This is a genomic window from Streptococcus infantis (assembly GCF_047464215.1).
Lineage (GTDB): Bacteria > Bacillota > Bacilli > Lactobacillales > Streptococcaceae > Streptococcus > Streptococcus infantis_P.
In genome coordinates this window covers 57,672-153,174 of record NZ_JASHCG010000004.1, presented here as the reverse complement: position 1 = coordinate 153,174, position 95,503 = coordinate 57,672, and the positions used below count along the sequence as shown (strand labels likewise).

The following is a 95,503-nucleotide window of genomic DNA, read 5'->3' as shown; positions in this document are numbered from 1 at the left end:
GGTTTTAGGAACTTTGACAACTTTAAGAAACGAATTTTCATCGCTCTGAATATAAAAATGGAGAGGACAACGATTGTCCTCTCCAGATGTTAGCTTTTATTCAACCCACTACAGTTGACAAAGAGCCAAAAAATCTTTGCCACAAAAACTGTGACAAAGATTATTTAGTTATCAGTGTTATGTTCGTCCGCATGAGTTTGCGTAGACGAAGATGGAGTAGATGAACTTTGAGATGGCACCGTATTATCTGCCCTGTTAGAGTTACGCTGGCTCGAAGATGGAACAGAAGAAGATGATGGTGGAGTTTTTGGTTTATAAATAGAGATCTTTATACGTGTCGTACTTAGATCAACTTTCGCACCTAGTTTTGGACTTTGATCGACAACAGTTCCTTCAGCAGTGCCCTCAGGTGCTGTCGAAACCTCTACTACTTCGATATTAGCTTCCTTGACACCAACAATCTGAATTAAGTTATTCTTTGTAAATTCAAGACTTGAGCCAATATAACTTGGCATGGTCACGGTTGTCACCTTTTTAGCAACAGTCAAAACGATAGAAGTTGCCTTGGTAAGATCATAAGTCGTACCTTCTGCTAAGCTCTGTTTTAAAACCACACCTGGTTCTGATTCACTGGACTCTTCTTCTTCAATCTTAATCAGATTTTCAGGAACTTTTTTCCCTTTCAATTCTGCAATAACATCAGTAGATTTGCGTCCAATATAGTTTCCAATCTTAAATGATTGTTTACCTGAAGATATGATTAGATTAACTTTAGACCCTTCTTTGCGAGCTGAGCCAGCATCTGGATCTGTTCGGATAACCCGACCTTCCTCTACGGTATCACTAGCTTCCGTTTTTTCCTCACCAATTTCAAAATTCGCTTTTTTCAGATTTTCTTTTGCTTCAGCGACAGTTTGACCTGCAACTTTTGGAATCTCAACAGTAGCTGGTGTTCTGGATAAAATCCACACCAAAGAAGCGACAACCAGTACGAAACTTGCTAGTAGAACCAGATAACGTGCTTTAAAATGACGTTTTTTCACTGGTTTTTCCACAGATTTTTTAGCACTTGCTTCTGGGCTATCTTTAGTTGCCTGATGGCTATCTGTCTGTGGTTGCACCTTAGGAATGGAGGTCAAGGTTGTTTGAGGAACCTTTGGCAATGTCTTTGTGTCCGCCTTAGTAGCATCATCAAAAACAAGTTTTGGTTCATTTCTGCGGTTATAAGATAGACTGCTAGACAAATCAACATACATCTCTGAAACCGACTGGTATCGATCCGTAAGCTTTTTAGCAGTTGCTTTGATGACCACATTCTCCAAAGCTTGGGGAACAGATGGATTTTCAGCTATAACCGAAGGGAGAGGTTTTTGGAAATGCTGGAGGGCTATAGTTACTGCACTATCGCCATCATAAGGGATATGCCCTGTCAGCATCTCATAGAAAATAATCCCCATGGCATAGATGTCACTCTGGACAGTTGCCTTAGAGCCACGAGCCTGCTCAGGTGACAAGTAGTGGACAGAACCCAACATAGAGTTGGTCTGAGTCAGACTTGTCTCTGCAAAGGCTACAGCAATCCCAAAGTCCGTCACCTTAGCCGTTCCATCAGGAGTTAAAAGAATATTTTGAGGCTTTAAGTCACGATGGACAATACCTTTAGTGTGCGCCAAGCGCATCGCTAAGAGAATCTGACCCATGATACGGACAGCTTCTTCATTTGAGAGGGGATAGTGTTCTTTGATATAGCGCTTGAGATCAAGACCAGCTACATATTCCATAGCTAGGTACTGTTGACCGTCCTCTTCGCCGATATCCGTTATCCGAACGATATGGGGATGATCTAAGTCAGCCATTGCACGCGCTTCACGCTGAAAACGCGCAACAGCAATCGGGTCAGTCTGGTAGTTAGTCCTCAAGACCTTTACAGCTACCTCTTCCCCGTCTAAAATCAAATCCTTGGCTAGGTAGACATCTGCCATACCTCCACGGCCAATTTGTTTGATAATCCGATACCGCCCGGCAAAAATCTTGCCGATTTGGATCATTCTGCCGCCTCCTCCTTAATCGAAACAAGGGCAACTGTAATATTATCAAGCCCTCCGGCATTGTTGGCAAAGCGTACCAAAGTGGCTGCCTTATCATCAAGCGAAATATCGCTTGTCACAATATCATAGATCTCACTGCCTGAAATCATATTGGTTAGACCGTCGCTATTCATGACCAGATAGTCTCCTGCTTCCAAGCTGACAATTCCAAAATCAGGTTGAATTTCGTCTTTTTGTCCGATAGATTGGGTGATGATATTCTTTTGTGGATGTGCTTCAGCTTCTTCAGGTGTCAATTGACCCGCCTTAAGCAATTCATTGACCAAAGAATGATCACTTGTCAGTTGACGGTACTCTTCCCCTCGAATGAGACCGATTCTAGAATCTCCGATATGGGCATAAATTGCCTGATTTCCGATAACTGCAAGAGCTTCGAGGGTTGTCCCCATTCCCTTGTAGGCTTCATCTCGTCCTAGTTGATAAATCTTTTGATTTTCAACTTCTAGATGGTGGGCAAACCATTCGCGAACTTCATTAACGGTGTCGATCTGCGTATCAACCCAGGCAACACCTAGGTCCGTAACTGCCATCTCACTGGCAATATTTCCTGCGCGATGACCTCCCATTCCATCAGCCAAGATGATCATCGTGCGACCAGCACGATTGACAAAAAGATTGACATAGTCTTGATTATTTGTACGCTTCTGACCCACATCTGTTAATAATGAAATCTCCATTGTGTCAGTTCCTTCCTAATTGGATATCTTACGAAATTGGCTGATGAAGAATCCATCACTTCCGTATAATTCTGGAGTAATAAGGATACAGCCATCTTTTAGAATATCCTTGCATTCGTGATCTAGTTTAACCTGCTCAAACTCGGGATGACTTTCTAAAAATGCTTGAACCACTTGAAAGTTCTCTTCCGAGACAATAGTGCAGGTACTATAGGTTATTATACCACCTTTTCGTAGTGTTTGACAAACACTACCTAATATTTCCAACTGAATTTCCTGTAATGACGCGAAATCTGCTGTCTCTTTATTATATTTGATATCTGGTTTTCGACGCAATAGACCAATCCCTGAACAAGGAGCATCAACCAAAATTTTGTCAAATTGATCCTTGCCAAAAAACTCATGCACTTTTCGTGCATCCAGTTTTTGCGTTTGAACACGATCTGCTACACCTAAACGCTGAGCATTTTCTTGAATCAAAGTGAGTTTATGATCGTAGAGATCCAGTGCCGTCACCTGTCCCGTAGTTAGATAAGACGCCATATGAGCAGTCTTACCACCAGGGGCCGCACAAGCATCTAAAACCTGCTCATCTCCTTGTAGCTCTAGTGTCGGTGCAACCAACTGACTAGACTCATCCTGGATAGTAATAGCCCCTTCAGCAAACAAAGCGTGACCAGCAAAATGCCCCTGCTCCTTGACCAGACCAGCAGGAGATAAAAGAGAATCACTTGCACCAAGCAGAGCTTTAATCTGCTCTTTTCGACTCAAATCTGTCACACGGATACTGGCTTTATTCCGTTGCAAAAGACCCTCAAAAATCGCTTGCGCTCTCTCTTCACCATACTCTTCCTTGAGCTTCGAAATCAACCAAACTGGTAAAGAGTAGGCAATGGAATCACGCTTATTTTTACGCTTGATAGAGGCAATATCTGGCAAACCCTCACGCAAAATACGACGAAGAACAGCATTGACCAGTTTTTCACTGCCCTTCTTACGAAGTTTTGCAATTTCTACCGCTTCATTGACCACTGCATGGTCAGGAAGCTTATCCAAGTATTGGAGTTGGTAGGTGCTCATGAGAAGTAAAACATAGAGCCAACTGTCCAGCTTGTCTCTATCCTCAATAAAATGAGACAAATACCATTCTAAAGTTAGTTTACGAGCTACGGTTCCATAAACAAGTTCTGTCACTAAGCCCTTGTCTGCTGCTGACAGTTGACTTCCCTTGAGGTGTTTATTTAAGGCAATATTGGAATATGCTTGATTGACAAAGACATCTTCTAGCACCTCTAGGGCTAAACTTCTAGCCGTTTCAACTTTAATCACCAAATCGTTCTCCTACTGCCAAAGTTCGTCCCACACCGTTGAGGAAGGAAGCAATATCCATCTTAGGTTTCCCTGCTGGTTGAACCTGTTTGAGAGATAGAGCACCCTCTGCTGTTGCGACAATCAATTCTTTCTTACCGATGGAGAGTATCTCCCCCGGATTCCCCTGACCTTCTACTGGCAGAGCTTCATAGATTTTGAAGCGTTCTCCCTTGAGGAAGGTATGAGCAACTGGCCATGGATTCATCCCACGGATTTGGTTGAAAAGTTGACGGTTGGTCTTGTTCCAATCCAGTTTTTCCTCCTCAGGTTTGATATTTGGTGAGAAAGTTACTTGACTTGGGTCTTGTGGTTCTGGTTGAATCTCGCCAGCAATGTATGCAGGCAACGTATCCAAAAGCAGATCACGACCAACAATTGCCAATTTTTCAAACAAGGTTCCAACATTGTCCTCATCTGTGATAGGGATGCTGCGACGGGAAATCATATCTCCTGCATCCATTTCCTTGACCATTTCCATAATGGTCACACCAGCTTCCTCATCCCCTTGAATCAAGGCATAATGGATAGGAGCACCACCACGGTGTTTAGGAAGGAGGGAAGCATGAACGTTGACCGCAAAATTCATGCTATCAAGGAGTTTACTTGGGAGAAATTGTCCAAAAGCTGCAGTCACAATTCCATCAGCACCCAAGTTCATGATAGCTTCCATTTCTGGACTACCCGATAATTTTTCTGGTTGGTAGATAGGAAGCCCTGCTTCTTTAGCTGCTTGTTTTACTGGGGTTTCTTGTATGACTTTTTTACGCCCAACTGCGCGATCTGGTTGTGTTACAACAGCTACAATCTCGTAGCGATCGTCTGACAAAAGTCCCTTCAAAACGGTTGCTGAAAAATCGGGAGTCCCCATAAAGATTAGTTTTGTCATATCTTCTCCTTCTTATAAAAATTGTTGCGGTTCGTGGTCAATACTGAGACGAAGGTCGCTATTTTCCCGTTCTTGTGTCAAGGCCAAGACCTGGTTAAGGGTTGGACCAAGCTCATCTTCTAAACGGTATTTAATCAAAATTTGATAATGATAGAGGTTATGAGTACGAGCGATAGGTTTTGGCGTTGGACCTAGAATTACACTAGCATCCGATAAACCTGACCGCAAAATACCCATTACTTGATAAGCACGTCTAAGAACCTCTTCTTCTTTCTTATGAGACAAGGTAATTCCAATTGTGAAATAATAAGGTGGATAACCTAGCTGACGTCTAATGGCCATTTCATAGGTGTAAAATCCTTCATAATCCTGGTCCTTGGCAAAGCGAATGGCATAATGCTGAGGATTATAGGACTGGATCAATACCTGCCCAGCTTTTTCAGCTCTTCCTGCTCGTCCTGCCACCTGGGTCAAGAGTTGGAAAGTTCTCTCAGAAGAACGGAAATCAGGCAGGTTCAAGGCTGTGTCCGCATTGAGAACACCAACCAAGGTCACATTTGGAAAATCCAAGCCCTTGGCAATCATCTGGGTTCCCAACAGGATATCCGCTTCACCCTTGCCAAACTGCTCAAGAAGTGCTTGGTGACTACCTTTTTTGCGAGTTGTATCCACATCCATGCGCAGAATACGTGCCTCTGGAAAGAGTTCAGCTAGCTCATCGTAGGCCTTCTGAGTTCCTGTTCCATAGTAACGAATACTGCGACTCTGACAGTTTGGACAGACATGAGGAATTTCCTTAGAAAATCCACAATAATGACAATTCATAGTCTTAGTATCCATATGCAGCGTCAAGGAAATATCGCAGTTGGGACAGGTATCAACAGTCCCACATTCTCGGCACATGACAAAGCTAGAATAACCACGACGATTGAGCATGAGAACAACCTGCTCTTTTTTATCCAGTCGATCTTGAATGGCCTCAATCAGTGGTGGTGTAAAGTTTGACGTTTCATTTTGCCCAATATAATCACGGAAGTCAATCAGTTGAACTTCAGGAATACTTGCTAAAGGATTGGCACGTTGTGTCAGGCGCAGATGTTGATAAACGCCTTTGCCAGCACGCGCACGACTCTCTAAACTCGGCGTTGCAGAACCAAGGACTAGGGCAGCTTGATTGTACTGGGCACGTAAAAGAGCCACATCCCTAGCATGATAACGCGGATTGCTATCTTGCTTGTAGCTGGCCTCATGCTCTTCATCGATAATGATAACACCTAGATTTTTTAAAGGTGCAAAAATAGCCGAGCGAGCCCCAACAACTACCTGAGCATCTCCACGCTCCACCTTGCGCCATTCATCATACTTTTCACCATTGGACAAACCCGAATGGAGAATGGCTACTTGTTCACCAAAACGAGCAATAAATCGCTCGGTTATTTGAGGTGTCAGAGAGATTTCCGGAACTAGAACAATCGCTGTTTTTCCCATATCCAGGGCACCTTGGATAATCTGCAGGTAAACCTCGGTTTTACCACTTCCTGTTATTCCTTGAAGCATAAAGGGAGGATGTTTCTTCCCAATCGCTCCAACAACTGCCTCACAGGCTACTTTTTGCTCTTGATTTAACTCTAAGGCTTGATTCGACTCGATTCCTTCAAAGTAAGCAGCTGAGCGTTGAACTTCCTTTTGAAGAATCGTCAAAGCACCCTGTTCCACAAAGAAATTGACTTGGTCCCGTGAGTAATTTTCTAATAAGGCTGACAAAGGGGAGCTTTCAGGATGTGCTAATAAATAATCTCGCAGTTCCAATTTCTTCTTGGCACGGTTTGAGATTTCTAGCTTTTCTAATTTGTCAAGATTCACTTGAATCCAAGACTGTGTTTTGACCTTCTTCTGGTCTATAGCCTGATACTCTAACTTCAAAAGTCCTTTGCGAGTCAATCGCATCATCTCAGCCTGCTTTTCCAGGTCAAGAGATGAAAATGCTAGAGACTCCTGCGAACCAAACAAACGGTCTCTATCTTTCTGACTCAAGCCTTCCAGAGGATAGAGGATCTTATCATAGCTAGAGTTCAAAAATCCAGGGAGCATAGCTTTTAGAATGGAAATTTTGTATGAGAAGACTGATTTACGTAGTTCCTCAGCTAGCCAGAGTTGTTCCTCTGTTAAAACAGGAGAAAAGTCCAGCACCTCGGCAATTTCTTTTAAGTCCTCGACTGCCACATCTGCATCAGATTGAGGCTCCAACCCAAGAACAATTCCCTGAATCAAGCGATTGGCCTTCCCAAAAGGTACATGAACTCGCATGCCAACTTCCAGCATCTCTTCAAATTCCTCTGGAATCTTGTAGCTATAGGGCTGGTCTGTCTGCATCAAGGGAACATCCACAATGATTTTTGCAATAGCAATAGCCATATCCTCACCTCCTTCTCTTCTTAAATCCTTTTAATTGATTGAGTATTCTTGCAATAGAAAAAATAAGATTGAGTCCCCCCAACCTTAAATTTTTTCACCTTCTTCTTTTTCTTTCGCGATTTGCTCTTTAATTTTCTTTTCTTCTTCTTCTTTCAATCGTCTTTCTTCTTCGATACGACGACGAACAGCTTCGCGTTTTCCTTCTGGATCTGGGTGGATAGTTACATTCCCTGATTCAATTTCTTCTAAGGCACGAAGAGTAGATTTCTCAGATTTAAATTCTTGAGTAGCAGGTGCTCCTGCTTCTAATTCGTGAGCACGCTTTGCTTCCAAGATGACAAGTGAATATTTTGATGGTACCTTATCAAGCAAGGTATCAATAGAGGGTTTAAGCATCATTTGTTTGTACCTGTTTTCTAAATTTTATCGAATAGTCGGAGACTTTGGTAGCATATCCTGATAATGACCAATCACGCGGTCTACACGGAAATGTTCTGCTTCAATCACACGTTTGACACGTTCTGCGGCAAGAGGAACATGGTCATTTACAATAGCGTAGTCATACTCACGCATCAAAGCAATTTCTTCCTTGGCTTTTTCGATACGCTGAGCAATCACTTCTGCGCTATCTGTACCTCGGCCTACGAGACGGTCTTGCAATTCTTCCAAATCTGGTGGTGTCAAAAAGATAAAGACAGCATCTGGAACTTTTTTCTTAACCTGAAGAGCTCCCTGCACTTCAATTTCAAGAAAGACATCGATTCCCTTATCAAGTGTTTCATTAACATAAGTCAGAGGAGTTCCATAGTAGTTACCCACATACTCTGCATACTCTAACATCTGCCCTTGACGGATCAATTCTTCAAATTCCTCCCTTGTACGGAAGAAATAATCAACACCATCTACTTCACCTGGACGTTGTGCCCGTGTCGTCATAGATACAGAATATTGAAATTGATTTTCAGAACTCTCAAAAATTTCTCGTCTAACCGTTCCTTTCCCAACTCCTGAAGGACCTGAAAAAACGATTAGTAAGCCTCGGTCTGCCATTATGTCTCCTTTGGATAGTTTGTGAAATGACTTGAAAATTTCTGTAAGATTATATATCTAAAGCCATTTCTGCTCGCTACAATCTTTCTATCTAGTGTAACAAAAAAGCAGTAATTTTTCAACTGCTCTTTCTTATTTATTTTGCATAATCAACTGCACGAAGTTCACGAATCACGGTTACCTTGATATTTCCTGGGTAATCGAGATTGTTTTCGATTTTCTCACGAACTTTATGAGCCAAGATTGTGACCTTGTCATCTTTGATTTGACCTGGATTTACCATAATGCGGATTTCACGACCTGCTTGAAGGGCAAAGCTATTTTGAACACCTTCAAAGCTATTCGCAATTTCCTCTAAATCATGGAGACGTTTAATGTAGCTTTCGAGTGACTCACTACGAGCTCCTGGACGGGCTGCGCTTAAGGCATCCGCTGCAGCAACGATAACTGCGATCACACTTTCAGGTTCTACATCTCCGTGGTGACTTGCAATGGTGTTGATTACAACTGGATGCTCTTTGTACTTGCGAGCTAACTCGGTACCAATCTCAACGTGGCTACCTTCTACTTCACGGTCAATGGCTTTACCAATATCGTGAAGGAATCCCGCACGACGAGCAAGGGTAGCATTTTCACCAAGTTCGCTGGCCATAATACCAGCCAACTTAGCAACTTCAATCGAATGACGCAAGACATTTTGTCCGTATGAAGTACGGAACTGCAAGCGACCCATGATCTTCATCAAGTCAGGGTGAAGGTTCGGTGCACCAATTTCATAGGCTGCTACCTCACCATATTCACGAATCTTGTTATCAATCTCTTGACGATTTTTCTCAACCAACTCTTCGATACGAGCTGGGTGGATACGTCCATCCTTAAGCAAGGTTTCCATCGTCATACGGGCAATCTCGCGACGGATAGGATCAAAACCTGACAAGGTTACCACTTCTGGAGTGTCGTCAATGATAACATCAACCCCTGTCAAACTTTCAAAGGTACGAATATTACGCCCTTCACGACCAATGATACGACCTTTCATGGTATCATCAGGCAGATGAACTGTAGAGTTGGTAGACTCAGCTACATACTCACCAGCAATTCTCTGCATGGCTTGAGACAAGATATCCTTAGCCAATTTGTCTGAACGTTCCTTAACTTCTTGCTCAGCCTCACGAATGCGACTAGCAATTTCCTTAGTCAAGTTTTCCTCTGTCTGGGCCAAGATAATGTCTTTTGCTTCCGACTGAGTCAGAGTTCCAATACGCTCTAGTTCAGCTTGCTTTTGTTTCTCAATTTCTTCTAGTTGCTCTTCACGTACATCAAGGTTTTTTGCTCTATCAGAAATACTTTGTTCTTTTTGTTCAAGTGTTTTTTCTTTGTTCGTCAAATTGTCATCTTTACGATCAAGACTGCTAGCACGTTCGGTCAAACGACTTTCGATTTGCTTGAGTTCTTGACGTTCTGATTTAAATTCAGCGTCCACTTCTTCACGGTATTTTCTGGCTTCTTCTTTGGCCTCCAATAGTGCTTCTTTTTTAAGAGACTTGCTTTCGCTCTTAGCTTCATTGAGTAATAAATCCGCTTCGCGCTCAGCTTGTCCTCGTAAATTAGTTGCTTCTTGTTCAGCATTTAAAAGCATCAGCTCTGCAGCCTCTTGTGATGATTTCATCTTGACTGAGATGCTGACATATCCAATGACTAAACCAATGATGACGGCAAAAACAACGATAACAATCGCCATAATTTCCATGTTTTTACCTCAATTTATTTGTTTATCCGAATGATATGCATTCTTATACATTCTACCATAAAAAATTATTTTTAACAAACCTTAATTTGAAGTTGTTTTGGTCATTTCAAGGTTAAAAATCCTTATTTTCCCTAATAAAATAGGCTATTCTCCCTAAGTAAATTTTTAAAGATTTTTTTAGAAAAAAATAAGTTAAAAAGCCTACCTTTCAGTAGACTTAATAATGATCTTTAAAGGATAAGAAAGCGACGCTATCTGCATCCATCATGTAAATCAAGCAATTTTCTGCTTCAATACGACGTGACCAAGCTCCTTGGTAATCATACTTGAGCGGTTCTGGTTTACCAATTCCTGTAAAAGGGTCGCGTTGAATATCCTTGATTAGTTTATTGATTCTTTTCAATGTTTTCTTATCTTGGTTTTGCCAGTAGCAATAATCCGCCCAGGCATCTTCTGTAAACTTGAGTAGCATCCATCACTCCTCTATCACATGCACCTGAGTATGTCCTGCACGAACTTGGGACATTCCTCGCAAGACCTTGTCAGAAAGCTCCTTATTCTGAGCAATTCTCAAGGTTTCTTGAATACTATCCCACTCACTCTTTGAAAGAACTACAATGTCTTCATCAGGATTTTTATTAACTACTGTCAAAGGCTCAAACTCATCGTTTACCTTCTTCATATAGTCCTTTAAATGATTTCGGAATGTTGAGTAAAGAACTGCTTCCATAACCATACCTCGTTTTACCTCTATTCCATTATTATACACGAAAAGAAAAAATTGTCAGGAACTTGTACAAGATTTTTTCCTTTCTTTCTATTTATTCGAAAAAAACAAAAAAGCCTACCTCAAAGTAGACTCAGTTTGATTCGATTTTAATTGGCACTCGACCAAAATTCTGCTCTAAGAGATTGGGATTTCCTAGTTGGTAGACTTGATCTGCCTTTTGAGTCATAGCATCCCAGGGTTCTTTACCGATGCGACTAACTAGCTGGACTTGGTCTTTCAGAGATTTGAGATGTTGTCTGCCTTTTTCTGTAAAGCCAAAGACATGTATGCCTTCTGGTAAGTCGCTTTCTCTAGCCTGGACCAAGATATAGGTCAAAAGTCGTCGTACACGAGCCTTGGTGTATCGTTTGGTGGCAACTGCCTCTACCAACTCTTCCACAGACTGAGCTATCTTTATAGCATCCTTGATGCGCACCGCCATTTCTTGATTGACCTGATAAATGTTAGTTAGGTCAGGATTTGACAAAATTTGATAGCAGAGCAAGGGAAAATAGTTATCCCAGCTCACCTTACCAGCATTTTTAAAGATTTCAACCGAAGGCATAAAACGTTCTAAGAAATTTTGATCATTTTGATGTTGACGAAGAGCTGTCGCTGAGGCAAAGTCCACATCCTTGTCCACAGAATGATAACCTGCTCCCTGACGTTGAATTGGATGAAGTTTGATGTTGCGCCCCGCGACTGCCTTGGCATAGGCGAGAGCAAGAACATGATTGGGCGTATCACCAGAAAAATCAAGACCTGCAAACTCCTTCCACATAGCTTGGTTTTTCTGGGGATAAGAAAGAGAATCAGGTAAGTTTTCCATGAAAAGTTCCATCTCTTGACCACGTTCTGAGTATAGGGCAGTAATTTTCTGATAATCCAGAACTTCCTCTGTCCCAAAGGCTAAGGTATCAATTCCCAAACGAGCCAAGATAGCCACTGCACCTTGGCCGAAAAAATCCGCCGCTTGGACACTGACTAAAAAGGGCAATTCCACGACCAAATCCGCGCCATGTTCCAGCGCCATCTGCGCCCGTGTCCACTTATCCACGATAGCAGGCTCTCCACGCTGCATGAAATTCCCAGACATGGCAACGATTTTCAGTCCCTCTGCCTGTTCCAGCAGGTATTTATGTCCATTATGAAAGGGATTGAACTCCGCGATAATACCTGTAATGGTCATGGTAATCTCCTACTTCTGTGCGACGAAAAACCAACGGGTACTGGTTTCTGTTGGCTCCTTGTCTTCAAAGTCCGCAAAGAGTTTAAAGGATTTAAAGCCAGCCTGCTCCAGCAAAATATCATAGGTCAAGACCTCATAAGTACGCTCTTCATGGACTTCATCATGACGACTAAAGGAACCGTCTGTCTCCTTGACAAAGAAGGTCAGTTCATGCACGATAGAATGTGGTGCTGCATCCTCATAGGTATCCCAAAGCATGGCAAAATCTTCCGCATTTTCATGATAAGAATAACCTGGAAAGACCTCATCAGTCTGGTAGGTCGAATGCACATCAAAGATAAAGACACCATCTTCATTGAGGGCATTATAGACTTCTTTAAAGACATCCCCTACTTCCACTTCATCATGCATATAGCAGATAGAATCGGAATAGCAGGTCACAAAGTCGTATTTACCTGCCTTGGACAAATCCAGCATATTACCTTCAATGAAATCAATCTTTTGCTTGGCTGAAGCCGCTCTCTTTTCGGCAATCTTCAACATATCCGCACTCAAATCAAGTCCAGTCACATCAAAACCAGCTTGCGAAAAGCGAACGGACTGGATCCCTGTCCCACAAGCCAATTCCAAAAGCTTCTTTCTGTCCTTGGTTTTAGACAAATGGCGTAGCGAAAAGTCCGTCCATTTGTCATATAAACTATCATCCATGACCGCATCATAGACCGCCGCAAAAGTTTCATAAGTTGCCATAATCATGATACCAAGAGCGTCCATGGCAAACACCACTCGCCCTTTACCTTTCAATCAATTTTTCTAAAATAAGCAAATAAAACCCAGTTGACTGCAACTGAGTTCAATTGTAACGCTATAGTCTTTTCGTTTGCTTTTAGTACTAGGAAACGAATTGCAGGCATAACTAGAGTTTGCTCAATCAGTCTGGGAGACTGATTGAGGTTATAAATCAGACAAGCTTAGCTTGTTTCTCGTTTCGAGTTAACGCCGTAATAAAAGATAAAGGAAAAGACTATAGAGTTTCTGATAAATCTACAGAATTAGCCTCATGCCATAGCTTTTCGAGGTTATAGTGGGCACGCATTTCTTCTGAGAAGATATGCACAACGACACTGCCGAGGTCTAGCAAGACCCAGCCTCCAGCTGCATCACCTTCGACATGGCTGCCTTTAAAGCCTGCTTCAGCAACTTTTTCACGGATATTGTCAGCGATAGCATCCAACTGACGGCTATTCATTGAGCTAGTGATAACAAAGTAGTCTGTCACGCTGGTCAAATCTTGTACGTCAAGTGCGAGGATATCCTCCGCGCGTTTCTCATCAGCCGCTTTCACGACTAGTTCTAGTAATTCTTTTTCTTTCATTTAATCCTCTTTCTAGAAAATATGTTTGTAATCTAGGACATCTGCAAAGCGCCCCTCCCAAATGCCCTCATAAAATTCATTTATCGTTTCTGCTGGAATGTCATCGCCATCAAACGTTGTGCAAGTTCCTTCTGGAATAATAAGCTGATAGCCATATTCAAAGGCAACCTTGACAGAGGTATCCACACAATATTCTGTCTGCATACCACATAAAACTAATTTTTCAATCCCCTGTTTATCCAAGTATTCTTTTAAACCAGTTTCTTTGAAAATACTGTTATACTTCTTCTGAAAGACCTTTTCATTAGGTTTTCGACTTAAAAGCTCAGATAACTGCCAATCTTCTGATGTTTGAGCTTCAGAGTTCTCAATATGTTGAACATAAATAATTTCGATATTCTTGCTTCTAGCCTGGTTTTGTAAATAAGAAATTTTTTCCAATAGACTTTTTGTCTGAAACCCAGTTTCCACTAAAATATTCTGAACATCAATGATTATAAAAGCCGTCTTCATTTAGTCCTCTTTCAAATAGTGCACATAGGCGTTATAGGTTCCAAGGGTTTGGGGATAGATGGGGAATCCCTGGTGAGCCAAATGCTCCACTGTGTGAGCTGTCTCGTAGGCCACCGCCTTATTAAGTGACAAACTTGCAATCTCACGCGCCACATCCACTCCTGGAAAGGTACGATTGTGCTCGATGTAGTCTGCGACGTAGATGACCTTATCTAGGTCCGTCATCTGGTCAGCCCCAACTGTATGGATTTCAATGGCTCGCAGGATTTCTGAATCATGCAAATCCAAATCTTCCTGAATCTTGTAGATGCCAACCATGCCATGCCAGACATTATTGCCCCAGTTTTTGAGGTCAGGGTCTAGCTGATAACGATCAATCAAATCCAGAAATTCCTGATCTGACAGCTTTTTAGCATAGTCATGAAGAAGGCCTGCTAGACCTGCTTTCTCAACATCGACTCCAAAGCGCTGAGCCAGTTCTATGGCTGCACGCTCCACACCCAAGCAATGGGTTAAGCGTTTTTCAGGTAGAAGCTCTGCCATTTTTTCCAACAAAGCCTCACGGGAGCAGTTGATATAGTCTTGATAGGCCATCAGTAGAGCCCCTCCTTCTCGATGTAGTCTAGCACAGGCTGAGGTAGGAGAAAGTTGGGTTTCCGACCTTGAGCAAGGAAGTCACGCACCATGCTGGATGAGATATCCATGAGAGGCACATCCACCCAGATAACTGGATAGGAAGTTCCTGCCTTGTATCGTGGTCGCTGAACTCCTACAAACTGAACGAGGTCGACCAGTTCATCAATTCTATACCAATTGGGTAAATAGTCTACCATGTCAGCACCGATGATAAAGTAATAATCTGTATCTGGATTCTTCTCTGTCAGAATCTTCATGGTGTCGTAGGTGTAAGAAATACCCTTACGTTCTAGCTCAATAGTCTCAATAGCTAGACCCTCGATTCCATCAATCGCCAATTCTAACATCTTGAGGCGATGGTGTTCAGGAATGGTTTCCTTTTTGTCTACGTGAGGTGGCTGGTATTCAGGCATGAGTAAAACTTGATCCAATCCCAACTGTTGACGAACTTGATCTGCAACAATCAGATGAGCATTATGAACGGGATTAAAATTTCCACCCAAAATACCGACTTGTTTGCGTTTTTTATCCTTGATTTCTGGCTCTAACTCCACTTTTGTAAAGGGAGTTAATAATTCAATTGCCATAGGTTAATCTCCTTTACTCTTCTGTAAAAACAGCTTTTGGGAGTATCGTTCTTAGCTTTCTTTAACTTTTTTAGAAATCTTGCGATTTTCTTTCTTGCTGGATTGTTTATACAAAATCAAGATGCGTCCGATTTTTTGGACTGTATCCACACCGATTTCTTCTTCCAAGATTTCAGCAACTTCGTGGATATTCTCATCTGTGTTTTGCAAGAGAGTAACCTTGATCAATTCACGCGCGTCAAGTGCTTGGCGAACGCTGGTTTTGATTTGGTCGTTGAGACCATTTTTCCCGATTTGGATGATGGGTTTGAGGGTGTGTGCCTGGCTGTTGAGGAAGGCACGTTGTTTCGATGTTAATGACATATTCTTTCTTCCTTTTTTGATAGTTATTTTAGGTGGTGGGGGACGGTCGGAACTAATTTTTCAATGATTTCATCTTTGAAAAATGGATTTCCTGACCTCACAATTGAGCCTAGGTCTCAATTGTGCCCCTTGCTAATCTCAAGATTGGCAAGACACCACGGCAATAACTATCTTTTTATGAGCTCACTTTGTTCGCTCGGTGATTTTATTTTAAATAATTGCTTTTCGTGTGACGACGGCGACGCCTTCTGGGGCCCAGACGGCGACTTTTGCGATGCCTGCTACGCGGATCCAGCCTAGGCCTGAGATGACTAGGTCTGTCTTATCCTTGATGGTAAATACATGTTGGACTAGTTTTGGAAAATCTTCTTTTTCCTTGCTATTTGGTGGTGTAAGAAGGGTTCCCAGGTGCTTGTCGTAGAAAGCACTAGCCCCTTCAAGCTTGGTACGATGAAGTTTGAGTTCATTGTCAAAGAAGGCTGTAAATCCTTGCTTTTCTCCTGCAATGAAATCAAAGCGTCCCAAGCCACCTAAAAATAGGGTTTGCTCTGGATTGAGCTGGTAGGTTTTAGGTTTGATTTCCTTTTTAGGGCTGACATACTTGAGATTTTTAGCCGTCAAGTAGTGAGCCATCTGGTGACGGTGGATAATTCCTGGTGTATCGTAGATATAAGAACCATCATCGAGTGGAATTTCAATCTTATCCAAGGTTGTTCCTGGGAAGCGTGAAGTTGTGATGACGTTCTGGTCACCCGTGATTTCCTGGATAATGGCGTTGATGAGGGTTGATTTACCAACATTGGTCACGCCGACAACATAGACGTCACGTCCCTTACGATAGTGCTCAATCTTGTCAATCACTTCTCTAATGGCATGCTTGTTTTGGGCTGAAGTCAAGACGACATCAACAGGACGCAAGCCTTCCTCGTGAGCACGCTCCATCAGCCACTGGCTAATCTTACCTGGTTTCACTGACTTAGGTAGGATATCTTTTTTGTTTCCAACCAAGAGCACATCATTTCCCGACACAAAGCGTGGCAAACCTGGGATAACAGAGCCATTGAAGTCAAAAATATCAATGACATTGACCACCAAGGCATCACTGTCTCCTACCTCGTGCAAGAGTTTGAGGAAATCATCATCCGTTAACTGAACATCTGTGATTTCATTATAATGACGAAGACGGAAACAACGCTGGCAATAAACTTCTCCAGTTTCCAAACCTTTTTCGAGTGCCGACTGGGGGGTGAAACCAAGCCCAGTCTTATCTGTAGTCTGAATAGTTGCTCCACAACCAATACAGAGAATTTCTTCCATAGTTAGATTCCTTTTTTATAAGTAATAGGGCCGTACTTTTCAGCGATTTTTCTCATCATACGACGCTCACGAGCTCGGTTAATCTGAGTCTTAATAGAGTCGTGTTGAACTAATGGTTTAACCAAAATCGAGCGAATACCTGCTCGATGGGCTGCTCGAATATCCGTCATTAGCTGGTCGCCAACCATGACCACTTGGTCTTTTTCATAGTGGAAATGTTTCATGGCACGGTTAATTCCTAGAGTAAAGGGCTTCAGTGCCCAGTAAACATAGTCAATATTAAATTTTTCAACTGCTCGTTTGACACGTTTGGGAGTATTGTTAGATACCACAATGATCCGTATGCCAGCATCACGCAGATCATGCAACCATTGCTTCATCTCTACTGTTCCATCTGGATTATTCCAAGCAATCAGGGTATTGTCCAAATCCACCAAAACAGCTTTGATCCCTTGGTTTTTCAGGCTTTGGACTGTCAAATCATAAACTGCTTCCACAGCAAAATCTGGCATGTAATTTTCAATCGCCATTCTGTCTCCTTCTCTTTTATTTTCTAGTAATTTTCTTCAGCCATTGAGATAAGGCTGCCCATAAAATCAAACTTGCTATTAAGATATAAATCCAAGCATTGGGCTCTTCTGTAAATGGCAGAGGGACATTCATTCCGAAAAATCCTGTAATGACTGCAAGAATGGCTAGCAAAACTGAGATAATGGTCAAGGTTGTCAAACTATCATTCAGGTTATTGTTTAGGATGTTGTTGTAAGAAGCGGAGAGTTGTTGCAAGACTTGAGAAATCAAATCTGTCATGGACACCAACTGATGAGCTTCAATCATAGCATCATCAAACTGCTCTCTTTCCACTTCGTTAAAGTTCCGATAAAGCGCGTGTCCTTGGATATGTTCCAAGAGGAGTCGATTTTGTTTTGCCGCTGCTGTCAAGTAAACCATACCTGTCTCCAAGTCAGAGAGGGCGAAGAGATTTTTCTTTGTTGTAGTTTGACGTAGCAAGGCACTAATTTCGTCCTTACTTTTATCCATCTCTTCAATGACAGGATAATAAGCGTTACTGATAATCTCTAAACCAGCAAAGAGAAACTTGTAAATAGAAAGCGACTCATGGCTATCCAGATAAGCTAACATCTGATCAATGACATAAGCATTCTTATGGTTGCTGATGGTAATCATTCGTTTGTTTTCAACGATAAAGGTCATGGGAATCGCTTCATAGTAATCCTTGTCCTTTTCTAAATCCAGAACATTGTAGATAAAGGTCACAGTCCCATTCTCACGGTTGTAATCCATATGGGCACGTTCATTTTTATCCAGCGCATATTCGATGGTTTCCTTATCTAATCCGTAGATTTCAGATAAATCTTCAAGATTTTTAATTTTTTCTACATCTAGGTTGATCCAAACACAACCATTTCCTAATTGCTCATCTAAAAACATCGTTTCTCCCTTACCAAACTCATTCTATTGTACCATAAAAGAGGTAAAATTTCAGTTCTCTTCTTTCCTTGAAAAATTGCTAACCACAGTAATATTGCGGTTAGGAACAAAGTGAAGGGCTTGGTCATCACTTCTCAGTTGAGTCGTTCGAATTCCGACACTAACTACTTTTCCCGATACAGTAATAGGCCCATTGGTCAAAATAACTTCATCCCCTACATCCAACTGACGTTCAAAGAGAATAAAGAAGCCGTTGATGACGTCTGATAGAAAGCCTTGTGCTCCCATACCGATAGCTACCCCAGCAATCCCTGCACCTGCAAGCAAACTAGAGACAGGTAAACCTAGAATGGATAAAATACAGTAAATCAAAAAGAAATAAAGCGTGTAGTTGAAAATATTTTCAAGCAAACGAGAAATGGTCTTTTGTCTACCTGCATCTCGATTTGAAAATTTAAGTGATGGTTTGACAATCTTTCGTACAGCAACATGGAGGAACTTTTTAGCTAAATAAAAGACAAGAATGAGAAGCAAAAGAGAAATCACCTTAGTCAAGAGATTCTCTAAAACAGTTGTTAGATCTAATTTATCCAGATAACGTTGAAAAAATTCTTGCATATAAAACTCCTTTTCTATCCATTATACCATAAATCCTCCCCAGCCATCCTTTTCATAAATATTCATTTATTCTAATAAAATCTATGAGACACTTGCTTTTCAAGTATATTTATACTATAATCATAAACAATACACAAAAAGGAGACATTTATGAAAAGAATTATTCGTGCTTGGAACAAAACAAATCTGATCAAACGGATCGGAATCGGAATGACCTTGGGAGCAATTCTAGGTCTACTCGTTCCTAATCTAACTGGCATCGGTTTATTGGGAGATTTATTTGTAGGAGGACTAAAGGCCATCGCCCCTATCCTGGTTTTTGCTTTAGTCGCTAACGCCCTTTCCCAACACCAGAAAGGTCAAGATAGCAATATGAAAAAAGTCATTTTCCTCTATTTGCTGGGGACTTTTGCTGCGGCTCTTGTAGCAGTTTTGGCTAGTTTTCTCTTCCCTGTTCAGATGGTCTTGAGTAGCGCTAGCACAGAAGTTACTCCTCCAGACGGTATCGGACAAGTGCTAAGCAATCTTCTGCTAAAAATAGTAGATAATCCTGTCAACGCCATCATCGAAGCTAACTATATCGGAATTTTATCTTGGGCTATCGTCTTTGGAGTTGCCATGCGTGAAGCTAGTAAAAATAGCAAGGAGCTACTCAAAACAATGGCCAGTGTGACTTCAAAAATCGTCGAATGGATCATTAATCTGGCGCCCTTTGGTATCCTGGGCTTGGTCTTCAAAACCATCTCTGACCAAGGTATCGCTAGTCTAGCAAACTACGGGATCCTACTCGGACTTTTGATTGCTACTATGGTTTTCGTTGCCCTAGTGATCAATCCTCTGATTGCTTTTCTATTTATCAAGAAAAATCCTTATCCACTTGTTTGGAAATGTTTGCGTATCAGCGGAGTCACAGCCTTTTTCACCCGAAGCTCAGCTGCAAATATCCCTGTTAATATGAAACTCTGTGAGGATCTAGGTCTTAATCCAGATACCTATTCTGTTTCTATCCCACTTGGATCAACTATCAATATGGCTGGAGCTGCTGTTACCATCAACATCTTAACCCTAGCTGCTGTCAATACCCTTGGAATCTCAGTTGATTTTGCAACAGCCTTTGTACTCAGTATCGTTGCAGCCATCTCTGCCTGCGGTGCTTCAGGAATCGCCGGAGGTTCACTCCTACTTATCCCGGTTGCTTGCAGTCTCTTTGGAATTACCAATGATATCGCTATGCAGGTTGTGGGTGTCGGATTTGTCATCGGTGTTATCCAAGACTCTTGCGAAACAGCCCTCAACTCCTCAACAGATGTCCTCTTTACAGCAGTAGCTGAATTTTCCTCTGCTCGCAATAAATAATCAAGGCAAGCCTATTTAGGGCTTGTTTTGTCTGGTTTCTATCATTCATTTTAGGAAATGTCTCATGTCTATCACCCAACGTACTTTTAAACTTGTTCTGGCAACCTGTTTAGCCTGTGTTCTAGCCTACTTTCTGGATTTATCTTCAGCAGTGTCCGCTGGTATCATAGCCCTATTGAGCTTATCGGATACCCGTAGAAGCACCATTAAGCTGGCTCGCAATCGTTTATTCTCTACCCTTCTTGCTCTTTTCATTGGTGTCCTTTCCTTTCACCTGACTGGCTACCATATTTGGAGTTTCGGTCTCTATTTGGCCCTCTATGTTCCCCTTGCCTATAAATTCGGCTGGGAAATTGGCATTACCCCGAGTAGTGTCCTGGTCAGTCATCTCTTAGTTCAAGAGTCTACCTCACCAGATCTGCTAGTGAACGAGCTTCTCCTATTTCTTATTGGTACGGGATTTGCCTTGACTGTCAATCTCTATATGCCTTCTCGACAAGAAGAAATCCATCTCTATCATCTCAAGGTAGAAGAAAAACTCAAACACATTTTACAACGTTTTGAATATTATCTTGGAAAGGGCGATGGCCGCAACCGTGCTCAACTCGTTGAGGAACTGGATCAGCTTCTTGAAGAAGCTCTCAAACTGGTCTATCTTGATCACTCTGACCATCTCTTTCATCAGACCGACTATCATATCCACTATTTCGAAATGAGACAGAGACAGAGTCGCATTCTTCGCAATATGGCCCAGCAAATCAACACCTGTAATCTAGCAGCAAGCGAAAGCCTAATCCTTGCCCAGCTATTTGCTAAAATTGCGGATCAACTCAGTCAGACCAATCCTGCCAACGATCTATTAAATGATATTGAAAGCTATCTGCAGGTATTTCGCAATCGTAGCCTCCCTAAAACAAGGGAAGAATTTGAAACACGCGCAACATTACTTCAACTCCTGCGCGAATTGGAAAACTTTATCCAACTGAAAGTTGACTTCTATCAACGCTATTCTGAAGAAAAAAGCAATCTATCATCATAAACAAAACACCTTTTGAACTGCGAAAACTTGCAATTCAAAAGGTGTTTTTCTGTCTCGAACCTAGCTAACTAGTTAATCATTTTTACAGAATATCAAAATTGGCATGAACTCTTATGAAACTTTTAAATGATTGACTTATCTTGCTCTTAAGAAGTATAGATGGAATTTCTAAACTCATTTGATTCCTTGAGATATGCCTTGTATATAGCCTTTTTCAACTTCTGAACAGGAGTTTCAATGAAACGGTATTGTTTTTGGCTGATATTTCCTGCTTTGATCTGAGCAAGTTCTTCTTTTACCGCTTCTTCCATCAATTGCTTCATTCTTTCAGGACTGGCAATCACTTCTTGCTTACCTTTATAGTCAATGGTAATCGATTTCAACTTACTGATATTTGCAATCCTTTCATCCATTTGTTCCTTCTTGAATTGAGCATAGGTTTTACCAACTAAGATCTTTTCAAAGATGTACTGGTCTGACAAGGGACGATTCTCTTTTTCAGCATCTTGCTTGTACTGATTAGAGACATAAGGAACGAAACCTTCGTAGTAACCAAGACCTGCCATGAGTTCAAAGGCTTGTTTTCTAAAGCTGATATCGCCACTCATCCCCTTGTCATTTTCGTTGACACCATAAATCGTATCAAACATATCAACGGTATAATAGCCATTGGCATCTACTTTACCTGTAGCCGTGAACCCCTTGATAATATAGCGATTTACTACGATGTGATTATCAATCAAACTATGAACATCGCCTAGCATGCTAGCATCTGCCTCTGTCAAGGCCTTGATTTCCTCACTCTGGTGAGTTGGTTTGACAGATGGATTTGGATAAGAAACAGGAGTTCTTGAACCACTTGTCGCACTCGGCAAGAGTTGCTTAAAGTAGACTGCCTTATCCGCTGCTGACAATCCTCGACTTGCCTCAGCTTCTAGATAATCCAAAGTATAGAGAACATCGAAACTACCGTGCATATATTCTTTCAAATCTGTAGCTGATTTAAAGCGTTCCGGTGTTTTGTTGTAAAAACTTTCTTTGTCACTCTCATCATAAACAAAGTTCAAGTTAAAGTAACTATCTGTTTCAGGAGTGTAGGAGTTTTCAAAGATTCCACGTGCATAGAATTCTGCTCCTGTACCATCTCGTCGACCATAATTGTTAAAGAGAACTGTACGATCCAACAAGTGAGTCATTTCATGAGAATAGGTTGCTGACCCTCGATCGTCCAAAACTCTATCAATAAAGTAGCGAACACCAACCCCATTAGCCTCAGCACCTACTGATTGAGACGGAGAATACATGCCTAGCGGAGACATGAAGTCCTTGACTCCCTTATCCGCCTCTGAACCAAACTCCTTAGACCAGGTTTCCTTGATGCCTGCATTTTGCTTGCTAGTATACTTTTTCATAGTATCCACAATCAAACGGTTGGTTACTAGTTTTGATTGATTGTCTTTTTTAGTGATTCTATAAAGCGTATCAACATAAGCAGCCTGACGCTCAGCTGTCAGTTCAACCAAAGCCTTCACTTTTTCCAATTCAGCCTTATATTGGGTAGGATTGCTCTGAGCCAGTGAGCTATCCATATAAGTTCCGATATTACCGTAAGAAACGGTTGCCATATTTGTAATAGCATAAATACTTGGTTCCTTGATATTCACTAGGCCTAGAAGGGTTGCCATGTTATATTGTTTGCGATTATCAATCTGTTGAGGTTCTGCTCCATACTTGGCAGGATCAGAGGTTAATTTCGTGTAGAGACTTACATTTTCGTCTGTTTTTTCTTTAGATTGCTTCTCGACAACGATAGCTTTTGTAGCATCCTTCAACCAAGTATCGCCATCCATACTTGTAAAGGTAGTTCGGTTATAGTCAAGAAAGTCTAATAGAGTTGACTTGTCGGTTACCTTTCCAAAGTATTTTTCAAATGTTCGTGGACTATTGACCATCTTCATCTCATCATAGCTCATTGAACCCAGAGATGTTAGCCACTCTAGTGATGTCACCTTCTTGCCAAAGGAGCTTGGATTGTAGGCAAGAATATCACGGATGTTGGTCTTGCCAAAGTCAATATTATAAAAACGATTGATATAGGTTAAACCTAAGAGAATTTTTTCCTTATTAGCTTCTAAATCTGCCTGAACCTTAGCTCTGCTTTCCGCTGTGTTTCCAAGCACACTCAAGCTATGGGCTACAACTTTTTTAAGGTCTGTATCTAGGGTCTTTTTCGTTTCTTCAAGCGCGTCTTTAATAGATAATCTCTCTAGATATTCTTTACGAAGGACTTCTCTAACCTCATCATCTGTAATAGTAGGATTTGTCTTTTTGAGTTCAATCTTCTTACTAATCACATCTCGACCCAGAATATTTGGTCTGAGAGCATTTGTCACGTAAGGATTGGAAAGCAAATCTACAGCCTTCATTCCTTGGCTAGCAGGTCGTACATCGATAGCATTTTCTAACTCCGTATTCACTGGAAGAAGATGAGGTTTGTTTTCTTTGGTTCCCACCAAGATGACCTTTGGCTTCATTGCTTTTGTCACAGTACTTGTTTCCGTGTGTGATAGCATTTCACCTGTTTGCGAATTTACTTCATAAACTCTGGTAGTGGTGGACTCACCAGGATCGCCCTGGCTTTCTACTTTTTCAAGATCCTTATCAAGTGTTGGATCCTGACGGCGTTCCTCCTTGATTGGAATTGGTGTCACGATGGTTTGGACATTTCCGACTTTCATAACTTTATCAATCGGAACTGTTACTTCTTTTTGGTGATCTCTTTCTGTAACCTGACCTGTCTGAGTATCTACTTGGTAGGTGGTAGTCGTTTTTTCGCTTCCTTCCTTACCTGAAATAGCAACTTTTTCTGTTTGATAAGGAAGTGTCGGATCCGCTTCATATATCGTTTTATTAGCGATAACCTTCGTTTCCACACTTGGTTTGGTCCCAACTAGAACAACCTCATCTACCTTTTCCACCAGAGTTTTTGATGTACTAGCCTCTGTAATCTGACCACTGGTTTGATCTCTTGTATATCGTGTAGTGGTTTCTACTTTTCCATTGACCCCATGAATTTTCGTTTTTCTAGAACCGATCTCTTGGCTATCATCTGCTTGATAGATTGTTTTATATGGGATTGTTTGGGTATCAATCTTAGGTTCTGGAACTGGCGCCGACTCTACCTTAGTACCTACTGCTATAATTTCGGAAATTGAATCCACAGTTACAGTGTTGGATTTGACTTGGCGGACTTCTTTGCCATCCACAGTCGTCACTTCCGTTAAGATCGTGCGCTCACCTGCGACGCCTGATCGGATAAGGCGGGTTTGCCCCTTGAGTAAGTCTGGATCGTCTTGATGAATAGTATCATAAGCAACGGCTTCTGTCGTTACTTCAAGCTCTGGTTTCACCTCGACCAAGCTTGGTGTACCTTCGCTTGGAATTGAAGTGGATTCTACCTTAGTGCCTACTGCTATGATTTCTGAAACTGGCTCCAAGGTTACAGTATTGGATTTGACTTGGCGGTCTTCCTTACCATCCACAGTCGTGACTTCCGTTAAAATAGTGCGCTCACCTGCAACACCTGCTTGAATGACACGTGTTTGACCCTTAATCAAGTCCGGATCGTCCTGATGAATAGTATCATAAGCAACGGCTTCTGTCGTAACTTCAAGCTCTGGCTTCACCTCGACCAAGCTTGGTGTACCTTCACTTGGAGTTGAAGTGGATTCTACCTTAGTGCCTACTGCTATGATTTCTGAAATTGGTTCCACAGTTACAGTGTTGGATTTGACTTGGCGGTCTTCCTTGCCATCTACAGTTGTCACCTCTGTTAAGATAGTGCGCTCACCTGCAACACCTGCTCGGATAAGGCGAGTTTGACCCTTAAGTAGGTCTGGATCGTCCTGATAAACAGTATCATAGGCAACGACTTCTGTCGTAACCTCAAGTTCTGGCTTCACCTCGACCAAGCTTGGAGTGCCTTCACTTGGAGTTGAGGTGGATTCTACCTTAGTGCCTACTGCGATAATTTCTGAAACTGGCTCCAAAGTTACAGTGTTGGATTTGACTTGGCGGTCTTCCTTACCATCTACAGTCGTGACTTCCGTTAAAATAGTACGCTCGCCTACAACCCCTGCTCTGATGACACGAGTTTGACCCTTAAGCAAGTCTGGATTTTCCTGATGAATTGTGTCATAGGCAACGGCTTCTGTCGTGACCTCTAGCTCTGGTTTCACCTCGACCAAGCTTGGTGCTCCCTCACTTGGGATTGAGGTGGATTCTATCTTAGTGCCTACTGCGATGATTTCGGTAACTGGTTCTAAGGTTACAGTGTTGGATTTGACTTGGCGGACTTCCTTGCCATCTACAGTCGTCACTTCCGTTAAAATAGTGCGCTCTCCTGCTACTCCTGCTTGAATGACACGGGTTTGACCCTTGAGCAAGTCCGGATCGTCCTGATGAATAGTATCATAGGCAACGGCTTCTGTCGTGACCTCTAGCTCTGGTTTCACCTCGACCAAACTTGGTGCTCCCTCACTTGGGATTGAGGTGGATTCTACCTTAGTGCCTACTGCGATGATTTCGGTAACTGGCGCCAAGGTTACAGTGTTGGATTTGACTTGGCGGTCTTCCTTGCCATCTACAGTCGTGACTGCCGTTAAGATAGTACGCTCGCCTGCTACTCCCACTCTGATGACACGAGTTTGACCCTTAAGTAAGTCTGGATCGTCCTGATGAAGAGTGTCATAAGCAACGGCTTCTGTCGTTACTTCAAGCTCTGGTTTTAGCTCGACCAAGCTTGGAGAACCTTCACTTGGAATTGAGGTGGATTCTACCTTAGTGCCTACTGCTATGATTTCGGTAACTGGCGCCACAGTTACAGTATTGGATTTGATTTGGCGGACCTCCTTGCCATCTACAGTCGTGACTGCCGTTAAGATCGTGCGCTCACCTGCTACACCTGCTCTGATGACACGAGTTTGGCCCTTAAGTAAGTCTGGATCGTCCTGATAAACAGTATCATAGGCAACGACTTCTGTCGTAATCTCAAGTTCTGGCTTCACCTCGACCAAGCTTGGAGTTCCTTCACTTGGAATTGAGGTGGAGTCTACCTTAGTGCCTACTGCTATGATTTCGGTAACTGGTTCTTGGGTAATACTATTAGATTTGACTTGGCGGTCTTCCTTGCCATCTACGGTCGTAACTTCCGTTAAAATAGTACGCTCACCTGCAACGCCTGCTTGAACAACACGAGTTTGACCCTTAAGCAAGTCTGGATCGTCCTGATGAAGAGTGTCATAGGCAACGGTTTCTGTCGTCACCTCTAACTCTGGCTTAACCTCGACCAAGCTTGAAGTACCTTCACTTGGGATTGAGGTGGAGTCTACCTTAGTACCTACTGCGATAATTTCGGAAACGGGCGCGGTCGTCACTTCATTAGAAACCTGCTTGCGATTATCCTTGCCATCTACAGTCGTCACTTCCGTTAAGATCGTGCGCTCACCTGCGACGCCTGCTCGAACAACACGAGTTTGACCCTTAAGTAAGTCTGGATCGTCCTGATGAAGAGTGTCATAAGCAAGAGCCTCTGTTGTAACCTCAAGTTCTGGCTTCATCTCTACCAAGCTTGAAGTACCTTCACTTGGGATTGAGGTGGAGTCTACCTTAGTGCCTACTGCGATTATTTCGGAAACGGGCGCGGTCGTAACTTCATTAGAGATCTGCTTGCGATTTTCCTTGCCATCTACGATCGTCACCTCGGTTAAAATAGTACGCTCGCCGGCTACTCCTACTCTGATGACACGAGTTTGACCCTTAAGTAAGTCTGGATCTTCCTGATGAAGAGTATCATAAGCAACGGATTCAGTCATCACTTCAAGTTCTGGTTTCACCTCGACCAAGCTTGGAGTACCTTCACTTGGAATAGAGGTGGAGTCTACCCTAGTGCCTACTGCGATGATTTCTGATACAGGGGAGGTGGTGACTTCATTGGAAACTACTTTACGAGTTCCCTTACCATCAACCTTGGTGACCTCGGTTAAGATAGTGCGTTCGCCTGTTACGCCTGATTGGATAATACGAGTTTGGCCCTTAAGCAAGTTTGGATCTTCCTGATGAAGAGTGTCATAAGCAACGGATTCTCTCGTAACCTCTAGTTCTGGTTTCACCTCAACCAAGCTTGGTGCACCTTCACTTGGGATTGAGGTAGATTCTACCCTAGTGCCTACTGCGATAATTTCGGAAACGGGCGCGGTCGTAACTTCATTAGAGATCTGCTTGCGATTTTCCTTGCCACCTACGATCGTCACCTCGGTTAAAATAGTACGCTCGCCGGCTACTCCTACTCTGATGACACGAGTTTGACCCTTAAGTAAGTCTGGATCTTCCTGATGAAGAGTATCATAAGCAACGGATTCAGTCATCACTTCAAGTTCTGGTTTCACCTCGACCAAGCTTGGAGTACCTTCACTTGGAATAGAGGTGGAGTTTACCTTAGTGCCTACTGCGATGATTTCAGAAACTGGTTCTAAGGTTACAGTGTTGGATTTGACTTGGCGGTCTTCCTTTCCATCTACAGTCGTCACTTCCGTTAAGATCGTGCGCTCACCGGCTACGCCTGCTCGAACAACACGAGTTTGACCCTTAAGTAAGTCTGGATCTTCCTGATGAAGAGTGTCATAGGCAACGGATTCTGTCATCACCTCTAACTCTGGCTTGACCTCGACCAAACTTGAAGTACCTTCACTTGGAGTTGAAGTGGATTCTACCCTAGTGCCTACTGCGATAATTTCGGAAATTGGCTCCAAGGTTACAGTATTGGATTTGACTTGGCGGTCTTCCTTGCCATCTACAGTCGTCACTTCCGTTAAAATAGTACGCTCACCGGCTACGCCTGCTCGAACAACACAAGTTTGACCCTTAAGCAAGTCTGGAGCATCCTGATGAATAGTATCATAGGCAACGGATTCTGTCATCACCTCTAACTCTGGCTTGACCTCGACCAAACTTGAAGTACCTTCACTTGGAGTTGAAGTGGATTCTACCTTAGTGCCTACTGCGATAATTTCGGAAATTGGCTCCACAGTCAAAGTATTGGATTTGACTTGGCGGACCTCCTTGCTATCTACAGTCGTCACTTCCTTTAAAATAGTGCGCTCACCTGCAACACCTGCTTGGATAATACGAGTTTGGCCCTTAAGTAAGTCTGGGTCTTCCTTTTGAATAGTCTCATAAGGAACTGGCTCTCTTGTTACTTCCAATTCTGGTTTTTCTTCAACAAGACTTGGTGCACCTTCACTTGGAATTGAGGTAGTTTCTGCCTTATCTCTTTGTGGAGAATGAGGTTTTGTATCTTCAGTCTTAGAAACTTCCTCATTTTCTCTTACAAAGTAATAACCTGTAAATTCATAACCCTCAATCCTTTCTGGACTAGGCAAAAATTCTCCTGCAACTGTTTTGATGAGAGCTGGACGAAGCTCTACTAAATTCTCCAAGGCAGAAACCGATAGAGCAGTCCCACCTACAGCCAAAACCGTCACTAGAAAGAGAGAGGCTCCCTTTCTCTTTTTAATGAGAGTGAGTGAAACCAGCAAAATTCCTGTACCTAGCAAAGGCAGAATGGCATTTGAAAACAAGCCAGTATCAGGTAACTTCGCAGTAGATTTACGGTAGACGAAGTAATAATCCTTACCTTCCTCCACTTTGATAGCATTTTCTTCAAACCAACGCAGTTCAGCCCCCAAAGATTCAGGCAAGTCTTTATCTTCTACATAGTGTGACACTAGCTGAGGAATCCTTTCCTCTGCAAGCACAGTATTTCCACTTGTGCTTACAAAAAATAAACTCGTTCCTAATAAGACGGAACAAGTTCCTACTGCATACTTTCTCAAAGAAAAGCGTTGTTTTTCTTTAACATGATGTTGTTTCATGACAAACTCCAATTTCGTATCTATTCCTTCTCACAGTATATCAAAAATAGTAAACACCTACAAAAGATTTGAATAATAAAATTCCTATATCTAACTTCTTTATCCAATTTTAAAGAAATCCATCCTTATCCTTTGCAAAGATTCGAAGTTCGAGCTTAATTTCTTCAATGTTCTTCCAATATCCTGCCACTGAAGGGAAAGATAACACTGATACAAGTCGATTAACTTTTCAAAAATCCTAAGAAAATTAAATATGATTTCTTTGTTACAGAGTAAAAAAACCACAAGTAAAATCAGTTTTTCTGACTTCACTTGTGGTATGTTTAATAAATATCTTTACTGAATTCTAGTAGAACTCCACAGCCGTTTTCCTATCTCTTTTTCACCGACATTAAAGATATATCTCGCAAACTAAAATACGTAAGGACCAGCATGGCTACTGTAATAAAGAATTCTGTTGGTAGCTGAAAGATTTGCAGGATGGACAACATGAGCAAAATCACGAGGGAAACGAGACCAAAAACAAGAATTACAATATTAACCGTTCCCTTGATACTTTGAGGTGTCGCAAATATATAGAGTAAGAGTAATAAAATCCCTATGATTAAATAGACCATTTTCTGCTCTTTCTAGCTCTTATTCAGCTGATTTTTTCTTTTTGTTTGCTTTCTCACGCTCTGCCTTGTTAAGGATTTGTTTACGCAAACGAATAGATTCAGGTGTTACTTCCATGTATTCATCATCATTCAAGAACTCAAGTGATTCTTCAAGAGTCAAGATACGAGGAGTCTTGATAACCGCTGTTTGGTCCTTAGTTGCTGAACGAACGTTGGTCATTTGTTTCGCTTTCGTAATATTAACAGTCAAGTCATTTTCACGAGAGTTTTCACCGATGATCATTCCTTCGTAAACCTCAGTACCTGGGTTAACAAAGATTGTTCCACGTTCTTCGATAGACATGATAGAGTATGTTGTTGCCTTACCTGTATCAATAGAAACAAGGGCACCACGGTGACGTCCACCGATTTCACCTGGAATCAATGGCAAGTATTGGTCGAAGGTATGGTTCATGATACCGTAACCACGAGTCATTGACAAGAACTCGGTTGAGTATCCAATCAAACCACGGGCTGGAACAAGGAAAACCAAACGAGTTTGACCATTACCAGTTGAAATCATATCCAACATTTCACCTTTACGTTCAGAAAGACTTTGGATAACAGATCCTTGGTATTCTTCTGGTGTGTCGATTTGAACACGTTCAAATGGCTCACATTTAACACCATCAATTTCTTTTACGATAACTTCTGGACGAGATACTTGAAGCTCATAACCCTCACGACGCATTGTTTCGATAAGGATTGACAAGTGCAATTCCCCACGTCCTGATACAGTCCATTTATCTGGTGAATCAGTTGGGTCAACACGAAGGGAAACGTCTGTTTGCAATTCTGCTTGAAGGCGCTCTTCTACCTTACGAGAAGTGACCCATTTACCTTCTTTACCAGCAAATGGTGAATTATTAACTAAGAAAGTCATTTGAAGAGTCGGCTCATCAATGTGTAGGATTGGAAGTGCTTCAACTGCGTCTGTAGGAGTAATTGTTTCACCAACGAAGATATCTTCCATACCAGATACGGCAATCAAGTCACCAGCTTTGGCTTCTTGGATTTCACGACGTTCCAAACCAAAGAAACCAAAAAGTTTTGTGACACGGAAGTTCTTAGTTGTACCATCAAGTTTAGAAAGGGTAACTTGATCTCCAACCTTTACGCTACCACGGAAGACACGTCCGATACCGATACGACCTACGAAGTCGTTGTAGTCAAGAAGTGACACTTGGAATTGAAGGGGCTCATCTGAGTTATCAACTGGAGCTGGAATGTGGTCGATAATGGTATCAAAGATTGGTGCCATAGTCTTTTCTTGGTCTGCTGGATCATCTGACAATGAAGATGTTCCGTTGATCGCTGACGCATAAACAACTGGGAAGTCAAGCTGGTCATCATCCGCACCAAGCTCGATGAAAAGTTCCAAGACTTCATCTACTACTTCTGCTGGACGAGCTGATGGCTTATCAATTTTGTTAACCACAACGATCGGCACAAGGTCTTGTTCCAAGGCTTTTTTCAATACGAAACGAGTCTGTGGCATAGTTCCTTCGTAAGCATCTACGACCAAAACAACACCGTCAACCATTTTCATGATACGTTCAACTTCTCCACCGAAGTCCGCGTGTCCTGGTGTGTCCATGATGTTGATACGAGTTCCGTTGTAGGCAACTGCTGTATTTTTCGCAAGGATGGTGATTCCACGCTCTTTCTCAATATCGTTTGAGTCCATTGCACGCTCAGCTAACTCTGTACGCGCGTCAAGAGTTTCAGATTGTTTCAACAATTCGTCAACGAGGGTAGTTTTACCGTGGTCGACGTGGGCGATAATCGCGATATTACGGATATCTTCTCTTAATTTTGTCATGATTTCCTCTATTGTATTCAAAAATTTATTTTCTAACTGAACGATTATACCACAATTTAAAGCAAATGACTTAATTCAAGTAAGTGTAAATGTTTTCAAAAGAAAATTCATTCCTTCTCTTTTCTTTTCAAAAAAACCAACTTGTGATAAGATAAGCTGGTATGCGTTTAGATAAATTATTAGCCCAGGAAAAAATCAGCCGTAAGGCCATGAAACAAGCTCTTTTGAAAAAAGAAATTTTAGTTGATGGACTCTCTGCTAGTTCCCTTTCACAGAATGTTGATACAGGGTTGCAAGAGCTGATTTTCAAAGATAAAAAAATCCAAGGATACGAACACACCTACCTCATGCTCCATAAGCCAAATGGAGTCGTGACTGCAAGCAAGGATAAAAAACTCCCAACTGTCATGGACCTTCTTCCTCAGCATCTCCAGTCAGAGCAACTCTACGCCATCGGCCGTCTGGATCGGGATACGACGGGTCTCCTCCTCTTAACGGATAATGGTCCCCTAGGTTTTCAACTCCTCCATCCTCAGTATCATGTAGATAAAACTTACCAAGTAGAGGTCAATGGGCCACTAACTCCCGACCAGATTCAAGAGTTTAAAGATGGGATTGCCTTTCTTGATGGAACTATCTGTAAACCTGCTCAACTTGAGATTTTATCCTCAAGTCCTAGTCTCAGCCAAGCCACTATCACCATCTCTGAAGGAAAGTTTCATCAGGTCAAAAAAATGTTCCTCTCTGTTGGTGTCAAGGTCACTGCTCTTAAACGCACCCATTTTGGCCCTTGGAGTCTTGATGACAATCTCCAAGAAGGCGACTATCGACATCTAAACTCACAAGAATTGGCAATCATTCTTGACTTTCTTAGAAAAAGTGGTTAAAAAATGAGGTTGGGACAAAAGATCCCGACCTCACTTTTTATTAGCAATCAAACTTTGACGCGGTTGCTGATTGAACTTTTTGTTCGTCTTTTAGACTCCAAAAAGCTCCTAATCATCCTCGCGGGGCTGGGACTACGAAATCGAGACTTTGTCTATCGATTTCTGTCCCACCGCCATTTCTTATTTTTCAACTTTTACTTTCCCTGTCCAAGAATCCAAGCCGTAAGACAGAATATAAATTTCTGAGAAACCTTGTTTTTTCAAGAAAAGTGCTGCATTGGTCACACGTTGCGCACGTTGGTTTTCATAGAGAAGAACAGGTTTATCCTTGCGAAGCGCTGCAAGACTTGTCTTCAATTGATTTGAAGGGATATTACGAGCTCCGAGGATATGTTTTCTGTGGAAGTCAGCTGGATCACGTAAGTCAATCAACTGTCCTGTACGAATCAATGACTCAAACTCTGCATTGTCCACAATTTTCGCTGCCTGACGAATGCGAAGATAGTTATATCCCATCCAAGCCAACATCGCTACAATAAGTCCCCATAATACCCAAGTTACCATATTACCTAATCTCCATTTTTTTCTAAATAGTCTAATTCTAGTTTGTGCTCTCTGCGCAGAACAGCTTCCGCTTCTAAATAATCTAGCTTGTCCATCAAGCCTGCATCATAGATTCGAGATAGCTCGATCTTCATCAGTTCAATGTCATAGAGACGTTTTCCCATATAGACAATGATACCAAACTGTTTGAGAAATTGTTGCACATCGTAGAGTGTTTTCATAGCTTTCATTTTAGCAAATTATCAGAGTTTTTTCAATAGTTGCCATGGAAGACTATTTTTACTGCTTACTAATGTTCTTGATACTCCGATATAGAAGATACCCAACAACCATCCCAACAAAATTCTGTAACAGATTGTGAGGGACATCTAACCAGGCTTGCCCCCAACCTTTCATCCAAGCAGTCGCACATGCATATCCAGCTACCATGATGATAGTCGCCAAAACTAATCCAAGCCCCTGCCATTTTCCTTTAAAACCTGCAAAATATCCCTGCAGACCATGGAAAAGCAAGCTGAAGAACATCCAGTGAGGGTAACCTGAAATCAGGTCAATGAGGAAACCTCCTAGACCCCCAACGATGGCTCCTTCACGGCGCCCATAATAAAAAGCGGTAAAGAAGATTCCTGCATCTAAAAGAGTTAAGATTCCTGCTTGAGTTGGGATTTTTACAATATAACCTAAAACTACTGATAGAGCAGTTAGTATAGATAATAGGGCGATTTTACTTGTTTTGGTTTGCTTCATATTGTCTGACTCCATATTGATCTGCTTGTGCGATGGCACGGTAAACAAAGGCTTTAGAACTCTCAACTGCTGGTAAGAGCTCCTCTCCTTGTACTAATTGACTGGCAATGCTCGATGCAAAGGTACAACCTGCACCAGCATTTTGACCTCCTAAGACTGGATTTTCTAAAATGGTAAAGTCATGACCATCATAAAAAACATCCACAGCCTTATCCTGACTGAGGCGATTCCCACCCTTGATAATGACTGCTGGTGCACCCAAGTCATGTAATTTTTGAGCTGCAGCCTTCATATCTTCCAGACTTTCAATCTTTTGGTCTGCAAGCAACTCTGCCTCAGGAAGATTCGGAGTAATCACTGATACATAAGGGAAAAAGCGAATCAACTCTTGACAGAGCTCACTAACTGCAACGTCGTGCGTTTCCTTACAAACCAATACAGGGTCCAAGACTACTGGAACTCCTGAACTTTCCTTAATGAAATTCAATGCTTTTTCAGCAACACCGACTGTCGGCAAGAGACCAATCTTAATCCCTCCAAAGTCTACACTTTTCAGGCTATCCAACTGTTGTTGGAAAATAGTCTCATCTGTCGGGAAGACCTCAAAACCATTTTCCGTCAAAGCAGTTAAACAAGTCATGGCTACAAAACCATGCAAGCCATTCAAGGTGTAGGTCGCAAGGTCTGCTGCCAATCCACCACCACTAAAAATATCATTTCCTGAAAGTGCTAAAATACGATTATTCTTCATAACGAATCTCCTTCAAATACAAACCATTGGGTGCTGCAGTTGGTCCTGCCAACTGTCTGTCTTTTTTCTCCAAAATCAGGTCAATCTGTTCAATCGGCATACGGTTGTTACCAATTTTCAGAAGGGTTCCGACCATATTTCGAATCTGCTTATAGAGGAAGCCATTGCCAGAGAATGTAAAGGTCAAAAACTGCCCTGTTTCATCAACCCTAAGACTAGCTTCCGTGATCGTCCTAACCTTATCCTCCACACTAGTACCTGATGCCGTAAAACCAGTAAAGTCATGTGTTCCCTCTAGTTTTTTTACAGCTTCTTGCATCCGCTCCACATCGAGTGGATAGGGATAATGAGTCGCATAATGGCGACGCATGGGATTTTTAGGACGTCCTCTATCTACGATAAACTCGTAGGTCTTGCTATGCTTGACATAACGGCAATGAAAATCGTCAGCCACTATCTCAATCGAAATCACATCGATATCTTCAGGACTTTGGGTATCAAGAGCAAAACGAAGTTTTTCCTCATCCATCTGATAGGGAAGATCAAAGTGAATGACCTGTCCTAAAGCATGAACGCCACTGTCCGTTCGCCCAGCTCCATGAATGGTAATAGCTTGTCCCTTATTTAATTTTGTTAAAGTTTTTTCAATTTCCTCCTGAACACTACGAGCATGAGGTTGCCGCTGAAAGCCAGCAAAGGCGTATCCGTCATAGGAAATGATTGCTTTATATCTAGTCATGTGTCTATTTTATCAAGAAAATTTCTCTGTAACAAGTTTGAAAATCAAAAATTGTAAGGGTACAGTTTCTGGTATAATCTAATTCTTATCTAGATTTTTTCATCATATATTTTTGTATAGGTGCTTCCAACATTTGAGCGATTTCAAATCCTTCTTTTTGGTAAAGATTCTGAGCTCTTGTATTTGTCACGAAGACATTTAGAGAAATACTATCTATATCTCCATTTTCAAAGGCCAAACTAACAAATTTCCTTAATGCCTGGCTACCTAGCCCTTGCCCCTGTTTCTGGGGGTTGATCAATAATCTCCCGATATGAAGATTTCTGTCTTCTATCCTGATTTTCTGGATAAGCCCGACAAACTCTTGTCCAGCAAAGATTGAAAAGATTCCTTCCAAATCTTGCAAGACATGAATTGTCAAGGGAAAAGGAATCATTGTTCCCATCCATTGTTCTTGAAAGGATTTGCCAAGGGAGTTAGACCATTGGCATACGAATTGAGCGTTTTCTATACTCACATTTTCTTCAAAACGAATTGTCATCTTTTCCTCACCATCTTATCTGTATTTGTCTATTATACTGCTTCTTCCATTTTTTACGAATAAATAAGTATGATTGATTTTTATTTTTTTCTTGTCGGAAGCATTCTCGCCTCCTTTCTTGGTTTGGTCATTGACCGTTTTCCAGAGCAATCCATTATCAGTCCAGCTAGTCACTGCGATTCCTGCCATACTCGCTTACATCCCTTGGATTTGATTCCTATTATCTCTCAAGTAGCCCATCGCTTTCGTTGTCGCTACTGTAACTCAAGCTATCCCTTTTGGTATGCTCTCTTTGAGCTGATTCTAGGACTTCTCTTTCTAGCTTTCTCTTGGGAATATCTAACCTTAGGACAACTTATTCTGATAACTGCTGGCTTGACCTTAGGAATCTATGACCTCCAGTATCAAGAATATCCCTTGCTAGTATGGCTGACTTTTCACATTATTCTCATGGTTTGCTCTGGCTGGAATCTGGTTATGATTTTCTTCCTTGCCCTTGGAATTTTGGCTCATTTTATCGATATCCGTATGGGCGCAGGGGATTTTCTCTTTCTGGCTTCTTGCGCCCTTATTTTTAGCCTAACCGAAATGCTGATTTTAATTCAAATTGCTTCCACAACCGGCATTCTAGCCTTTCTCCTGCAAAAGAAAAAGGAAAGACTTCCTTTCGTGCCTTTCCTCGTGCTGGCTGCTTGTGCGATTATTTTTGGTAAGCTACTGCTTCTTGGATAAAGTCAGCGATTTCTGCTACCTGTCCTTCATGGAGAGCTTTTACAATTTTCGAACCAACGATAACCCCATCTGAAACCGCATTGAAGCGTTCTATATCAGCTTGACTAGATACACCAAAACCTGTCAAGACGGGGATGTCGGCCACTTGATGCAATTGTGCCAAGTGCTTGTCCAAGTCTGCACGGTAATTGCCTGATTTCCCTGTCACCCCGTTGATAGCAACGGCATAGACGAAACCTTCTGCCCCTTCAATCAACTCCTTCTGGCGCTCAATTCCTGTCGTCAAACTAACTAGAGGAATCAAGGCGATATCTGTATCTGCCAAAAATGGCTCTACGAAATTAGCATGTTCATGAGGCAGGTCTGGGATAATCAATCCCTTAACCGCTGTATCTGCCAAATCTTTGACAAAGTTCTCCACACCATACTGAAAGAGGGGGTTGAAGTAGGTCATGATAACAAGTGACACCTCTGTTTGAATGGTTTTCAAAGTTTCAACCAAAGCTTGTGTCGAAGTCCCATGAGCTAGACTGCGCAAGCCAGCTTCTTCGATAACAGGTCCATCTGCAACTGGGTCTGAAAAGGGAATGCCCACTTCAATGGCTGAGACACCCAAATCTTCTAAAAAGTGGATTGTTTCTCCTAGTCCATCCAAACCTTTCTCGTGGTCTCCAGCCATGATGTAAGGAACAAAAATTCCTTTTCCAGCTGCTTTTATAGCATTCAATTTTTCTGTTAATGTCTTAGGCATGAGCTTCTCCCTTCTTTGCTGCATCTGCTTCCAAGCGGTCTTTGACTTGAACCACATCCTTGTCCCCACGACCTGATAGACAGACAATCATGGATTTGTCTGAGCCAAGTTCTTTGGCCAATTTCACCGCAAAGGCGATAGCATGGCTTGATTCCAAGGCCGGGATAATCCCTTCCACACGAGACAAGAGTTGGAAACCTTCCAAGGCTTCTTCGTCAGTCACAGGAACATAGCTGGCACGCTTGATGTCGTGGTAGTGAGAATGTTCTGGACCGATACCAGGATAGTCCAAACCTGCTGAGATAGAGAAGGCTTCAAGAATTTGACCATGGGTATCTTGGAGCACATCCATGAGAGATCCGTGGAGAACACCTGGACGACCCTTGGTCAAGGTTGCTGCATGATGCTCTGTATCCACACCTAGTCCTGCTGCTTCAGCTCCATACATAGCCACTGACTTATCTTCCACAAATGGATGGAAAAGTCCGATGGCATTAGAGCCACCACCAACACAGGCTACTAGGACATCTGGTAAATTTTCACCTGTCAATTCACGGTACTGTTGTTTAGCTTCTCGACCAATGACACTTTGGAAGTCACGAACGATTTCTGGGAAAGGATGAGGCCCCAGGGCAGAACCAAGGATATAGTGGGTATCATCGATATTAGCCACCCATGAACGAAGGGCTGCATTGACCGCATCCTTGAGCACGCGCGAACCGTCTGTCACTGCTTCAACCTTGGCTCCCAAAAGCTCCATACGGAAGACATTAAGGGCTTGACGTTTAACATCCTCTTCACCCATATAGATGGTACATTCCATGTTAAAGAGGGCTGCAGCTGTTGCAGTTGCCACACCGTGCTGACCAGCACCTGTTTCAGCAATAATTTTCTTCTTGCCCATGCGTTTAGCGAGGAGAACTTGCCCCAAGGCATTGTTAATCTTGTGGGCGCCTGTATGGTTGAGGTCTTCACGTTTAAGGTAAATCTTGGCTCCGCCGATATGCTGGGTCAAGTTTTTTGCGTAGTAAAGGGGAGTTTCACGACCTACATACTGGCGCAAAAGTTGATTTAACTCTTCTTGGAAACTTGGATCTGCCTGACTTTCACGATAAGCCTCTTCCAATTCCAATACTGCTGTCATCAATGTTTCTGGGACAAAACGTCCACCGAATTTCCCGTAAAATCCATCTTTATTTGGTTCTTGATATGCCATTCTTTACCCTCTCTATAAATCTTCTAATCTTTTCATGATCTTTTTGTCCGTCTGTTTCTACTCCGCTTGATACATCTACTGCAAAGGGAGAGAAATGCTGAATTGCTCTTGCTACATTGTCCTCATTTAGCCCGCCTGCGATGAAGAAAGGCCGGGCTAGTTCTGTCGTATCCAGTCGGCCCCAGTCAAAGGTTTGTCCACTCCCTGCCACAGGAGCATCAAAGAGTAGATAATCTGCCTGAGAATTGGGTACATGCCCATTCCCATCAACTTGTACAGCTTGAATACTGGCACAAGGTAAATTTTCAAATAGTTTATCTACTACCTGACCGTGAACTTGTGCAAAGTCCAAACCAACTTTGTCTACCGCTTCTAACAGTTCTGCCCGACTGGGTGAAACAAATACTCCAACTTTTTGAATATGGCTAGGAATAAACTTAGCCAGCTCTGCTGCTTGTTCCAAGGTCACCTGTCTTTTGCTAGGTGCAAAGACAAAACCAATGTAGTCTGCTCCAGCCGACACAGCTGTTTTTACCGCTTCTTTGGTCGATAGTCCACAAATCTTAACCTTTGTCAATCTGCAACTCCTTGATTCTCTGGGCTACATCTTCTGCCTGCATGAGGGCTGTTCCTACTAAAATTCCGTTAAAGTATGGTGCTACTCGTTTTGCATCCTCCTCTGTAAAAATAGCAGATTCAGAAATGTACAAGCAATCATCCTTAAAGTGTTTGGCCAAGTCTAAGCTGGTCTGCAAGTCGACTCCAAAGGTTGTCAAATTGCGATTGTTGACACCAATAATTTGAGCTCCAAGTCTATGAGCCACTTCCAGTTCAGCAAGATTATGAGTTTCCACCAAAACTTCTAGACCCAGTTCTGTCGCGTAGTCGTAAAGCTCCTTGAGTCGTTTTTCAGATAAGGCCGCTACGATGAGCAAGATGACGGTCGCACCTGCATTGCGAGCACGGATGATTTGCTTTTCATCGATGATAAAGTCCTTGTTGAGCGTCGGAATCTCTACCTGACTAGAAATCTCTCGCAGATAATCCAAATGACCTTTAAAGAAAACCTCATCTGTCAGAACAGAAATCATAACCGCGCCGTTAGCCTCGTAAGTCTGGGCCTGTTGTACGATATCCACATCCAGATTGATATCACCTAGACTTGGACTTGCCTTTTTGACCTCAGCAATGATTTGCAAGCGGTCCTGATGGTTTTTCAAATATTCAGCCAAACGATAGCTTTCTCGCAAGGGCTGAAGTTCCTCTCGTTCCATCTTTTCAACTTCACGCGCCTTTTGCTCTAGGATTCGTGACAAAAATTCCTGACTCATCTTTGATACTCCTGTAATAGTCTGAGTTTTTCAAGGGCCTTACCACTGGCAATCACTTGACGTGCCAATTCAACTCCATCCTTGATACTGTCTGCTTTACCATTGGCGTAGAATCCGAGACCTGCATTTAAAACTGTTGTTTCCAAGAATGGACTTGGTTCGTTATTAAGAACACTGACAAGAATGGCTGCATTTTCATGAGCATTTCCCCCACGAATGTCTTCAATAGCAATGCGTTCCATTCCCAAATCTTCTGGAGTAAAGGTTGATAAAGTAATTTCACCATTTTCAAGAAGGGCAATACTGGTAGTTCCATTCAAACCAGCTTCATCCAATCCTTCTGGACCGGCTACTACAATGGCACGTTTGCGGCCCATGTTTTTCAAGACCTGAGCAGTACTTTCCAGAAGTTCTGGGCGACTGATTCCTAGAAGCTGTGTTTCCAAGACCATTGGGTGAATGAGCGGACCTGTCAAATTCATGATGGTTGGAATTCCCAATTCCAAACGTGCTGGCATGATATATTTCATAGCTGGATGCATGTTTTTGGCAAAGAGAAAGACGATTCCTGTTTTATCAAACACCTTACCCAATTGTGATGGTTTGAGGTCAATATTGATTCCCAAAGCTTGCAAGACATCTGCTGACCCAGATTTAGAAGAAATAGAGCGATTTCCATGTTTGGCCATGTGGATTCCTCCACCTGCCAAGACAAAGGCTGCAGTTGTAGAAATGTTGAAGCTAAATGACTTATCTCCACCTGTACCACAGTTATCCATAGCATCTTGAATATTTGTTGGAATGTGTTGAGCATGTCCTCTCATGACTTGAGCGAGGGCTGTTCTTTCTTCAGGTGTTTCTCCCTTCATTTTAAGAGCTAAAAGTAGGGACGCAATTTGTGCTTCTGTCACTCGCCCTGTTACGATGCGTTCGATCACATCTGTCATTTCAACACTTGATAAATCTTCAAAGTTGGCTAATTTTTCAATAATTTCTTTCATTTTGTGTTCCTCACTTTACAACTTTCTCGATAAAATTCTGAATAGAAGATAGGCCATCTGGCGTTCCAATACTTTCTGGATGATACTGAAAACCATAAATCGGCAAGGTTTTGTGTTGAATCCCCATAATAGCTTGGTCATCTATCGAACGAGCTGTCACTTCAAACTCTTCTGGCATCTCTTCGATTAAAATACTGTGGTAACGCATGACTGGACGATTGTCCTCAATCCCTTGATAGAGAACTGATGGAGTCTCAAATCGGATTTGACTTTGTTTACCGTGCATAACTTTAGGAGCCAAGCCTAACTTGCCACCAAAGACTTCTGCGATGGCTTGGTGCCCCAAACAAATCCCTAGAATAGGTTTCTTACCTGCAAAATCACGAATCATTTCTTCCATTTTCCCAGCATCAGCTGGCCAACCTGGGCCAGGAGAAAAGACCAGTCCATCTGCCTTTGTAGCTTCTTCATAAAGGTTTGGATCATCATTTCTCAAAACCTGAACTTCTGCGAAATTCCCGATATATTGAGCCAGGTTATAAGTAAATGAATCATAATTGTCAATCAATAAAATCATGGTCTTAGTTCTCCCATTCTAGTCATAGATTTAGCTTTGTTAATCGTTTCTTGGTATTCGTTCTGAGCGATGGAATCATAAACAATTCCTGCACCAGCCTGTACGTAGGCTGTTTTATTTTTAAGAATCATGGTTCGAATTGCAATAGCAAAATCCATGTCTCCAGTTGCTGATAAGTAACCGATAGCTCCTGCATAGACACCTCGCTTCTCTTTTTCTAGTTCATAGATGCGTTTCATGGCCCGAATCTTTGGTGCTCCCGATACTGTTCCTACCGGAAGTGTCGCCTTTAAGGCATCCATGGCAGTCAGTTCTGGTAATAAATGTCCTTTAACCACGCTGGTCAAATGCATGACATAGCGGAAAAGTTCGACTTCCATATACTTGGTTACTTGGACACTTGCTGTTTCAGCAATTCTACCGATATCATTTCGTCCCAAGTCCACCAACATTCGGTGTTCTGCCATTTCCTTTTCATCAGAAAGTAGATCACTTGCAAGTGCCGCATCTTCCTCATCATTGGCACCTCTAGGACGTGTACCTGCAATTGGATTGGTTGTCACAATGCCATTTTTGACGGAAACCAAGCTCTCAGGACTGGCACCGATAATTTGATAATTTCCAAAGTCATAAAAGTAGAGGTAATTTGATGGATTGGTCACTCGGAGATTTCTGTAGAAGTCAAAAGGATTTCCAGTTACTTCTGCGGAGAAGCGCTGACTGAGCACACATTGGAACATATCTCCCTTGCGAATCAAGTCGCGAGCTGTTTCTACCATCTCTTCAAATTTCTGAGGTGCAATATGTGGTCTAAACTGAAGTGGAGAAACGTCCAAATCTTCAAATTCATTTGGAGCAGGGATTTTCAACTCTTCTAAAACCTGATCTAAAGCCACTTCTAGTTCTTCATTACTACGATTACTGTAGAGAGCATCCTCGATGACATTAATTTTTTCTTTCTTATGGTCAAAAACTATATAACTCTCATATACGAAGAAATGCATATCTGGCGTCCCAATGGTATCCTGAGGGATTTGGCCGATTTCCTCATAGAGCGAAATCATATCGTAACCCACAAAGCCAATGGCTCCCCCACCAAAAGGGAGGTCTGAATGGTGCTGACTCTTATGAGTCACCTCATAGAGGAAATCCAAGGGATCACGATCAATCACCTGACCATTTTGATAAAGAACTCCATTCTCAAACTTAATCTCAAAAACTGGGTTATAGGCTAAGATAGAAAATCGAGCATTTTCTTTTTCTCTTGGGATACTTTCAAGTATGACCTTGTGTTTTCCGTTTAAGCGCATATAAGCCAAGATTGGTGATAAAACATCTCCATGAATGATTCGTTCCATTGTAATTTCCCTTTCAGTTCTTCTTAAATTTCGTGTTGATTCTACAAAAAATCCCCACGCAAAATAACTTGCGTGAGGACGAAATTCGTGGTGCCACCTCAATTATAGGATTTCTCCTATCTCTCATTCCTGTCTCAGATAGCTCCTGTAACAGGTTGTGCGATAAAGGGCACTCCCTCGAGAATCATGTTTTCTTCTCTCATTTCAGATGGACCCAACCTTACAGCTTTCTCTGCTTGTTTTCAGCAACCACAAGCTCTCTGTGAGAGAAATCTCTGTATCTTTTCCATCTTTTATTTTTTAGCTTCAAGATAATCTGCAATAGCAGCTACGTCCTTGTCTCCACGACCAGAGACATTGATGATGATAATCTCATCTTTACTTAGTTTCGGCGCACGTTTAACTGCTTCAGCGATAGCATGTGAGCTTTCAATTGCAGGGATGATTCCTTCTGTTTTGCTTAATAAAAGCAAGGCTTGGACAGCTTCTTCGTCTGTCGCTGCTACATATTCTACTCGACCAGAGTCTTTAAAGAAGGCATGTTCTGGACCAACCCCTGGATAGTCCAAACCTGCTGAGATAGAGTAAACTGGCGCCAGCTCTCCATCTTCCTTAAAAACTGCATAAGTCTTCATTCCATCGACAATTCCGACACTACCCTTGGTCATAGTTGCTGCGTGCTTGTCTGTATCAAGTCCATGACCAGCAGCTTCTACCCCAACCAATTTTACTTCTTCATCAGCTACATACTGTGAAAAAGCTCCGATGGCATTAGAACCACCACCCACACAGGCAATAACGTAGTCTGGCAGACGTCCTTCTTTTCCCAAGATTTGACGACGTGATTCTTCACTAATAACCTTTTGGAATTCATGGACAATCGTTGGATAAGGATGAGGGCCTACAGCAGATCCTAAAACGTAGAATGCTTCAAGGTCATTCATCCATGCTCCAAAGGCTGCATCAACCGCATCTTTGAGGGTACGAGTACCAGTTTCAACTGCGTGAACAGTTGCTCCCATCATCTCCATGCGGAAGACATTGAGACGTTGACGCTCCACATCTTCTGCCCCCATATAGACATCACATGCCATACCAAATTTGGCCGCAGCTGCAGCTGTCGCAACACCGTGCTGGCCAGCTCCTGTCTCAGCAATGACACGCTTTTTACCCATGCGTTTTGCTAGAAGGATTTGTCCTAAAACGTTGTTGAGCTTGTGAGATCCAAGGTGGTTAAGGTCTTCACGTTTGAGATAAATCTTAGCTCCACCTAAGTGCTCTGTCAAGCTTTCTGCAAAATAGAGCGGAGTCTCACGACCTGAATAATCCTTCAAGTAATGACGATATTCTGCCAAAAATTCTGGATCGTCCTTGTATTTATCAAAAGTCACTTCCAACTCATCTAATAAAGCCTGAATTGGTTCTGGTACAAAACTACCACCAAATTGTCCAAAATAACCTTTAGTTGTCATAAATTTTTCCTCCTTCTATATGAATCCAGCCTTTTGTTTGCTTTTAGTAGTAGGCAAGGAGCTGTAGATAGAACTCAAGTTCATCAAAGCGACTTAACGCCCTAATAAAAGATAAACAAAATGACGGATAGAAAAAACCCACACACGGAATCTATTTCCATGTGAGGGCGTTCGTAACGCGGTACCACCTCAATTGTAAAGAGAATATCCCCTTTACATCTCTGCCTTGTCTAACAACAAGTTGCACTGTAAGGTGTGCCTACCGAATTTTCATTGTTTCAAATTCACTTTTAAAATCAGCCCAATTTCACTAGTTTCAACCACCTGTTCACAGTAACCACAGGCTCCCTGAAGATCAAAAATAATTACTTTTCTGATTTGTTGAGTTAATTATATGTTATTGTTTTTTCTTTGTCAACCGTTTTCACTAATTTTTTACTAATTTTTTTAATTATTTTTCTGAAGCGCCTAGAACTTCTTCAGAAACTCTGACAAAAGTTTCAATGATATAATCTACTTCTTCATCCGTTAATTTCGTGTGAAGTGGTAGTGTAATTTCATTTACAAAGAAAGCATAAGCTCGTGGATAATCAGCCATGTCAAATCCTAGATTCTTATAGGCTGTCAAAAGAGGAAGCGGTTTGTAGTGAACGTTACTTGCGATTCCAGCTTTGGCCAATTCTTGGATAATTTGATTGCGTTGTTCGAGACTTGCTCCTTCTACATGGGTAACGTAAAGGTGACGACAAGATTCTACAGTATCTGTCTTATGAGCCAATGGGTGAATACGAGTTCCTGCAAATCCACGGTCATAGCAAGTTACGATTTCTTTACGACGTTGAAGCAAGCCAGGATAACGATCCAATTGTACCAAACCAATTGAAGCCATGATATCCGTCATGTTGCACTTGTAGGCAGGTGTTACGATATCGTATTCCCATGAACCTAGTTGCATCTTGGCAAGAGCATCTTTAGTTTGACCATGAAGAGATAGGATTTGGAATTCCTTGTACATTTCTTCATCATCAATAGCTGGATTAGCTTTCCAAGTAGCACTTCCTCCTTCAGCAGTTGTGAAGTTCTTAACTGCGTGGAAAGAGAATGATGTAAAGTCTGCAATGGAACCAGCTGGTTGTCCTTTATAGGTTGAACCCAAAGCATGAGCACTATCAGAGACAATCACAATACGGTTAAAGGCCTTTTGCCACTTGCTAGTAGCTGTAAAGAGGTCACGTTTCTTCTCAACAACTTGGAACAAACGGTCATAGTCACAAACAATCCCTGCAAGCTCAACCGGAATAATCACCTTAGTCTTTTCAGTAATGGCTTGCTCAAGCAAGTCATAGTCCATTTCAAACGTATCTGCTTGGATATCCACCATGACAGGTGTTGCTCCCACGTGAGTGATGACACTACATGAAGCTGTATAAGTCATAGCTGGAACGATGACTTCATCCCCAGGTCCCACTTCCAAAACACGCAAAATCAACTCAAGAGCGGCAGTTGCAGAGTTGAGGCAGACTGTCTTAGGTGTCTGAGTATAGGCAGATAGACGACGCTCCAATTCTTTTGTCTTTGGACCTGTTGTGATCCAACCAGAACGGAGGGTATCTGCTACTTCAGCAATTTCTGCTTCGGTAATATCGGGTGGTGAAAATGGAATATTGTAATTTGGCATTGATTTACTCCTTTTACTGTATTCACTCTTGTGATTACTTATTTTAAAACTTCAAATACAGTCTGGAACATGATTTTGATATCTCCGAAGAAATTAAAATCACGTAGGTAGGCTAGATTATAGTGCATCTTTTCTGGAAGGACTCTTTCGACATAAGCTTGGTCGACCGACATACCTTTTGCAGTCATTTGACTAATAATGGCATCCTCGTCCTTATAGTTAATGCTGGCAAGCGATGTAATCCCTGCTGGCAAGAGCAAGGTAGCCATCATTTCAGGGCTGTACTGCTCAGTATAGCGTGGTACTTCTGGACGAGTTCCCACAAAGGACATCTCTCCTTTGAGAACATTGACCAATTGTGGAAGTTCATCCAAACGAACACGGCGAATGAAATTTCCAACCTTGGTGATACGGCTGTCATTGGCAGAAGTTACTAGACTTCCTTTCTTGTCCGCATCCGTCACCATGGTACGGAATTTCCAAATCTTGAAATGTCGGTTGTACTGGGTTACCCGCACTTGCTTGTAAATGACTGGACCCTTGCTATCTAGCTTGATCCAAATGCTTAGAATTAGAAATACGGGTGAAGTCAAGATTAACAAGACCAAGGCTAGAAACAAGTCTAGACAACGCTTGAGAATCAGTGAACCTTTTCTTCCAGAGACGAGCTGGTAGTATGGTTTTACCTCGCTCAATTGCATCTCCTGAGGTAGTTCATCCCATTTCAGCATGCACATTCTCCTCTGTTTTTAATATGTAATCTTTATTAACATTCTACATTATACCACAAAATGAAAGAGGCGGTGCAAGAAATCTGTATTTTAAAGGAATTCTTCCTTAGGATAGAGCTCCTGCTTGTAAACTATACATCTTGTGATAGGTACCTCCCAGGGCTAAAAGTTCCTCGTGTGTGCCGCTCTCGATAATTCGTCCCTTGTCTAGAACATAGATACAGTTAGCATCCTGAATGGTAGAAAGACGATGGGCGATGGCAATGGTCGTCCGGCCCTGTCTCATCTTGGCTAGGGAATTTTGGACCAAGGCTTCTGTTTCAGAGTCAATATTAGCTGTCGCTTCATCCAAAATCAGAATTTTCGGTTGACTGGCAACAGTTCTAGCAAAGGCAAGTAGTTGACGTTGTCCAGTAGAGAAACTCGAACCACGCTCAGATACAGGGGCATCATAGCCTAATGAAAGATCCCGAATGAAAGAATCTGCATCGACAAATTCTGCCGCAACCTTAACCTGGTCATCGCTGATATCTTGGTACATAGCGATATTGGACTTGATGGTCCCATGATAGAGGAAAGGTTCCTGTAGAACCAGACCGATATTTTTTCTCAATTCCTCTTGGCTATACTTACGAATATCCACTCCATCTAGGAGAACTCGACCAGACTGAAATTCATAAAAGCGCATGAGAACATTAATGATAGAAGATTTCCCAGAGCCAGTATGCCCGACAAAGGCGATGGTTTCACCTTTATTAACCGTAAAAGAAATATCATCGAGAATCTGGTGTTTTCCATCATAAGAGAAGGACACATGTTCAAAACGGATATTTCCTTCTCTAATCTCCGCTTGTGCATTTTCTTGGGCCGGTTCATAGTTGGATTCATCGATGAGTGCAAAGACACGACCTGCTGAAACCATGGATGTTTGAAGGGTAGAAAAGTTCTGTGTCACCTCGATGAGGGGATCAAAGAGACGATTGATATACTGGATAAAGGCATACATGGTTCCTGCCGTTATTCCTAGATAGAGACCGCGATAGCCAAAGTAAGCCATCAAAACCGCATATCCCAACAACTTCAACAAACTCATAGCTGGACGTAAAAAGAGAGAATCCAAGGCTACTGAACGGTTAGCGTAGACTAGGTGTTCCTGATTTATCTCATCAAACTCTTCTTTCAGGCGTTTTTCTTGGTTAAAGGCTTGAATAATACGAATTCCTTCGATATTTTCTGCCAGCTTACTGTTAATATCTGACAGTAGACTTCTGGTTTTTTCAATGACCTTGACCGATTTTTTACGGTAGAGATTGACCAAAAGGAAAATCAAAGGTAGGAAGAGCAATACTAAAGCAGTCAGACGATAGTCCAGAACTAACATGGTATAAAGGGTCGTCACGAATATAAAGACTGCCGAGATAAAGCTGGACAAGATCCCCGAAAACATATCACTGATAGTCTCGGTGTCATTTGTCAAACGAGAGACAATAGAGCCTGCAGGCGTTTTATCAAAGTAAGACATGCCTAGCTTCTCCATATTAGCAAAGGCATCACGTCGGATATCTCTAACGATGCTGTAGGACACGCGCGCAAAGAGGATGTTCCCCACATATTGGACAATGGTTTGAAGAATGTAGAGACCATAGTAAACTAGCAAAACTGTAACAGCAAGCTGATTAAGGTTGTTTAGATACTGGTCGATAAAGTGAGAAGCTACCAGGGGGATAATACTCTTGATAACAGTCGTCGTAAGGAGAAAAGCTAAGGCTAAAAAGGTGAGGAGACTATAGGGCTTGAGATAAGACAACAAACGCTTCAATACAGCCCATTGTTCTTGTTTATTCCGCATCTTCTTCTCCTTTCATTTCTAACTGTTGAGACTGGTAGGTCTGGGCATACCAACCATCCAAGGCTAGTAAGTCTTCATGCCTACCTCGTTCAATGATGCGACCATCCTGCATGACCAAAATCAAATCTGCATGAACAACTGCGCTAAGACGATGGGCAGTGATGATAGTCGTTTTATCTTTGCGAGTTTCCTTGAGATTATCGATGATTGCGAACTCTGTCTTAGCATCCACAGCTGACAAGGAATCATCTAAAATCAAGATATCAGGATTTAAAATCATAGCCCGACTCATAGCCAGACGTTGCTTTTGCCCGCCAGATAGACTAACACCTTTTTCCCCGATAACTGTATCAAACCCCTCAGGCATGGCTTGAATGTCTTGATAGACTTGAGCCAACTGAGTTGCTTTCTCTACTGCAGAGAAAGGTAGGTCAGGATTTCCAAAACAAATATTCTCTATGATAGAACTAGCAAAGAGAAATTGGTCCTGTGGAACGTATCCCATCAAACCACGTAAGTCAGCTAGTCGATAGTCACGAATGTCATGACCATTTAGATAAATAGCTCCTTTGTCAACGTCATACTCACGTAGGAGCAATTTAATCAAAGCTGTTTTCCCTGAACCAGTTTGTCCAACCAAGCCTAAGGTTTGCCCTTTTTCGAGGCTAAAATGGATATCTTTCAGCGTCTCTTCGTCTTCAAAGGCAAAACGATCAATGGCATAGTCTAAGCGCCCATTTTCAATCCCGTTAAGTGGAGATGCTGGGTCTTTGACAGGTGACTCTTGAGACAAGATGCTCTCAATTCGTTGATAAGAAACCTTCCCTCTTTGAGTAATATTAAAGAGGAAACCAATAGCCATCAAGGGCCAGACCAACATATCCAAGTAAGAGATAAAGGTGACAAGATTCCCAACGGTTACTTGTCCCGCTTGCACCATAAAGGCACCGACTAAGAGAGTTAAGGCATAGGAAGAACCAACAAAGAGTAGAACCATGGGGTCAAAGAGACTATCATATTTCATAGTTTGCAGATTCTTTTGGAAGGTCAAATCATTGACTTCCTGGAAAGATGCCAATTCATCAGACTGATAGCCAAAGGACTTGGTTACCTTGATACCTGATACAGATTCTTGAACCTTATTGTTGAGTTCAGAAAAGGCTGCCTGTGATTCTCCGAAAGCCTTATGGGTCTTTCTCCCCAGACGACTAGTCGCATAGGCCATAAATGGCAAGGGCAGAATGGCAACCAAGGTCATCTGCCAAGAAATGCTAAAGAGCATAGTCAAGAGAGTTACCAAGGCTGTGATAGAGGCATCCACTGCCATCATGACACCACCACCTGCTAAACGAGTCAGAGCATTGATATCATTGGTTGCGTGAGCCATCAAATCCCCAGTCCGATAACTCTGATAAAAAGCGGGAGACATCCTTGTAAAATGTTCAAATAGTCTTGAACGCATGATTTGTCCAAGTCGGTAGGAAGTCCCTAGGATATACATGCGCCAAACATAACGCAGATAATACATCCCGAAAGCTGCCAGCAGGAGATAAAAGAGATGGAGCAGGAGCTCATCTTGTGTTAATCGTCCCGAAGTAATGGCATCAATCACGCGCCCCATGACCATAGGTGGGATAAGGTTTAGTACAGAAACCAAAACCAAAGCTACAATTCCAACTAGGTAACGGCGTTTTTCTAATTTAAAAAACCACCAGAGTTTTTGGATGATGGACATAAAATTCCTTTCTAATAACAAATGGAAACCTGAGGCGACTGCCTCAGGTTTTTCCTATTCATAGGTGATGACACTAACTTAAACTTTGTCATATTCAGCGATAAAGATACTCAAAGGAGTAACATTTCATTTATTTTCAATCCTTTACATAAATCATTCTCTATTATATAGGAATGACCTGGATTTTTCAAACTATACGCTGGGGAAATACTTCTTTTTCTGGTATAATATTGTCTATAATCTGAATGAAAAGGTAAACATTATGAAACTGATCTCATGGAATATTGATTCCCTAAACGCTGCACTCACGAGTGACTCTGCGCGTGCGAAATTATCACAAGATGTCCTCCAAACCTTGGTAGCCGAAGACGCTGATATTATCGCCATCCAAGAAACCAAGCTTTCAGCTAAAGGTCCTACTAAAAAACACCTCGAGGTGTTGGAAGAACTCTTCCCTGGATATGAAAATACTTGGCGTTCCTCTCAAGAACCTGCTCGTAAAGGTTATGCTGGAACCATGTTTCTCTATAAGAAAGAACTCACTCCAACTATCAGCTTCCCAGAAATCGGTGCACCTTCTACCATGGACTCTGAAGGCCGTATCATCACTTTAGAATTTGATACATTTTTCGTGACTCAAGTTTACACACCAAACGCTGGTGATGGACTCAAACGCTTGGAAGATCGTCAAGTCTGGGATGTCAAATATGCGGAGTACTTGGCTCAACTAGACAAGCAAAAACCTGTCCTAGCAACCGGGGACTACAACGTTGCCCACAAGGAAATTGACCTTGCCAACCCAGCCAGCAACCGTCGTTCACCAGGATTTACAGACGAAGAACGTGAAGGATTTACAAAACTTTTAGCCAAAGGATTTACAGATACCTTCCGCCATGTTCACGGAGAGGTTCCAGAACGCTATACTTGGTGGGCACAACGCAACAAGACTTCAAAAATCAACAACACAGGCTGGAGAATCGACTACTGGCTCACAAGTAATCGTGTCGCTGACAAGGTTACCAAGTCAGATATGATCGACTCCGGTGCCCGTCAAGACCATACACCGATTGTCATGGAGATTGATTTCTAAGGAGAAAACGAATGGACTATCAAGCTGTCATCCCTGAATTTGTCGTATCGGATATCGAGAAATCGCGTCACTTCTACTGCGACTTATTGGGATTCTCTGTCGAATACGAGCGTCCAGAGGAAAAATTCCTCTTCCTTTCACTTGAAGATTGCCAGCTAATGCTAGAGGAGGGGAGTAAGGAGGAACTAGCTGAACTGAACTACCCCTTTGGTCGTGGAGTCAATATCTCCTTTGGCATAAAGGATGTCCCTCGAGTCTATCAGAAAGTAATCGAGTCTAACTATCCTATTCATCGTCCTTTGACTAAAAGAGAATTTCGTGTTGGTGAACAATATATCTACCCTCATGAATTTGCAGTTTTAGACCCAGATGGCTATTTTTTAAGATTTAGTGAATAGGATAATAAAGCATTAGAGTGGGAAAGTAATAAAAAAAGAGGCATGTGCCTCTTTTTTATGTTTCCTATATCCTCACCTGTCTATCTTCAGACCGTTGTCCTGTGACAAACATGGTGAAGGTTGCCTTGCAGACATTTCGGCCATCTTGGTTGATGATGTCAACATCGACGACACAAGTGGTACGTCCTTGATGGACACATTCTCCTTTGATAGTGAGAACATCTCCTAGATTTCCGGCTTTCAGATAGTTGATGGAAGACTGGAGTGTCACTCCGTCTAAGCCAAGCGAAATCACCACAAGGCCACTAATTTGGTCACAAAGGGTAAATAGATAGCCTCCATGGGCATTCCCATAGTAGTTGAGTGAGGAGTCCACTACTTTTGTTGTCACCACCACGTGACCGTCTCTCATTTTTTCAATTTCGTAATTTTCAAAGGCAGATATAGCGTCAAAGTGAAAATCTTTCATACGTTCCTCCTGATATTTCAAACGACACTATGATACTACTTTTCAAGACTCTACGCAAGAGAGAAGCACTTATTCGGGCAAAATACCAACCTGCTCCACAAAGCGCATAAAGGCAGCTTGTCCTTCTTCTGTTTGCTTGTAAACTCCTGCATCTTCCAAAACTCGTGCAAAGATTTTTCCAACAGATTCTTGGACGATATTAAGAGCTTGGTCTTTGTCAGTCAATCCAGGATGAGATTCTTTCAACTCATCTGCCCATTCTTGGTGATAATCTGCTACTAGAACATCCTCTCCGACTAGATAAGCTGCTACTTGCTCCACTTCTTCCTTCAAGCGTGGTGGCAAGATTGCCAAACCCATGACCTCTATCAAGCCGATATTTTCCTTCTTGATATGTTGAACATCCTTATGGGGATGATAGATACCATCTGGATGCTCTGGAGATGTTTGATTGTCCCGCAAGACCAAATCCAACTCAAACTGCCCATCTCGTTTACGGGCTATCGGTGTAATAGTATGGTGCGGTATTCCATTACTTTCTGCCAAGACCTGTACACTTGGATCTGAGTATTGACGCCAAGCCAGTAAAATTTTCTCAGCAAGGTTAGTCAGCTCGTCTTTTGAATCCGACGTCAATCGAATCACAGACATAGGCCACTGGACAATTCCTGCTTTGACAGTTTCAAAACCTTCAAAGGTAAAGTTTTTCTGTAAATGAGCCACTTCCATTGGGAAAACATGACGACCACCTTGATAATGATCGTGCGTCAGGATGGAACCACCCACGATTGGTAAGTCTGCATTTGAACCAGCAAAATAGCCTGGAAATTGCTCCACAATTGTTAACAAACGTTCAAAACTTTGACGACTAATCGCCATAGGACGATGCTTGCTATCTAGGAAAATACAGTGCTCATTAAAGTAAGCGTAAGGCGAATATTGGAAGCCCCATTCCTGACCAGAAATATCAAATCGAATAATACGGTGATTGCTTCTAGCTGGATGATTGACACGACCATGGTAACCTTCATTCTCCATACAGAGTTGACATTGAGGATAGTTGCTCGACTTGATCAACTTGGCTGCCGCAATCTCCTTTGGATCCTTTTCAGGCTTAGAGAGGTTGATGGTAATCTCCAGTTCACCGTAGTCAGATGGTACACGATAAGCAATATTCTTTGCGATAGCCTTCAGTTTGATGTAGTCATTCTTCTGACTGAGTTGGTAGAAATCCGCAATTGCCTGCTCTGGTGACTGGGCATAGGTATCCCAAAAGTCACGATTAACCTGACTTGGACAAGGGGTTACCAAATCCATGAGGTCAGCACCGAGAATCTCACGCGCAGCCTGACTATCTTCAATTGTTTCCAATCGAACGGCTTCCTCGACAAGCTGATCTTTTAGTTCAATCAAATCATCCTGGTCAGTCTCAACTTCAAGAACTCCATCTCCCACCAGTGCTAAAACACGATTGGTCAGATAGATACGATCCAACTCTTCAAAGCTACTTTCTGCAATGATTTTGGTCACAAAATTTTCTACTAAGGTCACTAGAAAACCTCCTTCTTACTTTCTAAATAGTCTCTGACAGCATCTAAATCCTGAAAAACTTGTTCTGTTTTATTTAAGAAAGACTGTGCTGGTATTTTTAAATCTGGAATACAAATAACTGGAATCCCAGCTCTAGATGCCGCTTCAATCCCTGCTTCACTATCCTCTAGTACCAAGCAATTCTCTGGTAAAACGTTCAAATCACTACAGGCCTTTAAAAATATATCAGGGTAAGGTTTGCTTCGCTTTACATCTTTTGCAAAAACTAAATGGTCAAATAGTGATAGTATACCATTGCTATCCAATATCATTCTAGCTCGAGATTCAACACTTGATGTTGCTAAAGCGATTGGAATGCCTTCTTTTTGCAAATAAGTAAGCAAATTTTTAGCACCTTTTTTTAAATTTACACCTTTGGCTAAGATTTGAGCTTCCAGTTCATAAACTTTAGCCAAGGTTTGGTCAAAGTTCCAAGGTAAATCATAGGTGTCCAAAAATCGTTGAACATTCTCCTCTTCCCTATGTCCACTGTAGTCTCTAGAATAAGTTTCTTCTGTGAAAGGAATTCCAAAATCTCTAAGCAATTCTTGATAAACTTTTAGAGAAATGATTTCAGTATCGGCTAATAAGCCATCTAAATCAAATATTACAGCTTCCATATCCTTCTCTCCTAGTCTAAAACGCGAGTTCCACCTGCAACTTCAGCGATATAGAAACTTGGAGCGTAGCCAACTACTTCTTCGTAGTGTTTGCCAACAGTTTCTTTAAAGGATTCAACTGCATCTTTTTGAACCAAGGCAATGGCACAACCACCAAAGCCTGCTCCTGTCATACGAGCGCCTAGAACACCTTCTTGAGCCCAAGCTGTATGAACAAGAGTATCCAATTCTAAGCCAGTCACTTCGTAATCATGCTCAAGAGAAACGTGAGACGCATTCATCAAACGACCAAACTTGTCCAAATCTCCTGCTTGAAGAGCCGCTTGTGCTTTAAGTGTACGTTGGTTTTCAAGAACGGCATGGCGAGCACGTTTCAAACGATTTTCATCTTTGATGAGGTAACTGTATTCATCAAAAGCCCACTCATCCAATTCACCCAAGGTTTGAATATTCAAGGCCACTTGGAGTTCTTCTACTGCTTTTTCACACTCAGCGCGGCGTTCATTGTATTTAGAATCCGCAAGTTCACGGCGTTTGTTAGTGTTCATGATAACAACGACATTGTCCTTCAAATCAAGAGGAACCAAGTCGTATTCTAGGGTATTAGTATCTAGGTAAATAGCACGTTGATCTGCTCCCATTCCGATAGCAAATTGGTCCATAATCCCAGAGTTAACGCCGATAAAGTTATTCTCTGTTAGTTTCCCGATTTTAACCAAATCTAGACGGTCCAATTTTAGGTCAAAGAGGTATTCTGCTACGACACCTGTCAAAAGTTCCAAAGATGCTGAAGAAGACAAGCCCGCACCATTTGGGATATTCCCAAAGACATAGAAATCAAAACCTTTGTCAATCACATGCCCAGCTTCTTGCAAGAAATGAAGGACACCTTTTGGATAGTTAGTCCAGTTGTGCTCTTTCTCAAATTTGAGGTCAGCAAGAGGCACTTCGATAATGCCCTTATCCTCAAAGTTGGCTGAGTAGAAACGCAAAACTTGGTCATCACGCTTACGAGCAGCCCCATAGGTTCCGAGTGAAATAGCTGCTGGAAAAACATGACCACCGTTATAGTCAGTATGTTCCCCAATCAAGTTGATGCGCCCTGGCGAGAAGAAGGTTTGGTCTGCTTCTTGACCAAAAACAGCAAGAAAATCCTTGCGAAGTGCTTCAGCAGTAAGATGTTGTGTCATATGAATTCTCCTTTTACGAAATATTAGGTAAAAAAGTTTATCCTGTAATCGTTTTCTTCTATTGTACCCAAGGGTTTTGCTTAGGTCAACATTTTTACCGATATTTTACTAAACTATGAGTAAAAAGGAAGAAAAATATGCTATAATAACCTGAAAAGGAGGGGAATTATGGCTACACTCAAAGATATTGCTCAGCTAGCCTCTGTCTCGATCGCAACTGTATCCCGTGTCCTCAATCGCGATCAGAGTCTATCTGTCACAGAAGAAACCAGACATCGTATTTTAACCGTTGCCGAAGAACTAGGCTATACCAAACATCTCAAAACAGGTGAATCACATAAACTCAAACAGAAAATTGCCATTATCCAGTGGGTCAGTGAACAGGGAGAGTTAGAAGATCTCTACTACTACCAGATTCGACTAGGAATTGAAAATAGAGCCCAAGAATTAGATTATGACATTCTGCGCTATTTTAATGATCAGCCTTTCACGCTTAGTGAAGAAGTGATTGGGATTCTTTGTATTGGGAAATTTAGTCAAGCACAGATTGCATCATTTGAAGAATATCACAAACCCCTAGTATTTTTAGATAGTGATACAATTGCCCTTGGTCATACCTGTGTTATTACAGATTTTTATAATGCTGTTAGACAGGTTGTTGATTACTTTACAGATCATGATCGTAAAAAGATTGGTATCCTATCCGGTCTTGAAACTACTACTGACCATGAAGAAGTCATCGCAGATAAGCGTTTAGATTACTTTATATCCTATACGCAAGAAAAAGGAATTTATAACGAAGAATTCATTTTCCAAGGTCTATTTACTGCCCAATCTGGATATGACTTGATGAAGGAGGCTATCGAAAAATTAGGAGATAAACTTCCACAGGCCTTTTTTGCTGCCAGTGATAGTTTGGCCATTGGTGCCCTTCGTGCCCTTCAAGAAGCCAGCATCAGCATTCCTGAGCGCGTCAGCATTATTTCCTTTAATGATACCATTCTAACCAAGCAAGTGTTCCCACCACTTTCCAGTATCACAGTCTACACCGAAGAAATGGGACGCACAGGAATGGATATTCTGAACAGAGAAGTCCTTCACGGACGCAAAATTCCAAGCCTTACTATGCTAGGAACCAAACTAACTTTAAGAGAAAGTACCTTGCATTAATCACAACAACTGAACATAAAAAATCCTAATAGAGATTCTCAAATCTCTATTAGGATTTTCTTTTTATCCTCAATGAAAATCAAAGAGCAAACTAGGAAGCTAGCCGCAGGTTGCTCAAAGCACTGCTTTGAGGTTGTAGATAAGACTGACGATGTCAGTTACCTATATCTACGGCAAGGTGAAGCTGACGTGGTTTGAAGAGATTTTCGAAGAGTATTAATCCATCACAATCATAGACTTGATAGTCTTGCGTTCATCCATGTCTTTATATGCTTGATCAATCTCGTCCAGGGTATAGCTATCAGTAAAGACACGACCCGGATTGATATCACCGTCAAGAACTGCTTTTAATAAAACTTGTTTATCATAAGTAGTAACTGATGCTGCTCCACCTGCCACTGAGATATTTTGAGCAAAGGTCGAACCAAGCGCACGGTTATTGTAGTGAGGCACACCGACAAATCCCATGCGTCCTCCATTATGGAGTACACCGAGAGCTTGGTCGACGGCTGCTTCTGTACCGACACATTCGAGAGCTGCATCTGCTCCACCACCGAGAATTTCTCGCACCTTGGTAATGCCTTCTTCACCACGCTCAGCCACAACCGCTGTCGCACCTGACTCCAAGGCCATCTTTTGACGGTCTTCGTGTCGACTCATAAGGACGATTTGTGAAGCTCCACGCATCTTAGCTGCGATAACAGCACATTGCCCAACAGCTCCATCGCCAATGACCACAACCTTATCGCCTTTTTGAACATTAGCAACACGCGCTGCATGATAGCCTGTTGGCATGACATCCGCCAGAGTCAAGAGAGACTTGAGCATCCCTTCTGTGTAGTCAGACGGTTGCTCTGGGATTTTAACAAGGGCCCAATTAGCGTAGTGGAAGCGGAGATATTCAGCCTGGAAATTCCCTCCTAGATTATTTCCAATATGATTGTCACAGGAACCATCAAATCCAGCACGACAAGCATCGCATTCGCCACAACCATGAGTGAATGGCACAATCACAAAATCACCGGGCTTGACCGTTGTAATGGCTTCTCCAATTTCTTCAACGATACCAATCGCTTCGTGTCCACTATTTTTGTGACCTGCTTTAATATCTGGATTGCGATAGCTCCATAGATCTGAACCACAAACGCAAGCACGAACTACACGGATAATGACATCATCCGATTCTTGAATGCTTGGACGCTTGATTTCCTCAATGCCGACCTGACCTGCCTTGGTATAAATTGCTGATTTCATTTAAAAATTTCCTCTCTCTATGTAACTACCTTTAGTATACACTTTTTATTTAGCTTTCGCTCACTTATACTACATCTCATTAATGATGATGTTCCTGTCCATGACTTTGACCTACTTCCAACTCCTCCATATTTCGCTTATGGGCTTGGTGTGTTTCTAGGTCTGCATCAACCTCAATGGTGATATTTTGGAAACCACAATCTTTGAGTTTGCTTCGAATGGATTCTTTACAGACCTCCATCTTTTCAATTTCTTTTAGACAAACATGGACAATGGCATTTTTTTCCAAACCATCCATGGTCCAGAGATTGAGCTGATTGATACTAGCAACGTGGTCCAGTTGCTCCAAATCACTCTTTACTCGCTGGATATCCACTCCTTCTGGCACGGCGTCCAAGAAAATCTTAAGTGTAGACCAAAAACGTGGAATAGCTTTTGAGAGAATAAAGATCGAAATAACCAGAGACAAGAGAGGATCTAGGATATACCAGTCGGTAAATCGCAGAACAATGGCCATTAGGATAACAGCCACCCAACCCAGAGTATCTTCCAGAAAGTGCAGGCTCAAAATAGACTCATTCTTGGTTTTTCCCTTACGAACCACTAGACTTGCCAATACATTGATACTAACCGCTATGATTCCTAGCCAGAGGATTCCCTCATCATTGACCGGTTGTGGATGAAAGAGTTTCGTTATATTTTCTAAGATAACCAGAACAGAGCCTGTCATGAGAATCACAGCCGTTATCAAGGCACCTAGAAGGCTAAACCGTTTGTAACCCAAGGTATAGTGGCTGTCTTCTTCACGATTGGAAATTGTTTCAAGAAAGGCTGATACCCCTATTGCAATTGCATCCCCCAAGTCATGAATTGAGTCCGCAAGAACTGCACTCGATCCAAAAATCCCTCCTGCGATAAACTCAACAATGGCATAACTTAAATTCAAGAAAAAAGCTAACCAAACTGTATGTTTTGTCTTCATAATCATCATTCCTTTGTTATAATAGATTCATGAACATCTTGTTCATTATCATTATCTAACATTCATTTCAGAAAGGATAGGAGCAAACTGTTTACTTTGTAAGATACGGAACAGTTTGTTCAAAGTGTCCATATGACTGCTCAAGATCGTCGCATTACCAAGACTCGAAAAGCTATCTATACTGCTTTTTTACAATTACTAAATCAAAAAGATTATGAATCCATCACGGTCCAAGAGATCATCGACCTAGCCGACGTTGGTCGTTCAACCTTCTACAGTCATTATGAAAGTAAGGAATTACTCCTAGATGAGCTCTGCCGTTATCTCTTTCATCATCTTTTTGAACGCGAGGAAAATATTAGCATCGAAGCATATTTGACACATATTTTTTTGCATTTTAAGAAAAATCAAGACCATGTCACCAGCCTTCTTTTTTCAAAAAATGACTACTTCCTTCGTCAATTGCAAAAAGAATTAGAACACCATGTTTATCCCATGGTTGCAGAGGACTTGCAAGTTTCCTATCCTAAGATTCCGGCCTCCTACCTCAAACATTTTGTTGTCAGCAATTTTATTGAAACACTGACCTGGTGGTTAAAAAAAGGAAAATCTTATAAGGAAGATCAAGTAGTGAGATTTTACTTAGACGTCATAGAAATGACAACCAAACAAAAATAGATCATCATTATTCTAGCTAGAGAGGAAATCTTATGAACTTCGTTATTATTCTTGCTATTTTTTTAGCCTTCTTACTTCTTGCTTTTCCTCTTCTTCATTTATTGGCTAGCCTTTCAGAATTAAGAAAAGGCAGGAATCCCCTAGGAAATCGGCTTCTCCTTATCGGAAGTAGCCTTGCAACCTTATCTATCTTTCTCTACTTCTTTTTGTTGATTGTCGCACTATCTCTTTGGCTGATTGGCTGTGGATTAATTTGCTACGGGGCCTATTGGAATGACAAACAGAAAGGAACCTTTAAAAATCATCAGAATTACATGTGCTATAGTAGTGACACTTATACTACTTTTATTCTAATACAAAAAAACCTATCTTATCTAAAAAGCAAGATGGGTTTTTTGTTAGTATAAAGTAATTTCTATATTTATTTTTGAAGTATTCCTGCTTGAAGGAGAAATTCACGCGCTACTGTTTCGGCCGACTTGCCTTCCACACCAACCTGGTAGTTCATCTGACTCATCTGGCTTTCTGTAATCTTACCAGCTAGTTTATTAAGAACAGCTTCCAACTCAGGATGTTTTTCGAGTAACTCAGCTTTCATGAGTGGAGCCCCTTGATAAGGTGGGAAGAGATGTTGATCATCCTCCAAAACCACTAAATCATAGCGAGCAATTTCAGCATCTGTTGAGTAAGCATCTGTAATTTGAATGTCACCTGACTGGATGGCTTGGTAGCGAAGAGCTGGTTCCATGGTTGCCACATTGAGATTCAATCCATAAACAGACTGCAAGCCCTTGTTTCCATCCTCACGGTCATTAAACTCCAGAGTGAATCCCGCCTTGAGCTGTCCTTCTACTTTTTTCAAGTCTGAAATCGTCTTAAGCCCATATTCTTGCGCAATTTTTTTAGGAACTGCTATAGCATAAGTATTTTGATAAGTCATGGGTTTAAGAAAGGCTAGTTGATCCTGTTTGGCAATACCATCACGAGCCACCTCGTAAACCTTTTCTGGGTCATGCCCAATTTGTGGAGATGGTTGGAGGAGACTCTCTGTCACTGTTCCAGAAAATTCTGGATAGATATCGATATCACCCTTTTTCAGCGCTTGATAAAGGAAATCTGTCTTCCCAAAGTTAGGCTTGACCGTCACCGTCATATCTGTATTTTCCTCAATGAGAAGCTTGTACATATTCATGAGAATCTCAGGTTCAGGTCCCAACTTCCCAGCTATAACCAGATTTTCTTTCTCTTTATTTGGAATCATGCTTGGAGCATAACTAGCTCCCAAACCAAGCACCATAACAGCAAAGGCTGCAACAATCGTACGCAACTTTGCCTTTTCCAACCATTTGAGAATAACATTAAAGAGAATGGCCAAGATGGCTGATGAGATTGCACCGATTAAAATGAGACTAGCATTCCGACGATCAATTCCCAAAAGGATAAAGGAGCCCAATCCACCAGCTCCCACAAGAGCGGCTAAAGTTGCTGTCCCAATGATCATGACAGTTGCTGTACGAACCCCCGATACAATGACAGGCATGGCAAGTGGAATTTCAAACTTCTTGAGTCGCTCCCACTTGGTCATTCCAAAAGCAATCCCTGCTTCTTCAAGACTAGGATCAATGCCGTTTAAGGCTGTAATTGTATTTTCTAAAATCGGGAAAATAGCGTAAATGACAAGAGCTGTGAGGGCTGGTAAGGTTCCAATTCCCATGAAAGGAATAAAGAGACCCAACAAAGCCATTGAGGGAATGGTCTGGAAGATACCCGCAACTTGTAGCACCCAGTTCGCTACTTTTTTGTGACCATTTAGATAAACAGCAAGTGGAATGGTTAGAAAAATAGCGACCAATAAGGTCAAAAGAGACAATTGTAAGTGTTGTCCTAGAGCTGTTACCCATTCACTAAATCGCTCTTGAAAGGTTGAAATCAAATTAGACATGAAGGCTACCTCCAAACAAGTTTGCTACAAAGTCTGTCGCAGGCGCTTGTAAAATTGTTTCAGGTTCTGCCACCTGGCGAATTTCTCCATCCTGCAAAACTGCAATTCGATCCCCTAATTTCAAAGCCTCATCCGTATCATGTGTTACGAAGATGGTCGTCATACCGAACTCCTTGTGCAAATCCTTGGTGAGAGCCTGCAACTGCTTGCGAGAGATGGCATCCAAGGCTGAAAAGGGCTCATCCATCAGCAAGATTTTTGGTTCCCCAATGATTGCTCGTACAATCCCAATCCGTTGTTGCTCCCCACCAGATAACTCGCTTGGTAAACGATGGGCATACTCTGCAGCAGGTAGCCCCACCTTGTTCAAGAGTTCTTCGGTTTTAGAGGTGATTTGCTCCTTGCTCCAGCCCTTCATCTCAGGAATGAGAGCTATATTTTCCGCAACCGTCAAGTTAGGAAATAAGGCAATGGCTTGGAGGACATAGCCGGTACTGAGACGTAACTCCCGTTCATCATAGTCCTTGATGCGTTTCCCATCCATATAGATATTGCCATCTGTCGGCTCCAAAAGACGGTTCACCATCTTGATCATGGTAGTCTTACCAGATCCTGAAGGACCCACTAGCACCATGAATTCTCCATTTTCAATGCGGAGATTGACATCTTTTAAAATGGTCTTTTCCGTGTAGCGCAAGGCTACATGTTTGTATTCAATCATAAATCATCCTCAAGCAACTGTCTTTCTTTCAAAACATCTATTAAACTCATAGCTGGACGTCCTAATACCTTTTCGACATCTGCTGAAACTCCAGCTTGTTCCCCAGCTTTAATTGCTGTATAGGTGCTGACCCAGGCATCGTACTCCCAAGTTTGTGCTGGCCATTTTTTCCGAGACTCAAAAGCTTCTTCTACTGATTCATCTACATACGTGATGGTCTTATCGGTATTTTTTGAGAGAAGCTCTACGATTTCTTCCATATAAAGATCCTCTGGTCCTGTTAGATTCAAGGTTTGATTTTCCCATTTCTTAGCATGTAAGAGAATCTCTGCTGCAACACTAGATGTGTCCTTACGAGCAACTGCTGAAACTTTCCCACTTCCTGCTGGACCACGAATTTCTCCATTTTCAAGAGCAATATCTAACAAGAAGTCCAAGTAAAAATTATCTCTCAAAAATGTATAGGTGAATCCTAACTCCTTGATATAGGCTTCCGTCTGGGCATGATCTCGAGACAAGGTGAAAGTCGCCTTCTCATCTGCCCCATAAAAGGAGGTATACACAATATGTTGCACCCCTGCTAGTTTTGCAGCATCTAAAAACTCCTTGTGCTCCTTGACACGCTCTGGATTTTCCCGAGCAGATACCATCAACAAGGCATCGATACCCTTTAAGGCCTCAACCACCTCTGGACTATTGGTATACGACATTCTACGGATTTCCGCAGACGCGTAAACTTTAGCACGCTCTGGACTTCGTGCTAGATGGACGGAAGCGATTCCTTTTTTATCGACAAGATCAGCCACATAGGAGCCTAAGTTCCCTGTTACACCTGTAATTCCGATCATAACTGCTACTTCCTTTCCCTATATATCATTTTCTTTAGCTTTTAGATTTGAGATAATACGCTCTTGATAAGCTTCAAATTCTTGGATTTCTTGATCCGAAAAGCCTTGATAAAAAATCTCTCCCAGTTCTTTGCTGACACGGTCTCCGATTTCTTTTTGCGCCCAACCGAGGTCTGTCAAAGAGATATATTTTTTCCTTTTATCCTGCGTGCAAGGTTGAATCGTGACCAAGCCTTGTTCTTCCAATTTCTTAACCATACTGGTCAATGTATTATTGGCTAGACCCGTCGCAAGAGCGATATCGGTCGCTGTAGCGCACCCCAACTCTTGCTTCCACAAAATCGTTAAAATTTTCCCTTGTTCACTTCTGTATTGAGCATCTGGTTCCTTACTCAGCAACTTTTGAAAGATACGTCCATTTAACAATCGAATCTGTAGAGCTTGGTAGCCCCCTAACATCTTGTTCATTTTGTCTCCTTTTTGTTCTATACCGAACCTTTTTAATAATTGTAACACTCTGAATTACATCTGTCAACTATTTCGATATGGAAGTAATAAAAAACTTCCTACCAAAAAGTAGAAAGTCATCATTTTTATAAAATTAAACATGAATCACATCTGAATCATTCCTCTTAAAGAAACTACTATGGACCAGATAAGGACCATACTTACAATTTTGACTATAAACCAACCATAAGGGAATGATAATAATTTTTATAAAGTAGAGTAAGCAAAAAAGTAAAAAAGAACTAAAACTAATAGTTTTTAACTCAAAAAAGTAAAGATAACAGACAATTGATGTATTCAATAGAATATTAAATCCCGTAGCAAAACTAGCTGATAAGATATTCGTCTTGATCTGAGGATTAAAGAGTTTGACAAGAAACAAGGCTAATAAAGAAGTATTATAGATACAAATTGGCTTGTAATCATGACGATAGAGAACTAAAAACAAGAACAAAGAATGCTATAGCGGATTGAACTTAGAGTAATACAATATAGATTCTAAAACATTTTTAGCAGCCTTGGTGTACTGTTCTAGATTCATTCTACTATATTTTCCGTATAAAAGCAGACGAATGTCTACTAGGAATGTTGAGGTTTAGCAGACTATTGGGAATGATGATGCTATAGATTCCTTATCTCAAATACTGCCGTATGAATCCACTCGTTATTCATTTGAAAGTCATTTTCTATGATTTTACTAAAGGTGAAACCGTTTTTTAAAAGCACTCTCTGAGAAGCCAGATTGTCCCTTGCCGTCCCTGCGATAATCTTATGTAAACCATAAGTAGTAAAGGCCTTTTCTAAAACGAGTTTAACTGCTTCGCTTGCATATCCTAAATTAGTAACATTTTCTCCAATCCTATATCCAAGTTCTGCTATTTTTCTATCCTTTCCTAAAACACTTAAATTGATTCTTCCGACCATAGTACCTTGTGCATCTCTAATAAGATGCATATAGACATCATGATTCTCTTGTTCCCTTAACAATTCCCTTGTAATTTCTTTAAAACCTTCTAAGTCAAAATAGTGAGCTGGTCTAGGAGGTAAATTCCGCTCAAAATACTCCCGATTTTCTTTTTCAAAAGAATAAACATCTATGCTATTTTCTTCAGACATCAGCTCTAAACTTATCATTGTAAACCATTTCCTATCATTCTATAAATTCAAATGTACTCATGTTCACACAAAGTGACATTTAAAGAGATATCTTAATTTTTTCATATCGTATCTACATTATAACACAACATATAACACAACATACTATGAAGAAAAATAATATCCATCAAGGTCCTCATAAATTCCAACATCTTGCTAAACAAGCTGGAACGCCTCTGAAAGTTGTTTTTGAACCCTACTTGCTTCATCTTCATAAAATAATCATGACTTACAAATAAAGAAGAAAACCATCTCAAATTTGATGAGATGGTTAATCATTTAGTCTACTTTATAAAAAACTTGTTCTGATCTGGTTGGAGCAGCTTGACCAGCAATCAGCCTATTTTGAGTTAAATCAGTATCTAACCCAGGCATAATAAGTCCAGCAGGATAAATACTCATTCCATAGCCTGAGATACCATCTCTAATGCTAAATTCAATCGTTCCATGGCTACCCATGCTCTTTTTTTCAATGTTTCTACTGTTTACTAGTCCATTTTTATCGAATGTAAATTCTTGCCCAAGTCCATTTCTCCAAGTTCCAACTAGAGTCGAGAAATCTCCATTTAGAATGGCTTGCTCATCTATTTTTTGTGATTCAGCATTCGTTTGCTCTTCTTGTGTCGAGATTTTTTCCTCAGTAGTCGTAACACTATCTTGAGTAGTCGTTGTACTAGTGGTTGTTGTACTAGTGGTAGAAACCTGTTCTGTTGTAGCATTTACTGCTTCTACATCTTGCTTTTTATGATTAAAGAAGAACATAAAACTTATCAGTACTATAGCAATTAAGCAACTTAACAGAATCAAAATCCAATTGATGCCTTTTCCTATTTTCATTTATAACTCCTTTATATTATTCGTATTTAATTATATCATACTAAACTGATACTAGGAAGAAATTGTATAAAACAAAGACTAGTGGTGTGAATTTTGCTAAAAACCATCAAAAAATACCCCTTGGCATGAACCACGAAGTGTTTCGAAACGTTGATAGTATCGTGTTGATGAACCTTTTGAGGCAACTGACTTCGTCAGGTTGCAGCCACATTTGTAAGCGACTAAAGTCGCTAGAGCTATCCTAATTGCGCACCGCCAGTTCTCATAGAAAAAAACACCTTGCAAGATGCAAAGTGTTTTCGTTTGTATTCTGCTACCCATCAACGAATTAACGTTTAGAGAACTGGCTAGCTTTACAAGCTTTTTTCAATCCTAGTTTGAAAAGTTTGGCTTTTAGGACAGCTCAAAAGCGCTTGATAGGAAACATCCGAAGAGTTTCTGCCGATTTTTATTTCAAGAAAATAGTGCAATTTCTTAACGCAAAACTTTCAATCCTATCCTCTTCCTTCTTATCCTAACAAAGTTTGTAATATTGGAATAACAACGATAAATAGAACCGTACTTAGAGTCACCACATTCGTAGAGAATTCCACATCTCCTTTTCCCTGATTAGCAAGGATCGGAAGAACAGCTAAAGCTGGTGTAGCGGACTGAATCATAAAGGTCTTAAATTCTACTGTCGCCATATTTGGAGCAAAGAATTTCAATACAAGAAGCATGATTAGAGGAGCTAGGATAAAGCGTCCAACTAAAGTGACAATTGTATCTTTATCAAAAGTAATAGTTTTCAAGCCTGCCTTTGCAAGAACGATACCAATATAAATCAGAGATAGGGGAGTAACGATATTTCCAACATAGGTTAAGGTATTCGTTGCGAAATCTGGAATAGAGATTCGAAGAATCAAACATAGCAGAGCTACAAGAAAACCTACAAGCGGAGCTGGTAGCAATTTCTTCCAGTCAAATTTACTTGTCTCCTTGCTTTGACCCGATTTACTGTCGCTCGTCATCAAATACACGCCCAATGTCCAGGTGGAAATCGTGTTGGTGATATAGTAAATTAAGAAATAAGGAAGAGCCTGATCCCCAAAAAGAGCAACGTTTAAAGGTAAACCAATAAAAATAGTATTAGCATTCACAAAGGTATTAATCATGGTTCCTCGCCGTCCTGGACGAACCTTGAAAACCACAACTGCAATATAAGCTACGATATAGCCCAAGATAAAGGCCACAAATGTATAAAGGAGACCTCCAGAAAGACTGATTAGTTTATCTAGTGTTAGGTATTTCATTACCGACACAAAAATTGACGCTGGCAAGGCTACATTCATGATCAAACGAGATAGGTTAGGTCCAAAGGCATCTCCAAACCATCCCTTCACCTGAAGAATATACCCCAAAACAATAATAGCGATAATCGGAATGATACTCGTAATCGAGGTTAAAAAGAGTGACATAGGCATCCTTTCTAAATTACTTAAGTCCACAGCCCATACAAATCTGTCGCTATAGAAGTATAGACAGCAGAAATGAATTATTTATACTCTGGATACCACTTCAAATCACGAACCGCTTTGGCCATATCTGTTTCCTTAGCACGCGCAAGACCTTGCTCTTGTGCTTTTTTAGCGACTGCTTCTGCTACTTTAATAGAAACATCTGCTACATACTTGAATGGCGGCAAGACAGGAGCTCCTGGTTGGCCTGGATTGACAATACCACTCAATGAATGAGCCGCTGCTCCAATCATTTCGTCAGTCAAAAGACCTGCTTCAGAAGCCAGCATACCTAGACCAAGACCTGGGTAAATCAAGGCATTATTGGCTTGACCAATCACATAGTCTACACCTTTATAAGAAACCGTATCAGCAGGAATGCCTGTTGCGACAAAGGCTTTCCCATCTGACCATTCAATCAAATCTTTGGCACTTGCTTCTGCCAATTTAGTTGGATTTGACAAAGGGAAAATCATCGGACGCTCTGTGTTTTCACACATAGCCTCTACTATTTCTTTAGTGAAGGTATTAGGTTGAGTTGAAGTTCCTACAAGAATGGTTGGCTTCACAGTCTTCACTACTTCAAGCAGGTCAGTCAACTTGTCTGCATTACTAAAGTCAGCACGTTTCTTAGCAAACGGTTTTTGTTCAGGGGTTAGGTCATCCATGTCATCAAAGAGAAGACCTTGTTTATCAACCATAAAGAAACGTTTATAGGCTTCTTCTTCAGAAAGACCTTCACTCACCATTTCACGAAGAACACGAGAGGCAATTCCTGCACCCGCAGTCCCACCACCATAGCAGAGATAAACTTGATCCGTTAATTTTTCACCACTAACATCCAGTGAACCAAAGATACCACCTAGGGTAACGATTCCTGTACCTTGAATATCATCATTAAAAGTTGGAATTTGTTTCCGGTATTTTTCAAGAATATTGGCAGCATTCGAGCGGCCGAAGTCTTCCCAGTGAAGGTAGAGTTTAGGAAAGAGACGTTCTGCTGTTTGAACAAATTGTTCAATGAAGTCGTAGTAACGATCTCCACGAACCCGTTCGTGACGATTTCCTAAGTAATTAGGATTGTTACGAAGTTCTTCACGGTTAGTCCCTGCATCAATGACTAAAGGAAGAACCATAGAAGGATCGATTCCAGCAGCACCCGTATAGACCATCAATTTCCCAACAGAAATATCGACACCATTTGTTCCCCAGTCACCGATTCCAAGGATTCCTTCTGCATCTGTTACAACAATGAGACGAATCTCGCGATCCCCAGCAGCATTTTTCAAAGTGGCTTCAATATTTTCAGGATGATTGATATCAAGATATCCCGCATATTGGGGATCTACAAAGAGGTCACTATAGCCTTCAATGGTATCTGCAATGGTTGGATCGTATACAATTGGATTGAATTCCTCCAAATGTTGAGAAAAGAGGTAATAGAAAAGAGTCCGGTTGGTATTAAAAATTTCCATTAGGAAAAGACGTTTTTCCAAATCATTGGCTTTAGTTTGCATTTGCGCATAAGTTTGCGCCGCTTGCTCTTCAATCGTTTGAACATACGGTGGCAGTAAACCAATAAGGCCTAGTTCCTTTCGCTCCTCTAAGGTAAAGGCAGTACCTTTATTGAGGAAAGGGTTGTTTAAAATATCATGTGCAGTCATAGTGCAACCTCCTTTTTACTTCTATTATACCACTTAAAACGAATTGTTTATAAAACTTTGTTGTTTAAAAAATACTATTGTATACGCATATGTTATAATGAGTCTACGAAGGCAATTTTCTAATAAGCTCTTTATACTTAAAACACTATTGTTAATGGCACTTTAAGTTGTTATATTTTATAAAGTTCTGAACTCATAAAACTCTCGATGATCACTCTTTACTAAAAGTTTCGAGTAAAAGAAACTAACCATACAAATTGGCAATCCGAATTAAAATAAAAATTATATAAGTTTGCTATGCAATACTTTGTATTTTTTAAGATGTTTTTTTGTCATACAAAACTTGTATTCTATTTATATGACGAATAAAAACTATTTACAACAATATATTTCCCAAAAAGTGAAATATTTTCGAACACAGAAAAAAATGAGCCAGGAAGAACTTTCGGAACAAGCAGGACTTGGACTTAAGTATATCAATCAACTTGAAAACCAAAATGTGAATCTGACCATTCACAGTCTTGAAAAAGTGATTATCGCCCTAGAGATGACCCCAGAGGAATTTTTCAATTTTGATAGCCTTGAATCAACCTCTGATAAGACCGACAATCTTTCACTCAAAAGAATCAACATGAAGGTTAAACAACTCCCTATTGATAAACGAGAAAAGATGTTGGTCATTTTTGAAAGTATCTTAGATAACCTTTGATATCCCTGACTCACTTACATTTTAACCGGTGAATACTCGTATAGTCAAATTGTAGGGTACGGATAAAAATTATTTATCTGGTGATTTCCATTTATTTTCCTTCTCCAATTAATGAAAGTGAGCCCATATGAATTTAAAAGATCTACAATATTTTTATGACCTCTGTCAGCTCCAATCCTATACGGAAGTAGCAAAACTACACAAAGTCAGCCAACCATCTATTTCTTATGCCATCAAGCGCTTAGAGGAATCTTTTAATTGCAAATTGATTCACCACGATCCCTCGCATCGTTCCTTCAAACTAACTCCTCAAGGACAAATCCTTCTAAAGCATACAGAAAAGATCTTACCTGAGGTCATTTCTACTCGCAAAGAAATCAATCGCTCCTTGGCCCAATACTCTACTGTAGGATTCCCTCCTATTATCATTCAGTATCTATTTGCTACCTTAAACGAAAAAGATAAATTCGATTTTTTAAAAAAAGTACGCCCTATCCGCGGTGGCTCCGTAGAGTTATTAAATCTTCTACTCAAGGGAGACCTTGATGCAAGCCTACTAGGTTTGATTGAACCACTCAATCATCCTTCAATAGAGACGCATGAACTCTTTCATAAAGAACTGTATGTCGTTTTATCTAAGAACCATCCTCTTGCTACTGCTCTTTCCCTCACTTTTGAAGATTTAGTAGATCAATCCTTTATACTTTTAGATGAACACTTTGTTCACCTGAAAGCTTTTGAACTACTTAATCAAAAGTATCAAAACAAGGCAGAAATATTCTTCAAGAGTGACGACATTGTCATCATTAAAGAACTTTTAAAGAAAGGGATTGGCCTTAGTTTACTGGCTGATATCGCACTTTCTGATGAAGATGATGATTTAATAAAAATCCCTCTAATACCGGAGGACCAGATAACATTTACAGTTTATTATGCTTATCTCAAATCAGCTACACTGTCATCAGAAGTAGAAGCCTTATTTAATCTCATTAAATCATATGAATAGAAAAAAACTCTAACTATCAACTACCTGTGAACTGCACCCCAAAAGTTAGTTTTTTTCTGTCTAACTTTTGGGGTGCAGTTCAGATTGAAGCGTTTTTTGTTATCCCATTAACAGAGGAAAATTGGCATAATTTATTTTTTAGTGCTTTTCAGGCTATATTTTGATCATTTGAGGACGGTATCATTATTTAAAAGGATTTATCTGATAAGATAGAAGCATGAAAAATTTAAAAGAGGATAACATTAAAAAATCCTTATGGCACATCAAACGCCATTGCGAAAATATAGAGAAAAACACTGAAGATAGTAAAAGAAAGATCGAACTCCTCCATCTGAAGGAAAGCGTCGAGATACCAAGGAGAGTTTTTAACGATGAGAAACCCTATCCGAATTTGGATAGGGAGGAAGTGTTTTGAAACCTCGTTGCAATGAATTTTAGTTCAGATTCCACTTTTTGTATGGCCTAGTTTAATAAGTATTTATTTCAACCAGTTTCAAAAAGCTTTCGCTTCAGCATTACTAAATATTCCGTTCAGATTTATTTTTTGTTATACTAGATTAAGTTTTAGTTGAGTGCTGTCAATTTTGACTCCTAGTGTAAGCGAGTTTGTTATTTTAAATCTCGTTACTTCTACTAGCATTATATCACAAATTAGATTCAAGCATTTTCAAGACTTTTCGTTATAACGGACTTCACATATTTAATAATAGAGAAATAATTATCTGTTATACATAGTAGAAGAGGAGAAATTCTACACTGAAATTATTGAACCATCAAAAATTGAATATTATGGGTAAAAAAGACAGTAGCAAAATTTAATCTGCTACTGTCTTTTTGTTAACCATTTTTTTCCTTTTTGATAGTACTCGTCTAAAAGTATCTTACATTCTTTTGCTAAAGCATTTGCTAATGCAGGGGGAACTGCGTTTCCAACATGTTCACAACGTTTAGAATGATTACCAAAGAATTTATAATCCAAAGGGAATCCAGTAATCGCTGCAGCTTCCCTAACAGTGATACTTCTATGTTCTCGTGGATGAACTGGAAAATTACTATGTCCAGGAACCAGTGTAGGACTTGGTTCATAACCAGCTAACCTCATTGTAGAACCACGAGAATAAAATTTACTTATTTTTAAATCAGCTGGCAATTCATCAATATGATTTGCGATCGAATCACCTTCAGGGATATATTTAAAACGACATACTGTTTTTTCATTGTGATTCATCGGAACATTATCCAAATCTTCCTTATCTGTATAGTCAATTTCACTCAATGCATCATTGACTGTTTTAGGCTTAGGAAGATCTAAATAATCAATCGGCATATCTTTTTTAAAGATATTCTCGCTCATAAAACGAGGCTCAGGAAATTTATATTCTAATTCTAGGTCTTTCCTTACTGCAACAATAATAACACGTTCACGTTTTGTTGCTGAACCATACCAAGCAGCATTCAACACTTTATGAACAACACTATAGCCAAGTTTTTCATAAGTCTGATAAAGGTCATCAATAACTGAAATAAGATATCCGTTCTGTTTTAATGACTTCATCATGTCAGCCTTCTCATATCGCAATGCTTTGCCTTCTTCTTCAAACTCCTCTGTTATTCCATTGACTTTTCTGAGACTTGCTTTTTGCCCTTTATAGCGTTCTAATTTTTGCCAAATTTCATCAACCTGCTCTTTGATTTCTACTGGTGTTTCAGGGTCTAGAATTTCTGCATTTACAATACCCGGAACATTCTCTACAATAGAAATTTTAGGTTTAAAAGCCTCAACAAGATCAAGTTGCTTTCTATACAATGTATTTCGTTCATCATTTGGACTTCTTTCACCAGCTAAACTAAATCCTTTACAGACAACTCCACCGAACATTACATCAAGCTCACCTGATTTCAGTCCAGTTTCTTTTAATAATTCATAGGGCTTTAATTCTTCAATTGGTGTATTGTCAATAATTGCCTTTTCTTCTGCTAAATTTGGATTATTAAAAGTAAGCGTCTCTAAACACTCTTTTACAAAGTCATTCACATAGACTGTCTTAAAATTCTCTTGCATGAAGCCTAAGTGAGAACCTCCAGCTCCCACAAAAGTTTCAAAAATTGTATAACCAGTATTCATTAGTTATTAAAATCTCCATTTCTTAAAAGTTCATAGAACTTTTCACAGTATTGTTTAGCAATGGGTTGCTCTTTTATTTTTTTAATTAAATCATCTTTCGACAGATTAAATGGATCATATTTGACTTCTTTTATTTTATTTCTTGGTTTAAAATCTACGAATCCATAATCATCACGCATAATATTTAACCAACTGGAAACATATCTTCCCTCGCTCTCAGTCAAATACAGAACCTCTTTATTTCTGTATTCTTCTTTTATTTTTTCACCAATTTCTTTATTACTTAAATTTACTTTCTCCGTATTTGAATCACGATTATTGTTTAAAGTCGCCAGCAAAACTTTAATGTATGGTTTAATATAAGCATCAAATAAGGTATATGAAAACTCAGATAAGTCCAACATAGCCATCCTTTTTCCACTACTTGTCAGATGATTTTTACTATCAATAAATCCTAAAGAAGCTAGAGTAATAAAGACGTTGCGCCAGTTTCTATTATTGATTGTTTCTGTCTTTTTGAGATGCTCTTCCATCTTTTTTCTATTCAACGGCTCATTCGAGCCATGATTAAGGATATGCCAATACTCTATATATTTTAGAGCTATAAAATACTCAAAAATTCGATTGTCACGTAAGTAGTATGATGAAATTGCAATTGTATTAGAGTCTTTTTTAGCAAACTTATCTAAAAGTTCTCTATCAATCTCTCGTACATTCTTCGACGCTAAATTGATCTCAATTATTTTAGTTGATTTAGGGTATTTAAAACGTCCAATATTTAGTTTTGTATTCTTATAGAAATCAGATGGGATTACAATTGCTGTATTATATTCTTTTCCTTCATCATATAAATATTCCGAAAACTTTCTCGGAGAAATTTTTTGTTCAAAGAAATACTCATATTGGAACAGTTGGCCAATCCCTCTGACATACTCTGTTACACCAATATCAGCTCGTTTACATTCAAGAGTAGACAATAGGCGGAATTGACCATCAGTTATTGTGAAATCAGAAGTAATACCATTGATGTATTCAACTTCTTTTTCATAGTTAGCATTATCTACTTCTTTTTTGTCCAATAAAATTTCAGAGATTCCTTTTTTAATCTCGTCACTATTGTTTATTGTATCTTGAAATGCCTTTTCTAATATATCAATACTTGAACACATACACACGTAACTCCTTTTCGTATTATTTATTATATCATACTTGAGCCTTATTGACTTAGACCACACAAACTATATAGATTTTCACTGTACACTTCTAAACACCTGCAAATACTGATACTTCCTGACCATCTTACTTTCATCACTCATTTCAATTTTAAAGTAGAAATAATGATCTCGTCCGTCCTTGCTGTTTTCTTTATTAAGTTTGAAATAGTTCTTCTGATTCATTGCCATAGTTCTGAGAATATCATCAATTATAAAGGTTAGAGGAACATCCATTGAAGAAAACTTCTGAAAGTCTTCTTCAAAGCGGATATAGTCTTCTGAAAAATAATCCATCTGTAACTTATTCTCATATAGTTCTTTTCTACTCATAGATAACCTCTTCTAATAACTGATTGCTCAAGAAGTCTTCTACTTGAATCAGTCGGTATCCTTCATAGGTCTTGATGGATACTTCTTTTGCTGAAATTTCTCTCACTTCGCCAATCAAAGTTATTTTTTGAGCTTTTTGTTTTACTGTAAAACGACCTTTTAAATGCCCAACATAGAGCTGAGAAAGTAACATTAGTTTTTCTGTTCTGTTCAAGTCACTGGTTAGATCGACACGATATTTTTCTTCTCCTAGTGACGTGGTATGTTCAGATAAAAAGAAGCCCATCCATTTTTGCATACCTGAGTCTTGATATTCTTGGGCTGACCGATAGGGCAAATAGGAACGATCAATCATTTTAAACCATCTAGTCCACCAGCAGAATGACCTCTGATTAGTTTGCTTCTAACAATGCTTCTTGATGCTGACTCAAGTGCATTGGCTTTCAAGAGTGAAGCGAAGCCAAACTGATCTCGGATACTGTCAATCGCTGATTGGAGTCTTTCTTCTTTTTCTATTTTTTCAACATCATCAAATAAAGAAATGAGTCCAAACGATTCATCCACTAGACCCAAATAGTTGACGGCAACGTTTCTTACGGCACCAGAACTGTATTTCTGATGAAATAACTGTAAAACCACATTAGTTAGAGTGTCAGTCTGATTAGTTGGTTCGATCTTTCTTTGTGTGTTGATTGATTTTCTATTTTCTTGTTTGGAATAGCCTACGTGAATAGAGACAACAGTTGCTTTCTTACCTGCTCGTCTAAGACGAATAGCAACCTGTTCTGCCATCTCTCGAAGAACAATCTCGATATCCCTTTGCCTGATATAATCTCTTGGCAAGACTTGGGAGTTCCCTAATCCTGTGCTCTTTGGTTTATATGGATTATTAACATTGCTTTCATCTACTCCATTTGCGTAAAACCAGAGACGTAGCCCTACTACTCCTAAAGACTTTTTTAGTAAATTGGGATTGCTATTTGCAAGTTCCTTGATAGAAAAGATTCCCAAGTCATTTAATCTCTTTTCCATACGATGACCAATTCCCCAAAAATCTGTCATGTTAGGAATTGCCTAAACCTTTCTTTCTACATCTTCATAAGACCAATTTGCATGCATAGTGTGCATTTTCTTAGCTTCATTTCTACTGCCATCTTTCAACCGTATTACTGTAATCATTAGTTGAGCTAGTTGATTTCTTCTTTAAAATCATTATATTAACGCAACCCCCTTTTGGATCGACCTCTACCCTACCTGACCTTATTATATTCATGTTTATGTTAGGATTCAATTTATCGTATGTGAAACTAGTTCCAGAATTTGAAGATAGTGGTGCATTTAAAGTTCTGCTTTTACATTAATTTTAACTGAAATAATGTATAAAACAAAAATAAAGTACACTTTTAAAAGAATGTACTTTATACTTCTAATTCAGTTGTATCAATGTTTTAAGTATTATTGAGTCAATTGTGCATAAACTTTTAGTTTTAAGTTTTCACAGTTTTAGTTTTTTTAAATTTTTTAGCCAATTCAACCAAATTTAAAATTCCATACTTTTCTGAAATCTCAATCGGATAAGTTGAATATACATAATCAATGAAATCGTTCCAATTCATATTCTTCGTTTCTTCTATTACTCTGTCAATTATTGATTTTTCATTTTCATCCAAATCGATAATCAAGTTATCTTTGTCAAACTTTGCTTCAACTATATATTTTTTAGTTCCAAAATTTGATACTTTTTCAACTATTGTTAATTCTGAGTCTTCATCTGCCGTATCGAAAACATCTGAGACATATGGACCATAGTGATCAAAGTACCATTTTATATCCGTTAATTGTTTGTCTGTCATGAGCGCAGATTCCCAATCAACTAAATAGACTAATTTGGTTATACGGGTTTTTGTCAATTCATAATTGTTTGAATATTTTTTTATAATATATCTTAATACATTATCTACCTTAGCTTTCATGTAACCCCTCTCCACTCTTAATTATTCTTTTAGTATCCATAACATCATAAAGATATTGGCTATATTTTTGAATATCAGCTGAAAACCGTTTCTGAAACTTTTCTTCCGCTTCATTTGCTTCGTAATTAGGATATCCGTCCAATCTATCTTTTGTTGATTCAATAACTAGAACACCAATTGAAGGACGACCATCTCTTGAAATATTTAATACGTAGAAAAAGCGAGACTTCATACTTAATTTCTCAAGCTCATCTTTAGAATAACCAACAGAGAATTGTTCACTATAGTATTCAGATGTTCCATGTTTAGGTAAAATCTTGACAAAATCATCACTGTCTCCATCCCAACATTTAGAAATAAAGCCTTTATCTCCTGCGTAAGATTCTCTACCTATTTTGTTATAATTTGGACTCGTACTATACCTCCCAACAATACGAAAATTATTCTCTTCTTCATCTCTTACATATACAGAAATCCTCTCAGATCTTGTAAACTTTAATTGTTTATGTAAGAAAGCAAGGAAAGAATATAAATGGTTCTCAATAACGCGACCATTAATTTCAATTTCCTCTCGTAAATAACTAATCATCTTTTTATTTTTCGAATTAAACTCTACAAATTTATTTTTTTCTTGTTCGAGTTCTGTAATTCTTTTTTCTTTTTCTTCTTCAATCCCTACAATTCTATCCTCAAATTTTTTTGTTTCATATGTATTCATAATAAAATCTAAAATAACACATATAATACCTAAGATAACTAACCATCCTAAATCAGTTCGAAAAGCTGCAATAACTATGGTGAGAATGTACAATAGTGGTTTGAAGAACATTGTAACTTTTGAAGTTTTCCAATAACTTTGAACTAACCCAATGAACTCCTTTATTTTATTTCTAACAATTTCCATGCCTTGACTTATCCTTTATTAAATGTTTTCTTCCGTTCTTCCATAAACTCAATTAACTCTTTCTTGAAAATTGCCTTTTCCTTATCAGTCAATCCTTTTGAGTTCATACGAAAAAGCAACTCAATATTATCTAATTCATCATCTGTATTATCTGAGTTACCAACTAAGTAATCTACTGAAACATTCAAAATCTGTACGATTTTAATTAGATTTTCTTGTGTTGGTTTTTTAACTCCTCGTTCCCATGAAGCATATGCCTGTTGGGAAATATCTAGTTTTTCAGCTATTTGAGCTTGTGTTAGTTTTACTTGTTTCCTTAGTGTTTTCAAGCGTTCTGCGAATTCCATATGTGACCTCAAAAAATTATTTTAAAATTTTGCAGAAAACCGCTGACATTTACAACTAATGGTTGTATAATATAGTCAACAACTGGTAGTTGTATAGCGATTGAAAATAATAACCTTATCTTCAAGGCTAAATCACGATCATTGACAATTAAATAAAAAGTGCGTCTGACAACCAGAGAACTGATTACCAAAACTACACTAAACTTCGTGCCTTTATTGTAATTGTTTTGGAAAGAAAAGTCAAGTCCCTAAATGGTTGAAGTGAAGATATAAAACATTTTTGTGGGCTTCCACGAATTTCGGACTTTCGCACTTTTCCGAATAGTAAAGTGAACTGGCTTCGCCAAAGGGCGTAAGGTAACCCAATGGGTATGATAATGACTACCTATTGAGATTAGCTGGGAAAGCTATGGTAATTGATGCAAAGCACCTTGCTAAACGTTGCCACCGTGAAGGAGAGTTCCTTCAACCAAATAACTTTTCTTTACTGCTGTCTATCTACCTCGATAGACTCACTCTAAAGCTACTATGTATTCTTTTTCTTAGTAGCTTTTTTACTTTTACAATAAAGGAGGAAACTATGACAAACTTTTTTCGCACTACATGTCAAAGACTTTACGATAATTACACATTTACTTATAGAATCTTCAGTTCATCTGATAAACTAATCGCACAACTATACACTCAAGCTTTGAATAACTTAGAGTCTTTAGCAAAGAAATCACTTGTTACAGGATTTTCTCATGCTGAAGTGGAATTCTATACTAGAATGTTTAAACGAAAACTTTTTACTCATTACTACTCAAGAATGAAGCAACTAGCTTAACTCTTTTTATTTTACACTCAGAAAGGAAGCTCTTATGATCCCAGAAACACTTGTCATGCTACCAAAATTTATCGGCACTGCTTACTACGAAAAATTGGGGAATGCTCCACGTATGTCTTTGGTAAGGAAGGAAAGTACCAAAGACATATTTTAAATAGTGAAACTCATGGTGCCTTCCACGTTATTACAACGGCTTCTACAACAGTCTTTCCAGAAGATGCTCTTGTTGAAGCAGTTAATCCTATTTTCTTATCGGACACTTCGCTGAATGGAAATTCTGTGGTACCTGCTCTCAATGTTTTTACTGAGAAGCTAGTACTCAAAAAATAACAAAATAAAGGAGAAAATAAAATAGCTAAAACTGGATTAAACTATGGAATCTATAAAGCACTAACGCATAGTGACACGATTACAACAAAGACTTATGTCAACACTTCTAATGTAGTTCCTATGACAGTAGGTGAATTTGCTTTAAAGTCTCTAAAACAATAAGGTAAAAATAAGGTAAACTTTTCAAAAAAACACGAAAAAAGCACCCATAAGGTAAACTTTTGAGTGCTTTGAAACGTTGATATAATCGGTTCGATTAACGTTTTGAGAACTGGCTAGCTTTACGAGCTTTCTTAAGACCTGGTTTCTTACGTTCAACTTTACGTGAGTCACGTGTAAGAAGTCCTGCGCGTTTCAATGAATCGCGGAAGTCTGGGTCTACTTGAAGAAGGGCACGAGCGATACCGTGACGGATAGCTCCTGATTGACCAGCGTATCCACCACCTACAACGTTAACGAAAACGTCGTATGAACCTACAGTTGAAGTAACTGCGAATGGTTGGTTGATGACAAGACGAAGGTCAGCGTGTGGGATGTACTCTTCAACATCTTTTTTGTTAACAGTGATTTTACCAGTTCCTGGAACAAGGCGAACGCGTGCAACAGCGTTTTTACGACGTCCAGTACCTGCATATTGTGCTTGTGACATACTTTATTGTTCCTTTCCTTAGATAAGTCCTGAAATATCAAGAACTTCTGGTTGTTGTGCAGCGTGAGTGTGCTCAGCTCCAACGAATACTTTCAATTTCATACCTTGAGCGCGGCCAAGAGTATTGTGTGGAAGCATACCTTTAACTGATTTCTCGATCAAACGTACTGCATTTTTAGAACGAAGTTCACCAGCAGAGATTGATTTCAATCCACCTGGGTGGTTTGAGTGAGTGTAGTAGATCTTATCAGATGCTTTTTTACCAGTCAATTTAACTTTTTCAGCATTGATAACGATTACGAAGTCACCTGTATCAGTGTGTGGTGTGAATGTTGGTTTGTTTTTTCCGCGAAGTACGCTAGCAACAACTGCTGAAAGGCGTCCAAGAGGTACATCAGTTGCGTCAACAACGTACCATTTGCGTTCTACTTGGCCTGGTTTAGCCATGAATGTAGTTTTGTTCATGATTTCTCCTATATGAATATCGTTTTTGTTTACAGGGCGGATGTTCCGGTCCGCGGGGTATTTGAAAGGTTCCGGGGCCTTACAAATGGGGTAAACAATACCGTCTACTATTGTATCAAAATTCTCAGATAAAAGTCAAGAGATTGGGAAAATATTTTTTTATTTCTGCCAGATTCTCAACCTTTTTTCTGCCTGTTCCTGAAGGATTGTTTGAAAAATTTTAGAGAATAAGTAAATAGCGCAAGTCAAGAATAGCGTTACCACTAGATAATTGATCAAACGACCGTGGTCTCCAACCAATGGTGGTCTTGTCAAAAATCCATAATCTCCACCTGTTACTAAATTAACCACGAAAATCAAGGCATTGAGCGAAGACGTGATAATTAGGATTCGTTTGAAATCCAGTAAACTAGCATCGTAGTTCTTCAGGAGATAAATCAAGGAATTTCCAAGAAGGGCTAAGTGTCCGAAAATAAAGGACAAAATGGCAATGTGGGGGAAGGGATAGGGATCTGGCACTGGATAAATAAAAGCTGCCAAAGTTCCAAAGGTTCCCAATACAGCAAAATACTGCTTGACTCTAGAGACACCCGGGGTCAAAAGCACTACAAACATAGCCAAACGGCAATGATAAAAGGGTAGACTTTCTGTCAAAGGCATCTGATTAACCAAATACCATCCGTAGAGCAGGATTAACTGCACCGCCTGTAAAATCTGGAAAAATCGCTGACAGACTTTTTTCTCACCATAACGATAGGCAAGAAACACAGTCAATGCTAATAAGGTAAATAGACTTCCATACCAAAGAAGGTCAAATTGGGGTGGCTCCGTCGGCTGCGTGCTAAATAAAGCATCCCAAAAATTCATGTAACTTTCCTCATTTTCATATAAGCCAATCTCTTACTGATTTTTATAGAGCCTAGCTTATATTTATTTCTTATATTTTTGTGTTCCAAAGAAGCTAGTGGCCTTAAGATAAAACAAAGCTTCTAATCAACATATTGTTTCCGCTCACCCTGATAAACCTGCCATAGAATATCCATTTGTTCCTTAGTTATTCTTTTTTCAGATAAAGGAGGGAGAGCCGAAATGTCGAAAAATCCTAATTCAGCAACTTCTTGATTTTCTTGAAAGTCCCCATCCAATAGTCGACAATCAAATACAAACTTGGCATACTGCTTACTCTGCATTTGAAAGCGATTGGTATCAAAAACTGCCAATAAAGAACCTACTTCTGCAAAAAATCCTGTTTCTTCCTGGATTTCTTTCCGAATATTCTCCTTAGGAGAATAGCCAACTTCACCAAATCCTCCTGGCAAAGCCCAAGTATCCTCTCCTTGTCCTCTAACCAGGCAAATCTTCTGGTCTTGAACAATCCAAGCCCGCACATCCATCAAGGGAGTTGCATAGCTACCTGTTGGTTTTAAAATTGCAGTCAATTCCTCTTGATTGAGCTCTGTTTGATCCTGCAAGACACTCCATAAAATCTGACGTAAATCCTCATAACGTTCACGGTCATAAGGATCCTTGGAATAGGTCAACCCAGTATCAGTGATAGCTAACATTCTCTGAATAGCTTTGGCGAAATCAGTTGTGCTCATTTTCTAGGCTTTCTACTAGCTTGGCTAGATTCATAGAGTTCGAACCTTTAAGCAGAATCTGGTCATGTGCACCAAGACTTTCCTTGACCTGCTTAACCATAGCTTCAAACTGGTCCTCATCGGCTGTTTTCTTGAAGTAGTACACATGGCCGATTGGGAACATTTGACTGGCTAGTTGAGCCAATTCAGCAATGTCTTCACCGTAGAAAATTACGGTATCAAGGGCATCGGGTGTAATGCTCAAAATCATCTGATTATGAAGTTGAACAGACTGATCACCAAGTTCTTTCATATCCGCCAGAACTGCGAGTTTCTTGCCACCTTCATTGGCTGGGATGGCTGAGAAAGTCTCCAAAATCAACTTCATAGCTGTTGGATTTGCATTGTAGACATCTGATAGGATATCCGCACCGTTGGCTGCTTTTTTCCACTCGGTACGATTGCGGGTCAATTCTAGATTTTGGAAGGCTTGACGGATTTGCTCCTCAGTCACTCCTTCTTGAAGAGCAACATAAGATGCAATCATGGCATTAGTCGCATTGTACTTACCTGTTACTGGCAAGTCAAGAGCCTGCTCTAAGAAATTGGCCTTGAAGGTTAAGCTATCCTTACGCTCAATCAATTCTGTAATTTCGAGTTCCGCACCTGAACCAAAACGAACTACTTTTTGATCAGCAGGTAGATAATCCTCTACAATAGGATCAGCTGGCGCCAAAAGTAAGGAACCCTTTTCCATCCCATCAGCGATTTGCAATTTCCCTTTGGCAATTTCAGAACGGTCCTTAAAGAAAGCCAGATGAGCTTCTCCAATCAAGGTCACGATAGCTGTCTTTGGATGAGCTAGTTCAGATAGGAGATGGATGTCTCCTAGGTGATCCTGTCCCATTTCCAAGACCAGCTTTTCAGTATCATCTAGCATATGAAGAACAGTGTAAGGGAGGCCAATCTCGTTATTGTAGTTCCCTTGCGTTTTGTAGGTTTTGTAGCTTGTAGAAAGCAAATGAGCCAACATATCCTTGGTAGTAGTCTTCCCATTCGAACCTGTAACAGCAAAGACATCTACTCCCGTCTTTTGAAGGTAATAGGCTGCAAGAGTTTGAAAGGCAGTCAAGACATCTTCTACCAAAACATAAGGATGGTTTGCTACTTCCTTTTCTGATAAGGTTAGAGTAGCGCCGTTTTCAAAAGCCGTCTCGATAAAGTCATGACCATCACGCGCCCCCTTGAGTGGCACAAATAAATCTCCAGGTCCAATCAAACGGCTATCAAATTCTGCCTTAACTAGCGGACTATCCGGATAGACTGATACGTCATTTTTAGCACCAACAAGACGCGCAACTTCGTGAATCGTAAGTTTCATGTTTACTCCTTTAAAAAGGGGCAAGGAGTCCTTCCCCGCCCTTATGTCTGTCTTTACAATAGGTGCGCTTCACGCTTGTCAAAACTCTCTTTAGCAAGATCAACTAAACGTTCAATTAATTCTGGATAAGAAATTCCCATATTGTCCCAAAGCAATGGATACATAGACCATTGGGTAAATCCTGGCATAGTGTTAAGCTCATTTAGGAAAACTTCTCCCTTATCTGTATAGAAGAAGTCGCAACGTGATAAGCCAAGTCCACCAATAGCACGGAAGGCTACTTCTGCATTTTTTCGCATGACTGCTACCACATCATCGCTAATCTTGGCTGGAATATCCATAGTAATCTTATTGTCGATATATTTGGCATCGTAGTCATAGAAGGCTACGTCCTTGATAACTTCACCAGGTAGAGTGCTCTTGACATCATAGTTTCCTAAAAGTCCAACTTCGATTTCACGCGCATTGACTCCCTGTTCTACCAAGACACGGCTATCGTACTTGAAGGCAAGCTCTAAAGCTTGGCGAAGTTCCTCTTTATTTTCAGACTTAGAAATACCAACACTAGAGCCCATATTGGATGGTTTGGTAAAGACTGGGTAACTTAATTTTTCTTCTACTTCTGCAATCTTAGAAGCCAAATTATCCCCTTCAACAATAGCTACGTAAGGAACTTGGGCAATCCCAGCAGACTCTAAAACACGCTTGGTTGTAATCTTATCCATAGCAAGGCTTGAAGATAGGATGTTACAGCCAACATAAGGCATTTTCAGAACTTCTAAGAAACCTTGAACAGAACCATCTTCTCCCATAGGTCCATGAAGAACTGGAAAGACCACTGCGCCTTCTTCATAGATAGCACTTGGAGCAATTTTCTTGTCCCAATCGATCGTTTCATTGGTCATGAGACGTTCATCCTGCCCAGGAGTTTGGCTAAATTCTTGGGTTTTGATAAAGTCTCCAGACTGGCTGATAAAGAAGGTTTTTACTGTGAAACGATCATAGTTAACCGCACGCATGACACTCTCAGCTGACAAGACAGACACTTCACGCTCTGCACTGCGTCCACCATATAATAGAATAATTGTTTGTTTCATATGATTGTCCTATTTCTACTAGAATACTCGCCTTTTAGTATATCACATTTGTCTATTTTTTTAAACTTGAATAGCACAAAACAAGAAAAGAGACTGGAAGAAAAATAGTCCAGTCTCTGTGTTCTTAAATATTTTATACCTGCTAGCTAATTATTTAGCGATTGAACCTCATAGACTAGAGTTCGGTACGATTTTCGATGGCTCTTAAGAGTGTTACTTCATCCGCATACTCGATATCAGCTCCCACTGCTAGACCTCGTGCTAGACGAGTAACCTTGATCCCTGCAGGTTTAAGAAGTCGAGAGATATACATAGAAGTCGCCTCACCATCAGCTGTCGCATTGGTGGCTACGATGACCTCTGAAACCTCGCTATCCATGAGACGAGTCATGAGACTTTTAAGATTGATATCGTCAGGGCTAATCCCATTCATTGGTGAAATGAGGCCGTGCAAGACATGGTATAGTCCATGGTATTCTTGGATATTTTCCATAGCCGCTACATCTCGGCTATCCTCTAATACTAGGATAGTTGTCTGGTCACGACTAGGATCCGTACAGATAGAACATGGGTCCTCGTCTGTTAAACGTCCACAAACAGAGCAATAGCTCAATTCTCGCTTGGCCGCAAGGAGATTTTTTGCAAATTCATTGACATCGTCATCCGACATCCCAATGGTATAAAAGGCCAGTCGGGTTGCTGTCTTAATCCCGATACCTGGAAGTTTAGAATAGCTGTCAATCAGCTTGGCTATAGGTGTTGGGTAAAGCATGGCTTCCTTTCTAGTTCATTGGATGGTGTTGGTTGTAAAGATTGATAATATCGCGCGCAATAGATGGACCGACACCGTTAGTTAGGTTGGTATTGTGAGGGAAAACAACCGCGACTGCAATCTGCGGATTATCTGTCGGTGCATAGGCGACAGCGTTGGTATTATTGGCTTTTTGTCCGCCGTTCACGTAACTTTCAGCTGTACCGGTTTTTCCACTGATAGAGACTGCTGCCCCATTTGAAAAGGCACGACCTGTCGTAAGTGCACTTGTTCCGTGCGATACCTGGTAAAATCCTTGTTGTAGGATAGACATGTCAGACTCAGAAATATTGATTTTATTCATTTCGGTACTAGCTGTTTGCTGAATCAAACTTCCTAAACCGCCTTGCTCATTATTATCATAGACTCCCTCTACTATACGAGGAGCCAAGCGAACACCATTATTGGCAATAGTTGCTACATACTGAGCTAGCTGCATCGGGGTATAGTTATCGAACTGTCCAAAGGCGTTATTTAGATAATTCGCCAAATCATAATCTTTAGGGATAAATCCTGTTGACTCTTCTGGTAGATCAATTCCTGTAGAAGCTCCCAGACCGTATTCACCAAAGGTTGAACGTAATTTCGCCATAGCAGACTCAAGATTGCTGGTTCCTACTGTCATATTAGGCTGATAGGTTTGCCCCATGATTCCAAGAGCTGTCTGGACCATGTAGGTATTTGATGAATATTCCAAAGCCTCAACAGCTGTAATCGGGAAGGAACCGTAAGAAAGGGTATACCAAGAATTAATTGGTGCAGAACCTTGAAAGACAATTGGTTGGTCTGTCAAGGTTTGGTTGCCAGATAAGACTCCATTTTCCCAACCTGAACTGATGGTTGCCGCCTTAACAACAGATCCTGGAACAAAGACATTGGTGACAGTTCCGAGTGAGTCTGGATTCAATTCACCAGATTCAAGATTGTGCTTGATTCCTGACATGGCTAGAACAGCTCCTGTCTTAGGATTTAGGGCAACCGCATAGACACCTTCTGAATATTGGGCACCTCCGTTAGCAAGCTCAGAATTAAAATAGCTTTTCAAGAGGCTATCCACACTATCTTGGAAGGCCAAATCAATGGTCAGTTTAATGTTTTTACCCTTGCTACCTTCCTCAATGTTTTCTACGCTCTCCATATCTCCATGTTTATCGAGATGGATTTCTTTAACAGTACGTTTCCCTTGTAGGACTTCCTCATACTGTTTCTCAAGGTAAGAGGTTCCAACACGGTCATTGAGGGAATAACCTTTTTTAAGATAGGCATCTACTTCCTCAGCTGGAAGGCCTGATTTTTCACTTGAAACACTTCCTACGATAGAGGCCAGAGAGGTTTCAAGAACCTTGCGATCCCACGAAGTCGAGATGCTAATCCCAGGTAACTCTTTAGAGGCAGAAGCAATTTGAGCGACCTGAGTATCGCTTAAGGGATCCGTTTGGATATTGCCTGTTGCAAAATTTCCAACTGCATTGAGCTGACTAAAGAGATAAATAGTCTTCTTTTCATCCTCTGTATAATTAGTTTGGCTAGAGGTAACACTCTCAACAGCATTGTTATAAAGATCCGATTCAGAAAGTTGGTTACCATCTGAGTCAAAACGCTTATCTTTTGGAAGAGCCTCTACCGTTTTTTTATAGACAGCTGGGTCCGCTAGATAATAATCAGCCATCTGACGTTCTGTCAAATTTGGAGAGGAAACTGTTACATACGTTAAAAGTTTAGTAGAAATATCCTTTAAATCTGTAGCCGTCATCTTATTACTTCGTGTGAAAGCCACGACTTGTTTGACGGTATTTTCTACCAAGGGTTTTCCAGCTGCGTCATAGATTTCTCCACGAGCAGAACCCGTTGTTACCCTAGTTTGGCTAGCAGACGCTAACTTGGCTTCATAGAAATCCTTATTTACGAATTGCATATAGAGCAAGCGACCAATGATGGTCATGAAGAGTAAAATAACGATTGCAAACAATAAATTAAGCCGAGTCGGTATCGAATGGCTATTAAATTTTCTCATACAAAGCAGTCTCATTTCTAATCAAAATCTTACTCTTCATTGTACCATAATTTGATGAGAAAATTATGGAAAAAGAAAAGACTTTTCCTTTTTATCCCAAAACAAAGCATCTATGGTATAATAGAAGTAGGCGCTATATTATTTGCTGGATTTTTTATCAATAAAATTTGACAAATAGCTACAAAGGAGTCCCATGAACAAGCAAGACATCTCTACGATTATTGATCTTCACTTTGAAGAAATGACCGATTTAGAGCAAGAGATTGCCCGCTATTTTTTGCAGGCAGATACCATTCATGATGACTTGTCTTCTCAGCAGGTCACTCAAAAACTTCATATTTCACAGGCCGCTCTCACTCGCTTTGCCAAAAAATGTGGTTTTACGGGTTATCGAGAGTTCATTTTCAAATACCTACAACAAATTGACAACCTTTCAGTCCCACAACAGGATATGAATCCTTTGACCCAAAGAGTCTTGAGGAGCTATACAAACATCCGAGAAATGACACAAGAATTGATTGATGATGACCAACTGGAGCGCATCGCTCAAATGATTGATCAGTCAGAACGCGTCTATTTTTTCGGAACTGGAAGTTCTGGACTCGTTGCGCGTGAGATGAAATTACGTTTCATGAGACTAGGTGTCGTTTGTGAGGCTTTGACAGATCCAGATGGTTTCGCCTGGACAACTAGTATCATCGACGAAAAATGTTTGGTCTTTGGTTTCTCCCTTTCAGGAACAACTCCATCCATCATTGATAGTCTACTTGACGCTCAAGATATGGGGGCTAAAACTGTTCTTTTTACGAGTACGCCTAGCAAGGAAACTCAGAAATTTACAGAAACTGTACTGGTAGCAAGCCAGAGTCAGGCTTCCTATATCCAACGCATTTCTGCCCAACTTCCGATGTTGATCTTAATTGATCTCCTCTATGCTTATTTCCTAGAAATTGATCGTGAAAGTAAAGAAAAAATCTTTAACAGTTATTGGGAAAATAAAAAACTAAATGGCTATCGTAGAAATAGAAGATCTAGATAAGCCTTCATCCCTTTCAAGCGAATAATCATATGAGTAACCAGCGATTAAAGTCGCTGGTTTTTATACTTTCAAACCACGTCAGCTTTATCTGCAACCTCAAAGCTGTGCTTTGAGCAACCTGCAGCTAGCTGCCTAGTTTGTTCTTTGATTTTCATTGAGTATTAGTTTGCTCAAATCCTATAACTAATGACTTATGAACATAAAATTCTACACCTAATTCTTGATATAAAAAAGCGAACAAGACGGAATTCTGACTCTCAGAAAACTCGTTTTGCTCGCTTTTTATAATTGAGATTAGTTATTGGTTTCAATCTCTAAAGTTTGGACAGTTATTACAGCAGTTTCTTTAAACAATGCTACTATTCTGCAATAACTTCCCACGAAATCTATACTTTCTCAAAAGTGTTTCTTGAGTTTGACAGATTCTATTCGTCTTCTTTTTTCTTTCCCATTGCTGCTAAGCCAAGAAGTGCTCCTACAGCTCCCAAGCTTGCAAGGGTAGCAGTTTCTTTTGCTCCTGTTTCAGGGAGAATGTCTTGACGATTTGCAGGTGCTTGATAAGTCTTTTCTTGTGACATAGCCTGAGCTACATGTGACTGCTCATCCTTGTATTCTGGGAGCTCATGGACAGTTGCCTCTGCTCCATTGACACCACCTGTGAACTCTGGAACATCATGGATAGCTGCTTCTGTTCCATTGACATTACCAGTAAACTCTGGAACATCATGGATAGCTGCTTCTGCTCCATTGACATTACCAGTAAATTCTGGAAGTTCATGACTAGCTGCTTCTGTTCCATTGACATTACCAGTAAACTCTGGAAGTTCATGACTAGCCGCTTCTGTTCCATTGACATTACCAGTAAACTCTGGAAGTTCATGACTAGCCGCTTCTGCTCCATTGACACCACCAGTAAACTCTGAAAGTTCATGACTAGCCGCTTCTGCTCCATTGACACTACCAGTAAACTCTGAAAGTTCATGACTAGCCGCTTCTGCTCCATTGACACCACCAGTAAACTCTGGAAGTTCATGACTAGCCACTTCTGAACCATTTACTCCACCTGTGAACTCTGGATCTTCTCCACGAATAACTGCTTCAGAGCCATTTACTCCACCAGTAAATTCTGGAAGTTCATGACTAGCTGCTTCTGTTCCATTGACACCACCTGTGAACTCTGGATCTTCTCCACGAACAACTGCTTCAGAGCCATTTACTCCACCAGTAAATTCTGGAAGTTCATGACTAGCTGCTTCTGTTCCATTGACACCACCTGTGAACTCTGCTACTTCATGGATCGCTGGATCTGTTTTACCTGATTCAACTTTCTTAGTTCCGACTAGCACAATCTCATCTCGCGGTGCTTCCACAACTTCGCGAAGTTTTTCAGTACGACTTCCATCCAATGCTACTTCTATGCTGACGCGTTCTTTACCTTTACGACCAGCCTGAACTACTCGAGTTTCACCTTCTGGAAGTGTTGAATCATCTTGCTTCACTGTCTTAAATCCGAGAGCTTCTTCAACAACTTCAAGGCTTGGCTGACTAAAACTCAATTCTTTAACGCCATCACCTGGCACAGATGTTCCTTCAAAAGTACCAACTTCGATGACACGATCTTGAGCTTCTTCACGTTCAACCTTAACTGTCTTACGTGTGTCTCCATCTACTTCTATATAAGTCGTTACTTGACCTGCTTTGCCCTCTGAAACAACTTGTTCCTTGCCTTTGGCTAAGAAGGCATTCTCACGACGAACAGTATTAAAGGCGATTGATTCTGTCGTTACTTCAAGGCTTGGTTGCGTTTGAACTAAGACCTTATCTCCTTCAGTCGGAAGATTTGAATGTTTTACTTCCTCTTTCGGAGTTGCTTGAAGCTGATTGATAGAAGTTAGAGCTGCTTGCAAGGTTTTGTCTACTGCATCCTGTGTCTTAGCATCTCTGATGGCAGTAAGGGCTTGCTCTCCAAGTTCAACCAGTTTTTCCTGTGCAGCTACATCATCGACAAGTTCAGAAGCTTTTTTCTCGACTGCTGCAGCCAATTCTGCAATCGCCTTATGGCGGTCAACTTTAGACTCTTCTGGTTTGCTTGGTTCTTCTGGTTTTGGTTCCTCTTTCGGAGTCGCTTGAAGCTGATTGATAGAAGTTAGAGCTGCTTGCAAGGCTTTGTCTACTGCATCCTGTGTCTTAGCTGCTTCGATCGCTGCGATGGCTTGTTCTGATAACTCGACTAGTTTCTTCTTAGCTTCTTTATCGTTGCCTAGTTCCTTGCTCTTGTTTTGAATGGCTTCTGCCAAGCTTGCCATAGCCTTATCGTAGTCAATCTTAGGATCTTCCGGCTGTGCTGGTGGCTCTGGTTTCGGATCCTCTTTCGGAGTTGCTTGAAGTTGATTGATGGAAGTTAGAGATTCTTGTAAGGCTTTGTCTACCGCATCCTGTGTCTTGGCTGCTTCGATCGCTGCGATGGCTTGTTCTGATAACTCGACTAGTTTCTTCTTAGCTTCTTTATCGTTGCCTAGTTCCTTGCTCTTGTTTTGAATAGCTTCTGCCAAGCTTGCCATAGCCTTATCATAGTCAATCTTAGGCTCTTCCGGCTGTGCTGGTGGCTCTGGTTTCGGATCCTCTTTCGGAGTTGCTTGAAGTTGATTGATGGAAGTTAGAGATTCTTGTAAGGCCTTATCGACTGCATCCTGTGTCTTGGCTGCTTCAATCGCTGCGATTGCTTGCTCGGACAACTCAACTAGTTTCTTCTTAGCTTCTTTATCGTTGCCTAGTTCCTTACTCTTGTTTTGGATGGCCTCTGCCAAACTTGCCATAGCCTTATCGTAGTCAATCTTAGGCTCTTCCGGCTGTGCTGGTGGCTCTGGTTTTGGATCCTCTTTTGGAGTCGCTTGAAGCTGATTAATACCAGCTAGAGCATTTTCCAAAGCCTTATCTACTGCATCCTGTGTCTTAGCTTCCTGGATAGCAGTAAGAGCTTGTTCGGCCAACTCAACTAATTTCTTCTTAGCTTCCTTATCATCGCCAAGTTCCTTGGTCTTGTTTTGGATGGCCTCTGCCAGACTCGCCATAGCCTTGTCGTAGTTCGGCTCCTCTGGCTGGTCTGGTGCCGGTGTGTCATCTGAACCGTAGTTGTCTTCCTTATCAAGGATAGCTTGTAAGGTTGTAGCTGTCAGCATCAACTCTTGCGCATCGACAGTGCTTGCTGAAAGTTGTTCTGATAATTTGTCCAAGTTTGACTTGAAGGCTTGACGCGCCTCTGGAGTGTTTTTCAAGGCTGTTTGGTCAAATTTAGCCAATTCATCCTTCCAGTTCTTCATAGCTTGAACTAATTCTTCTTTGGTATAAAGAGCGCTATCTTCACCACGAGTGATGAACTGGTCAACTTGGATACCAATATTTCTAGAGGTATCATTTCGTTTTGGATCCAATTGCAAGGTTACAGCATGCCAACCTTCTTCTAGCCCAGTCAAACGAACGAGAGTCTGATCGCCTTGACGTGTAGCTGCTGTACCACTGAAGTACTTCTTGCCATTGACATCAGAGGCATTTCCTTGACCATCTTGATACTCAAGTTCTTTACCATCCAGAGTTACCTTGTAGATACCATGTCCAGGATCAACAAAACCTTTGATTTCAAGACCTGTTCCATAGAAGTAAGCTGTTACGCTTGCATTTTTCTTTTGCTCTTCAGTCAAACGACCAAATGATGCCCAAGACTCAGTGTTTTGGTATTTGCCAGAAGAATTGGTTTCATGGTGCCAACCTGGGCTATAGTCAAGTTGACTGGCCTGATCATCGTGACTTACTTGATCTTTTTGAAGCAATTCAGCCTTCATTACTCGAACAGTTGCTTCAGTTGCAAATCCAAGCAAGGCATCGTCTGAAGCGCTAGTCATTTTCACTTTAAAGTCAAAGATTGAATCAGCTTGTTCCGTAAAGTCAATTGTAGGAATGGTCAAAGTCTTTTCTGTTTCACCATCTTGGAAGGTCAAATCAGCCGTTGTATCTTTATAAACCTTACCGTGAACCCCTGTTCCTGGCTCAGTCACGACATGAACTGTCGCAACTCCTTTGCTACCACCAACACGTTTGATGGTTACAGTAACTGGTTGGCCTTTTTGAACTTCATAGGTTGTTTCTTTCAACTCAAACATACCTTTACCAGCATTGTTGAGCGTGTAGATACCTTCAGTTGCAATAGCTTTTCCAGTTTTGTTAACGAGTTTGATGGTATGTTCACCTGGAGCTAAGTCATCTGTTTCATAAACCATCTGGCTACGTTTACGAGCTGCATTATTGGTTTGTACGTCTGCAACCTTTTGACCATCAACGTAAACCGACATTTCTCCGTGGTTTGGATCCACTGTAGATACGACATAAGCCTTAGTTCCGTTGAAACGGTAAGTTACGCTTGCATCTTTTTGGTTAGTCCACATAGATGTTCCGCGGATACCTTCAGATTCGTCATACCAAGTTGTATTTGCTTTATCTGCTGTTGTATTTGAATGGTAATCCAATCCAAGAGGGTAACCATCTGTTTTCTCGATACTACTTGGTGTTTTATAAACAGAGAAGTTTGTCAAAATAGGAGTCGCTTGCGCACCAGTAATAGTCACACGAATCTTTTGTGCTTCTACTGGTTGACCTTGGATAAGGCGACGATAACCAACAGTTGAGCCTTCACCGTATGGTACCCAACGGCCATTGAGTTCAACTTCAACCTTGAATCCAGAGATACGCTGACCTTTAGCGATATCTTCTTTGAGTTCAATCACGTCAAAGCGTCTCTTTTGACCAAGATCAACAGTAAATTCACCTGTCTTAGCATCATTTGCTAGTGCCCAGCTAGTATCATCCTTACCATCTGTTAGGTTGCTTGTTTGATACAAGTGATTCTTACGAGTAGAGCTTGCAGTTACAGTTGCACCCTTAGCAAAGTCAGTCGCATACATTTGATCCAAGGTTGCTCGGAATTCTTTCAAACGAGCGACATCTGCATCTGCGAATTTACCTTCTTTATTAGGTGGAATATTGAGTAGAAGTGGCGTTCCACGACCAACAGACTTGAAGTAGATATCCATCAAATCTTTGATTGATTTTGGTTGTTGATTATCATGGTAGAACCAACCTGAACGGATAGAAACGTCTGCTTCACCTACAGAGTACATATCACCATCTGGATCTCCGTGGTTGAGATAGTCATTTCGAACATCATCAGTGATTTTAGCTTTCTTGACCTTATGCCAAACTGGATCTCCTGCGATACCACGTTCATTACCAATCCAACGTACACTTGTCGGTTGTGCAGAGAAGATAGCGATATCTCCTTCAGCTTCCTTGATGTACTTGAACCACTCATCAAAGGTATAAGTTACTTTTTGAGCTCCGCTACCACGCGCACCATCCATCCATACTTCGATAAATTTACCATTGTTTCCGTATTTAGGATTGCCAAGGATTTCCTTGAGTTGGTTGAGATAGTATTCATTGTACTCTTTCTCAGTTGCAACATGATATTTAGGATGGTTGGCATCCCATGGTGATAGGTAAACACCCATATTCATGTCATACTTAGTCGCTGATTTAGAGATTTCTTCGAGAAGGTCTCCCTTACCATCTTTCCATGGACTAGCAGCAACCGTGTGGTCTGTGTATTTAGATGGATAAATCACAAAACCGTCGTGGTGTTTGACAACCATGATTGTTCGTTTGAACCCAGCATCCTTCAAGGTCTTAATCCACTGGTCTGTATCAAGGTTTGTTGGATTAAAGTTTTGAGGATTTTCTCTACCGTTACCCCACTCAGAGTTAGTGTAGGTATTCATACCATAGTGGATGAAGGCAGCCAATTCTTCTTTATGGTAGTCCAATTGAGCCTTGCTTGGTAGTGGTCCATAGTTTCCAATTTCTGTTTCTTCGTCTTTTGAATCCACTACTGGAGTTGCAGGAGTTACTGGTTTTGGATCTTCAATTTTTTCGTATTCAAAAATAACTTGGTTCACTCCTTTATGTTGGATTGTTGCTTCTTGACTTGCATTGACTGCACGGTAGCCTGCAATGTCTTTGGCTTGGAATCTATGAACAAAGGAAACTTCATATTCTTTACCATCGTTATTATCCACAGTCGCAGTTGCTAATTCTTGGTCGGTACCTTTCAAGCGGTAACGAATGTCGAAGGAACCTTTATTGACTTTATAAACAACCTTGATGACGCGAGTTCCTGCAGGAGCCTTGCTCACAACGCTATAATCATCTCCCCAAGCATCTTTTAATTGCTTGTTGACAGCTTTGCCATCAATTGAGACAATCTCATATTTGTCTTTGTTCTTCTTGTAGAAGTCAGTCTTTTCAATTTCTGTTTTATAGTTATAGTCGAACTGAGTTCCAACTTCTGTCTTTTCAACAAAAGTATCGTTTTCTTTGACTGGATTATCATTTTGGTCTAGGTGTTCGACAACAACTCGTCCATAATCAACACCTTCAAGAAGAGTCGCTACACCACTTTCATCGAAGGAATATTTGTTTTCACCGATTACAGCTGTCTTATTTCTGAGCATTTCTCCCTCTGGAGTGAAGTAATAACGATTGCCGTTATCGCCTTGATACCAACCTTTGACACCGTACTTGTCAATAATTTCTTTGACCCATGCCAATTGTTCTGGTGAGAGGACAAGCCCTCCTCCAAAACGGTCTTTTTCAGCAATGTTCGCATTATCGACAGTACCACGTTGGTGAATTCCGATAACTTTTCCTTCACCGTTGATAATCCCACCACCTGAAAGACCTGATACAGAAGTCAAACGATAAGTGACACCAACTGTTCCCTTATCATCATACTTTTCAGTACCTTTAACAACACCGTCCGCCTTATATAATTGACCAGGAACAATTGGTTCCTTCAATTCTGGAGATGTTGAATCTGTAGGGTAACCGATGGTGCTAACAGGTTCTCCAGCTTTGTATTCTCGATGTTCTGCTAAAGGAGTAAAGGTAGCTGCCTTATTTGGACTTGCAATTGAAAGTGGAACTGGAGCTACAACCAAGGCTAGGTCATTCTTATAGCCTTCACCGAATTTTTCTTTATTCCAGAAATGAATGTCCTTTTCCTTGAACAAAACAGTATTTCCTGAGCTTGGCAAAGAATTATTCTTAGCAGTATTTGAACCTACATTGTAATAGAACTTAGCCGTATCACCACCACGGATAGAACCCGCATTAGTATCCGCATCCTTGACCAAGAAGTTGTGGGCCACTGTCAAGATGACATTTGGAGCAACAAAGATACCTGAACCTGAGTTAAGGTATCGCTGACTACCGCCATTTGCCAGAGGTGAGCTAAAGATTGAATAAACCATAGTAGCAGATGTAGCTGGTTGACCTTCATAATTGATATGCTTAAGGTCTTGTCCGCCATTGATAATGGCTCTATTTTCTTTTCCAGCTTCAGATGGAGCTGCTTCTGCAGGTTTCAAAACGCTCTTAGTCTCTACTTGTGGGCTATCTTTTTCTGATACAATAGCTGCAGTATCGACTTTTTTCACTGGAGTAT

At 40.7% G+C, this 95,503-nt stretch carries 84 protein-coding genes, 3 pseudogenes and 1 other annotated feature (1 of these 88 running past the window's edge); of the genes and pseudogenes, 14 read left to right on the top strand and 73 right to left on the bottom strand.

Features of this window, described 5'->3' with window-relative positions:
• Positions 1–164 precede the first annotated feature (164 nt).
• The 21 genes from pknB to QM469_RS03910 all read right to left on the bottom strand — a co-directional run bounded on the left by pknB (position 165) and on the right by QM469_RS03910 (position 19,076).
• Entirely contained in the window at positions 165–2,048 is a 1,884-nt protein-coding gene (gene pknB, locus QM469_RS04010) for a Stk1 family PASTA domain-containing Ser/Thr kinase (protein ID WP_414276699.1), read from the bottom strand.
• A complete protein-coding gene (locus QM469_RS04005) occupies positions 2,045–2,785 on the bottom strand; it encodes a Stp1/IreP family PP2C-type Ser/Thr phosphatase (protein ID WP_414276700.1) in 741 nt (246 codons plus the stop codon). The genes pknB and QM469_RS04005 overlap by 4 nt, the downstream gene beginning before the upstream one ends.
• 15 nt (positions 2,786–2,800) lie before the next feature.
• Positions 2,801–4,114 (bottom strand): 16S rRNA (cytosine(967)-C(5))-methyltransferase RsmB, encoded by a 1,314-nt coding sequence (gene rsmB / locus QM469_RS04000; protein ID WP_414276701.1) that lies wholly within the window; start codon positions 4,112–4,114, stop codon positions 2,801–2,803.
• A complete protein-coding gene (gene fmt, locus QM469_RS03995) occupies positions 4,107–5,042 on the bottom strand; it encodes a methionyl-tRNA formyltransferase (RefSeq protein WP_414276702.1) in 936 nt (311 codons plus the stop codon). Before fmt ends, rsmB begins: the two co-directional genes overlap by 8 nt.
• A 12-nt stretch (positions 5,043–5,054) precedes the next feature.
• Positions 5,055–7,451, bottom strand: a complete 2,397-nt coding sequence (locus tag QM469_RS03990) for a primosomal protein N' (RefSeq protein ID WP_414276711.1) — start codon at positions 7,449–7,451, stop codon at positions 5,055–5,057.
• Positions 7,452–7,541: 90 nt separating this feature from the next.
• Positions 7,542–7,856, bottom strand: coding sequence for a DNA-directed RNA polymerase subunit omega (gene rpoZ, locus QM469_RS03985; RefSeq protein WP_006146546.1), 315 nt, complete (start codon positions 7,854–7,856; stop codon positions 7,542–7,544).
• 24 nt (positions 7,857–7,880) lie between these two features.
• The gene (gene gmk, locus QM469_RS03980; protein ID WP_000775049.1) at positions 7,881–8,507 is read right to left on the bottom strand and encodes a guanylate kinase; all 627 of its coding nucleotides are present in this window, start codon (positions 8,505–8,507) and stop codon (positions 7,881–7,883) included.
• A gap of 136 nt (positions 8,508–8,643) precedes the next feature.
• Complete coding sequence (locus QM469_RS03975) at positions 8,644–10,257, bottom strand: ribonuclease Y (protein ID WP_414276703.1); 1,614 nt, start codon at positions 10,255–10,257, stop codon at positions 8,644–8,646.
• Positions 10,258–10,474: 217 nt separating this feature from the next.
• On the bottom strand, positions 10,475–10,729 hold the full coding sequence (locus tag QM469_RS03970) for a Txe/YoeB family addiction module toxin (RefSeq protein WP_153225038.1): 255 nt from the start codon (positions 10,727–10,729) through the stop codon (positions 10,475–10,477).
• Between the two features lie 3 nt (positions 10,730–10,732).
• The gene (locus QM469_RS03965; protein WP_186822552.1) at positions 10,733–10,987 is read right to left on the bottom strand and encodes a type II toxin-antitoxin system Phd/YefM family antitoxin; all 255 of its coding nucleotides are present in this window, start codon (positions 10,985–10,987) and stop codon (positions 10,733–10,735) included.
• Positions 10,988–11,117: 130 nt separating this feature from the next.
• Positions 11,118–12,215, bottom strand: a complete 1,098-nt coding sequence (locus tag QM469_RS03960) for a nucleotidyltransferase (RefSeq protein WP_153225039.1) — start codon at positions 12,213–12,215, stop codon at positions 11,118–11,120.
• A gap of 9 nt (positions 12,216–12,224) precedes the next feature.
• Positions 12,225–12,965 carry a class I SAM-dependent DNA methyltransferase gene (locus QM469_RS03955; RefSeq protein ID WP_414276712.1) on the bottom strand — a complete coding sequence of 247 codons (741 nt, stop codon included), beginning with the start codon at positions 12,963–12,965 and terminating at the stop codon, positions 12,225–12,227.
• Positions 12,966–13,239: 274 nt separating this feature from the next.
• The gene (gene rsfS / locus QM469_RS03950; RefSeq protein WP_153225040.1) at positions 13,240–13,590 is read right to left on the bottom strand and encodes a ribosome silencing factor; all 351 of its coding nucleotides are present in this window, start codon (positions 13,588–13,590) and stop codon (positions 13,240–13,242) included.
• 12 nt (positions 13,591–13,602) lie between these two features.
• Positions 13,603–14,103 (bottom strand): cysteine hydrolase family protein, encoded by a 501-nt coding sequence (locus QM469_RS03945; protein ID WP_016465503.1) that lies wholly within the window; start codon positions 14,101–14,103, stop codon positions 13,603–13,605.
• Positions 14,104–14,697 carry a bis(5'-nucleosyl)-tetraphosphatase (symmetrical) YqeK gene (gene yqeK / locus QM469_RS03940; protein WP_311518807.1) on the bottom strand — a complete coding sequence of 198 codons (594 nt, stop codon included), beginning with the start codon at positions 14,695–14,697 and terminating at the stop codon, positions 14,104–14,106. It abuts the gene before it with no gap.
• Complete coding sequence (locus QM469_RS03935; RefSeq protein WP_311522524.1) at positions 14,697–15,326, bottom strand: nicotinate-nucleotide adenylyltransferase; 630 nt, start codon at positions 15,324–15,326, stop codon at positions 14,697–14,699. The genes yqeK and QM469_RS03935 overlap by 1 nt, the downstream gene beginning before the upstream one ends.
• 51 nt (positions 15,327–15,377) lie before the next feature.
• Complete coding sequence (gene yhbY, locus QM469_RS03930; protein ID WP_311522525.1) at positions 15,378–15,689, bottom strand: ribosome assembly RNA-binding protein YhbY; 312 nt, start codon at positions 15,687–15,689, stop codon at positions 15,378–15,380.
• A gap of 210 nt (positions 15,690–15,899) precedes the next feature.
• Positions 15,900–17,006 carry a ribosome biogenesis GTPase YqeH gene (gene yqeH / locus QM469_RS03925; protein ID WP_414276704.1) on the bottom strand — a complete coding sequence of 369 codons (1,107 nt, stop codon included), beginning with the start codon at positions 17,004–17,006 and terminating at the stop codon, positions 15,900–15,902.
• Positions 17,007–17,008: 2 nt separating this feature from the next.
• Positions 17,009–17,536, bottom strand: coding sequence for a YqeG family HAD IIIA-type phosphatase (locus QM469_RS03920; protein ID WP_414276705.1), 528 nt, complete (start codon positions 17,534–17,536; stop codon positions 17,009–17,011).
• 16 nt (positions 17,537–17,552) lie between these two features.
• Entirely contained in the window at positions 17,553–18,458 is a 906-nt protein-coding gene (locus QM469_RS03915) for a magnesium transporter CorA family protein (protein ID WP_414276706.1), read from the bottom strand.
• A gap of 51 nt (positions 18,459–18,509) precedes the next feature.
• On the bottom strand, positions 18,510–19,076 hold the full coding sequence (locus QM469_RS03910) for a mechanosensitive ion channel family protein (RefSeq protein ID WP_414276707.1): 567 nt from the start codon (positions 19,074–19,076) through the stop codon (positions 18,510–18,512).
• A 150-nt stretch (positions 19,077–19,226) separates the two neighbouring features.
• Between QM469_RS03910 and sstT the strand changes: the two genes are divergently transcribed.
• Both sstT and QM469_RS03900 read left to right on the top strand, forming a co-directional pair.
• On the top strand, positions 19,227–20,432 hold the full coding sequence (gene sstT / locus QM469_RS03905) for a serine/threonine transporter SstT (protein ID WP_414276708.1): 1,206 nt from the start codon (positions 19,227–19,229) through the stop codon (positions 20,430–20,432).
• A 64-nt stretch (positions 20,433–20,496) separates the two neighbouring features.
• On the top strand, positions 20,497–21,471 hold the full coding sequence (locus QM469_RS03900; RefSeq protein WP_414276709.1) for an aromatic acid exporter family protein: 975 nt from the start codon (positions 20,497–20,499) through the stop codon (positions 21,469–21,471).
• A gap of 146 nt (positions 21,472–21,617) precedes the next feature.
• Here QM469_RS03900 and QM469_RS03895 read toward each other — a convergent pair whose 3' ends face one another.
• From QM469_RS03895 to typA, 3 genes are all read right to left on the bottom strand, one after another.
• A complete protein-coding gene (locus tag QM469_RS03895; protein WP_414286089.1) occupies positions 21,618–29,402 on the bottom strand; it encodes a G5 domain-containing protein in 7,785 nt (2,594 codons plus the stop codon).
• A 371-nt stretch (positions 29,403–29,773) separates the two neighbouring features.
• Positions 29,774–30,019 (bottom strand): DUF3165 family protein, encoded by a 246-nt coding sequence (locus tag QM469_RS03890; RefSeq protein WP_045763157.1) that lies wholly within the window; start codon positions 30,017–30,019, stop codon positions 29,774–29,776.
• A gap of 19 nt (positions 30,020–30,038) precedes the next feature.
• Positions 30,039–31,880: a translational GTPase TypA gene (gene typA, locus QM469_RS03885; RefSeq protein ID WP_060956097.1), complete on the bottom strand. Its 1,842-nt coding sequence runs from the start codon at positions 31,878–31,880 to the stop codon at positions 30,039–30,041.
• Between the two features lie 161 nt (positions 31,881–32,041).
• On the opposite strand from typA, the gene QM469_RS03880 reads away from it, so the two are divergent.
• Positions 32,042–32,767, top strand: a complete 726-nt coding sequence (locus QM469_RS03880) for a pseudouridine synthase (protein ID WP_414276435.1) — start codon at positions 32,042–32,044, stop codon at positions 32,765–32,767.
• Positions 32,768–32,947: 180 nt separating this feature from the next.
• On the opposite strand, the gene QM469_RS03875 is transcribed toward QM469_RS03880, so the two are convergent.
• The 6 genes from QM469_RS03875 to QM469_RS03850 all read right to left on the bottom strand — a co-directional run bounded on the left by QM469_RS03875 (position 32,948) and on the right by QM469_RS03850 (position 36,109).
• Positions 32,948–33,331, bottom strand: coding sequence for a rhodanese-like domain-containing protein (locus QM469_RS03875; protein WP_414276436.1), 384 nt, complete (start codon positions 33,329–33,331; stop codon positions 32,948–32,950).
• Between the two features lie 5 nt (positions 33,332–33,336).
• Positions 33,337–33,561 (bottom strand): YqgQ family protein, encoded by a 225-nt coding sequence (locus tag QM469_RS03870; RefSeq protein ID WP_000646475.1) that lies wholly within the window; start codon positions 33,559–33,561, stop codon positions 33,337–33,339.
• A 49-nt stretch (positions 33,562–33,610) separates the two neighbouring features.
• Positions 33,611–34,078, bottom strand: a complete 468-nt coding sequence (locus QM469_RS03865) for an ECF transporter S component (RefSeq protein ID WP_153225495.1) — start codon at positions 34,076–34,078, stop codon at positions 33,611–33,613.
• A complete protein-coding gene (locus QM469_RS03860; RefSeq protein WP_248035981.1) occupies positions 34,056–34,829 on the bottom strand; it encodes a bifunctional hydroxymethylpyrimidine kinase/phosphomethylpyrimidine kinase in 774 nt (257 codons plus the stop codon). Before QM469_RS03860 ends, QM469_RS03865 begins: the two co-directional genes overlap by 23 nt.
• A complete protein-coding gene (truA, locus tag QM469_RS03855) occupies positions 34,819–35,568 on the bottom strand; it encodes a tRNA pseudouridine(38-40) synthase TruA (protein WP_414276437.1) in 750 nt (249 codons plus the stop codon). Before truA ends, QM469_RS03860 begins: the two co-directional genes overlap by 11 nt.
• An 85-nt stretch (positions 35,569–35,653) precedes the next feature.
• Positions 35,654–36,109, bottom strand: coding sequence for a GNAT family N-acetyltransferase (locus QM469_RS03850; RefSeq protein WP_414276438.1), 456 nt, complete (start codon positions 36,107–36,109; stop codon positions 35,654–35,656).
• Positions 36,110–36,178: 69 nt separating this feature from the next.
• Between QM469_RS03850 and QM469_RS03845 the strand changes: the two genes are divergently transcribed.
• A complete protein-coding gene (locus QM469_RS03845) occupies positions 36,179–36,841 on the top strand; it encodes a prepilin peptidase (RefSeq protein ID WP_414276439.1) in 663 nt (220 codons plus the stop codon).
• On the opposite strand, the gene trpA is transcribed toward QM469_RS03845, so the two are convergent.
• The 12 genes from trpA to QM469_RS03785 all read right to left on the bottom strand — a co-directional run bounded on the left by trpA (position 36,810) and on the right by QM469_RS03785 (position 50,540).
• A complete protein-coding gene (trpA, locus tag QM469_RS03840; protein ID WP_414276440.1) occupies positions 36,810–37,592 on the bottom strand; it encodes a tryptophan synthase subunit alpha in 783 nt (260 codons plus the stop codon). The genes QM469_RS03845 and trpA overlap by 32 nt on opposite strands.
• Positions 37,585–38,808, bottom strand: coding sequence for a tryptophan synthase subunit beta (gene trpB / locus QM469_RS03835; RefSeq protein ID WP_414276441.1), 1,224 nt, complete (start codon positions 38,806–38,808; stop codon positions 37,585–37,587). The genes trpA and trpB (QM469_RS03835) overlap by 8 nt, the downstream gene beginning before the upstream one ends.
• The gene (locus QM469_RS03830; protein WP_248035975.1) at positions 38,786–39,385 is read right to left on the bottom strand and encodes a phosphoribosylanthranilate isomerase; all 600 of its coding nucleotides are present in this window, start codon (positions 39,383–39,385) and stop codon (positions 38,786–38,788) included. Before QM469_RS03830 ends, trpB (QM469_RS03835) begins: the two co-directional genes overlap by 23 nt.
• A complete protein-coding gene (trpC, locus tag QM469_RS03825) occupies positions 39,372–40,139 on the bottom strand; it encodes an indole-3-glycerol phosphate synthase TrpC (RefSeq protein ID WP_414276442.1) in 768 nt (255 codons plus the stop codon). The genes QM469_RS03830 and trpC overlap by 14 nt, the downstream gene beginning before the upstream one ends.
• On the bottom strand, positions 40,136–41,140 hold the full coding sequence (gene trpD / locus QM469_RS03820) for an anthranilate phosphoribosyltransferase (protein WP_075227783.1): 1,005 nt from the start codon (positions 41,138–41,140) through the stop codon (positions 40,136–40,138). The genes trpC and trpD overlap by 4 nt, the downstream gene beginning before the upstream one ends.
• 10 nt (positions 41,141–41,150) lie before the next feature.
• Positions 41,151–41,717: an aminodeoxychorismate/anthranilate synthase component II gene (locus tag QM469_RS03815; protein ID WP_414276443.1), complete on the bottom strand. Its 567-nt coding sequence runs from the start codon at positions 41,715–41,717 to the stop codon at positions 41,151–41,153.
• Complete coding sequence (gene trpE, locus QM469_RS03810) at positions 41,714–43,075, bottom strand: anthranilate synthase component I (protein ID WP_414276444.1); 1,362 nt, start codon at positions 43,073–43,075, stop codon at positions 41,714–41,716. Before trpE ends, QM469_RS03815 begins: the two co-directional genes overlap by 4 nt.
• 293 nt (positions 43,076–43,368) lie before the next feature.
• Positions 43,369–44,547 (bottom strand): tryptophan synthase subunit beta, encoded by a 1,179-nt coding sequence (gene trpB / locus QM469_RS03805; protein WP_414276445.1) that lies wholly within the window; start codon positions 44,545–44,547, stop codon positions 43,369–43,371.
• A 160-nt stretch (positions 44,548–44,707) separates the two neighbouring features.
• Positions 44,708–44,938 (bottom strand) — a binding site (T-box leader).
• A 60-nt stretch (positions 44,939–44,998) separates the two neighbouring features.
• Entirely contained in the window at positions 44,999–46,225 is a 1,227-nt protein-coding gene (locus tag QM469_RS03800; protein ID WP_414276446.1) for a DegT/DnrJ/EryC1/StrS family aminotransferase, read from the bottom strand.
• Between the two features lie 38 nt (positions 46,226–46,263).
• Positions 46,264–46,956, bottom strand: a complete 693-nt coding sequence (locus tag QM469_RS03795; protein WP_075231481.1) for a sugar transferase — start codon at positions 46,954–46,956, stop codon at positions 46,264–46,266.
• A gap of 106 nt (positions 46,957–47,062) precedes the next feature.
• Positions 47,063–48,805 carry an ABC transporter ATP-binding protein gene (locus tag QM469_RS03790; RefSeq protein WP_414276447.1) on the bottom strand — a complete coding sequence of 581 codons (1,743 nt, stop codon included), beginning with the start codon at positions 48,803–48,805 and terminating at the stop codon, positions 47,063–47,065.
• A complete protein-coding gene (locus QM469_RS03785) occupies positions 48,795–50,540 on the bottom strand; it encodes an ABC transporter ATP-binding protein (protein WP_153225479.1) in 1,746 nt (581 codons plus the stop codon). Before QM469_RS03785 ends, QM469_RS03790 begins: the two co-directional genes overlap by 11 nt.
• Positions 50,541–50,802: 262 nt before the next feature.
• Here QM469_RS03785 and QM469_RS03780 point away from each other — a divergent pair, with 262 nt between their 5' ends.
• Entirely contained in the window at positions 50,803–51,630 is an 828-nt protein-coding gene (locus QM469_RS03780) for an exodeoxyribonuclease III (protein WP_414276448.1), read from the top strand.
• An 11-nt stretch (positions 51,631–51,641) separates the two neighbouring features.
• The gene (locus tag QM469_RS03775; RefSeq protein WP_414276449.1) at positions 51,642–52,028 is read left to right on the top strand and encodes a bleomycin resistance protein; all 387 of its coding nucleotides are present in this window, start codon (positions 51,642–51,644) and stop codon (positions 52,026–52,028) included.
• Positions 52,029–52,092: 64 nt separating this feature from the next.
• Here the strand turns inward: QM469_RS03775 and QM469_RS03770 are convergent, their stop codons facing one another.
• From QM469_RS03770 to QM469_RS03755, 4 genes are all read right to left on the bottom strand, one after another.
• Positions 52,093–52,497, bottom strand: a complete 405-nt coding sequence (locus QM469_RS03770) for a PaaI family thioesterase (protein ID WP_006152721.1) — start codon at positions 52,495–52,497, stop codon at positions 52,093–52,095.
• Positions 52,498–52,566: 69 nt separating this feature from the next.
• Positions 52,567–54,048 carry a UDP-glucose--hexose-1-phosphate uridylyltransferase gene (locus QM469_RS03765; protein ID WP_414276450.1) on the bottom strand — a complete coding sequence of 494 codons (1,482 nt, stop codon included), beginning with the start codon at positions 54,046–54,048 and terminating at the stop codon, positions 52,567–52,569.
• The gene (locus tag QM469_RS03760) at positions 54,048–54,707 is read right to left on the bottom strand and encodes an HAD family hydrolase (protein ID WP_371608457.1); all 660 of its coding nucleotides are present in this window, start codon (positions 54,705–54,707) and stop codon (positions 54,048–54,050) included. Before QM469_RS03760 ends, QM469_RS03765 begins: the two co-directional genes overlap by 1 nt.
• Positions 54,708–54,718: 11 nt before the next feature.
• The gene (locus QM469_RS03755; RefSeq protein WP_371608456.1) at positions 54,719–55,897 is read right to left on the bottom strand and encodes a galactokinase; all 1,179 of its coding nucleotides are present in this window, start codon (positions 55,895–55,897) and stop codon (positions 54,719–54,721) included.
• 168 nt (positions 55,898–56,065) lie between these two features.
• Here QM469_RS03755 and QM469_RS03750 point away from each other — a divergent pair, with 168 nt between their 5' ends.
• On the top strand, positions 56,066–57,067 hold the full coding sequence (locus QM469_RS03750; protein ID WP_414276451.1) for a LacI family DNA-binding transcriptional regulator: 1,002 nt from the start codon (positions 56,066–56,068) through the stop codon (positions 57,065–57,067).
• A 216-nt stretch (positions 57,068–57,283) separates the two neighbouring features.
• Here the strand turns inward: QM469_RS03750 and QM469_RS03745 are convergent, their stop codons facing one another.
• Together QM469_RS03745 and QM469_RS03740 are read right to left on the bottom strand one after the other, a co-directional pair.
• On the bottom strand, positions 57,284–58,321 hold the full coding sequence (locus QM469_RS03745) for a zinc-binding dehydrogenase (RefSeq protein WP_414276452.1): 1,038 nt from the start codon (positions 58,319–58,321) through the stop codon (positions 57,284–57,286).
• A 79-nt stretch (positions 58,322–58,400) separates the two neighbouring features.
• Positions 58,401–59,303: a cation diffusion facilitator family transporter gene (locus QM469_RS03740; RefSeq protein WP_414276453.1), complete on the bottom strand. Its 903-nt coding sequence runs from the start codon at positions 59,301–59,303 to the stop codon at positions 58,401–58,403.
• 132 nt (positions 59,304–59,435) lie between these two features.
• Between QM469_RS03740 and QM469_RS03735 the strand changes: the two genes are divergently transcribed.
• Entirely contained in the window at positions 59,436–59,981 is a 546-nt protein-coding gene (locus tag QM469_RS03735) for a TetR/AcrR family transcriptional regulator (RefSeq protein WP_414276454.1), read from the top strand.
• A 32-nt stretch (positions 59,982–60,013) separates the two neighbouring features.
• Positions 60,014–60,335: pseudogene (locus tag QM469_RS03730) on the top strand (glucuronide permease).
• Between the two features lie 67 nt (positions 60,336–60,402).
• Here QM469_RS03730 and QM469_RS03725 read toward each other — a convergent pair.
• From QM469_RS03725 to QM469_RS03690, 8 genes are all read right to left on the bottom strand, one after another.
• Positions 60,403–61,923 carry an ABC transporter permease/substrate-binding protein gene (locus tag QM469_RS03725; RefSeq protein WP_414276455.1) on the bottom strand — a complete coding sequence of 507 codons (1,521 nt, stop codon included), beginning with the start codon at positions 61,921–61,923 and terminating at the stop codon, positions 60,403–60,405.
• Positions 61,916–62,644: an ATP-binding cassette domain-containing protein gene (locus QM469_RS03720; protein ID WP_414276456.1), complete on the bottom strand. Its 729-nt coding sequence runs from the start codon at positions 62,642–62,644 to the stop codon at positions 61,916–61,918. The genes QM469_RS03725 and QM469_RS03720 overlap by 8 nt, the downstream gene beginning before the upstream one ends.
• Positions 62,641–63,492, bottom strand: coding sequence for an SDR family oxidoreductase (locus QM469_RS03715; RefSeq protein WP_414276457.1), 852 nt, complete (start codon positions 63,490–63,492; stop codon positions 62,641–62,643). The genes QM469_RS03720 and QM469_RS03715 overlap by 4 nt, the downstream gene beginning before the upstream one ends.
• Positions 63,493–63,510: 18 nt before the next feature.
• Positions 63,511–63,960, bottom strand: coding sequence for a MarR family winged helix-turn-helix transcriptional regulator (locus tag QM469_RS03710; protein ID WP_414276458.1), 450 nt, complete (start codon positions 63,958–63,960; stop codon positions 63,511–63,513).
• Between the two features lie 660 nt (positions 63,961–64,620).
• Positions 64,621–65,133 carry a GNAT family N-acetyltransferase gene (locus QM469_RS03705; RefSeq protein ID WP_248035789.1) on the bottom strand — a complete coding sequence of 171 codons (513 nt, stop codon included), beginning with the start codon at positions 65,131–65,133 and terminating at the stop codon, positions 64,621–64,623.
• A gap of 300 nt (positions 65,134–65,433) precedes the next feature.
• Positions 65,434–65,991, bottom strand: coding sequence for a DUF6287 domain-containing protein (locus QM469_RS03700; protein ID WP_153225463.1), 558 nt, complete (start codon positions 65,989–65,991; stop codon positions 65,434–65,436).
• Between the two features lie 509 nt (positions 65,992–66,500).
• Complete coding sequence (locus tag QM469_RS03695) at positions 66,501–67,448, bottom strand: AEC family transporter (protein WP_414276459.1); 948 nt, start codon at positions 67,446–67,448, stop codon at positions 66,501–66,503.
• 77 nt (positions 67,449–67,525) lie between these two features.
• Positions 67,526–69,151 (bottom strand): malolactic enzyme, encoded by a 1,626-nt coding sequence (locus QM469_RS03690; RefSeq protein ID WP_414276460.1) that lies wholly within the window; start codon positions 69,149–69,151, stop codon positions 67,526–67,528.
• A gap of 358 nt (positions 69,152–69,509) precedes the next feature.
• Between QM469_RS03690 and QM469_RS03685 the strand changes: the two genes are divergently transcribed.
• The 3 genes from QM469_RS03685 (at position 69,510) to QM469_RS03675 (ending at position 71,281) form a co-directional block, all read left to right on the top strand.
• The gene (locus QM469_RS03685) at positions 69,510–69,860 is read left to right on the top strand and encodes a helix-turn-helix domain-containing protein (protein WP_070460357.1); all 351 of its coding nucleotides are present in this window, start codon (positions 69,510–69,512) and stop codon (positions 69,858–69,860) included.
• 127 nt (positions 69,861–69,987) lie between these two features.
• A complete protein-coding gene (locus QM469_RS03680) occupies positions 69,988–70,866 on the top strand; it encodes a LysR family transcriptional regulator (RefSeq protein WP_414276461.1) in 879 nt (292 codons plus the stop codon).
• 217 nt (positions 70,867–71,083) lie between these two features.
• Positions 71,084–71,281: a hypothetical protein gene (locus QM469_RS03675; RefSeq protein ID WP_414276462.1), complete on the top strand. Its 198-nt coding sequence runs from the start codon at positions 71,084–71,086 to the stop codon at positions 71,279–71,281.
• A gap of 408 nt (positions 71,282–71,689) precedes the next feature.
• On the opposite strand, the gene QM469_RS03670 is transcribed toward QM469_RS03675, so the two are convergent.
• From QM469_RS03670 to QM469_RS03635, 8 genes and pseudogenes are all read right to left on the bottom strand, one after another.
• Positions 71,690–72,991: a DNA cytosine methyltransferase gene (locus QM469_RS03670; RefSeq protein ID WP_414276463.1), complete on the bottom strand. Its 1,302-nt coding sequence runs from the start codon at positions 72,989–72,991 to the stop codon at positions 71,690–71,692.
• Positions 72,991–74,160: a hypothetical protein gene (locus QM469_RS03665; protein ID WP_414276464.1), complete on the bottom strand. Its 1,170-nt coding sequence runs from the start codon at positions 74,158–74,160 to the stop codon at positions 72,991–72,993. Before QM469_RS03665 ends, QM469_RS03670 begins: the two co-directional genes overlap by 1 nt.
• 81 nt (positions 74,161–74,241) lie before the next feature.
• Positions 74,242–74,535: a DUF5960 family protein gene (locus QM469_RS03660; RefSeq protein WP_414276465.1), complete on the bottom strand. Its 294-nt coding sequence runs from the start codon at positions 74,533–74,535 to the stop codon at positions 74,242–74,244.
• Positions 74,528–74,890, bottom strand: coding sequence for a hypothetical protein (locus QM469_RS03655; RefSeq protein ID WP_414276466.1), 363 nt, complete (start codon positions 74,888–74,890; stop codon positions 74,528–74,530). The genes QM469_RS03660 and QM469_RS03655 overlap by 8 nt, the downstream gene beginning before the upstream one ends.
• Positions 74,887–75,678: pseudogene (locus QM469_RS03650) on the bottom strand (DNA polymerase); the annotation flags it as partial. The pseudogene QM469_RS03650 and the gene QM469_RS03655, both read right to left, overlap by 4 nt.
• Positions 75,679–76,022: 344 nt before the next feature.
• A complete protein-coding gene (locus tag QM469_RS03645) occupies positions 76,023–76,508 on the bottom strand; it encodes a Panacea domain-containing protein (protein WP_414276467.1) in 486 nt (161 codons plus the stop codon).
• Positions 76,498–77,412 carry a hypothetical protein gene (locus tag QM469_RS03640; RefSeq protein ID WP_414276468.1) on the bottom strand — a complete coding sequence of 305 codons (915 nt, stop codon included), beginning with the start codon at positions 77,410–77,412 and terminating at the stop codon, positions 76,498–76,500. Before QM469_RS03640 ends, QM469_RS03645 begins: the two co-directional genes overlap by 11 nt.
• A gap of 8 nt (positions 77,413–77,420) precedes the next feature.
• Positions 77,421–77,759 (bottom strand): helix-turn-helix domain-containing protein, encoded by a 339-nt coding sequence (locus QM469_RS03635; protein ID WP_414276469.1) that lies wholly within the window; start codon positions 77,757–77,759, stop codon positions 77,421–77,423.
• Between the two features lie 860 nt (positions 77,760–78,619).
• Here QM469_RS03635 and QM469_RS03630 point away from each other — a divergent pair.
• Positions 78,620–78,915: pseudogene (locus QM469_RS03630) on the top strand (cytoplasmic protein).
• A 256-nt stretch (positions 78,916–79,171) separates the two neighbouring features.
• On the opposite strand, the gene rpsI reads toward QM469_RS03630, so the two are convergent.
• The 8 genes from rpsI to pbp2b form a co-directional block, all read right to left on the bottom strand.
• A complete protein-coding gene (gene rpsI / locus QM469_RS03625; RefSeq protein WP_000075973.1) occupies positions 79,172–79,564 on the bottom strand; it encodes a 30S ribosomal protein S9 in 393 nt (130 codons plus the stop codon).
• Between the two features lie 18 nt (positions 79,565–79,582).
• Entirely contained in the window at positions 79,583–80,029 is a 447-nt protein-coding gene (gene rplM, locus QM469_RS03620; protein WP_001044622.1) for a 50S ribosomal protein L13, read from the bottom strand.
• Positions 80,030–80,188: 159 nt separating this feature from the next.
• Positions 80,189–80,896, bottom strand: a complete 708-nt coding sequence (locus tag QM469_RS03615; RefSeq protein WP_414276470.1) for a TIGR02206 family membrane protein — start codon at positions 80,894–80,896, stop codon at positions 80,189–80,191.
• 122 nt (positions 80,897–81,018) lie between these two features.
• Positions 81,019–81,630: an NUDIX hydrolase gene (locus QM469_RS03610; RefSeq protein WP_414276471.1), complete on the bottom strand. Its 612-nt coding sequence runs from the start codon at positions 81,628–81,630 to the stop codon at positions 81,019–81,021.
• Positions 81,617–82,990, bottom strand: coding sequence for a UDP-N-acetylmuramoyl-tripeptide--D-alanyl-D-alanine ligase (locus QM469_RS03605; protein WP_414276472.1), 1,374 nt, complete (start codon positions 82,988–82,990; stop codon positions 81,617–81,619). The genes QM469_RS03610 and QM469_RS03605 overlap by 14 nt, the downstream gene beginning before the upstream one ends.
• 53 nt (positions 82,991–83,043) lie before the next feature.
• On the bottom strand, positions 83,044–84,087 hold the full coding sequence (locus QM469_RS03600) for a D-alanine--D-alanine ligase (protein WP_414276473.1): 1,044 nt from the start codon (positions 84,085–84,087) through the stop codon (positions 83,044–83,046).
• Positions 84,088–84,262: 175 nt separating this feature from the next.
• Positions 84,263–84,859, bottom strand: coding sequence for a recombination mediator RecR (gene recR, locus QM469_RS03595; RefSeq protein WP_414276474.1), 597 nt, complete (start codon positions 84,857–84,859; stop codon positions 84,263–84,265).
• 10 nt (positions 84,860–84,869) lie between these two features.
• A complete protein-coding gene (pbp2b, locus tag QM469_RS03590; RefSeq protein WP_414276475.1) occupies positions 84,870–86,927 on the bottom strand; it encodes a penicillin-binding protein PBP2B in 2,058 nt (685 codons plus the stop codon).
• 178 nt (positions 86,928–87,105) lie between these two features.
• On the opposite strand from pbp2b, the gene QM469_RS03585 reads away from it, so the two are divergent.
• Positions 87,106–87,951, top strand: a complete 846-nt coding sequence (locus QM469_RS03585; RefSeq protein ID WP_414276476.1) for a MurR/RpiR family transcriptional regulator — start codon at positions 87,106–87,108, stop codon at positions 87,949–87,951.
• Between the two features lie 425 nt (positions 87,952–88,376).
• On the opposite strand, the gene QM469_RS03580 is transcribed toward QM469_RS03585, so the two are convergent.
• A protein-coding gene (locus QM469_RS03580; RefSeq protein WP_414286091.1) for an SIALI-17 repeat-containing surface protein crosses the window boundary here: on the bottom strand, positions 88,377–95,503 show its 3' portion. The gene runs 319 nt beyond the window's last position; the window shows 7,127 of its 7,446 coding nt (coding positions 320–7,446); its start codon lies beyond the right edge, outside the window; it ends in the stop codon at positions 88,377–88,379.

Coding starts and splice junctions, on each gene's coding strand:
- QM469_RS03635 (WP_414276469.1), bottom strand. CDS start 77,759: ATGGAATTCGCAGAACGCTTGAAAACACTAAGGAAACAAGTAAAACTA.
- pbp2b (WP_414276475.1), bottom strand. CDS start 86,927: ATGAGACTGCTTTGTATGAGAAAATTTAATAGCCATTCGATACCGACT.
- QM469_RS03645 (WP_414276467.1), bottom strand. CDS start 76,508: ATGAAAGCTAAGGTAGATAATGTATTAAGATATATTATAAAAAAATAT.
- QM469_RS03610 (WP_414276471.1), bottom strand. CDS start 81,630: ATGAGCACAACTGATTTCGCCAAAGCTATTCAGAGAATGTTAGCTATC.
- QM469_RS03970 (WP_153225038.1), bottom strand. CDS start 10,729: ATGCTACTCAAGTTTACAGAAGATGCCTGGGCGGATTATTGCTACTGG.
- sstT (WP_414276708.1), top strand. CDS start 19,227: ATGAAAAGAATTATTCGTGCTTGGAACAAAACAAATCTGATCAAACGG.
- trpA (WP_414276440.1), bottom strand. CDS start 37,592: ATGCCTAAGACATTAACAGAAAAATTGAATGCTATAAAAGCAGCTGGA.
- trpB (WP_414276441.1), bottom strand. CDS start 38,808: ATGGCATATCAAGAACCAAATAAAGATGGATTTTACGGGAAATTCGGT.
- QM469_RS03790 (WP_414276447.1), bottom strand. CDS start 48,805: ATGCGGAATAAACAAGAACAATGGGCTGTATTGAAGCGTTTGTTGTCT.
- QM469_RS03975 (WP_414276703.1), bottom strand. CDS start 10,257: ATGGAAATTATGGCGATTGTTATCGTTGTTTTTGCCGTCATCATTGGT.
- QM469_RS03715 (WP_414276457.1), bottom strand. CDS start 63,492: ATGATCGGAATTACAGGTGTAACAGGGAACTTAGGCTCCTATGTGGCT.
- QM469_RS03760 (WP_371608457.1), bottom strand. CDS start 54,707: ATGGAAGCTGTAATATTTGATTTAGATGGCTTATTAGCCGATACTGAA.
- QM469_RS03655 (WP_414276466.1), bottom strand. CDS start 74,890: ATGATTGATCGTTCCTATTTGCCCTATCGGTCAGCCCAAGAATATCAA.
- QM469_RS03880 (WP_414276435.1), top strand. CDS start 32,042: ATGCGTTTAGATAAATTATTAGCCCAGGAAAAAATCAGCCGTAAGGCC.
- QM469_RS03615 (WP_414276470.1), bottom strand. CDS start 80,896: ATGAATTTTTGGGATGCTTTATTTAGCACGCAGCCGACGGAGCCACCC.
- QM469_RS03700 (WP_153225463.1), bottom strand. CDS start 65,991: ATGAAAATAGGAAAAGGCATCAATTGGATTTTGATTCTGTTAAGTTGC.
- pknB (WP_414276699.1), bottom strand. CDS start 2,048: ATGATCCAAATCGGCAAGATTTTTGCCGGGCGGTATCGGATTATCAAA.
- QM469_RS03815 (WP_414276443.1), bottom strand. CDS start 41,717: ATGATTTTATTGATTGACAATTATGATTCATTTACTTATAACCTGGCT.
- trpB (WP_414276445.1), bottom strand. CDS start 44,547: ATGACAACTAAAGGTTATTTTGGACAATTTGGTGGTAGTTTTGTACCA.
- QM469_RS03745 (WP_414276452.1), bottom strand. CDS start 58,321: ATGAAATCAGCAATTTATACCAAGGCAGGTCAGGTCGGCATTGAGGAA.
- QM469_RS03955 (WP_414276712.1), bottom strand. CDS start 12,965: ATGGCAACTTATGAAACTTTTGCGGCGGTCTATGATGCGGTCATGGAT.
- QM469_RS04005 (WP_414276700.1), bottom strand. CDS start 2,785: ATGGAGATTTCATTATTAACAGATGTGGGTCAGAAGCGTACAAATAAT.
- truA (WP_414276437.1), bottom strand. CDS start 35,568: ATGACTAGATATAAAGCAATCATTTCCTATGACGGATACGCCTTTGCT.
- QM469_RS03600 (WP_414276473.1), bottom strand. CDS start 84,087: ATGAAACAAACAATTATTCTATTATATGGTGGACGCAGTGCAGAGCGT.
- QM469_RS03720 (WP_414276456.1), bottom strand. CDS start 62,644: ATGATTGAATACAAACATGTAGCCTTGCGCTACACGGAAAAGACCATT.
- QM469_RS03875 (WP_414276436.1), bottom strand. CDS start 33,331: ATGGTAACTTGGGTATTATGGGGACTTATTGTAGCGATGTTGGCTTGG.
- QM469_RS03695 (WP_414276459.1), bottom strand. CDS start 67,448: ATGTCACTCTTTTTAACCTCGATTACGAGTATCATTCCGATTATCGCT.
- yqeK (WP_311518807.1), bottom strand. CDS start 14,697: ATGGCCTATCAAGACTATATCAACTGCTCCCGTGAGGCTTTGTTGGAA.
- recR (WP_414276474.1), bottom strand. CDS start 84,859: ATGCTTTACCCAACACCTATAGCCAAGCTGATTGACAGCTATTCTAAA.
- QM469_RS03795 (WP_075231481.1), bottom strand. CDS start 46,956: ATGCTGAAATGGGATGAACTACCTCAGGAGATGCAATTGAGCGAGGTA.
- QM469_RS03755 (WP_371608456.1), bottom strand. CDS start 55,897: ATGACACAACATCTTACTGCTGAAGCACTTCGCAAGGATTTTCTTGCT.
- QM469_RS03870 (WP_000646475.1), bottom strand. CDS start 33,561: ATGAAAGCTATGAAAACACTCTACGATGTGCAACAATTTCTCAAACAG.
- QM469_RS03680 (WP_414276461.1), top strand. CDS start 69,988: ATGAATTTAAAAGATCTACAATATTTTTATGACCTCTGTCAGCTCCAA.
- QM469_RS03920 (WP_414276705.1), bottom strand. CDS start 17,536: ATGGCGATTGAAAATTACATGCCAGATTTTGCTGTGGAAGCAGTTTAT.
- QM469_RS03705 (WP_248035789.1), bottom strand. CDS start 65,133: ATGATAAGTTTAGAGCTGATGTCTGAAGAAAATAGCATAGATGTTTAT.
- fmt (WP_414276702.1), bottom strand. CDS start 5,042: ATGACAAAACTAATCTTTATGGGGACTCCCGATTTTTCAGCAACCGTT.
- trpC (WP_414276442.1), bottom strand. CDS start 40,139: ATGAGTCAGGAATTTTTGTCACGAATCCTAGAGCAAAAGGCGCGTGAA.
- typA (WP_060956097.1), bottom strand. CDS start 31,880: ATGACAAAATTAAGAGAAGATATCCGTAATATCGCGATTATCGCCCAC.
- QM469_RS03915 (WP_414276706.1), bottom strand. CDS start 18,458: ATGTTTTTAGATGAGCAATTAGGAAATGGTTGTGTTTGGATCAACCTA.
- rsfS (WP_153225040.1), bottom strand. CDS start 13,590: ATGAAAGAAAAAGAATTACTAGAACTAGTCGTGAAAGCGGCTGATGAG.
- trpD (WP_075227783.1), bottom strand. CDS start 41,140: ATGAAAGAAATTATTGAAAAATTAGCCAACTTTGAAGATTTATCAAGT.
- QM469_RS03785 (WP_153225479.1), bottom strand. CDS start 50,540: ATGTCCATCATCCAAAAACTCTGGTGGTTTTTTAAATTAGAAAAACGC.
- QM469_RS03935 (WP_311522524.1), bottom strand. CDS start 15,326: ATGGCAATTGAATTATTAACTCCCTTTACAAAAGTGGAGTTAGAGCCA.
- QM469_RS03585 (WP_414276476.1), top strand. CDS start 87,106: ATGAACAAGCAAGACATCTCTACGATTATTGATCTTCACTTTGAAGAA.
- QM469_RS03750 (WP_414276451.1), top strand. CDS start 56,066: ATGGCTACACTCAAAGATATTGCTCAGCTAGCCTCTGTCTCGATCGCA.
- QM469_RS03725 (WP_414276455.1), bottom strand. CDS start 61,923: ATGTCTAATTTGATTTCAACCTTTCAAGAGCGATTTAGTGAATGGGTA.
- QM469_RS03605 (WP_414276472.1), bottom strand. CDS start 82,990: ATGAAACTTACGATTCACGAAGTTGCGCGTCTTGTTGGTGCTAAAAAT.
- trpE (WP_414276444.1), bottom strand. CDS start 43,075: ATGGAACGAATCATTCATGGAGATGTTTTATCACCAATCTTGGCTTAT.
- QM469_RS03780 (WP_414276448.1), top strand. CDS start 50,803: ATGAAACTGATCTCATGGAATATTGATTCCCTAAACGCTGCACTCACG.
- QM469_RS03965 (WP_186822552.1), bottom strand. CDS start 10,987: ATGGAAGCAGTTCTTTACTCAACATTCCGAAATCATTTAAAGGACTAT.
- rpsI (WP_000075973.1), bottom strand. CDS start 79,564: ATGTCACAAGCACAATATGCAGGTACTGGACGTCGTAAAAACGCTGTT.
- gmk (WP_000775049.1), bottom strand. CDS start 8,507: ATGGCAGACCGAGGCTTACTAATCGTTTTTTCAGGTCCTTCAGGAGTT.
- QM469_RS03640 (WP_414276468.1), bottom strand. CDS start 77,412: ATGGAAATTGTTAGAAATAAAATAAAGGAGTTCATTGGGTTAGTTCAA.
- QM469_RS03895 (WP_414286089.1), bottom strand. CDS start 29,402: ATGAAACAACATCATGTTAAAGAAAAACAACGCTTTTCTTTGAGAAAG.
- QM469_RS03865 (WP_153225495.1), bottom strand. CDS start 34,078: ATGAAGCAAACCAAAACAAGTAAAATCGCCCTATTATCTATACTAACT.
- QM469_RS03665 (WP_414276464.1), bottom strand. CDS start 74,160: ATGTGTTCAAGTATTGATATATTAGAAAAGGCATTTCAAGATACAATA.
- QM469_RS03945 (WP_016465503.1), bottom strand. CDS start 14,103: ATGAAGACGGCTTTTATAATCATTGATGTTCAGAATATTTTAGTGGAA.
- QM469_RS03770 (WP_006152721.1), bottom strand. CDS start 52,497: ATGAAAGATTTTCACTTTGACGCTATATCTGCCTTTGAAAATTACGAA.
- QM469_RS03660 (WP_414276465.1), bottom strand. CDS start 74,535: ATGAGTAGAAAAGAACTATATGAGAATAAGTTACAGATGGATTATTTT.
- QM469_RS03735 (WP_414276454.1), top strand. CDS start 59,436: ATGACTGCTCAAGATCGTCGCATTACCAAGACTCGAAAAGCTATCTAT.
- QM469_RS03910 (WP_414276707.1), bottom strand. CDS start 19,076: ATGCAAGAATTTTTTCAACGTTATCTGGATAAATTAGATCTAACAACT.
- rplM (WP_001044622.1), bottom strand. CDS start 80,029: ATGAACAAAACTACATTCATGGCTAAACCAGGCCAAGTAGAACGCAAA.
- QM469_RS03860 (WP_248035981.1), bottom strand. CDS start 34,829: ATGAAGAATAATCGTATTTTAGCACTTTCAGGAAATGATATTTTTAGT.
- QM469_RS03900 (WP_414276709.1), top strand. CDS start 20,497: ATGTCTATCACCCAACGTACTTTTAAACTTGTTCTGGCAACCTGTTTA.
- rpoZ (WP_006146546.1), bottom strand. CDS start 7,856: ATGATGCTTAAACCCTCTATTGATACCTTGCTTGATAAGGTACCATCA.
- QM469_RS03890 (WP_045763157.1), bottom strand. CDS start 30,019: ATGGTCTATTTAATCATAGGGATTTTATTACTCTTACTCTATATATTT.
- QM469_RS03710 (WP_414276458.1), bottom strand. CDS start 63,960: ATGAACAAGATGTTAGGGGGCTACCAAGCTCTACAGATTCGATTGTTA.
- QM469_RS03800 (WP_414276446.1), bottom strand. CDS start 46,225: ATGCCAAATTACAATATTCCATTTTCACCACCCGATATTACCGAAGCA.
- QM469_RS03850 (WP_414276438.1), bottom strand. CDS start 36,109: ATGACAATTCGTTTTGAAGAAAATGTGAGTATAGAAAACGCTCAATTC.
- yhbY (WP_311522525.1), bottom strand. CDS start 15,689: ATGTCATTAACATCGAAACAACGTGCCTTCCTCAACAGCCAGGCACAC.
- yqeH (WP_414276704.1), bottom strand. CDS start 17,006: ATGGAAGAAATTCTCTGTATTGGTTGTGGAGCAACTATTCAGACTACA.
- QM469_RS03685 (WP_070460357.1), top strand. CDS start 69,510: ATGACGAATAAAAACTATTTACAACAATATATTTCCCAAAAAGTGAAA.
- QM469_RS03670 (WP_414276463.1), bottom strand. CDS start 72,991: ATGAATACTGGTTATACAATTTTTGAAACTTTTGTGGGAGCTGGAGGT.
- QM469_RS03690 (WP_414276460.1), bottom strand. CDS start 69,151: ATGACTGCACATGATATTTTAAACAACCCTTTCCTCAATAAAGGTACT.
- QM469_RS03775 (WP_414276449.1), top strand. CDS start 51,642: ATGGACTATCAAGCTGTCATCCCTGAATTTGTCGTATCGGATATCGAG.
- QM469_RS03960 (WP_153225039.1), bottom strand. CDS start 12,215: ATGACCATTACAGGTATTATCGCGGAGTTCAATCCCTTTCATAATGGA.
- QM469_RS03740 (WP_414276453.1), bottom strand. CDS start 59,303: ATGAAGACAAAACATACAGTTTGGTTAGCTTTTTTCTTGAATTTAAGT.
- QM469_RS03845 (WP_414276439.1), top strand. CDS start 36,179: ATGATTGATTTTTATTTTTTTCTTGTCGGAAGCATTCTCGCCTCCTTT.
- QM469_RS03675 (WP_414276462.1), top strand. CDS start 71,084: ATGAAAAATTTAAAAGAGGATAACATTAAAAAATCCTTATGGCACATC.